The organism is Achromobacter seleniivolatilans, assembly GCF_030864005.1.
Taxonomy (GTDB): domain Bacteria; phylum Pseudomonadota; class Gammaproteobacteria; order Burkholderiales; family Burkholderiaceae_B; genus Achromobacter; species Achromobacter seleniivolatilans.
This window is the reverse complement of sequence record NZ_CP132976.1, coordinates 5031958-5145533: the sequence shown is the minus strand read 5'-3', so window position 1 is coordinate 5145533 and position 113576 is coordinate 5031958. Positions and strand designations below refer to the sequence as shown.

104 protein-coding genes and 1 riboswitch (2 of these 105 only partly in view) are annotated in these 113576 nt (G+C 61.9%); of the genes, 57 read left to right on the top strand and 47 right to left on the bottom strand.

Annotation, left to right across the window (positions count from 1 at the left end; all coding sequences use genetic code 11):
* The 3 genes in view from RAS12_RS23260 to RAS12_RS23250 are tightly spaced (each overlapping or abutting the next) and all read left to right on the top strand, a layout consistent with a single transcriptional unit that may run on beyond the window.
* Nucleotides 1-364: the 3' portion of a phosphoheptose isomerase gene (locus RAS12_RS23260; RefSeq protein ID WP_306941840.1), read on the top strand. Its footprint begins 230 nt before the window's first position; only the last 364 of its 594 coding nucleotides appear in the window; its start codon lies off the left edge, out of view; the stop codon is at nt 362-364.
* Nucleotides 361-1104, top strand: coding sequence for a BON domain-containing protein (locus tag RAS12_RS23255; protein ID WP_306941839.1), 744 nt, complete (start codon nt 361-363; stop codon nt 1102-1104). The genes RAS12_RS23260 and RAS12_RS23255 overlap by 4 nt, the downstream gene beginning before the upstream one ends.
* A complete protein-coding gene (locus RAS12_RS23250) occupies nt 1101-1595 on the top strand; it encodes a peroxiredoxin family protein (RefSeq protein WP_306941837.1) in 495 nt (164 codons plus the stop codon). Before RAS12_RS23255 ends, RAS12_RS23250 begins: the two co-directional genes overlap by 4 nt.
* An 80-nt stretch (nt 1596-1675) precedes the next feature.
* On the opposite strand, the gene RAS12_RS23245 is transcribed toward RAS12_RS23250, so the two are convergent.
* A complete protein-coding gene (locus RAS12_RS23245; RefSeq protein ID WP_306941835.1) occupies nt 1676-2464 on the bottom strand; it encodes a MetQ/NlpA family ABC transporter substrate-binding protein in 789 nt (262 codons plus the stop codon).
* Nucleotides 2465-2727: 263 nt separating this feature from the next.
* On the opposite strand from RAS12_RS23245, the gene argB reads away from it, so the two are divergent.
* The 5 genes from argB to RAS12_RS23220 all read left to right on the top strand — a co-directional run bounded on the left by argB (nt 2728) and on the right by RAS12_RS23220 (nt 7868).
* Nucleotides 2728-3630: an acetylglutamate kinase gene (argB, locus tag RAS12_RS23240; protein WP_006216311.1), complete on the top strand. Its 903-nt coding sequence runs from the start codon at nt 2728-2730 to the stop codon at nt 3628-3630.
* Nucleotides 3630-4376: a pyrimidine 5'-nucleotidase gene (locus RAS12_RS23235; protein ID WP_306941832.1), complete on the top strand. Its 747-nt coding sequence runs from the start codon at nt 3630-3632 to the stop codon at nt 4374-4376. The genes argB and RAS12_RS23235 overlap by 1 nt, the downstream gene beginning before the upstream one ends.
* A 56-nt stretch (nt 4377-4432) precedes the next feature.
* Complete coding sequence (slmA, locus tag RAS12_RS23230) at nt 4433-5008, top strand: nucleoid occlusion factor SlmA (protein WP_306941830.1); 576 nt, start codon at nt 4433-4435, stop codon at nt 5006-5008.
* A gap of 301 nt (nt 5009-5309) precedes the next feature.
* Nucleotides 5310-6803: a DASS family sodium-coupled anion symporter gene (locus RAS12_RS23225; protein ID WP_306941828.1), complete on the top strand. Its 1494-nt coding sequence runs from the start codon at nt 5310-5312 to the stop codon at nt 6801-6803.
* 12 nt (nt 6804-6815) lie between these two features.
* Entirely contained in the window at nt 6816-7868 is a 1053-nt protein-coding gene (locus tag RAS12_RS23220) for an Ldh family oxidoreductase (protein WP_306941826.1), read from the top strand.
* Between the two features lie 575 nt (nt 7869-8443).
* On the opposite strand, the gene rodA is transcribed toward RAS12_RS23220, so the two are convergent.
* From rodA to RAS12_RS23195, 5 genes are all read right to left on the bottom strand, one after another.
* The gene (gene rodA / locus RAS12_RS23215) at nt 8444-9580 is read right to left on the bottom strand and encodes a rod shape-determining protein RodA (RefSeq protein WP_306941824.1); all 1137 of its coding nucleotides are present in this window, start codon (nt 9578-9580) and stop codon (nt 8444-8446) included.
* On the bottom strand, nt 9580-11505 hold the full coding sequence (gene mrdA / locus RAS12_RS23210) for a penicillin-binding protein 2 (protein WP_306941822.1): 1926 nt from the start codon (nt 11503-11505) through the stop codon (nt 9580-9582). Before mrdA ends, rodA begins: the two co-directional genes overlap by 1 nt.
* 15 nt (nt 11506-11520) lie before the next feature.
* Complete coding sequence (gene mreD, locus RAS12_RS23205; protein ID WP_306941820.1) at nt 11521-12081, bottom strand: rod shape-determining protein MreD; 561 nt, start codon at nt 12079-12081, stop codon at nt 11521-11523.
* Nucleotides 12068-12952 carry a rod shape-determining protein MreC gene (gene mreC / locus RAS12_RS23200; RefSeq protein WP_306941816.1) on the bottom strand — a complete coding sequence of 295 codons (885 nt, stop codon included), beginning with the start codon at nt 12950-12952 and terminating at the stop codon, nt 12068-12070. The genes mreD and mreC overlap by 14 nt, the downstream gene beginning before the upstream one ends.
* 84 nt (nt 12953-13036) lie before the next feature.
* Complete coding sequence (locus tag RAS12_RS23195; RefSeq protein ID WP_306941815.1) at nt 13037-14080, bottom strand: rod shape-determining protein; 1044 nt, start codon at nt 14078-14080, stop codon at nt 13037-13039.
* 228 nt (nt 14081-14308) lie between these two features.
* On the opposite strand from RAS12_RS23195, the gene gatC reads away from it, so the two are divergent.
* From gatC to RAS12_RS23170, 5 genes are all read left to right on the top strand, one after another.
* Nucleotides 14309-14617 carry an Asp-tRNA(Asn)/Glu-tRNA(Gln) amidotransferase subunit GatC gene (gatC, locus tag RAS12_RS23190; RefSeq protein ID WP_306941813.1) on the top strand — a complete coding sequence of 103 codons (309 nt, stop codon included), beginning with the start codon at nt 14309-14311 and terminating at the stop codon, nt 14615-14617.
* Between the two features lie 3 nt (nt 14618-14620).
* Nucleotides 14621-16138 (top strand): Asp-tRNA(Asn)/Glu-tRNA(Gln) amidotransferase subunit GatA, encoded by a 1518-nt coding sequence (gatA, locus tag RAS12_RS23185; RefSeq protein WP_306941811.1) that lies wholly within the window; start codon nt 14621-14623, stop codon nt 16136-16138.
* A 115-nt stretch (nt 16139-16253) separates the two neighbouring features.
* Nucleotides 16254-17711: an Asp-tRNA(Asn)/Glu-tRNA(Gln) amidotransferase subunit GatB gene (gatB, locus tag RAS12_RS23180; RefSeq protein WP_306941807.1), complete on the top strand. Its 1458-nt coding sequence runs from the start codon at nt 16254-16256 to the stop codon at nt 17709-17711.
* Between the two features lie 100 nt (nt 17712-17811).
* Nucleotides 17812-18060 (top strand): hypothetical protein, encoded by a 249-nt coding sequence (locus tag RAS12_RS23175; RefSeq protein ID WP_306941806.1) that lies wholly within the window; start codon nt 17812-17814, stop codon nt 18058-18060.
* A complete protein-coding gene (locus RAS12_RS23170) occupies nt 18057-18515 on the top strand; it encodes a type II toxin-antitoxin system VapC family toxin (RefSeq protein WP_306941804.1) in 459 nt (152 codons plus the stop codon). Before RAS12_RS23175 ends, RAS12_RS23170 begins: the two co-directional genes overlap by 4 nt.
* A 58-nt stretch (nt 18516-18573) precedes the next feature.
* On the opposite strand, the gene pyrE is transcribed toward RAS12_RS23170, so the two are convergent.
* Nucleotides 18574-19260, bottom strand: coding sequence for an orotate phosphoribosyltransferase (gene pyrE, locus RAS12_RS23165; RefSeq protein ID WP_306941802.1), 687 nt, complete (start codon nt 19258-19260; stop codon nt 18574-18576).
* 132 nt (nt 19261-19392) lie between these two features.
* Here pyrE and RAS12_RS23160 point away from each other — a divergent pair, with 132 nt between their 5' ends.
* Nucleotides 19393-20181 (top strand): exodeoxyribonuclease III, encoded by a 789-nt coding sequence (locus RAS12_RS23160; protein WP_306941801.1) that lies wholly within the window; start codon nt 19393-19395, stop codon nt 20179-20181.
* On the opposite strand, the gene RAS12_RS23155 is transcribed toward RAS12_RS23160, so the two are convergent.
* Complete coding sequence (locus tag RAS12_RS23155) at nt 20163-21104, bottom strand: LysR substrate-binding domain-containing protein (protein WP_306941799.1); 942 nt, start codon at nt 21102-21104, stop codon at nt 20163-20165. The two genes, RAS12_RS23160 and RAS12_RS23155, sit on opposite strands and share 19 nt — an antisense overlap.
* 105 nt (nt 21105-21209) lie before the next feature.
* Between RAS12_RS23155 and RAS12_RS23150 the strand changes: the two genes are divergently transcribed.
* Nucleotides 21210-21821: a LysE family translocator gene (locus tag RAS12_RS23150; protein WP_306941796.1), complete on the top strand. Its 612-nt coding sequence runs from the start codon at nt 21210-21212 to the stop codon at nt 21819-21821.
* A gap of 427 nt (nt 21822-22248) precedes the next feature.
* Complete coding sequence (gene gdhA / locus RAS12_RS23145) at nt 22249-23595, top strand: NADP-specific glutamate dehydrogenase (RefSeq protein WP_306951584.1); 1347 nt, start codon at nt 22249-22251, stop codon at nt 23593-23595.
* A 93-nt stretch (nt 23596-23688) separates the two neighbouring features.
* On the opposite strand, the gene RAS12_RS23140 is transcribed toward gdhA, so the two are convergent.
* Together RAS12_RS23140 and RAS12_RS23135 are read right to left on the bottom strand one after the other, a co-directional pair.
* Nucleotides 23689-24180 (bottom strand): copper chaperone PCu(A)C, encoded by a 492-nt coding sequence (locus tag RAS12_RS23140; protein WP_306941794.1) that lies wholly within the window; start codon nt 24178-24180, stop codon nt 23689-23691.
* Between the two features lie 19 nt (nt 24181-24199).
* Nucleotides 24200-25099: a LysR family transcriptional regulator ArgP gene (locus tag RAS12_RS23135; RefSeq protein WP_306941793.1), complete on the bottom strand. Its 900-nt coding sequence runs from the start codon at nt 25097-25099 to the stop codon at nt 24200-24202.
* A gap of 147 nt (nt 25100-25246) precedes the next feature.
* Between RAS12_RS23135 and RAS12_RS23130 the strand changes: the two genes are divergently transcribed.
* The 6 genes from RAS12_RS23130 (at nt 25247) to RAS12_RS23105 (ending at nt 32091) form a co-directional block, all read left to right on the top strand.
* On the top strand, nt 25247-25879 hold the full coding sequence (locus RAS12_RS23130; RefSeq protein ID WP_306941791.1) for a LysE/ArgO family amino acid transporter: 633 nt from the start codon (nt 25247-25249) through the stop codon (nt 25877-25879).
* 86 nt (nt 25880-25965) lie between these two features.
* Entirely contained in the window at nt 25966-26907 is a 942-nt protein-coding gene (locus RAS12_RS23125; protein ID WP_306941789.1) for a LysR substrate-binding domain-containing protein, read from the top strand.
* Between the two features lie 336 nt (nt 26908-27243).
* On the top strand, nt 27244-28407 hold the full coding sequence (locus tag RAS12_RS23120; protein WP_306941787.1) for an ABC transporter substrate-binding protein: 1164 nt from the start codon (nt 27244-27246) through the stop codon (nt 28405-28407).
* A gap of 141 nt (nt 28408-28548) precedes the next feature.
* Complete coding sequence (locus tag RAS12_RS23115) at nt 28549-29421, top strand: branched-chain amino acid ABC transporter permease (protein ID WP_306941785.1); 873 nt, start codon at nt 28549-28551, stop codon at nt 29419-29421.
* Between the two features lie 3 nt (nt 29422-29424).
* Entirely contained in the window at nt 29425-31350 is a 1926-nt protein-coding gene (locus tag RAS12_RS23110) for a branched-chain amino acid ABC transporter ATP-binding protein/permease (protein ID WP_306941783.1), read from the top strand.
* Between the two features lie 18 nt (nt 31351-31368).
* On the top strand, nt 31369-32091 hold the full coding sequence (locus RAS12_RS23105; protein WP_306941782.1) for an ABC transporter ATP-binding protein: 723 nt from the start codon (nt 31369-31371) through the stop codon (nt 32089-32091).
* A gap of 84 nt (nt 32092-32175) precedes the next feature.
* Here the strand turns inward: RAS12_RS23105 and RAS12_RS23100 are convergent, their stop codons facing one another.
* The 3 genes from RAS12_RS23100 to RAS12_RS23090 all read right to left on the bottom strand — a co-directional run bounded on the left by RAS12_RS23100 (nt 32176) and on the right by RAS12_RS23090 (nt 34029).
* Nucleotides 32176-32601, bottom strand: a complete 426-nt coding sequence (locus RAS12_RS23100) for an organic hydroperoxide resistance protein (RefSeq protein WP_306941780.1) — start codon at nt 32599-32601, stop codon at nt 32176-32178.
* 193 nt (nt 32602-32794) lie between these two features.
* Nucleotides 32795-33256, bottom strand: coding sequence for a MarR family winged helix-turn-helix transcriptional regulator (locus RAS12_RS23095; protein WP_306941778.1), 462 nt, complete (start codon nt 33254-33256; stop codon nt 32795-32797).
* A gap of 65 nt (nt 33257-33321) precedes the next feature.
* Entirely contained in the window at nt 33322-34029 is a 708-nt protein-coding gene (locus RAS12_RS23090) for a Crp/Fnr family transcriptional regulator (RefSeq protein WP_306941777.1), read from the bottom strand.
* A 169-nt stretch (nt 34030-34198) separates the two neighbouring features.
* Here RAS12_RS23090 and RAS12_RS23085 point away from each other — a divergent pair, with 169 nt between their 5' ends.
* From RAS12_RS23085 to RAS12_RS23055, 7 genes are all read left to right on the top strand, one after another.
* A complete protein-coding gene (locus RAS12_RS23085) occupies nt 34199-36175 on the top strand; it encodes an AMP-dependent synthetase/ligase (protein ID WP_306941774.1) in 1977 nt (658 codons plus the stop codon).
* 5 nt (nt 36176-36180) lie between these two features.
* Nucleotides 36181-36978: an ABC transporter ATP-binding protein gene (locus tag RAS12_RS23080; protein WP_306941773.1), complete on the top strand. Its 798-nt coding sequence runs from the start codon at nt 36181-36183 to the stop codon at nt 36976-36978.
* 11 nt (nt 36979-36989) lie between these two features.
* Complete coding sequence (locus tag RAS12_RS23075) at nt 36990-37919, top strand: branched-chain amino acid ABC transporter permease (RefSeq protein ID WP_306941771.1); 930 nt, start codon at nt 36990-36992, stop codon at nt 37917-37919.
* Between the two features lie 26 nt (nt 37920-37945).
* Nucleotides 37946-39010 (top strand): branched-chain amino acid ABC transporter permease, encoded by a 1065-nt coding sequence (locus RAS12_RS23070; protein ID WP_306941769.1) that lies wholly within the window; start codon nt 37946-37948, stop codon nt 39008-39010.
* Between the two features lie 124 nt (nt 39011-39134).
* A complete protein-coding gene (locus RAS12_RS23065) occupies nt 39135-40475 on the top strand; it encodes an ABC transporter substrate-binding protein (RefSeq protein WP_306941767.1) in 1341 nt (446 codons plus the stop codon).
* Between the two features lie 62 nt (nt 40476-40537).
* Nucleotides 40538-41392 (top strand): ABC transporter ATP-binding protein, encoded by an 855-nt coding sequence (locus RAS12_RS23060; protein WP_306941765.1) that lies wholly within the window; start codon nt 40538-40540, stop codon nt 41390-41392.
* A gap of 82 nt (nt 41393-41474) precedes the next feature.
* Complete coding sequence (locus tag RAS12_RS23055; RefSeq protein WP_306941763.1) at nt 41475-42743, top strand: phenylacetate--CoA ligase family protein; 1269 nt, start codon at nt 41475-41477, stop codon at nt 42741-42743.
* A gap of 42 nt (nt 42744-42785) precedes the next feature.
* Here the strand turns inward: RAS12_RS23055 and RAS12_RS23050 are convergent, their stop codons facing one another.
* Genes RAS12_RS23050 through RAS12_RS23040 form a run of 3 tightly spaced genes read right to left on the bottom strand, consistent with a single transcriptional unit; the run spans nt 42786 to nt 43970 of the window.
* Nucleotides 42786-43205, bottom strand: a complete 420-nt coding sequence (locus tag RAS12_RS23050) for a YeeE/YedE family protein (protein WP_306941762.1) — start codon at nt 43203-43205, stop codon at nt 42786-42788.
* 1 nt (nt 43206) lies between these two features.
* Nucleotides 43207-43638, bottom strand: coding sequence for a YeeE/YedE family protein (locus RAS12_RS23045; RefSeq protein WP_306941760.1), 432 nt, complete (start codon nt 43636-43638; stop codon nt 43207-43209).
* Nucleotides 43635-43970 (bottom strand): ArsR/SmtB family transcription factor, encoded by a 336-nt coding sequence (locus RAS12_RS23040; RefSeq protein ID WP_306941758.1) that lies wholly within the window; start codon nt 43968-43970, stop codon nt 43635-43637. The genes RAS12_RS23045 and RAS12_RS23040 overlap by 4 nt, the downstream gene beginning before the upstream one ends.
* A gap of 118 nt (nt 43971-44088) precedes the next feature.
* Between RAS12_RS23040 and RAS12_RS23035 the strand changes: the two genes are divergently transcribed.
* The 4 genes from RAS12_RS23035 to RAS12_RS23020 all read left to right on the top strand — a co-directional run bounded on the left by RAS12_RS23035 (nt 44089) and on the right by RAS12_RS23020 (nt 47445).
* Nucleotides 44089-44952 carry an MBL fold metallo-hydrolase gene (locus tag RAS12_RS23035; RefSeq protein ID WP_306941757.1) on the top strand — a complete coding sequence of 288 codons (864 nt, stop codon included), beginning with the start codon at nt 44089-44091 and terminating at the stop codon, nt 44950-44952.
* An 87-nt stretch (nt 44953-45039) separates the two neighbouring features.
* Nucleotides 45040-46506 carry a polyphosphate:AMP phosphotransferase gene (gene pap / locus RAS12_RS23030; RefSeq protein ID WP_306941754.1) on the top strand — a complete coding sequence of 489 codons (1467 nt, stop codon included), beginning with the start codon at nt 45040-45042 and terminating at the stop codon, nt 46504-46506.
* A gap of 28 nt (nt 46507-46534) precedes the next feature.
* Nucleotides 46535-46984, top strand: coding sequence for a GNAT family N-acetyltransferase (locus tag RAS12_RS23025; protein ID WP_306941752.1), 450 nt, complete (start codon nt 46535-46537; stop codon nt 46982-46984).
* The gene (locus RAS12_RS23020; RefSeq protein ID WP_306941751.1) at nt 46981-47445 is read left to right on the top strand and encodes an HIT family protein; all 465 of its coding nucleotides are present in this window, start codon (nt 46981-46983) and stop codon (nt 47443-47445) included. The genes RAS12_RS23025 and RAS12_RS23020 overlap by 4 nt, the downstream gene beginning before the upstream one ends.
* Here RAS12_RS23020 and RAS12_RS23015 read toward each other — a convergent pair.
* Nucleotides 47442-48605, bottom strand: coding sequence for a glycosyltransferase (locus RAS12_RS23015; RefSeq protein WP_306941749.1), 1164 nt, complete (start codon nt 48603-48605; stop codon nt 47442-47444). The two genes, RAS12_RS23020 and RAS12_RS23015, sit on opposite strands and share 4 nt — an antisense overlap.
* A 326-nt stretch (nt 48606-48931) precedes the next feature.
* Between RAS12_RS23015 and nhaA the strand changes: the two genes are divergently transcribed.
* Entirely contained in the window at nt 48932-50152 is a 1221-nt protein-coding gene (gene nhaA, locus RAS12_RS23010; protein ID WP_306941747.1) for a Na+/H+ antiporter NhaA, read from the top strand.
* A 12-nt stretch (nt 50153-50164) separates the two neighbouring features.
* On the opposite strand, the gene RAS12_RS23005 is transcribed toward nhaA, so the two are convergent.
* Nucleotides 50165-50818: an N-acetylmuramoyl-L-alanine amidase family protein gene (locus RAS12_RS23005; protein ID WP_306941746.1), complete on the bottom strand. Its 654-nt coding sequence runs from the start codon at nt 50816-50818 to the stop codon at nt 50165-50167.
* Between the two features lie 440 nt (nt 50819-51258).
* Here RAS12_RS23005 and RAS12_RS23000 point away from each other — a divergent pair, with 440 nt between their 5' ends.
* Both RAS12_RS23000 and tenA read left to right on the top strand, forming a co-directional pair.
* On the top strand, nt 51259-52044 hold the full coding sequence (locus RAS12_RS23000) for a 3-hydroxybutyrate dehydrogenase (RefSeq protein WP_306941744.1): 786 nt from the start codon (nt 51259-51261) through the stop codon (nt 52042-52044).
* A 74-nt stretch (nt 52045-52118) separates the two neighbouring features.
* Nucleotides 52119-52781: a thiaminase II gene (tenA, locus tag RAS12_RS22995; protein WP_306941742.1), complete on the top strand. Its 663-nt coding sequence runs from the start codon at nt 52119-52121 to the stop codon at nt 52779-52781.
* An 88-nt stretch (nt 52782-52869) separates the two neighbouring features.
* Here tenA and RAS12_RS22990 read toward each other — a convergent pair whose 3' ends face one another.
* From RAS12_RS22990 to RAS12_RS22980, 3 genes are all read right to left on the bottom strand, one after another.
* A complete protein-coding gene (locus tag RAS12_RS22990) occupies nt 52870-55272 on the bottom strand; it encodes a TonB-dependent siderophore receptor (RefSeq protein ID WP_306951582.1) in 2403 nt (800 codons plus the stop codon).
* 329 nt (nt 55273-55601) lie between these two features.
* Entirely contained in the window at nt 55602-56597 is a 996-nt protein-coding gene (locus tag RAS12_RS22985) for a FecR family protein (RefSeq protein WP_306941737.1), read from the bottom strand.
* An 11-nt stretch (nt 56598-56608) separates the two neighbouring features.
* A complete protein-coding gene (locus RAS12_RS22980; RefSeq protein ID WP_306941736.1) occupies nt 56609-57115 on the bottom strand; it encodes an RNA polymerase sigma factor in 507 nt (168 codons plus the stop codon).
* Between the two features lie 205 nt (nt 57116-57320).
* Between RAS12_RS22980 and RAS12_RS22975 the strand changes: the two genes are divergently transcribed.
* Complete coding sequence (locus RAS12_RS22975) at nt 57321-57608, top strand: hypothetical protein (protein WP_306941734.1); 288 nt, start codon at nt 57321-57323, stop codon at nt 57606-57608.
* Nucleotides 57609-57825: 217 nt separating this feature from the next.
* On the opposite strand, the gene RAS12_RS22970 is transcribed toward RAS12_RS22975, so the two are convergent.
* The 5 genes from RAS12_RS22970 to RAS12_RS22950 all read right to left on the bottom strand — a co-directional run bounded on the left by RAS12_RS22970 (nt 57826) and on the right by RAS12_RS22950 (nt 67837).
* Nucleotides 57826-58173, bottom strand: a complete 348-nt coding sequence (locus tag RAS12_RS22970; RefSeq protein WP_306941732.1) for a hypothetical protein — start codon at nt 58171-58173, stop codon at nt 57826-57828.
* A 138-nt stretch (nt 58174-58311) separates the two neighbouring features.
* The gene (locus RAS12_RS22965; RefSeq protein ID WP_306941731.1) at nt 58312-58992 is read right to left on the bottom strand and encodes a hypothetical protein; all 681 of its coding nucleotides are present in this window, start codon (nt 58990-58992) and stop codon (nt 58312-58314) included.
* 182 nt (nt 58993-59174) lie between these two features.
* Nucleotides 59175-59486 carry a hypothetical protein gene (locus tag RAS12_RS22960; RefSeq protein ID WP_306941730.1) on the bottom strand — a complete coding sequence of 104 codons (312 nt, stop codon included), beginning with the start codon at nt 59484-59486 and terminating at the stop codon, nt 59175-59177.
* Between the two features lie 235 nt (nt 59487-59721).
* Entirely contained in the window at nt 59722-60015 is a 294-nt protein-coding gene (locus RAS12_RS22955; protein WP_306941728.1) for a hypothetical protein, read from the bottom strand.
* Nucleotides 60005-67837 (bottom strand): hemagglutinin repeat-containing protein, encoded by a 7833-nt coding sequence (locus RAS12_RS22950; protein ID WP_306941726.1) that lies wholly within the window; start codon nt 67835-67837, stop codon nt 60005-60007. The genes RAS12_RS22955 and RAS12_RS22950 overlap by 11 nt, the downstream gene beginning before the upstream one ends.
* 567 nt (nt 67838-68404) lie before the next feature.
* Between RAS12_RS22950 and RAS12_RS22945 the strand changes: the two genes are divergently transcribed.
* The 3 genes from RAS12_RS22945 to RAS12_RS22935 all read left to right on the top strand — a co-directional run bounded on the left by RAS12_RS22945 (nt 68405) and on the right by RAS12_RS22935 (nt 72503).
* On the top strand, nt 68405-69166 hold the full coding sequence (locus RAS12_RS22945; protein WP_306941724.1) for a uracil-DNA glycosylase: 762 nt from the start codon (nt 68405-68407) through the stop codon (nt 69164-69166).
* A 279-nt stretch (nt 69167-69445) separates the two neighbouring features.
* The gene (locus RAS12_RS22940; protein ID WP_306941722.1) at nt 69446-71227 is read left to right on the top strand and encodes a DEAD/DEAH box helicase; all 1782 of its coding nucleotides are present in this window, start codon (nt 69446-69448) and stop codon (nt 71225-71227) included.
* Between the two features lie 88 nt (nt 71228-71315).
* Complete coding sequence (locus RAS12_RS22935; RefSeq protein WP_306941721.1) at nt 71316-72503, top strand: class I SAM-dependent methyltransferase; 1188 nt, start codon at nt 71316-71318, stop codon at nt 72501-72503.
* A gap of 16 nt (nt 72504-72519) precedes the next feature.
* Here the strand turns inward: RAS12_RS22935 and RAS12_RS22930 are convergent, their stop codons facing one another.
* Both RAS12_RS22930 and RAS12_RS22925 read right to left on the bottom strand, forming a co-directional pair.
* Complete coding sequence (locus tag RAS12_RS22930; protein ID WP_306941719.1) at nt 72520-73620, bottom strand: tRNA nucleotidyltransferase/poly(A) polymerase-related protein; 1101 nt, start codon at nt 73618-73620, stop codon at nt 72520-72522.
* Nucleotides 73617-75758 carry a lytic transglycosylase domain-containing protein gene (locus RAS12_RS22925; protein ID WP_306941717.1) on the bottom strand — a complete coding sequence of 714 codons (2142 nt, stop codon included), beginning with the start codon at nt 75756-75758 and terminating at the stop codon, nt 73617-73619. The genes RAS12_RS22930 and RAS12_RS22925 overlap by 4 nt, the downstream gene beginning before the upstream one ends.
* A gap of 117 nt (nt 75759-75875) precedes the next feature.
* Between RAS12_RS22925 and RAS12_RS22920 the strand changes: the two genes are divergently transcribed.
* The 6 genes from RAS12_RS22920 to RAS12_RS22895 all read left to right on the top strand — a co-directional run bounded on the left by RAS12_RS22920 (nt 75876) and on the right by RAS12_RS22895 (nt 82510).
* On the top strand, nt 75876-76550 hold the full coding sequence (locus RAS12_RS22920; protein ID WP_306941714.1) for a 5-formyltetrahydrofolate cyclo-ligase: 675 nt from the start codon (nt 75876-75878) through the stop codon (nt 76548-76550).
* A gap of 606 nt (nt 76551-77156) precedes the next feature.
* A complete protein-coding gene (locus RAS12_RS22915) occupies nt 77157-78587 on the top strand; it encodes a circularly permuted type 2 ATP-grasp protein (protein ID WP_306941712.1) in 1431 nt (476 codons plus the stop codon).
* A gap of 2 nt (nt 78588-78589) precedes the next feature.
* Nucleotides 78590-79564 (top strand): alpha-E domain-containing protein, encoded by a 975-nt coding sequence (locus RAS12_RS22910; RefSeq protein ID WP_306941710.1) that lies wholly within the window; start codon nt 78590-78592, stop codon nt 79562-79564.
* A 13-nt stretch (nt 79565-79577) separates the two neighbouring features.
* Entirely contained in the window at nt 79578-80381 is an 804-nt protein-coding gene (locus RAS12_RS22905; RefSeq protein WP_306941708.1) for a transglutaminase family protein, read from the top strand.
* A 56-nt stretch (nt 80382-80437) separates the two neighbouring features.
* Nucleotides 80438-81301 (top strand): proteasome-type protease, encoded by an 864-nt coding sequence (locus tag RAS12_RS22900; protein ID WP_306941706.1) that lies wholly within the window; start codon nt 80438-80440, stop codon nt 81299-81301.
* Between the two features lie 210 nt (nt 81302-81511).
* Complete coding sequence (locus RAS12_RS22895) at nt 81512-82510, top strand: tripartite tricarboxylate transporter substrate-binding protein (RefSeq protein WP_306941705.1); 999 nt, start codon at nt 81512-81514, stop codon at nt 82508-82510.
* Nucleotides 82511-82574: 64 nt separating this feature from the next.
* On the opposite strand, the gene metF is transcribed toward RAS12_RS22895, so the two are convergent.
* From metF to RAS12_RS22850, 9 genes are all read right to left on the bottom strand, one after another.
* On the bottom strand, nt 82575-83417 hold the full coding sequence (gene metF, locus RAS12_RS22890; protein WP_306941702.1) for a methylenetetrahydrofolate reductase [NAD(P)H]: 843 nt from the start codon (nt 83415-83417) through the stop codon (nt 82575-82577).
* Nucleotides 83417-83752 (bottom strand): phage holin family protein, encoded by a 336-nt coding sequence (locus tag RAS12_RS22885; protein ID WP_056327402.1) that lies wholly within the window; start codon nt 83750-83752, stop codon nt 83417-83419. Before RAS12_RS22885 ends, metF begins: the two co-directional genes overlap by 1 nt.
* A gap of 123 nt (nt 83753-83875) precedes the next feature.
* Nucleotides 83876-85294: an adenosylhomocysteinase gene (gene ahcY / locus RAS12_RS22880; RefSeq protein WP_306941700.1), complete on the bottom strand. Its 1419-nt coding sequence runs from the start codon at nt 85292-85294 to the stop codon at nt 83876-83878.
* A 100-nt stretch (nt 85295-85394) separates the two neighbouring features.
* A riboswitch (S-adenosyl-L-homocysteine riboswitch) is annotated at nt 85395-85553 on the bottom strand.
* A gap of 63 nt (nt 85554-85616) precedes the next feature.
* The gene (locus tag RAS12_RS22875) at nt 85617-86657 is read right to left on the bottom strand and encodes a glycosyltransferase family 4 protein (protein WP_306941699.1); all 1041 of its coding nucleotides are present in this window, start codon (nt 86655-86657) and stop codon (nt 85617-85619) included.
* Between the two features lie 89 nt (nt 86658-86746).
* Nucleotides 86747-86983, bottom strand: a complete 237-nt coding sequence (locus RAS12_RS22870; protein ID WP_306941697.1) for a DUF1289 domain-containing protein — start codon at nt 86981-86983, stop codon at nt 86747-86749.
* A 79-nt stretch (nt 86984-87062) separates the two neighbouring features.
* Nucleotides 87063-87950, bottom strand: coding sequence for an alpha/beta fold hydrolase (locus tag RAS12_RS22865; RefSeq protein WP_306941696.1), 888 nt, complete (start codon nt 87948-87950; stop codon nt 87063-87065).
* Nucleotides 87951-87976: 26 nt separating this feature from the next.
* Nucleotides 87977-88627, bottom strand: a complete 651-nt coding sequence (gene leuD, locus RAS12_RS22860) for a 3-isopropylmalate dehydratase small subunit (RefSeq protein WP_306941694.1) — start codon at nt 88625-88627, stop codon at nt 87977-87979.
* Complete coding sequence (gene leuC / locus RAS12_RS22855; RefSeq protein WP_306941692.1) at nt 88624-90045, bottom strand: 3-isopropylmalate dehydratase large subunit; 1422 nt, start codon at nt 90043-90045, stop codon at nt 88624-88626. The genes leuD and leuC overlap by 4 nt, the downstream gene beginning before the upstream one ends.
* Before the next feature lie 58 nt (nt 90046-90103).
* Complete coding sequence (locus tag RAS12_RS22850) at nt 90104-91084, bottom strand: tripartite tricarboxylate transporter substrate binding protein (protein ID WP_306941690.1); 981 nt, start codon at nt 91082-91084, stop codon at nt 90104-90106.
* A gap of 126 nt (nt 91085-91210) precedes the next feature.
* Here RAS12_RS22850 and RAS12_RS22845 point away from each other — a divergent pair, with 126 nt between their 5' ends.
* Nucleotides 91211-92134, top strand: coding sequence for a LysR family transcriptional regulator (locus RAS12_RS22845; protein ID WP_306941688.1), 924 nt, complete (start codon nt 91211-91213; stop codon nt 92132-92134).
* Between the two features lie 6 nt (nt 92135-92140).
* On the opposite strand, the gene RAS12_RS22840 is transcribed toward RAS12_RS22845, so the two are convergent.
* The 3 genes from RAS12_RS22840 to RAS12_RS22830 all read right to left on the bottom strand — a co-directional run bounded on the left by RAS12_RS22840 (nt 92141) and on the right by RAS12_RS22830 (nt 94589).
* The gene (locus RAS12_RS22840) at nt 92141-92782 is read right to left on the bottom strand and encodes a flavin reductase family protein (RefSeq protein ID WP_306941686.1); all 642 of its coding nucleotides are present in this window, start codon (nt 92780-92782) and stop codon (nt 92141-92143) included.
* Between the two features lies 1 nt (nt 92783).
* Nucleotides 92784-93554, bottom strand: a complete 771-nt coding sequence (locus RAS12_RS22835; RefSeq protein WP_306941684.1) for a GntR family transcriptional regulator — start codon at nt 93552-93554, stop codon at nt 92784-92786.
* 66 nt (nt 93555-93620) lie between these two features.
* A complete protein-coding gene (locus tag RAS12_RS22830) occupies nt 93621-94589 on the bottom strand; it encodes a polysaccharide deacetylase family protein (protein WP_306941681.1) in 969 nt (322 codons plus the stop codon).
* A 243-nt stretch (nt 94590-94832) separates the two neighbouring features.
* Between RAS12_RS22830 and RAS12_RS22825 the strand changes: the two genes are divergently transcribed.
* The 3 genes from RAS12_RS22825 to RAS12_RS22815 are packed head-to-tail and all read left to right on the top strand — an operon-like array spanning nt 94833 to nt 99421.
* Complete coding sequence (locus RAS12_RS22825; protein WP_306941679.1) at nt 94833-96023, top strand: ABC transporter substrate-binding protein; 1191 nt, start codon at nt 94833-94835, stop codon at nt 96021-96023.
* A 27-nt stretch (nt 96024-96050) separates the two neighbouring features.
* Nucleotides 96051-96929: a branched-chain amino acid ABC transporter permease gene (locus RAS12_RS22820; protein WP_306941677.1), complete on the top strand. Its 879-nt coding sequence runs from the start codon at nt 96051-96053 to the stop codon at nt 96927-96929.
* On the top strand, nt 96929-99421 hold the full coding sequence (locus RAS12_RS22815) for a branched-chain amino acid ABC transporter ATP-binding protein/permease (RefSeq protein WP_306941675.1): 2493 nt from the start codon (nt 96929-96931) through the stop codon (nt 99419-99421). The genes RAS12_RS22820 and RAS12_RS22815 overlap by 1 nt, the downstream gene beginning before the upstream one ends.
* Nucleotides 99422-99437: 16 nt before the next feature.
* Here RAS12_RS22815 and RAS12_RS22810 read toward each other — a convergent pair whose 3' ends face one another.
* Nucleotides 99438-100442 (bottom strand): Lrp/AsnC family transcriptional regulator, encoded by a 1005-nt coding sequence (locus tag RAS12_RS22810; RefSeq protein ID WP_306941673.1) that lies wholly within the window; start codon nt 100440-100442, stop codon nt 99438-99440.
* A 77-nt stretch (nt 100443-100519) separates the two neighbouring features.
* Here RAS12_RS22810 and RAS12_RS22805 point away from each other — a divergent pair, with 77 nt between their 5' ends.
* Nucleotides 100520-101824, top strand: coding sequence for an MFS transporter (locus tag RAS12_RS22805; protein ID WP_306941671.1), 1305 nt, complete (start codon nt 100520-100522; stop codon nt 101822-101824).
* A gap of 75 nt (nt 101825-101899) precedes the next feature.
* Nucleotides 101900-103330, top strand: a complete 1431-nt coding sequence (locus tag RAS12_RS22800) for an amidase (RefSeq protein WP_306941669.1) — start codon at nt 101900-101902, stop codon at nt 103328-103330.
* 101 nt (nt 103331-103431) lie between these two features.
* On the opposite strand, the gene metK is transcribed toward RAS12_RS22800, so the two are convergent.
* The gene (gene metK, locus RAS12_RS22795) at nt 103432-104595 is read right to left on the bottom strand and encodes a methionine adenosyltransferase (RefSeq protein WP_306951576.1); all 1164 of its coding nucleotides are present in this window, start codon (nt 104593-104595) and stop codon (nt 103432-103434) included.
* 276 nt (nt 104596-104871) lie between these two features.
* On the opposite strand from metK, the gene RAS12_RS22790 reads away from it, so the two are divergent.
* The 5 genes from RAS12_RS22790 (at nt 104872) to xerC (ending at nt 109376) form a co-directional block, all read left to right on the top strand.
* Nucleotides 104872-105735 (top strand): lysophospholipid acyltransferase family protein, encoded by an 864-nt coding sequence (locus RAS12_RS22790; protein WP_306941667.1) that lies wholly within the window; start codon nt 104872-104874, stop codon nt 105733-105735.
* A gap of 72 nt (nt 105736-105807) precedes the next feature.
* Nucleotides 105808-106698: a lysophospholipid acyltransferase family protein gene (locus RAS12_RS22785; protein WP_306941665.1), complete on the top strand. Its 891-nt coding sequence runs from the start codon at nt 105808-105810 to the stop codon at nt 106696-106698.
* 29 nt (nt 106699-106727) lie between these two features.
* Nucleotides 106728-107639 (top strand): diaminopimelate epimerase, encoded by a 912-nt coding sequence (gene dapF / locus RAS12_RS22780; protein WP_306941664.1) that lies wholly within the window; start codon nt 106728-106730, stop codon nt 107637-107639.
* A gap of 4 nt (nt 107640-107643) precedes the next feature.
* Entirely contained in the window at nt 107644-108321 is a 678-nt protein-coding gene (locus RAS12_RS22775; RefSeq protein WP_306941662.1) for a DUF484 family protein, read from the top strand.
* 23 nt (nt 108322-108344) lie between these two features.
* On the top strand, nt 108345-109376 hold the full coding sequence (xerC, locus tag RAS12_RS22770) for a tyrosine recombinase XerC (protein ID WP_306941660.1): 1032 nt from the start codon (nt 108345-108347) through the stop codon (nt 109374-109376).
* A gap of 4 nt (nt 109377-109380) precedes the next feature.
* Here xerC and RAS12_RS22765 read toward each other — a convergent pair whose 3' ends face one another.
* The 5 genes in view from RAS12_RS22765 to RAS12_RS22745 are tightly spaced (at most 19 nt apart) and all read right to left on the bottom strand, a layout consistent with a single transcriptional unit that may run on beyond the window.
* Nucleotides 109381-110487 (bottom strand): nickel/cobalt transporter, encoded by a 1107-nt coding sequence (locus tag RAS12_RS22765; protein WP_306941658.1) that lies wholly within the window; start codon nt 110485-110487, stop codon nt 109381-109383.
* Nucleotides 110478-111161 (bottom strand): DUF1007 family protein, encoded by a 684-nt coding sequence (locus RAS12_RS22760; RefSeq protein WP_306941656.1) that lies wholly within the window; start codon nt 111159-111161, stop codon nt 110478-110480. The genes RAS12_RS22765 and RAS12_RS22760 overlap by 10 nt, the downstream gene beginning before the upstream one ends.
* Nucleotides 111122-112093, bottom strand: a complete 972-nt coding sequence (locus RAS12_RS22755) for a metal ABC transporter substrate-binding protein (RefSeq protein ID WP_306941655.1) — start codon at nt 112091-112093, stop codon at nt 111122-111124. The genes RAS12_RS22760 and RAS12_RS22755 overlap by 40 nt, the downstream gene beginning before the upstream one ends.
* A gap of 19 nt (nt 112094-112112) precedes the next feature.
* Nucleotides 112113-112979: a metal ABC transporter permease gene (locus tag RAS12_RS22750; protein ID WP_306941653.1), complete on the bottom strand. Its 867-nt coding sequence runs from the start codon at nt 112977-112979 to the stop codon at nt 112113-112115.
* Nucleotides 112976-113576, bottom strand: the 3' portion of a protein-coding gene (locus RAS12_RS22745; RefSeq protein WP_306951574.1) for a metal ABC transporter ATP-binding protein. It continues 122 nt past the right edge of the window; only the last 601 of its 723 coding nucleotides appear in the window; its start codon lies off the right edge, out of view; the stop codon is at nt 112976-112978. The genes RAS12_RS22750 and RAS12_RS22745 overlap by 4 nt, the downstream gene beginning before the upstream one ends.

The window sequence follows — 113576 nt, the reverse complement described above, 5'->3', positions numbered from 1 at the left end:
GGGTATTGCGCTCAATACCGATACGTCGATCCTCACCGCGGTCGGCAACGACTACGGCTTTGACGAGATCTACGAACGCCAGGTCAACGCTTTCGGCCAGGCCGGCGATGTATTGGTGGCGATCTCCACCAGCGGCAACTCCCCCAACGTGGTCCGCGCCATGGAAGCCGCCAGCGCGCGCGAAATGCACGTGCTGGTCCTGACGGGCAAGGGCGGCGGCGTCATGGGGGAACTCATTACGCCCATGGACGTCCATCTATGTGTTCCCAGCGATCGCACGATGCGTATCCAGGAAGTCCATATTCTGCTGCTGCACGCGCTGTGCGACGGCATCGACGCTCTTCTGCTTGGAGACACCGAATGATTTCTGACGTCAGAACCGCAGTCCGCCCGCTGATGCTTGCCGCAGCCCTGTCCACCGCCGTGCTGTCGTTGTCGGCCTGCGCGCCCCTGATCGTGGGCGGCGCCGCCGCCACCACGGCCGTTGTGGTCACCGACCGCCGCACGTCCGGCACCCAGCTTGAAGACCAGAACATGGCCTTCAAGGCGCAGAGCCAGATCTCGCAGAAACTGGGCGACACCGCCCGCGTCAATGCCATGGCCTACGGCGGCCATCTGCTCCTGACGGGCGACGTGCCCTCTGAACAGGCCAAGAGCCAGGCGACCGCGATCGCGCAAAGCGTCGAGAACGTCAAACAGGTCATCAACCAGCTGAACGTCGGCCCCATCGCCTCGTTCGGCACGCGCTCGAACGACACCTGGCTGACGTCCAAGGTCAAAACGGCCCTGATCAACACCAAATATGTCCCGTCCGGCACGATTGCCCTGACGACCGATCACAGCGTCGTCTACCTGATGGGCAAGCTCACCCAGGCCGAAGGCGAGTACGCCGCCAATGCCACCGCCGATGTCGGCGGTGTTGCCAAGGTGGTTAAACTGTTTGAAACGATCAGCCGCGATGAAGCCATCCGGCTGTCGAACAGCAGCAAATCCAACTCCACGGAAACCAAAGCGCCCATTGAAAGCGGCTCTGGCGGTGGCGCAGCAGCAAGCGACAACGCAGCAGGCACGAGCAACGGCGTAGAGGCCATGCCCATCAAATGAAAAAAGCCATCGTAGCCCTGGCCGTTCTCGTAGCGGTCGGCATTGGCGCCTGGTTCGTCTGGCGCCCGGCCCAGACTGCTCCGGACGTCACGTTCACCACCCTGGAAGGCAAAACCTTCTCGATGCAGGACCTGCGCGGCAAGGTCGTGCTGGTCAAATTCTGGGCGACCAGCTGCGTGACCTGTGTGAAGCAGATGCCTGAAACCATCGCGGCTTACAAGGAATATGCGAACAAGGGCTACGAAGCCATTGCGGTCGCCATGAACTACGACCCGCCCAACTTCGTGCTGAACTTTGCCGAAACGCGCAAGCTGCCGTTCCCGGTGGCGCTGGACACCAAGGGCGACATCGCCCGCGCCTTTGGCGACATCCGCCTGACGCCTACCGCCTTCCTGATCGACAAACAGGGGCACATCATCAAGCGTTATCTGGGCGAATACGATGTGGCTGAGTTCCACGCTACCGTGGAGAAGGCCCTGGCGGCAGGCTGACGCCTGGCGACCCTGCCCCCCCCAAAAAAACGCCCGATCAAAAATCGGGCGTTTTTCTTTTACGAACTGGGATGCCGGGTTCAGAACGCCGGAATCACCGCGCCCTTGTACTTTTCCTGGATGAATTTCTTCACCTCAGGCGAGTGCAGCGCGTTGACCAGCTTCTTGATTCCGGGCGCGTCCTTGTTGTCCGTGCGGGTTACCAGGATGTTGGCGTAGGGCGAATCCGCGCCTTCGATGAAGAGCGCATCCTTTGTCGGCACCAGTCCGGCTTCCAGCGCGTAGTTGGTGTTGATCAGCGCCAGATCCACATCGTCCAGCGAGCGCGGCAGCATCGCGGCTTCCAGTTCGCGGAACTTCAGCTTCTTGGGGTTCTCGACCACATCGGCAGCGGTAGCCAGGATGTTGGACGGGTCCTTCAGCTTGATCACGCCCTGCTTTTGCAGCAGCACCAGCGCGCGCCCGCCGTTGGACGGGTCATTGGGAATGGCGACCGTAGCGCCATCCTTGAGCTCGGACAGGCTCTTGATCTTCTTGGAGTAACCGCCGAAGGGCTCGACGTGGACCAGGGCCACCGGGACCAGCGTCGCGTTGCGATCCTTGTTGAACGAATCCAGGTAAGGCTTGTGCTGGAAGAAGTTGGCGTCCAGTTGCTTGTCGGCCAGTTGCAGGTTGGGCTGCACGTAGTCGCTGAACACCTTGATATCCAGCTCCACGCCTTCTTTGGCCAATTGGGGCTTCACGACTTCCAGAATTTCGGCGTGGGGCACCTGGGTTGCGCCCACCACCACCTTTTCAGCGTGGGCGGCATTCGCTGCCACCAGGAGTGCCGACGCCACCAGGGCTGAGCGGACGAAGTTCAAACGCATGTGTTGCCTCTTATATAGGGTGTAAATTGAGGGCTGGCGCCCAGCCGGTGCGGATTTGCCCCCTTTTGCGGAGCGATCCGTTGCGAAAGCGCCCCCAATTTACCTGAATGCCCGTTATTTGTCGGGCATATGAACATAGGTTTAAAGCATAAGAAACCTGTGGGTACTACAATCCGTCGTATGCTTGCGCTACCGCGTCCCAAACGCGTTTTTGTGCAGGCTTTTTTTCTAACCACTTATATATATTTGCCGACTTAGCTGCCATGACCGACACCCCCGACCCTGCTGCCGTTTCGTCCCCTGCTGTCAAAGCCGCTGTGCTGTCTGAAGCACTGCCGTATATCCGACGATTCCACGGCAAGACCATCGTGGTCAAGTACGGCGGCAACGCCATGACGGAAGAGCGCTTGCAGCGCAGCTTTGCGCACGACGTCGTGCTGCTCAAGCTGGTGGGACTGAACCCGGTGGTGGTCCACGGTGGCGGCCCGCAGATTGACGACGCGCTGCGCCGCATCGGCAAACAAGGCACCTTCATCCAGGGCATGCGCGTCACCGACGCCGAGACCATGGAAGTGGTCGAATGGGTACTGGGTGGCCAGGTCCAGCAAGACATCGTCATGATGATCAACGAAGTTGGCGGCAAGGCTGTGGGCCTGACGGGCAAGGACGGCGGCCTGATCCAGGCGCAGAAGAAACTGATGGCCAACAAGGACAACCCTGCCGAACCGATCGACATCGGTTTTGTGGGCGACATCACGCTGGTTGAACCTGCGGTGGTGAAGGCCTTGCAGGACGATCAGTTCATCCCCGTGATCTCGCCCATTGGTTATGGCGAAGACGGTACGGCTTACAACATCAACGCCGATGTCGTCGCTGGCAAGATGGCTGAAGTGCTGGGCGCTGAAAAATTGTTGATGCTGACCAACACCCCGGGCGTGCTGGACAAGGCGGGCAAACTGTTGCGCAGCCTGTCCGCGCAAACCATCGACGAGCTGTTTGCAGACGGCACGATTTCGGGCGGCATGCTGCCCAAGATTTCGTCTGCGCTGGACGCCGCCAAGAACGGCGTGAACTCGGTGCACATCGTCGACGGCCGCGTGCCGCACTGCCTGCTGCTTGAAATCCTGACTGACCAGGGCGTCGGCACGATGATCAGCTCGCACTAATGCGGGCACAGCGTTACCTGCTGCGGCCGGCGGTGCGTCTGCGCCGCTCCCGCCGCACAGCCACGGGCGTTTCCGAACGCCTGTGGCTGTTTGATCTGGACAACACGCTCCACGACACCTCGCACGCCATCTTTCCGAAGATTGACCACGGCATGACCATGGCCGTGGCCGAGGCGTTGAACGTCGACATCGATACGGCCAACGACGTACGCAGGCGGTACTGGAAACGCTACGGCGCCACGATGATCGGCATGGTGCGGCATCATGGCGTGGACCCCCACGAATTTCTGCATCGCAGCCACGACTTCGACGTGAAGCCGTTGGTGCGGTCGGAAAAAGCGCTGGCCTACAAGCTGCAGCAGCTGCCGGGCCGCAAGGTGCTGCTGACCAACGCGCCCTTGCAATACGCCCGCGCAGTGCTGTCGCGCCTGGGTATCCTGCGTCAGTTCGATAGCCTGTGGGCCATCGAACACATGCGTTTGCATGGCGAGTTCCGGCCCAAACCTTCACCCGCTCTGTTGCGCTACGTGCTGGCTCGCGAAGGCGTGCCGGCCCACCGCGCGGTACTGGTGGAAGACACCCTTGCCAACCTGCGCGGCGCACGCCAGGCCGGCCTGCGCACCGTCCACGTGTATCACCCGGGCACTCCCTTTTCACGCGGCCGCGCACACCGGCCGGCCTACGTCGACTTACGGGTAAACTCCGTCAGTGATTTGTTGTTACGCCGGCGCCCCTTGCGGGGATAGCGGCGCGCTCCACCCCTTCCCTTCACCGTCAAGCCTGCGCGAGAGCAGTCCCTTCCATGGCGAGCAAACCCGGCGAGCGCAAGACCCAGATTCTGCAGACCCTGGCCGAGATGCTGGAGCAGCCGCATGCGGCCCGCATCACTACGGCCGCGCTTGCCGCGCGCCTTGGGGTCTCGGAAGCCGCGTTGTACCGGCACTTTGCCAGCAAAGCGCAGATGTTCGAAGGGCTGATCGAGTTCATCGAAACCAGTATCTTCACGCTGGTCAATCAAATTGCCACTGCGGAGCCCTACGGCGTGCCGCAAGCGCAAAAAACCGTCGCCATGCTGCTGACCTTTTCGGAACGCAATAAGGGAATGACGCGCGTGCTGACCGGCGATGCGCTGGTCACCGAAGACAACCGGCTGCAAGAACGCATCAATCACATCAATGACCGCATTGAAGCGTCGCTCAAGCAATCGCTGCGCATCGCCGTGACGGACGGCGGCCTGCCGCCCGAAGCCAATGTGGCAGCCCACGCCAGCTTGCTTACGCACTTGGTGCTGGGCCGTTGGCTGCGCTTTGCCCAAAGCGGCTGGCGCGTGGCACCGACATTGCATCTGGATGAACAGCTGCGTCTGGCACTGGGTTGATCCGCATATTTGCGGCATAACACGAACGAATTAACGCCGAAATATCGTGCCAGCCGCCGCAGCCGCTGGCATTATTAGCGTGGTTTCGTGCAACATTCAAACGCTTGCGGCGATCGAGGGCGGACGAGCATAATGCGCCAATCAGCTTTTCCACAAGCTCAAATCCCCGCTGGCTTGACCCACATCAATACGGGTTTTCCTTAATGCCGTCACGATCATCCTGTAGCGTCGACACACCGAAATAATTGAGCCCGAGCTCGCGGGCGGTGTGTCGTCAGTTTGACCTCAACCGGAGATGGATATGACTGCGCAAGCCGCTGTCCCTGATTCACAAGCACCCAAAAAAACTAAAATCCCCATCGGACTCGTTGCCGGCGTCGTGGTGCTGATCGGGGTGCTTATGCTGCCCCTGCCCGCCGACCTGCCGGTCGCGGGCCACCGCATGCTGGCTATCCTGGCGTTCGCCGTGGTGGTCTGGATTACCGAAGCCGTGTCTTACGAAGCCAGCGCGATCATGATCACGACGCTGATGGCTTTCCTGTTGGGCACGGCTCCGACAATCAAAGACCCGCAAGTGCTCTACGGCACCTCGGCCGCCATCAGCATCGCACTGACTGGCTTTGCCAACTCGGCGCTGGCGCTGGTCACCGGCGCCTTGTTTATTGCAGCGGCCATGACCTTCACGGGGCTGGACCGGCGCATCGCGCTGGTCACATTGTCCAAGGTCGGCACCAGCACGCGCCGTATTTTGATCGGTTGTATCGCTGTGACCATCGTGTTGAGCCTGGTTGTGCCCAGCGCGACGGCGCGCAGCGCAGCCGTGGTGCCCATCATGATGGGCGTCATCGCGGCCTTCGGCGTGGACAAGCGCTCGAACATCGCTGCCGGCATCATGATCATCGTGGCGCAAGCCACCAGCATCTGGAACGTAGGCATCCAAACCGCCGCCGCGCAGAACCTGCTGACGGTCGGTTTCATGGAAAAAATGCTGGGCGAACGCGTGGCATGGTCGGACTGGCTGATCGCCGGCGCCCCCTGGTCGCTGATCATGTCGGCTGTGCTGATCGTTGTCGTGCTGAAGATGCTGCCGCCAGAAAGCGACAGCATTGCCGGAGGCAAGGAAGCCGTCGAAAAGTCGCTGCTTGAACTGGGTCCCATGACGGGCGCCCAAAAGCGCCTGATGGCAGTATCAATCATGCTGTTGCTGTTCTGGTCGACCGAAGGCAAGTTGCACAAGTTCGACACCACCTCGACCACCTACTTCGGCCTGGTGCTGCTGATGCTGCCGCGCTTTGGCGTGATGACGTGGAAAGACGTGCAATCGCGTATCCCATGGGGCACGGTGATTGTGTTCGGCGTCGGTATCAGCTTGGGCACTGCCCTGTTGACGACGCAGGCAGGCCAATGGCTGGGCAATCAGGTCGTGGCCCACACCGGACTGGATCATCTTGGACCACTGGCTATCTTCGCCATCCTGGCCGCCTTCCTGATCATCATCCACTTGGGTTTTGCCAGCGCCACCGCACTGACCTCAGCCATGCTGCCCATCCTGATCTCGGTGCTGGCCACGCTGCCAGGCGACTTCAGCCGCCTGGGTATGACGATGCTGCTGGGTTTCGTGGTGAGCTATGGCTTCATCCTGCCCATCAACGCGCCGCAGAACATGGTCTGCCTGGGCACTGAAACCTTCAACGCCAAGCAGTTTGCCAAGGTTGGGATCATTGTCACCATCATCGGCTACCTGCTCATGCTGCTGATGGGCGCGACCTACTGGCGTTGGCTGGGCTGGCTGTAAGGAGAGCGCATCATGAAACTTACGATCGCTCAAGCAAATGAGTACGGACGCCTGGTGCTGATGGCGCAAGGCGTTCCCGAAGACATCGCGCGCGATGTTGCGGAACACCTGGTCGAGTCCGACCGGGTCGGCTACACCAGCCACGGCCTGTCGATTCTGACGAACTACCGGCGCGTGCTGTCCGCAGGCCTGGCGCAAGCCGACGGCCGGCCCGAACTCGTCAACGACCGCGGCGCCATGCTGGCCTACGACGGCCATCACGGCCTGGGCCAGTATGTTGGCAAGGTCGTCATCGAAAAGGCCATCGAGCGCACGCAAGAGCACGGCCAGTGCATCCTGACCCTGCGCCACAGCCATCACCTGGGCCGCATGGGCCACTTCGGCGAAATGGTCGCGGCCAAGGGTTTGATCCTGCTGGCCTTCACCAACGTGATCAACCGCTCGCCCACCGTCGCCCCCTTCGGCGGCGCCGAAGCATGCCTGACCACAAACCCGCTGTGCTTTGCCGGCCCCCTGCCCGGCGGCCGCCCGCCGTTCATCGTGGACATGGCAACCAGCTCAATCGCCGTAAACAAGGCGCGGGTGCTGGCAGCCAAGGGCGAACAAGCACCACCAGGATCGCTGATCGACGCGGACGGCAACCCGACAACGGACCCCAACGCCCTGTTCGCAGATCCTCCTGGCGCCCTGCTGCCCTTTGGCGGTCACAAGGGTTATGCGCTGGGACTCGTGGCTGAACTCCTGGCCGGCGTCTTGTCTGGCGGCGGAACCATCCAACCCGAACACCCCCGCATCGGCGTCGCGACGAACAACATGTTCGCGCTGCTACTGGACCCGCAGGTGGATTTCAATACGGATTGGCGGTCAATGGAGGTTGGCGCTTTCATCGACTACCTGCACGCCTGCAAGCCCCAACCAGGCGTTGAAAGCGTGCAATATCCCGGCGAATACGAAGCCCGCAATCGCGCAGCCAATCCGGACTCGGTGACATTTGATAGCCGAATCTGGGATGGCTTGACGAAGCTGGCGGTAGATTTGGGCGTGCCCGAAGCCTTGCCCAACTAGTCAGATTGCTTCGTCAACAGTAAATCGCGGGCGGCCTAGGATTCCTAAGCCGCCCGTTTCGTTACAGGCAACAAAAACCCGTCACCAGAACCGATGGGCGGTGCGCGCCCGACTCGGCATTCGCGCGCAGAAGTCCAACGCGCGCCGTCCATCGCTTTCCCCCACCCCCACACGGCCGGTGCCAATAGCACCCCGCTCTGCGCAAGCGCGAAGCGCCCACCGCCCCGACGCACTACAGCGCGTAAGCCGATCGCGCGCCGCCCGGGCGGCCGCATCGGCGGGCACCGTAAACCTCGTCAGTAAGAAGCGGCCGAGCAGCGCAACGGCTTAAAACAGCGTGAGCCCCTGGCCGCGGGCGACGTGGCTGCGAGCAACCTCGATGCGCCCGAGGGAATCTGAAGGGAAGGCCGTAGGCCTGGACGAAGATGACGAAGGGGACGTCCGGAGCGAAGGCTCCGGACCGCAATCGTGGGCGCGAGCAGCCACGGCGTCCGCGGTCAGGGGCGTCCTACGAAGAGAAACAACCCTGCCTACGAAGAAAAACAGCCCAGCCTACGAAGAGAAACAAGCAAGCATCAAGTCTTAACCGACCGATGCCGACTAATACTCATCATGATCCCAAACGCAATCCCCATCGTAAACAACGCCGTCCCCCCATAACTCATGAACGGCAAAGGCACCCCGACGACCGGCAAAATCCCCGTCACCATCCCCACGTTCACAAAGACATAGATAAACAGCATCATCGTCAGCGCCCCCGACAGCAACCGCCCGAACTGTGACGCAGCCCGGGATGCGATCGTCAGACCGCGTGCCATCATCAGGCCGTACAACACCAGAATCGCGATGCCGCCATACAGCCCGAACTCCTCGGCATAGACCGCGAAAATAAAGTCGGTGGTGCGCTCGGGAATAAAGTCCAGATGGGTCTGCGTACCCTTCATGTAGCCCTTGCCATACACCCCGCCCGAACCCACCGCAATCATCGACTGGATCGTGTGGAAGCCCTTGCCCAGCGGATCAGAGCTTGGATTCAGCAAGGTGCAGACGCGGTGCTTTTGATAGTCGTGCAGCACCACCCAGTTCACATCGGGTTCGCACAACTGGTCTTCGTAGTAGACCAGCGTACCAATGGCGATGATGCCCGCCAGCATGACAGGCACGAGCAGCTTGAACGACAGGCCCGCAAAATAGATCACGAAGAAACCGGCGCCAAACACCAGCAGCGCCGTGCCCAGGTCGGGCTGCAACACGATCAGGCCAAAGGGCGCCGCCAACATCGCAGCAGCCGCCAGAAAGTCTCGGACTCGCACCGCGCCTTCGTGGCGCTGGAAATACCACGCCAGCATCATCGGCACGCCGATCTTCATCATTTCAGATGGCTGGATGCGCGTCACGCCCAGGTTCAGCCAGCGGGTCGCGCCCTTGCTGGTTTCGCCAAAAAATTCCACGCCCAGCAGCAGCACCACGCCCACCACATAAAACGGCAAGGCCAGCTTCATCAGCCACTTGGGCGGTATCAGCGCCATGATCCACATGGCGAAGAAAGCGATGATGAAATTGCGCGACTGTTCCGCAAAGCGCCAATCGGTACCGCCCACCGCCGAGTGCATCACGGTCAGGCCCAGCGCCGCGAACATCAGCAAGATGGCCAACAACGGCCAATCGAATGCCGTAAACACGCGTAGCAGAATAAGGCCCAGGCGCTTCATTATTGGCGCACCACATCGGAGGTAATGGATTCAACAGACGCCAGGGGGTCGCCGCGGTCTGGCCGCACGATCTTGTCCTGCCGGTCTTTGGCCAGCCAATAGTCGAATACCTTGCGCGCAACAGGCGCGGCCACGCTGGCGCCCCAGCCCGCGTTCTCGACAATCAGCGAGACCGCGATACGGGGGTGTTCCAACGGCGCAAATCCCATGAACAGGGCGTGATCGCGCAGGCGTTCATCAATGGCGCTGGCGCGATAGTGGCCGCCTCGCAGGCTGAACACCTGCGCGGTGCCCGTCTTACCGGCGGCTTGGTAAGGCGCGTTCGCAAACGCACGCCGCGCCGTACCGGCCCGCACCACGTCGGCCATTGCGCTCTTGATCACGTCCACATTGGCCTGCTTGAGCGGAATGCGGTAATCCGGCGCGGATTCGGTAGGCTTGGCCACGCCACTGCGCGGATCGCGCACCGCATGCACCAGGTGCGGCCGGCGGTACAGGCCATTGTTGGCAAGCGTGGATGTGCCCTGCGCCAGTTGCAGCAAAGTAAAGGCGTTATAGCCCTGACCGACCGCAACCGAGATCGTCTCGCCCGCATACCAACGCTGGCGATCCTTATCTTTATAGGCTGAGCGCTTCCAGTCGGTTGACGGCAGCACGCCCCGCTTCTCGCCTTCCAGATCGATACCGGTGATCTGGCCGAACCCGAACTGCTTGGTGAAATCATGCAGCGCGTTCACGCCGATCTCGGGGCCCAGCGAATAAAAGTACGTGTCCGACGACACCACGATGGCCTTGTGCATGTCGGTCATGCCATAGGCCGCGCCGCCCGCGTTGCGGAATTTCTGTCCGCCGAATTCGTAGTAGCCGGGGTCGGAGATGCGATCCGTTGCGCGGCGCTTGCCCAATTCCAGCGCGGCCAGCGCCACAAAAGGCTTGTAGGTCGAACCGATCGGATAGGTGCCATACAACGGCCGGTTGATCAGCGGATGGTCCGGCGATTCGTTCAGCATGCGCCAGTTGTCCACATCGATGCCATCGACAAACAGATTGGGATCGAAAGACGGTTGCGAGACAAAAGCCAGGACTTCACCTGTATCCGGATCAATGGCAACCAGCGCGCCGCGTTGGCCTTCGAAGGCTTCTTCGGCGACTTTCTGCAGGCCCAGATCAATGGACAACATGATGTCCGAGCCGGGCACAGGGTCGATCCGGCGCAGCGTGCGCATCGGCCGGCCGCCTGCGGTGACCTCAACTTCTTCAAGACCGGTGCGGCCGTGCAGCTGTTCTTCCCAGGTCTTTTCGATGCCCTTCTTGCCGATGACATCGGTGCCTCGGTAGTTGCCGAGCTGCCCCGCGCGTTCCAGTTCTTCGTTGTCGCCTTCGGCGATACGGCCGATATAGCCTACGACGTGGGCGGCCGACACGCCTTGCGGATATTCACGGACCCAACGCGCACGCAGTTCCACACCCGGGAACTGAAACGAATGCGCGGCAAACCAGGCGGCTTCCGTTTCGTTCAGGTTATTGCGCAATTGCAGGCTGGCATAGCGGCTGGACTCGGCGGCGCGGCGTTTGAAGCGGCGCTGATCTGCCGGGCTGATGTACACCACCTCGGTCAGACGCTCGAACAGCTCGTTCATGTTGCCAGCGTGGGCAGGCACGACTTCCAGCGTATAGGTGCGATAGTTGCGCGCCAGCACTTCGCCGTTGCGGTCCAGGATCTCGCCACGGCGCGGCGGGATCGGCACAACCGCAATGCGGTTGCGGTCGGCGCGTTCGGACAGGCCTTCGTAGCGGTCAACCTGCAAATACCAGAACCGGCCGATCAGCACACCAAAGCACAGCAGCGCAAAAGCCCCGCCCACCCAGGCGCGCAGGCGAAAGCGCTGCTTTTGTTGCTGACCGGTTTTCTTGAATTCAAACATGAAGCAGCGCCGCCATCAGGCGGAGGAAGAGTCGGCGTCGTCGGCACCGCGCTGCGGCAAGTGCAGAACCCAACCCGCCAGCGGCCACAGGGCGGCGGTGATGGCCACGCTGATGCTCCAGTCCCAACCTGGCCATTTCCCGGCCAGCCATGCGTGGATGATCTGAGTCAGGAAGCGGGCGACGAAGAACACAGGCAGCATGTGCATTGCCTGGCTCCAAAGGTCAAACCGTTGCAGCCGGCGGTGCAGTACCACGGCGCCGTAGGCCACCAGGGTGTATGACAAGGCATGCTCGCCGAGCAGTCCGGCGTCATGCACGTCCATCATCAAGCCGAAGAAGAAGGCCGTGAACAGGCCGACGCGGCGCGGCTCATGCACGCACCAGAAGGCGATGATCAGCAGCAGCACATCGGGCGCGCCCTGCCACAGACGCCAGGGCAGCAACGACACCAGCCATACGAGCAGCACGGTGCCCCAGACAAAGACGCCGTGCGCCGGACCGGACAGCCGGTCGGGATGTACGTTGCTGGGCGTGCCCAGGCGGCGCCTGGGCACGGATTGATTAGTCCGATCCACCGGAATCGACCTCCTGACGGTTGGACTCGGCGCGGGCCACATCCACCTGCAAAACCAGGAAGTGGCGATAGCGTTCGGGGTGGGCCAGCGGTTCACACACGGCACGCGCGAAACCGGAGGCGGTATCGCGTTCGACCGAGGTCACTTTGGCCACGGGCAGGCCGGCGGGAAACAATCCGCCGACGCCGCTGGTAACGATAGTATCCCCTTCCTTGATATCCGCATTGGCCGCAAGGTAACGGACTTCCATCTTGCCGGGCGAATTGCCGCCAAACGCAATCAGGCGCAACCCATTGCGCAACAGCTGGACGGGGATGGATACCTGTTCATCCGTCACCAGCGCGGCCTCGGCCGTCATGGGCGTCACACGGACGATCTGACCGACCACGCCGCCTTCGTCAATGACCGGCATACCGGGCGCGAGACCCGCTTTGCTGCCCTTGTTGAAGACCAGCCGCTGCGTAAACGCGTTGGTCGGTTCATACATGACTTCGACCACCACGGCCGATTGAGCCACGGTATCGGTCACGCCCAACAAGCGGCGCAGTTGCGCGTTTTCAGCTGCCAGTTGCGCCGCGTGCGAAGCCACCTGGGCCAGCTCGATGCGCTGACGCTGCAAAGCTTCGTTTTCGCTACGGATGAGATTGGCTGCGTTGACCCATTCGTTCACTTGCTGAACAAGGTCACGCGGCGCCATGACGGCGCGTTGGAAGGGGTAAAGCGCCACGGACATCGCCCGGCGTGCTGGTTCCAGCATGCGCCATTGCGAATCCATGATGATCAGGGCCAAAGCAAGGACGACCAGAATGACCAGCCGAACCTCCGCAGGTGGGCCGCGCCTGAATAGGGGAGGAGTCCCTTGTCGTTGCATGAATCTCAGCCCGGGCGCCCGCGTCCGAAGCCCCCGCAGCGGCCGGAGCCGTGAGAAAGCGGGGCTCCGGGCTGGCGGGCAGTATTAATCGTTGATGAAGATCGCGCCCAGTTTCTCAAGGTGTTCCAGCGCCTCGCCGCAACCCCGCACGACGCAGGTCAGGGGATCATCGGCTACCACGACGGGCAGACCGGTTTCTTCCTGGAGCAGGCGGTCGAGATCACGCAACAGTGCGCCGCCACCGGTCAGGGCAATGCCCTTGTCGGTAATGTCGGCGCCGAGTTCCGGTGGCGTTTGCTCAAGAGCAATCTTCACGGCGGAAACGATCTGGTTCAGGGGATCGGTCAGCGATTCCAGAATCTCGTTGGACGAGACCGTGAAACTGCGCGGCACGCCTTCGGCCAGATTGCGGCCCTTGACTTCGATCTCGCGCACTTCGGAGCCCGGGAATGCGGACCCGATTTGCTTTTTGATCAATTCAGCCGTGGGTTCGCCGATCAGCATGCCGTAGTTGCGGCGGATATAGTTGACGATTGCCTCGTCGAACTTGTCGCCGCCCACGCGCACGGAGCCCTTGTAGACCATGCCGCCCAGCGAGATGACTGCCACCTCGGTGGTGCCGCCGCCGATATCGACGACCATGGAGCCGCTGGCATCGGACACGGCCAAGCCGGCGCCGATGGCCGCAGCCATAGGTTCTTCAATCAGGAAGACATGGGACGCGCCAGCGCCCAAGGCCGATTCACGGATAGCGCGCCGTTCAACCTGAGTGGAGCCGCAGGGTACGCATACGATAATGCGCGGACTGGGCGCCAGCATGTTGCGGGGGTGCACCATGCGGATGAACTGCTTGAGCATCTGTTCGGTGACCGTGAAGTCGGCGATTACGCCGTCCTTCATGGGCCGGATGGCCTCTATGTTGCCGGGCACTCGGCCAAGCATCTGCTTGGCTTCGTGGCCGACGGCCTGGATGATCTTTTTGCCGTGAGGCCCGCCTTCATGACGGATTGCGACCACGGAAGGTTCATCGAGAACGATGCCCTTGCCACGGACGTAAATCAGCGTATTGGCGGTACCGAGGTCGATCGCCATATCGCTGGAAAAATAACTGCGCAGGAATCCGAACATGGGAGCTCAGCTAAATTCTTTTGGGGAATTGGGTTCATGCCGCGGGGCGTATGGCCCGAAAAAGGTCGGGTCCGCCTGTCATCACGGCGATTAAACCGTGAATCATAACTTATAATTTCACCGGAAATAGCGCATAAATGCAGGCTATTCAAGCTTTGTAACGGGATTGGGGCCTACATACTGCCCAGTTCCGCCCTTTGGCCTTCGCTTATCGATTTTGCAATCCCTATGGCGCTCAATGACACAGATGTGGCCCGCATTGCCCGGCTGGCCAGGATCGAACTGACCCCCGACCAGCGCAATCTTGCGCAGGCCGAGCTTAACGGCATTCTCCACCTGATCGAACGGCTTCAGTCCGTCGACACCCAAGGCGTCGAGCCCCTGGCCCACCCGCTGTCCGCCCACGAGGACATCGTGCTGCGTTTGCGTGAAGACGCCGTGACCGAGGCCAGCTCGGAAGCCCGCCGCCAAGAGCTGCTGGCCAACGCCCCCGACGCCCAGGAAGGTTTGTTCCTGGTCCCTAAAGTGCTGGACTGATCCATGACCAAACCCGCCTTGCATACCCAATTCGAGGGGATCGCCGGCTTGCGCGCGGCCCTCGCCCAACGCCAGATCAGCGCTGTCGATCTCGCGCAAAGCGCGCTGGCTGCGGCTGACGCAGCCAGTGGCCTGAATTGCTTTTTACATATTGACGCTGAATTGACGCTGGCCCAGGCCCGCGCCGCCGATGCCGCACTGGCTTCAGGCTCGGCCGGTCCGTTGGCAGGCATTCCCATTGCCCACAAAGACGCTTTTGTGACGCGGGGCTGGCGCACCACCGCCGGCAGCAAGATGCTGGAAGGTTACGTCAGCCCGTTTGACGCGACTGTCGTCGAACGTTTGGGCGCGGCAGGCGCCGTGTCGATCGGCAAGCTGAACTGCGATGAATTCGCCATGGGTTCCGGCAACGAGAATTCCGCGTACGGCGCCGTGAAGAACCCCTGGGACCACGCGGCTGTGCCGGGTGGCTCGTCGGGCGGCTCCGCCGCGGCCGTGGCCGCACGCCTGGTGGCTGCCGCCACCGGCACCGACACCGGCGGTTCGGTGCGCCAGCCCGCCGCCCTGTGCGGTGTCAGCGGCATCAAACCCACCTACGGCACGGTCTCGCGTTATGGCATGGTGGCCTTTGGCTCCAGCCTGGATCAGGCCGGCCCGCTGGCTGAAAGCAGCCGCGACCTGCTTGAACTGCTGGACGTCATCAGCGGCTTTGATCCGCGTGACGCCACCAGCCTGGAAAAGTGCGACGCCGCTGTGAACGAACCCGGCCGCGTGCGCCGCGATTTCGACGCCGCGCAAAGCCGTTTCGACGCTGCGGGCAGCCAACCCCTGAAGGGGCTGCGCATTGGCGTGCCGGAAGAGTACTTCGGCGCCGGTCTGTCACCGGATGTCGCCGCCGCAGTTGAAGCGGCACTGGCCCAATTCGAAGCGCTGGGCGCCGTGCGCGTGCCGGTATCGCTGCCGCGCACCGAACTGGCCATTCCCGCCTATTACGTCATTGCTCCGGCAGAAGCGTCCAGCAACCTGGCTCGCTACGATGGCGTGCGCTACGGCCACCGCGCCGCGCAGTATGGCAACCTGGACGACATGATCAGCCGCTCGCGCGCTGAAGGTTTCGGCGACGAGGTCAAACGCCGCATCCTGATCGGCACCTACGTGCTGTCTCACGGTTACTACGACGCGTATTACCTGCAAGCGCAACGCCTGCGCCGCCTGATCGCGCAGGACTTCCAGCGCGCCTATGCCGACCAGTGCGACGTGATCATGGGGCCCGTAACGCCTACCGTCGCCAAGAACATCGGCGACAACCGCGACGACCCGACCGCAGACTGGCTGGCCGACGTCTACACGCTGGGCGTCAGCCTGGCGGGCCTGCCTGCCATGTCGATTCCTTGCGGATTCGGCGCCGGCCGCCCGGTCGGGCTGCAAATCATCGGCAACTACTTCGACGAAGGCAAGCTTCTAGCCATCGCCGACCGCTTCCAACAAGTCACCGACTGGCACAAGCAATCGCCAACCTAATGATGCCCCCACGCTCACTCCGTTCGCTGCCCCCCGAGGGGGCTGCCAGCGCCTTGGGGCGGCCCGGCGCCGCTGGCGCGCTCCGCTGCGGCACTATTGATTGGAACTACAGATAATGAACTGGGAAATCGTCATCGGCCTGGAAACGCACACGCAGCTTTCCACCGACTCCAAGATTTTTTCGGGTAGCAGCACCCAATTCGGCGCCGCTCCCAACACCCAAGCCAACGTGGTCGACCTGGCGTTGCCGGGCAGCCTGCCGGTCATGAACCGCGGCGCCGCTGAACGCGCCATCCGCTTCGGCTTGGCCGTGGGCGCGACCATCGCGCCGCGCTCGGTGTTTGCGCGCAAGAACTACTTCTACCCCGACTTGCCCAAGGGTTACCAGATCAGCCAATACGAGCTGCCGGTCGTCGTGGGCGGAACGCTGTCGTTCTTCGTGGGCGAAGAAGAAAAGACCATCAATCTGACGCGCGCCCACCTGGAAGAAGACGCCGGCAAGTCCTTGCACGACGACTTCAACCTGGCCAACGGCGCCCCCGCCAGCGGTATCGACCTGAACCGCGCCGGAACGCCCCTGCTGGAAATCGTGACCGAGCCGGAAATGCGCTCGGCTGCCGAAGCCGTTTCCTACGCACGCGCGCTGCACAGCCTGGTTGTCTGGCTGGGCATCTGCGACGGCAACATGCAGGAAGGCTCGTTCCGTTGCGATGCCAACGTGTCCGTGCGCCCGGTGGGCCAGAAGGAATTCGGCACCCGCACCGAGATCAAGAACGTCAACTCGTTCCGCTTCCTGGAACGCGCCATTGTTTACGAAGCGCGCCGCCAGATCGAACTGATCGAAGACGGCGGCACGGTCGTGCAGGAAACCCGCCTGTACGACTCAGACCGCGACGAAACACGCAGCATGCGCAGCAAGGAAGATGCGCACGATTACCGCTACTTCCCCGACCCCGACCTGCCCGCGCTGGTGATTTCCAGCGCCTGGGTCGACGAAGTCCGCGCCGCCATGCCCGAATTGCCCGCCGCCCAGCGCGCCCGCTTTGAATCGGAATACGGCCTGACCGCGTATGACGCGGCTCAACTCACCGTGAGCCGCGACCTGGCTGCCTATTTTGAAACCGTGGCGCACGCGCTGCCGGCCGGCCAGGCCAAGCTGGCCGCCAACTGGGTCATGGGCGAAGTGGCTGCCGCATTGAACAAGGACGAAAAGGCCATTGCCGATTCGCCCGTGCAAGCGCCAGCCTTGGCCGCCCTGATCACCCGCATCATCGACGGCACCATCTCCAACAAGATGGCCCGTGAAGTCTTCGGCGCCATGTGGGCCGGTGAAAACGGCGGTGAGCCTGACGCCATCATCGATGCGCGCGGTTTGAAGCAAATCAGCGACACGGGCGCCATCGGCGCCATGATCGACGAAGTGCTGGCAGCCAACCCCGCCATCGTGGAAGAGTACCGGGCCGGCAAGCAAAAGGCGTTTAACTCGCTCGTCGGCCAGATCATGAAGGCAGGCCGCGGCAAGGCCAACCCGCAACAAGTGAACGACCTGCTCAAGCAAAAGCTCGACAGCTGATAGCCCCCTCGGGAATCAGACTGATAAAAGGCCGCGGCGCATTGCCGCGGCCTTTTATTTTGCGAAGAATGGGGATGCCAATACTTGCTTGGAGCCCCGCATGTCTGACTACATCGAAGTACCCCAAGAGGCCGTAGCAGATCGCCTCGAAAAACTGATTCTTGCCGCACAGAACGGCGCGCGAATTGTCATCAAGAAAGATGGCAAAGCCAGGGCATACATCCGCCCCGCAAATCCCGCAATGACTGCGGACGCGTATGACGCGCTCCTGGCACTCAAACACTTTCCCCGGGGCCCAGGTGTGTCCGATGAACAGATGCGCGCCTGGAAAGAGGAGGATCAGCGGTGAACACGGTACTGGACGCGTCTGTCGCTTTGGCTTGGCTTACCCACCGTAGCGATGCTTCGGAAGTCATGCTGGCACGCCATCTGTTCGAAGAAATCGAGCACTTCCATATGGTCGTCCCTCAACATTGGCGGGTTGAGGTGGCCAACGGCATGTTGCGCCTGCTGCGTGCGCAGCATGTGTCGCCCGCCAAAGCCACGTTGTTCGCGTACCAGTTGGACGCGCTTCCCATCCACATAGACAGGCCTCAGATACCCCATCAGTGGGGGCATATTCAGCAGATTGCACTGACTCACGCGCTAACGGCGTACGACGCAACGTATGTCGAATTGGCAGCCCGTTCAGGCAGCTGTCTTGCCACGTTTGATCGCAAATTGGCCGACGCGGCAAGAGCGTTCGGCGTACCGGTATTCGGGCAAGTACATGGCATCGCTGAAGCCATAGCCGTCTACGGTTAAATGGGCGTCACAACGCTCTGCCCATTCAACCGTTGGTTTCCTTGCTACCGCTACCGCGTTACTTCACCCCGTACTTCGTCCGGTACGCCTGCACCGCATCGCGGTTTTCGGCGAACGACGAGTCGTCTTGCAGCAGAGCCATGATGTCCGACAGCGAAGCAATTGCCACCACTGGAATGCCATAGGTCTTGGCTACGTCTTGCACGGCGGAATGCGCCGACAGCGCATCGTCCGGACCCGCACGTTCCATGCGGTCCATGGCGATCAGCACGGCGGCCGGCTCGGCCCCTGCATTGCGGATGATTTCCACCGATTCACGCACGGACGTGCCCGCCGTGATCACATCGTCAATGATGACAACCTTGCCCTTGAGCGGCGCGCCGACCAGGGTTCCACCTTCGCCGTGGTCCTTGGCTTCCTTGCGGTTGTATGCAAACGGCACATCGCTCTGGCCTTGCGTGGCCGGATGACCGGCCAGTGCCACGGCCGTTGCCGTCGCCAGCGGGATGCCCTTGTACGCCGGGCCAAACAGCATGTCGAATTCCACGCCGGAATCCAGCAGCGCCTGCGCATAGAACTGCGCCAGTTTGCCCACCGAACCGCCGCTGTTGAACAAGCCGGCGTTAAAGAAATAGGGGCTGATCCGGCCCGATTTGACCTTGAAGCTGCCAAAGCGCAGCACGCCTTCAGTCAGGGCAAAGCGGACAAATTCAAGGGAAGTGGCAGAGGAATTGGCGGCGGGCATTCGAGGGGGTCCGGTAGATGGCAAACCGCTCCATTTTATCCGTTGTCAGGGCTATTCTCGAACCGCCGCGCCGAGTCGGTTAAATTCCTGGCAATGTTCCGGCCCCACCGGCCGCTTTTCAGGAGTTTCGCTTTGCTGCGCATCACGTCGATCAATCTCAACGGCATCCGGTCCGCCTTTCGCAAGGGCCTGCAACCCTGGATGGAAAAACACGCCGCGGACGTACTTTGCCTTCAGGAAATCAAAATTGCTGATGGCGACCTGACCGACGACTTGCGCCATCCGCCAGGCTATACCGGACACTTCCACCATGCGGTCAAGAAGGGATACAGCGGCGTGGGCATCTACCTGCGTGACGCTGCGGAACGCGTGAACATCGGTCTGGACTGCGAAGAATTCGACCCTGAAGGCCGCATCATCCGCGCCGACTGGAAGAACCTGTCGGTTGTCAGCGCCTACCTGCCTTCCGGCTCCAGCGGCGAGGAGCGCCAGCAAGCCAAATATCGTTTCCTGGACCGCTTTGGCCCTTGGATCGATGCGCTGATGCATGAGCACAAAACGACCGGCCGCGAATTCATCATCTGCGGCGATTGGAACATCGCGCACAAAGAGATCGACCTGAAGAACTGGAAGGGCAACCTGAAAAATTCAGGCTTTCTGCCTGAAGAACGGGCGTGGCTGACAGACGTGTTCGACAAGCGCGGATTCGTGGACGTGTTCCGCACCATCGACGACCGGCCGGATCAGTACACCTGGTGGAGCAACCGCGGCCAGGCCTGGGCCAAGAACGTCGGGTGGCGGATCGACTACCAGATCGCTACCCCTGGCATTGCAGCGCGGGCACGCAACGTCGCCATCTACAAAGACGAACGCTTTTCTGACCATGCACCGCTGACGATCGATTACGACGCCACGCTCTGATCGGTAGCGCAGGCAACTGGGCCCGTTGCCTCCACAGCCTGCGCCGCCTCGGGCAGCGAGTTCGCTGCCTGCTGCCGCAGCCAGGCCAAAAATGCTGCTGCTCGCGGGTCGTCCCTGCAAGGCCGGGGCGACAGCAGAAAGTACGCCGAACCATCCCGGACAAAACCGCATGGCGCCGCCAGCCTGCGGTCGCGCAGCGCGTCTTGCACCATCAGCGCAGAGCCAATGGCAACCCCCAAGCCTGCCACCGCAGCCTGCAAGCTCAGATAGAAATGTTCGTAAGCGGGCCCCGTCTGGCGCGGCGCTTTCCGGCCCGACGCCTGCGCCCACTGCTGCCATGCCCTTGGCCGGGTCGCGCTGCCAAGCGCTGGCGCGTCAAACCAATCACCCGCATCTGCGCCCCCTGGCATTCCGGGGCGGCACACCGGGCCCGTCCATTCGTCGCAAACGCGCTCGGCATGCAATGCAGGGTCCCACTCGAAATCATTGCGGCGCAACGCCACGTCTACACCCTGCGCCGCAAAAGCCACCGGTCCGCCAGCCGCGTACAGATGCACCTGAATCCCGGGGTGCGTCCGCTGAAAGTCGGGCAAACGGGGAATCAGCCACATCATGGCGATGGTGGGTTCGCAGGACAGCACTAGCGGCGCGTCCGTTGCTGGCCGCCGCAGTTGCGCCAGGCCGGTATGCAGTTGTTCAAACATGGCCCGCGTCACATCCAACAACTGATGACCCGCATCGGTCAGATAAACAGCCCGATTGCGGCGGTCGAAAAGCGTCAACCCCAGCGCTTGCTCCAGCAGCTTTATTTGCCGGCTCACGGCGCCGTGCGTGACGTGCAACTCTTGGGCGGCTTTGCCAAAAGCCTGATGCCGGGCAGCCGCATCGAAAACACGCAAGGTATTGAGCGGGGGCAGTTTCATGGGAATAGGTGATTTTTCCTGACGGATATCAGGCATTAAAAATCGTTTTTCACCCAGACGCCAGCGCCACACAATGGGCGCCCCTTCTTTGACCGCCGCTCAACCATGACCGAACTGATTGCCGTCGCCCTGATTACCGTTCTTGCCGTCATCAGCCCAGGCCCCGACTTTGCAATGGTGACGCGTTACAGCTATCTCTTTGGCCGGCGCATAGGCTTGGTTTGCGCGCTGGGCATCGCGCTGGGTGTGCAGGTACATGTTTTCTACACAATGTTTGGAGTGAGTCTTCTGGCCCACTATGCGCAACCGGTACTGCAAGGCATCAAACTGGCAGGCGCCTGCTATTTGATCTACATGGGTTGGAAGACATTTTTCAACCGCACGCCTGTCAGCCGCGATCTGTCGGCGCGCCCTGCGATCTCCGCCTGGCAAGCGCTCTACGGCGGCTTTCTGACCAACGCGCTCAACCCCAAGACCACGCTCTTTGTGGTCAGCACCTACACGCAGGTGGTGTCGCCCGGCACTCCGTTGGCCCAGCAATTCGGCTATGGGATGTTCATGTCGTTCGCGCACTGGTTGTGGTTCAGCGTCGTGGCGTGGTCCGTGTCGTCGCCGGTGCTGCGCCGTGCATTGCTTGATCATCAACAGGCGGTTGACCGGGGCGTCGGCGCAATATTGATGGCGCTTGGCGCGGCGCTGGCGGTTGCGCAGGTCTGAGGCGAGGCAACCGCAGCTGAGAATTGTCAAATATTATTTAGGGACATATAGAAAGATGGCCTGCCCTCCACGGGCTGTGATAGTTGCACTAAACCCCTTATTCCCCAGGGAGATATAGAGATTTCAGCAGCTCTGAATTCGCGCCATAAATTGGGGACGCATTAATTTTCTCAAGGAAATCAACCGCATGCACTTTCACAGCTGAAACACACGTCTGCTGGGCTCCCCTCACGCACCTATGCGTCCCTTATATTTGCCTCAAAAAAGTGCTTTTATATCAAGGCGCTGGAGCACTTTTCGGCTTTGCGCAGAGCAACACAAGCCCCTACAATTCCGCACCATGCCGGTGCAGTTGCGCACCACAATAATTATTTCGCGCCCCATATCGGCGCATTCCGCACCTATTTGAAGCACCCCCGAGGAGATGATGTTGAAAGTGCAGAGTCTGGACGACTTCCTGCGTAGCGTCGCCGCGCGCGACCCGCAGCAGCCTGAATTCATGCAAGCCGTCCAGGAGGTGATGCTGAGTCTGTGGCCTTTCATTGAAAAGCACCCCCACTACGCCGAGCACGCCCTGCTTGAGCGCCTGGTGGAACCCGAACGCGTGATTCAATTTCGCGTGTGCTGGACCAATGACCAGGGTCAAGCCCAAGTCAACCGCGCTTTCCGCATTCAGCACAGCTCGGCCATCGGCCCGTTCAAGGGCGGCATGCGCTTTCACCCCTCGGTGAACCTGTCCATCCTGAAATTCCTGGCGTTTGAACAGACACTGAAGAATTCGCTGACGACGCTGCCCATGGGCGGCGGCAAGGGCGGCTCGGACTTCGATCCCAAGGGCAAGTCCGACGCCGAAGTGATGCGTTTCTGCCAAGCCTTGATGATCGAGCTGTACCGCCATCTGGGTCCGGACACCGACGTGCCCGCCGGTGATATCGGCGTTGGCGCGCGCGAAGTCGGCTTCATGGCCGGCATGATGAAAAAACTGTCCAACTCGACTGCCAGCGTTTTTACCGGCAAAGGCCTGACTTTCGGCGGCAGCTTGATCCGCCCCGAAGCCACCGGCTACGGCACGGTCTATTTCGCCGAAGAAATGCTCAAGCGCGTGGGTAAGTCGTTCGACGGTCTGCGCGTGTCGGTTTCGGGTTCCGGCAACGTGGCGCAATACGCCATTGAAAAAGCCATGTCGCTGGGCGCCAAGGTTGTCACCATCTCGGACTCGAACGGCACCGTCGTGGACGAAGCCGGCTTCACGCACGAGAAGCTGGTTGCCCTGATGCACATCAAGAATGACCTGCGCGGCCGCCTGGATACCTACGCCAAGCAATTCGGTCTGACCTACGAAGCTGGCAAGCGCCCGTGGCACGTGCCGGTAGACGTGGCCCTGCCCTGCGCGACCCAGAACGAGCTCGAACTGGCCGATGCGCAGACGCTGATCAAGAACGGCGTTCTGTGCGTCGCCGAAGGCGCCAACATGCCCGCCACGCTGGACGCCGCCAAGGCCTTCATCGCCGCGCGCGTGCTGTACGCCCCGGGCAAAGCCACCAACGCTGGCGGCGTGGCCGTTTCGGGCCTGGAAATGGCTCAAAACTCGGCCCGTCTGGCCTGGACCCGCGAAGAAGTCGATGCCCGCCTGCATGCCATCATGCGCGACATCCACGAAAACTGCGTCCGCCACGGCCACAGCGATCGTGAATACGTCAACTACCTGGACGGCGCCAACATCGCCGGTTTCGTGAAGGTAGCCGACGCCATGCGCCAGCAAGGGCTGTACTGATCTTCCGACACAAGCACTGAGGTACGGGTGCAGCAAAAAGGGGCGGCCAAAATGCTTGGACGCCCCTTTTTTTTGGAATTGCCGATCGCAGGATCAGTGTTTCATGGCGCCATGGTCGTGGCTCATGCCGGGGTTATGCGAGGCCGGCTTGACCTTGAACTGCACGGCCACTTCTCCCGCCTTTTCAAATTTCAGCGTGGCGGGGATCGTGGCGCCGTCCGTGAACGGCGCGCGCAGCTTGATAAACATGACGTGGTAACCGCCCGGACTGAGCTTGACCTCGGTATCGGCGGGCAAAGCGATGCCGCCTTCAACCTGGCGCATCTTCGATACGCCGTTCTCGGTTTGCACCGTGTGCAGCTCAACGCGCTCGGCGGCGTCCGACGACACCGACAGCAGGCGGTCTTCGGTCTTGGCGTCGTTGTCGATATCCATATATCCCGCGCCATTGGCCTGGCCCGGCGCGGACGCGCGCACCCAGAGATCGTCGACCTCGATCTGGCCAACCTTGTAGTCCTTCGCCCAAGCCGAACCGGCCGTACACAGGCCCAGGGCGGCAATGACTGCGAACTTGCGGATGTTCATGGGGTGTCCTCCTAGTGAGTTAACGCCGCCGGACCAAGCTGCGGGCGGCCGACAGAACCGAATCGGTCAAGGCTTCCATCGCCTCGGAGTTTACCCGCCAATGCTGCCAATACAGCGGCACGTCCTCCCAGGCCCGCCCCCGAAGCAGCATCAGCTGACCTGCATCAAGGTGCTCCTGGACCAGCGGCAACGGGTTCATGGTCCAGCCCAGTCCGCCCAAGGTGGCCTGAACGAAAGCGCGCGTGGACGGCACCCACCACACGGGCGGCTGCCAAGGCGCCGGATCTGCGATTTTGTGGGCAAAGCGCGCTTGCAGGGCGTCCTTGCGGTTAAACACCAGCACCGGCGCCTGCGCCAGCGTCTGCGCGTTCACGCCCTGCGAGAAATAGCGCTTGTGAAACTCGGGCGTGCACGTTGCCACATAGCGCATGCTGCCCAAGGCATGGATGCGGCAGCCTTGCACGGGCTCGGCCAGGGTCGTGACGGCGCCCAATACCGATCCATTGCGTAGCAAAGCCACCGTGTGATCCTGGTCTTCGGACAGCATATCCAGCGTGGCCCGGCTGCGCGCCGAGAACTGCAAGGCAGCGCCGACGAACCATGTTTCCAGGCTGTCGTGGTTGACCGCAATGGGGATGCTGGCATGCGGCACATCGTCATCCGACATCCCCAGCCGGTTCAGCGCGTCGTGTTCCAGCAGCGCGGTCTGTTCGGCCAACTGCACCAGCACCTGGCCGTCCGATGTTGCGGCGGCCGGCACCGTACGCTGAACCAGCAGGCGGCCCATACGGTCTTCCAGCGCTTTGATCCGTTGCGACACCGCAGACGGCGTGACGCTCAACGACAGCGCGGCCCGTTCGAAGCTGCCTTCACGCACGACGGCGGCCAGCGCGCGCAGGTTGCCATGATCGAGTTTCATAGATTAGTTTTACTTAATATAGTGAAGGAAAATTAGCTGTATTTCATATTAGATGCAAGGGACAATGTGTCATTGTCGGATTGCGCAATGCCTCCGGATCATCATCAAAGCGCCGCCACAGGCGCTGCAGTTACAGGTATTTGCATCATGTTCGCCACCTTGTCATCCCCCCTCTTCCTTACCGCCTGGGCCAGCGGAACCGCCACCGGGCTGGGCCTGTTTGCCGTCGTGGGCGCGCAAAGCGCGTTCATCCTGCGCCAGGGCCTGATGCGCGCGCATCTGCTCAGTGTGGTTGCCATCTGCGCGCTGATCGACGCCGTTTTTATCTTTGCCAGCGTGTCCGGCTTGCAGGCGCTGACGTCATGGTTCCCGTGGTTGACGACCGCCGTGCTGTGGTTCGGCGTCGTCTTCCTGTCCTGGTATGCCATGCAATCGGCCCGCCGCGCCTGGACCGCCAAAGGCGGGATGGCCGCTGCGCGTGACGTTGTGCCGTCCCGCCGCGCCGCGATGCTGGGCGCGCTGGGCTTCTCGTTGCTGAACCCGCACTTCTGGCTGGATATGGTGGTGGTGGGGTCGCTGGCGCACGGCTTTGACGACGCGCGCATGGCGTTCGCTGCCGGCGCTTTCACCGCCAGTCTGCTTTGGCTGGCCGTGCTGGGCATCGGGTCGCGCCTGTTCGCGCGTTTCTTCGCCAACGCCTCGGCCTGGCGCATCCTGGACGGTGTCATCGCCGTCATCATGGCCAGCTTGGCGGTCAGCCTCGCAATCAAGGGCATCTAAGAGGCGGCGCACGCCGCCGCCATCACTTTTATAATCGTCGCGTTGCCACTCTTTCGTCGGGCGCACGGCCGGCCCGCCAGACGATTATGCGCGGTTCATCTTCCTCTAAAGACGTGCGCCTGCCGCCCTTGGCCGCCATCCAGGCCTTTGAAGCGGCTGCGCGGCTGGGCTCCTTCGAACGCGCCAGCGAAGAACTCTTCGTGACCGCCAGTGCCATCGGCAAGCGCATTGCCGCGCTGGAAGCGCTGCTGGACGTATCGCTATTCATCCGCAGCAGCCGCGGCGCCACTCTGAGCGCCGCGGGCCGTGAATACCTGGACCAAGTCCGCACGGCGCTCGACTTGCTGTCAGACGCGTCGCTGCACAAGCGGGGGCAACCCAAACCCGCGCCGTTGCGCGTGGTCTCCACCCCCACCTTCGCCCGCCAGGTGCTGATCCCCTATTTGCCCAGTTTCACTGCCGCGCATCCCGATGTTGAGCTGGAAATCATGTTGTCCATTCCGTACCTGGACATCATGCCGCCCAACGCAGATGTGTGGGTACGTTTCGGCAGCGGAAAGTATCCTGGGCTGCACGCGCGCCAGCTGACGTTTGACCCGGTATTTGCGGTGTGCTCGCCGCAATACCTGGCTGCGCACGGCCCCGTCCGGCGCGCCGAGGACCTGGCCCATGCGCACCTGCTGCGCTGCCCGATGGAACCGTGGCGTCCCTGGTTGGCCGCGGCGGGGCTGGACTGGCCTGAGCCCTCGCGCGGCGTGTGGCTGGTTGACCTGGGCATGATGCTGGCGGCCGCGCGCGCAGGCCAGGGGGTCGCGTTGACCCGGCGCACACTAGCGGCAGAATGGCTAGACGAAGGCAAGCTGGTGCGCTTGCTGGACATCGACATTCCCGGTGAATCGCAGTACCACCTGTGCACCGAAATCTCGCGCCCGCCGGGCGGCGCAGCACAAGCGTTTTCCCTATGGCTGGAAGACGTCTGCAAACAAGCATCTCAATGGCCATGCGGCCTGCCAGCCGGTCAGGAATAAATTTCCAGTAAGGGGCGGAGTGAAATTCCGCCCGATGCCGCTTGGCGCTGGCTAGGATGCGGCAAACGAGACTGTCTGCCCAGTGCGCATGCGCGACCCCGCTCCCCGCCCCGCCCGCTTCAAACCATGCTGCATTGCAGCGTCTGTCGCGACGCCGGTACGCATGTACTAGGTATTTACGCGGAAAACCCCCGCCGGGTCAGATTCGCGTAAGCGATTAAGCAGACAGTCACAACACGCAACACAGGAGAGCGCCGCAACACGTCTTATCCCCCTGCCGCTTGGCGCCGGCACACGGTTTTCCACGCAGTTCTACTAATTACAACGGAGACATCCATGGATTTTCGTTTGAAGCTGCTAGCAGGAACCCTTGCATTTGCCGCATCGGCCGCGTCTTACGCTGCTGACCCTATCAAGATCGGCGTGGCCGGCCCCTACACCGGCGGCTCGTCCTCCATGGGCGTGAGCATGCGCGATGGCGTGCGCCTTGCTATCGAGGAAATCAACAAGAGCGGCGGCGTCCTCGGACGTCAACTGGTCGCCGTGGAACGTGACGACGAAGCCAAGAACGAGCGCGGTGTTCAGATCGCCCAAGAGCTGATCAACAAGGAACAAGTCGCCGCCACCGTCGGCTACATCAACACCGGCGTGGCGCTGGCATCGCAGCGCTTCTACCAAGACGCCAAAATTCCCGTTTTCAACAACGTCGCCACAGGTAGCGTGATCACGCACCAGTTCAAGGCCCCTGAATACCCAGACAACTACGTGTTCCGCAATGCGGCGCATGACAGCATCCAGGCCCCGATGATCGTCGAAGAAGCGGTGACCCGCCGCGGCTTCAAGAAGGTGGCGATTCTGGCCGACTCCACCAACTACGGCCAGCTGGGCCGCGAAGATTTGGAAAAGGCGCTGGACGCCAAGGGCATCAAGCCCGTGGCCGTTGAAAAATTCAACATCAAAGACGTCGACATGACGGCCCAATTGTTGAAGGCCAAGGCAGCTGGCGCAGAAGCCGTGCTGACCTACGGCATCGGCCCCGAACTGGCGCAAATTGCCAATGGCATGACCAAGCTGGGCTGGAAGGTGCCGATCATCGGCAGCTGGACCTTGTCGATGGCCAACTACATCGATAACTCCGGCGCCAACGGCGAAGGCGCGCGCATGCCGCAGACCTTCATCCAGGACCCGGACACCCCCAAGCGCAAGGCGTTCATCGACGCCTATCTGGCCAAGTTCAAGCCCAAGAACAATCGCATCGACTCGCCCGTGTCGGCTGCGCAGGGTTACGACTCGATCTTCTTGCTGGCTGCGGCCATCAAGCAGGCCAATTCCACCGACGGCCCCAAGGTGCGCGAAGCGCTGGAAAACCTGCAAACGCCGGTTGAAGGCGTCGTCATGACCTACAACAAGCCGTTCTCGGCCACCAACCACGACGCGATCACGGCCAAGGAAGTGGTCATCGGCGAGGTCAAGGGCGGCAAGGTCGTCAAGGCCAACTAAGTTCCAAAGAGCAGGAAGGCGGCGGCTGCCCGGCCGCCGCCGCACGCGCCCCGCATATAGGGCGCGGGGCATGCAGCCGCCTGAAAACCGCGTTCTGCCCAAGGGGGTTGGGACGGAACACAGCGCTACGCGAAAAACACCATGATTCTTCTACAGCTCATCTATAGCGGTATCGCGCTAGGCATGATCTATGCCGTCATTGCGTTCGGATACCAGCTCACATTTGCCACATCGGGCACGCTGAACTTCGGTCAGGGCGAAGCCCTGATGCTGGGCGCGCTTGTCGGACTCACGCTGGTCGGCCTGGGCGTGAATTACTGGGTCATGATTCCCATCGTCTGCATCTTCGGCTTTGCGCAAGGCGCGCTGGTCGAGCGCGTTGGCGTGCGGCCGGCCATCAAGACGCGGTCGGAATTCGGCTGGATCATGGCCACCATCGCCTTGGGGATCATCTTCAAGAACGTAGCCGAAAACATCTGGGGCCGCGACGACCTGCGCTTTCCCTCGCCACTGCCCGAAGCACCGATTCAGGTGATGGGCGCCAACGTCTTGCCCATGGAGCTGCTGGTGGTTTTCGGCGCGTTGGGCATGATGATTCTGGTGGAAATATTCAACCGAAAATCCATCTACGGCAAAGCCTTCGTCGCTACGTCGAACGACCGCGATGCGGCCGGCCTGATGGGTATCAACACAGGCATGGTCATCACGTTTTCGTATGCGCTGTCGTCGCTCACCGCCGCATTTGCCGGCGTGCTGGTGGCGCCCTTGACGCTTACCGGCGCCACGATGGGCGCGGTGCTGGGCTTGAAGGCATTCGCTGTCGCGATCATTGGCGGCTTGTCCAGCGGGATGGGCGTTGTGGTGGGCGGGCTGATCCTGGGGATCGCCGAAACGACCACCGGGTTCTATCTTTCAACGGGATACAAAGACGTGCCGGGATTGGTGTTGCTGTTGCTCGTTCTGACCTTCAAACCCGCCGGTCTTTTCGGCAAGACCGCCATCAAGAAGGTGTAAACGATGAAACCCTTGCACCTCTTGCTATCCGTCGTAGCGGTTGCCTGCCTGGCCGCCGTGCCGCTGGGCGTGACCAATACGTATTACCTGCACCTGATCGAAACGATCATGATCTATTCGATCCTGCTGTTCGGGCTCGATATTGTGGTGGGCTACACAGGCCAGGTGTCGCTGGGGCATGCCGGCCTGTTCGGCATTGGCTCGTATGTGGCCGGCGTGCTGTTCTTTCATTTGCAGATGCCCATCTGGGTGATCCTTCCCGCCGCCATCCTGATCGCGGCCGCCTTTGGCGCAGTGCTGGCGTTACCGGCGCTACGGGTAACGGGCCCCTATCTGGCCATGGTGACGCTGGCATTCGGCACCATCATCCAGATTCTGATCAACGAAATGACCTTCATGACCGAAGGGCCCTTGGGCATCAAGATTCCCAAGCCGTCCATCGGGGGCCACATACTGACCAAGAGCGAATACTTCTGGCTGGTCGGCGCGCTGCTGGTGATCTCGTTGATCGTCGTGCACCGCATCATGAAGTCGCACCTGGGCCGCTCGTTCGAAGCGCTGCGCGACAGCCCCATTGCGTCCGATTGCATGGGCGTGTCGGTCTACCGGCACAAGGTGATTGCCTTCGTGATCAGTGCAGGCTTTGCCGGCTTGGCAGGCGCGCTGTATTCGTATTCGGAACAGTACATCTCGCCCAACACCTACAACTTTGAACTGACCATTCTGTTCTTGCTCGCCATCATCATGGGCGGACGCAAGAGCCGCACCGGCGCGTTGCTGGGCGCATCCATCATTGTGCTGCTGCCCAAGATGCTGGATGACATCAGCACGTTCCGGTTGATCGCGCTGGGCGTGGCTGTCCTGGTCACGGTGGGAAGCATCATCGCCATCTCCAAAGGCCGCGCAGAGCCTCGCCGCGTCGTGGTGCCGGTTGTGGGAACCATCTTGCTGGCGATCTTCTCGTATTGGCTGGACGCTGTGACCGATTGGCGCCTGACGATCTTCGGCGCCATGATTCTGTTCGTGGTGTATTACCTGCCCGATGGCATCGTGGGCTTTGTCCGCAATCTTTTCTTCTCCACCCGGCGCGCGGCGCTGGCGGTCAAGAAAGACCTGGTGAAAGAGCAGGAAGCGGTAGCCCCCGAAGCCGTGGCTGGCAAGGGCGAAACGCTGCTGTCGGCCAAGAGCGTGCTGATGCAGTTTGGCGGTCTGAAAGCACTGAACGAAGTGGATCTGACCATCAAGCGCGGCACCATCCACGGCCTGATCGGACCCAACGGGTCCGGCAAGAGCACGATGATGAACGTGCTGACGGGCATTTACGTGCCCACAGCGGGTTCAGTGGACTTCTCTGGCAAGTCGCTGGTTGGCTTGGCGCCTGCCGACATCGCCGCCAGCGGCATTGCGCGCACCTTCCAGAACGTGCAGCTTTTTGGCGAAATGACCGCGCTGGAAAACGTGCTGGTGGGCCTGCACCACACCTTCACCACGGGCCTGGCCGGCATTGCGCTGCGCACCCCCAAGTGGAAGGGTGAAGAGCAAGGCGCACGTGCGCGCGCCATGGCGTTGTTGGAGTTCGTTGGCCTGGAGTCTCTGGCCAGCGAAGAAGCCCGCAACCTGCCCTATGGCAAACAGCGCTTGCTGGAAATAGCTCGCGCGCTGGCGCTGGACCCGCAACTGCTCCTGCTGGATGAACCCGCAGCCGGCTTGACCGCGCCTGACATCGTCGAGCTGCTGGCCATCATCCGCAAGGTACGCGACCACGGCATCACGCTGATTCTCATCGAACACCATATGGATGTGGTCATGGGCGTGTGCGACACCGTATCGGTGCTGGACTTTGGCCAGAAGATCGCCGAAGGGCTGCCCAACGAAGTGCAAAGTGACGCCCGCGTGATCGAGGCGTATCTGGGCGGCGCGCCCGCCTGATGCCACAAGGACAACAAGATGCTATCGATCAAGAATCTGGAAGCCGGTTATGGCAAGGTCAAGGTGCTTCACGGCATCAGCATGGAAGTGCCCAAGGCCAAGGTCGTAACGCTGATCGGCTCCAACGGCGCCGGCAAGACCACAACGATGCGTGCGCTGTCCGGCATGATCCGCCCCACCGCGGGCGAGGTCACGTTAAGCGGCAAACGCATCGACGGCCTGGAATCCCACCGCATCGCGCGCTTGGGGCTGGCGCATTCGCCTGAAGGCCGCAGGGTTTTTCCCACGCTGTCAGTGACCGACAATCTGCTGTTGGGCGCGTTTCCGCGTCTGACAGGCAGCCGGCCCAAAGGCGATGTGCAGGCTGACCTGGGCCGCGCCATGGATCTGTTCCCGCGCCTGAAGGAACGCCGCGAGCAATTGGCGGGGACCTTATCGGGCGGCGAGCAACAGATGCTGGCCATGGCGCGGGCGGTGATGTTGAATCCGGAATTGGTGCTGCTGGATGAGCCGTCGATGGGCTTGGCGCCGATTCTGGTGGAAGAGGTTTTCCGGATCATCGCCCGCCTGAAGGACGAAGGGGTAACGATGCTGCTGGTGGAGCAGTTTGCCGCAGCCGCGTTGAATGTGGCTGACTACGGATATGTGTTGGAGAACGGCAAGATATCCGTCCATGGCAGCGCAGAGAAGTTAAAGCATGACCCGGCTGTCGTAGCGGCATATCTGGGCGGAGGCCACTAAGGAAGAAGTTGGCGTGATGCAAAAAGACGCTGCCAGCTGGCCGCAACGGCCAGCTGGCAGCGATCAACGATCAACGATCAACGATCAGACAATCGTCAACGTCACGTCAATGTTGCCGCGCGTGGCGTTCGAATACGGGCACACGATGTGCGCCGCGGCCACCAGCTTCTCGGCCAGCTCACGCTCCATGCCCGGCAACGAGATCTTCAGTTCGACTTCAATGCCGAAGCCGGTGGGAATGGGGCCGATGCCCACATTGCCGTTAACCGAAACGTCTGCAGGAATCGCAATCTTGTCGCGGCCGCCGACGAACTTCATTGCGCCCAGGAAGCACGCCGAATAGCCAACGGCAAACAATTGCTCGGGGTTCGTGCCGGCAGCGCCTGCGCCGCCCAGTTCACGAGGAGTGGTCAACTTGACGTCCAGGTTACCGTCGTCGCTCACGCCACGGCCTTCACGGCCTCCGGTGGCGGTTGCACTGGCGCGGTACAAGACTTTTTCGATCGACATGGTGTGTTTCCTTTCAAGATAGATGGTGAACTGCCATACCGGGCGGGACCTCCCGCCACGGCGTACTGCTGACTTTCAGGTACTGACGCTTCTGTACTGAACCTTAAAACTGCTCTGCTTGACTTTTAAATAGCACACGACTATATCGTGCACTATTTATATGGCCGGACGATGACTGCGGTCATCCTTCCATTCAAAGACTATCGACCAGCTTTTCCCTGAGCGCGTGCAAGGTCTTCATCACACCCTGTGCCTCGTCCAGCGTGCACTGGGCAGCGGCCGCAATCGCGTGGGGCACGGCTTCGGCCTTCTCACGCAGGTCGCGGCCTTGCCTGGTCAGGCCTACGATCACCTGCCGCTCGTCGTCTACCGCCCGCTTGCGGGTCACCAGGCCGGCAGCTTCCAGACGCTTTAGCAGCGGCGTGAGCGTCGCGGAATCCAGGAACAGGCGGTCGCCGATATCCGTCACCGTCAGGTCTTCGCTTTCCCAGAGCACCAGCATCACCAGATACTGGGGATAGGTCAGGTCCAGCCCGCGCAACAGCTTGCGGTACACCTTGTTCATCGCCAGCGAGGTCGAATACAAGGCAAAGCACAACTGGCTGTCCAGCAGCAGCGGGTTGAAAGCGCCTTTGGGTTTGGATCGGGATTTCATTGCGCAATATTAAATAGCGCACTATTCATCGTCAAGCGTTTTTTTTGTAAACGGGCTGCGACCGCCTAGGCGGCTTGTTCGCCCTCGATCGCGGTGTGATCGGATCCATACTGCTTCAAGCCATCCAGATCGAGCACACGGACAGCGCCGTATTCCACATTCAGCAACCCTGCCTCTTCGAGTTTGCGCAGCGCCTGGTTGGCGCGTTGCCGCGACACCCGCGCCAGATAGCCGACTTCTTCTTGCGTAATCGTCAGCCGCATGCCCATGCCGGGATACAGCAAAGGGTTGAAGAGCTCGGCCAGACACCGTGCAACGCGCGCATCCGGGTCCAGCAGACGGTCGTACTCCGCCTTGCCGATGAACTGCGCCACGCGCTCGTTCAGTTGATGGAGCAGGTATCGGTTGAACGGGATGCTGATGTCCAGCAACCAATCGAAAGTGGGAGCCGGCAGGCGCGCTACGACCGATTCGCGCAGCGCCACGATGTCATATTTGCGGACCTCGCGTTTCAGCAGAGATCCTTCGCCAATCCAGCCGCCGGCGGGCACGCCTGTCAGGGATGCGACCTTGCCCTCCGCATTGCCTACAGACACTTTGACCAATCCAGCCAATACGCCAATCCAAGCCTGGGCGAGTTCACCTTTGCGCTCTATGATCGATCCAGCAACCACTTGCTGCACGGTCAGGTCTCGCTCGACGCGCGTTTGCTGCTCGCGGTTGAGCACGCGAAACCAGGCCGCGGCGAGTTGAAGGGAGTCGGCTAGTTGCATCGGGAATACCCTAGAAATTCCTTGAATGTCGCGATGGTGACAGTTGGTAGCAAGCCAACCTTATACCTTAAGTCCTGCCGTAAATCTAAAACCAACTGGTCAAGCCCCTCATCGCCACTGCCGCTCCCGCGGCGACCTGGCGCGACGTGCCCAAACCGGAGGAGACAACGTGGCACATTCATCGCCCGCATCTGCACAGATGCCTGCGGCGCTGGACACCTTTCCAGCGCTGCTGTTCGCGCATGCCAACGTTCGCGGGTCGCGGCCCGCGATACGAGAAAAAGATCTGGGGATCTGGCAAACCCTTACGTGGTCCGATGTGGCGGAGCATGTCCGTCACGTTGCAAGCGGTCTTGCGTCCCTGGGCATACAGCCCGGCATGCACGTGGCCGTCATCGGTGAGAACCGTCCCCGTCTGTACATGGCCATGATGGCCGCGCAGTCGCTGGGCGCCATTCCTGTTCCGCTCTACCAGGATGCCGTCGCGCTGGAAATGGTCTACGTGCTGCAAGACGCCGAGATCAGCGTGGCCATCGTGGAAGACCAGGAACAGCTGGACAAGATGCTGGAAGTCCGCGAGCAGTGCCCGGCGCTGAAAGCGGTGGTCTATGACGATCCGCGCGGGCTGCGCCACTACTCCGACCCCATGCTGATGTCTTACGAGCAGTTGGAGACCATGGGGCAGGCGCATGCTGCCGAACACCCGGACTACCTGCCCCGCGCCATCGCTGCCGTGCAACCGCATGATCCGGCGGCAATGTTCTACACATCAGGCACGACCGGCAAACCCAAGGGCGTGGTGCTCACGCACCATGCGCTGATCGACCGTGCGCGCGCCGTATCCGAGATGGAAAAGCTGACGGACCAGGAAGACGTGCTGGCGTATCTGCCCCCCGCCTGGATCGGGCAGAACATGTTTTCCTATACCCAGCTGCTGGTCACGGGCTTTACGGTGAACCATCCCGAATCGCCTGAAACCGTGTCGATCGATATGCGCGACATCGGCCCCACTTACTACTTCGCGCCGCCACGCGTGCTGGAAGGCCTGCTGACGCATGTGATGATCCGCATGGAAGATGCAGGGTTTATCAAGCGCAAACTGTTTGGCGCCTGCATGAAGCTTGCGCGCCGCGTCGGCACAAAGATACTTGACGGCGAATCCGTCAACGCCTGGGATCGTCTGCGCTACGGGCTGGGCAATGTGCTGATCTACGGCCCTTTGCGCAATGCGCTGGGCATGAGCCGTGTGCGCGTCGCGTACACCGCGGGCGAGGCCATCGGGCCTGATCTGTTTGTGTTCTATCGTTCGATCGGCATCAACCTGAAGCAGCTGTACGGGTCCACCGAAACGTCCGTCTTTGTCTGCGTGCAGCCGGATGGCAAGGTGCGCGATGACACCGTTGGCCCGCCCGTGGCTGGCGTGGAAATCCGCGTGGCGGATAACGGCGAAATCCTGGTCAAGAGCCCAGGGCTCTTCAAAGAGTATTACCGCAACCCTGCCGCCACTGCCGAAGCGCGCAGCGAGGATGGCTGGTTCCATACCGGAGACGCGGGATATCTGGACACCGACGGCCAGCTAAAGATCATTGATCGCGCGAAAGACGTGGGCAAGCTTGCCAACGGCAGCCTGTTTGCGCCCAAGTACATCGAGAACAAGCTCAAGTTCTTTCAGCACATCAAAGAAGCCGTGGCCTTTGGCGCAGACCGCGAAGATGTGTGCGCCTTCATCAACATCGACCTGGAAGCCGTGGGCAACTGGGCCGAGCGCCGTGGTTTGGCCTATGCGGGCTACACCGACCTGGCAGCCAAAGAAGAGGTCTACCAGCTGATCACGGAATGCGTCGAACAGGTGAACGCCGATCTCGCGACCGATCCAAAATTGTCGGCGTCCCAGATCAGCCGCTTCCTGATCCTGCACAAAGAGCTGGACCCGGATGACGATGAATTGACCCGCACGCGCAAAGTGCGCCGCGCCTTCATCGCGCAGAAATACGGCGTGCTGATTGACGCGCTCTTTGGCGGCAAGCAATCGCAGTTCATCGAGACCGAAGTGAAGTTCGAAGACGGACGCAGCGGCAAGATCTCGGCCGACCTGAAGATCCGCCCCGTCAAGACGTTCCCCGCCATCACAGCCCGAGCCGCGTAGAGATCATGAGCAACAACGACCGCGACCAGCGTATCGGCGACGTCATGCTGGATATGCAGAACATTTCCCTGTCCTTTGGCGGCGTCAAAGCGCTGACGGATATTTCGTTCAATGTGCGTGAACACGAGATCCGCGCGATCATCGGTCCGAACGGCGCGGGCAAGAGCTCGATGCTGAACGTCATCAACGGCGTCTACACGCCGCAGCAAGGAAGCATTGAGTTTCGCGGCGAACGCTTTTCCAAGATGAACCCGCGCCGCGCGGCCGAAATGGGCATTGCGCGCACGTTCCAGAACCTGGCGCTGTTCAAGGGCATGAGCGTGCTGGACAACATCATGACCGGCCGCAACCTGCGCATGAAATGCGGCTTGCTGGCGCAGGCATTCCGGCTGGGGCCTGCCGAGCGCGAAGAGATCAAGCATCGCGAGTTTGTCGAGAACATCGTCGACTTCCTGGAAATTCAGGCGTACCGCAAGACGCCGGTAGGCCGCTTGCCCTACGGCCTGCAAAAGCGCGTGGACTTGGGCCGTGCGCTGGCGATGGAGCCCCGCCTGCTGCTGTTGGACGAACCGATGGCAGGCATGAACATCGAAGAAAAGCAGGACATGAGCCGCTTCATTCTGGATGTGAATGACGAATTCGGCACGACCATCGTGCTGATCGAGCACGACATGGGCGTGGTCATGGATATCTCCGACCGCGTGGTGGTGCTGGACTACGGCAAGAAGATCGGCGACGGCAAGCCGGATGAAGTCCGCGCAAACGAAGACGTGATCCGCGCTTACCTCGGCGTCTCGCACTAAGGCGAACAGACATGGGATTTTTTCTAGAGACCTTCTTGGGCGGCCTGATGAGCGGCATGATGTATGCGCTGATCGGCCTGGGCTTTGTGCTGATCTTCAAGGCATCTGGCGTCTTCAACTTTGCGCAAGGCGCCATGGTGCTGGTTGCCGCGCTGGCCATGGCGCGCTTCTCGGAATGGATACCGCGGTGGCTGGGCTTTGACAACATGATCCTGGCCAACGTGCTGGCGTTTATCGTCGCGGCCATTGTGATGTTCTTGCTGGCTGTCGCCATTGAGCGTTTCGTGTTGCGCCACCTGGTCAACCAGGAAGCCACCACGCTGCTGATGGCTACGCTGGGCATCAGCTACTTCCTGGATGGCCTGGGCCAGATCACGTTTGGCAGCTCGGTGTATTCCATCAACGTGGGCATGCCCAAAGATCCGCTGATGATCCTGGACTCCGTGTTTGAGGGAGGCTTGCTGATCAACCTGGAAGACCTGACGGCAGCCGTCATCGCCGCGTTGCTGGTGGCAGCGCTGGCGATCTTCTTTCAGTACACCTCGACCGGCCGCGCTCTGCGCGCGGTGGCAGACGATCACCAGGCCGCGCAGTCCATCGGCATTCCGCTGAACCGCATCTGGGTGATCGTGTGGTGCGTGGCAGGCTTGGTGGCGTTGGTGGCAGGGATTATCTGGGGCTCGAAGTTCGGTGTGCAATTCACACTGTCTACGGCTGCGTTGCGGGCCTTGCCGGTGGTGATTCTGGGCGGCCTGACTTCGGTGCCGGGTGCCATTCTTGGCGGCCTGATTATCGGCGTGGGAGAAAAACTGTCTGAGGTCTACCTGGGGTCGCTCGTGGGCGGCGGTATCGAAATCTGGTTTGCCTATGTGCTGGCGCTGGTATTCCTGCTGTTCCGTCCGCAAGGGCTGTTCGGCGAGAAAATCATCGACCGCGTGTAAACGGCCAGGCCCTCTAGGATAAAAACATGTTCTACCGCGAAAACGGCCAATTCAAGACCAGCTACCGCGCCGACCAGCAGATCTTTCCGATCCGCCAGGACCGCATCTTTATCTGGCTGCTGCTGGCGGTGGCGTTCATCGCCATCCCGGCGCTCTCGTCCGACTATCTGCTGCGCGCCATTCTGATTCCCTTCCTGATCCTGGCGCTGGCCGCCGTGGGCCTGAATATTCTGGTGGGCTACTGCGGCCAGATCTCGCTTGGCACCGGCGCCTTCATGGCGGTGGGCGCCTATGCGGCATGGAACTTTGGCGTGCGCTTTCCGGGCATGCCGCTGGTCGTTCAGATTTTGCTGGGCGGCTTCTTTGCCACCATCGTTGGCGTGATCTTCGGCATTCCCAGCTTGCGTATCCGCGGTCTGTATTTAGCGGTGGCGACGCTGGCAGCGCAGTTCTTTGTGGATTGGGCATTTCTGCGCATTCCTTTCTTCACCAACTACTCGTCGTCGGGCAACGTGTCGGTGCCGCCGTTGACCGCCTTCGGCCTGCCGGTGCAGTCCGCGCTGGAAAAGTATCTGTTCGTGCTGATTCTGGTGGTGATCTTCAGCCTGTTGGCCAAGAACCTGGTGCGCGGCGCGATCGGCCGGCAATGGATGGCCATCCGCGATATGGACGTGGCCGCCTCCGTCATCGGCATCCGCCCCATGTACGCCAAGCTCACAGCCTTTGCGGTCAGCTCTTTCATTGTCGGCGTCGCGGGCGCGTTGTGGGGCTATATCCACCTGGGTTCGTGGGAGCCGCTGGCATTCGACCTGACGCGATCCTTCCAGCTCTTGTTCATGGTGATCATCGGCGGCCTGGGCTCCATCATTGGCAGCTTTTTCGGCGCGGCGTTCATCGTGCTGGTTCCGGTGGCGCTTTCCAATATTCCGCACATGCTGGGCCTGCCGCTTTCGGTGGACACCGCGGCGCACATCGAACACATGGTGTTCGGCGCGCTGATCGTGTTCTTCCTGATCGCAGAACCGCATGGACTGGCCCGGCTGTGGAGCATCGGCAAAGAGAAGCTGCGCATATGGCCGTTCCCGCACTGATTTCGCATTGATTTCTGCGGGCCAGGCGGCATAACCGCCCGGCCCACATCCTGAATACCCGGCTCAAGACCGGGCCAATCCCGGTGTCCCAGGGTTACTGACCCAAGCACCACGCAGGAGGTAAATGGAGATGAAGCGTCTTAACCTGAAGTTGGCGGCAGCCCTGGTGGCCGCAGCCGGCGCCGTAAGCGCCGTGGCCACGCCGGCAATGGCGGCGGAAGAGCAGTTCGTTCCGTTGCTGGTGTATCGCACCGGGTCGTTCGCCCCCTTGGGCATTCCCTGGGCCGACGGCAAGCTGGATTACCTGAAGCTGGTCAACGAACGCGACGGCGGCGTCAACGGCGTCAAGATCACGTACGAAGAATGTGAAACCGCCTACGCCACCGACCGCGGCGTGGAATGCTATGAACGCTTGAAGGGCAAGGGCACCGGCGCGTCGGGTTTTGACACCCAATCCACGGGCATCACGTTTGCCGTCAGCGACAAGGCCATGCTCGACAAGGTTCCCGTCGAAACGATGGGCTACGGTCTTTCGCAGTCGGTGGATGGCAGCGTGTTCGAGTGGAACTTCCCGCTGCTGGGTACCTACTGGACCGCGGCCGACGTGATGATCCAGGACATCGCCAAGAAAGAAGGCGGCATGGATAAGCTCAAGGGCAAGAAGATCGCCCTGGTCTATCACGACTCGCCATACGGCAAGGAACCGATCCCGCTGCTGCAAAAGCGCGCGGCCAAAGAAGGTTTCGAACTGGTGCTCTACCCGGTCACCGCCCCCGGCGTGGAACAGAAGTCCACCTGGTTGCAGATCCGTCAGGCGCGTCCCGCCTATGTGCTGCTGTGGAGCGCGGGCATCATGACCCCGACCGCCATCCGCGAAGCGCAGGCCAGCGGCTTTCCGCGCGACAAGATGTACGCCATCTGGTGGGCAGGTTCGGAAGGCGACGTCAAAGACCTGGGTGACGTCGCCAAGGGCTACAACGCGATCACCGTGCACAACAGCGGCGCCGAACACGACAAGGTCTATGACGACCTGAAGAAGTTCGTCTACGACAAGGGCCAGGGTTCCGACAAGTCCGGCAAGACCACACTGGGCACCATCGCTCACACGCGCGGCATGATGATTTCCATGCTGCAAGTGGAAGCGATCCGCACCGCGCAAGAGAAGTACGGCAAGGGCAAGGCTTTGACGCCCGAGCAGGTGCGGTGGGGCTTCGAAAACCTGAACCTCACGCAAGAGAAGCTGGACAAGCTGGGCTTTGGCCAGATCATGCGTCCGGTCAAGACCTCGTGCAGCAACCACAAGGGCGACGACTGGGCCCGCATCGTGCAGTGGGATGGCGCCAAGTTCAAGGTAGCGTCCGACTGGTACCAGGCCGACAAGACGATCCTGGACCCGATGGTCAAGGAAGCCGCGGCCAAGTACGCCAAGGAAAAGAACATCACGCCCCGCACTTGCGAGAACTGATGTGAACCGGCGGCCGGCGCCCGAACGGGGGCCGGCCCCGCCACCACGCCGCTGGAATCGTCATGACCGTTGCAACTACCGCTGCCAACACCTCTTCTTTGCCGCCCCAAGCGCCCAAGGTGCTGCTTGATGTCAACGGCATCGAGGTGATCTATAACCACGTGATCCTGGTGCTCAAGGGCGTGTCCCTGCAAGTGCCTGAAGGCAAGATCGTAGCCCTGCTGGGCGCCAATGGCGCCGGCAAGACCACGACCCTGCGCGCCATCTCGAACCTGCTCAAAGGCGAACGCGGCGACGTCACCAAAGGCTATATCCAATACCGGGACCAGCGCATTGAAAGGCTGTCGCCGGCCGAACTGGTCAAGCGCGGCGTCGTGCAGGTCATGGAGGGGCGGCATTGCTTTGCCCACCTGACCATCGAAGAAAACCTGCTGACCGGCGCCTACACGCGCAACATCAGCCGTGGCGAAACGTCTGCCGCGCTGGAACGCGTGTATCAGTACTTTCCGCGGCTCAAGCAACGCCGCAGCAGCCAGTCCGGCTACACGTCGGGCGGCGAACAACAAATGACCGCCATTGGCCGTGCGCTGATGGCAAATCCGAACATGATCCTGCTGGATGAACCATCCATGGGCCTGGCCCCGCAGATCGTTGAGGAAATTTTTGAGATCGTGCGCGATCTGAACCAGCGCGAAGGCGTGAGCTTTCTGCTGGCCGAACAGAACACCAACATCGCGTTGCGGTATGCGGACTACGGCTACATCCTGGAGAACGGCCGCGTGATGATGGACGGCGCCGCGCAGGACCTTGCCCAGAACGAAGATGTGAAGGAGTTCTATCTGGGCATTTCCAGCGGCGAACGCAAGAGCTTCCGAGACAACAAGTTCTACCGCCGCCGCAAACGCTGGCTGGCCTGATCCCTGGATTGGCGGCGCCGGTGTGGACCGGCAGGCCGCCGGCAACGACACCGCAGTACGGCACACGAGAGGGTGCGATCCCATGTCCGAGTTTTTCGATGTCCTGGAAACCCGAGCGCCCGAGCAACGCGAGCGCGAGCTGATGGCCGCCTTGCCTGGCGCCATCACCCGCGCCATTGCCCGCGCACCGGCCATCGCCGAGCAATTGCGCGGCATCGACCCCGCCACCATCACTACGCGGGAGGCTCTGGCCCGCCTGCCGGTGCTGCGTAAGCATGAACTGCTGGAACGCCAGCAACACAGCCGCGACGACAGCGCTGCGCCCGCAGGCCCGGAAAAAGCCTTTGGCGGCTTCTCCGCCATTGGTTGGGGCGAAGCGATGCGCGTCTTCGCCTCGCCCGGCCCCATCTACGAACCGGAAAGCGCCCGCTCGGATTACTGGCGCTTTGCACGCGCGCTTTATGCCGCAGGTTTTCGCGCGGGCGAGTTGGCGTACAACTGCTTTTCCTATCACTTCACGCCCGCAGGTTCCATGATGGAAACGGCGGCCCACGCCGTCGGCTGCACCGTGTTTCCCGGCGGCACGGGGCAGACCGAACAGCAAGTGCGCGCCATTGCCGACCTGGCTCCCAGCGGCTACACAGGCACCCCGAGTTTTCTGAAGATCATTCTGGAAAAGTCGGATGAATTGGGCGTCAAGCTGGGGTCGCTCCAGCGCGCACTCGTATCCGGCGAAGCCTTTCCGCCGTCGCTGCGCGACTGGCTGGCAGCGCGCGGCATTGAAGGCTATCAGGCTTACGGCAGCGCCGACCTGGGCATGATCGCGTTCGAAACGCCAGCGCGGCAAGGATTGGTTCTGGGTGAAGACATCATCGTTGAAATCGTGCGGCCCGGCACGGGAGAACCCGTGCCCGACGGCGTGGTTGGCGAAGTCGTCGTAACCACGCTGAATCCGGATTACCCGCTGGTGCGCTTTGGCACCGGCGACCTGTCGGCCGTCATGCCAGGCATCTCGCCTTGCGGACGCACCAACACGCGCATCAAAGGCTGGATGGGCCGGGCGGATCAGACCACCAAGGTACGCGGCATGTTCGTCCATCCGTCACAGGTAGCGGATGTGGTGCGGCGCCATCCAGAAATCCTGCGTGCGCGCCTGGTCATCAGTGGCAGCACCGGGTCCGACCGCATGGTGCTGAAGGTAGAGGCGCGGGTGCGCAGCGAAGAGCTCGGCAACCGCATCGCCGAATCCGTACGCGACGTGACCAAGTTGCGCAGCGACGTGGAATGGATCGATGCCGATGGCCTGCCTAACGATGGCAAGGTGATCGACGACGTGCGCACTTACGAGTAACGCTGCGGCCCGCTCACTGGCCGCCGGGTTCTCTGCGCCCCGCTAGCCGCGTTTGAGATATTCGAACGCGGAAAACAGCGCCATGCCGGCAATCATGGCGGCCACAAATATCAACGCTTGGGGCACGCCGGCGGCGGCGGCCACCAGCGCTGGCCCCGGGCAAAAACCCGCCAGCCCCCAGCCCGCGCCAAAAGCCAGGCTGCCTGTCGCCAGGCGCGCATCGATGCGGCTGGCGACAGGCCAGCGCATTGGTTCGCCAGACAAGCTGGCGTGGCGGCGGCGCAAGACGGCAAAACCCGCCGCCGTGACCAGCACCGCTCCCCCCATCACAAAGATCAGCGACGGGTCCCAGGCGCCCGCAATATCCAGAAAACCCAAAACCTTGGCAGGGTTGGCCATGCCCGACACGATCAGGCCCAGCCCGAAAACCACGCCGGAAACCAAGGCGATCAAGGCAGCCATGTCAGCCCCCCACCAGATGCCGCAAGACATAAACCATGGCAAAGCCCGCTGCCATGAAGATTGCGGTGGCAACAAAGGACCGGCGTGATCCGCGCGACAGGCCGCACACGCCATGACCGCTGGTGCAGCCCGAGGCAAAACGCGTGCCGGCCCCCACCAGCAGACCGGCCAAAATCAGTCGCCCAGTACCGGCTTCTACGACCATGGCGGGTAGCGCCGCCCCCAGCGTGTACAACCACGGTGACACGCACAGCCCAAGCAGAAAGGCGAGCCGCCATCTGCTGCCGCGCTCAGGCGGCAGCAGGCCTCCCAGAATGCCGCTGATGCCAGCGATGCGTCCTGCACCGAGCATCAGCAAAACGGCAGCAGCGCCAATCAGTAATCCGCCCGCAGCGCCATTTGCCGGAGTGAAGGCGGACCAGTCCACAGTCACTTGAGTGACTCCAACGCGCGGCCGCAGTACAAACTGGATAGCGTTTTCATGACTTGGCTGACCTCAAAGCTTGCCATCTGGTAGTAGACGTACTTGCCGGCGCGCCGGGTGCTGACCACCCCTTCGTCGCGCAACACGCCCAGTTGCTGAGACAAGGTCGGCTGGCGGATACCGGTCAGGGATTCCAGCTCACTGACGTTGCATTCCTTTTGGACCAGTTGGCACAGCAGCAGCAGGCGGTCTTCGTTGGCCAGCGCCTTGAGCAACGCGCAGGCCTGCGCCGCAGACTCACGCAGGACGGCGGCTTCGCACTCGGTAAGAGGAGCATTCATCAAGTGGGCATCAATCAACTGAGGGAACGCTGATCATTATATTGACGCATAAACTATCTAACAATATTATTTATAAATATATATTGATAAGACGACGACACCCGTCAGGCGAGCGCCCATGAATTTTCAGATCCAGGCTTTTTTCGATCCCGTGACGGCCACCGTCACGTACGTAGTCCACGAATCCGTAGCCGGCGGCGCTTGCGCCATCATCGACTCAGTGCTGGACTACGACCCCAAATCAGGCCGCAGCAGCACCGCCAGCGCCGACCGCGTGGCTCAGTACGTGCGTGAACAGGGCCTGAAGACCGAATGGCTGCTGGAAACCCATGCCCATGCAGACCACCTGTCTGCCGCGCCCTATCTGCAACGGCAATTGGGCGGCGTCATCGCCATCGGGCAGAGCATCCGCGCCGTACAAGGCGTGTTCAAGAATATTTTCAATCTGGAGCCGGAGTTCCAGCTGGACGGCTCCCAGTTCGGCCATCTGTTCAATGACGGCGAAACCTTCCGCATCGGCGCGCTGACGGCCACCGCCATTCACGTGCCTGGCCACACGCCGGCCGACATGGCCTACCTGATCGGCGACGCCGCATTTGTCGGCGACACCATGTTCATGCCGGACGTGGGCACCGCGCGCTGCGACTTCCCAGGCGGCGACGCGCACCAACTGTACCGGTCCATCCATCGGCTGCTGGGCCTGCCCGAAGACACGCGGCTTTTCATGTGCCACGACTACCCGCCCGCAGGCCGCGACGCCTGTTGGCAGACGACGGTAGCGGAGCAGCGGCGCGCCAACATCCATGTGCGTGCAGGCGTCAGCGAAGACGACTTCGTCGCCATGCGCACCAAACGCGATGCAACGCTATCAATGCCGACGCTGATCCTGCCCGCTATCCAGGTCAATATCCGCGCCGGCCATCTGCCCCCGCCCGAAGCCAATGGCACGCGGTACTTGAAGATTCCCATCGACGCGCTCTAAGCGCCCGGACAACGCTGCGCACTTGCGCAGCGAGGGCTTATCCCGCAAGATCGTCCGATCAAAAGTTTTACGATCAGACGGAACCCTATGTTCGCCGAAGCCGAAGCCGACCCCAGCCTGTCCAAAGATGAATTCAAACCCCTTGAGGCGCGGCTGCGCGTCGCCCTGCTCAACGCGCAATACGAGCGCCTGAACAAAGCGGAAAAGTCGCTGCTGGTCGTGGTGGCAGGTGTGGACGGCGCGGGCAAAGGCGCCACGGTCAACCTGCTGAACGAATGGATGGACCCGCGCCACATCAGAACCTTGGCCTATGGTCCACCCGAGAGCGAGGAACTGGAACGCCCCCCGTTTTGGCGCTACTGGAACGACCTGCCGCCCAAAGGCAGCATGGGCATTGTGTTCGGCTCGTGGTACACGCCGCTGATTCTTGAGACCATACGAAAAAAGCCCAACCAAGAGGCGATCGAAGCGCAGGCCGCCGCCATCCGCCGCTTTGAAGCGATGCTGGCCGCGGAAGGCGTGCAAATCATCAAGCTGTGGTTCCACTTGTCGGCCAAGGCCCAAAAGGATCGTGCCCAGCGGCTGCTGGCAAGCCCCGAAACGTCCTGGCAAGTCAGCCCGGTAGATCTGAAGGTCAACAAAAAATTCGACCGTATCCGCGCTGGCGGACAGATCGTGCTGAACCACACCGACAGCGGTCATGCCCCCTGGGTCGTCATTCCCAGCGCCGACGAGAACATGCGCGCAGCGCGCACCGCCGAAGCCGTGCTTGCCGCCATGCGCCAGCGTGGCGCGCCGCGCATCCCGCAATCGTTCCTCGCCCACGCCAGCCCCGCCCGCATCGTGGACCGGCTGGGACAACTGGATTACGACGCCAAGATCGACAAGGACGACTACGAATCAGAGCTGGGCCTGCTGCAAGGCAGGCTGGCGCGCGCAGCGCGTTCCAAGAAATTCCAGGAACGCTCGCTGGTGCTGGTATTTGAAGGGCAGGATGCCGCCGGCAAGGGTGGCGCCATTCGGCGCGTAACGCACGCGCTGGACGCCCGGCAATTCGACATCACCCCAGTTGCCGCGCCCAACAGTTATGAACTGTCCCGCCCCTATTTGTGGCGTTTCTGGCGCCACGTGCCGCGCCATGGCCGCGTCGCCATCTTCGACCGCTCATGGTACGGCCGCGTGCTGGTCGAGCGGGTAGAGAAGCTGACAGCGCCCGCCAATTGGCGCCGCGCGTATGGCGAGATCAACGACTTCGAGCAGCAACTGACGGCAAGCGGCGCGATAGTGTTGAAGTTCTGGCTGGCCGTAACCGAGGACGTACAGCTGGAGCGCTTTAAAGAGCGCGAGAAGTCACCGTTCAAGAACTTCAAAATCACGCCGGATGATTGGCGCAACCGCGAAAAATGGAAAGACTACGCCGCCGCCGCCAATGAAATGATGACCCGTACCGACGTTGCGCACGCCCCTTGGCATCTGGTGTCGGCCAACGACAAGCGGTACGCTCGGCTTCAAGTGCTTCGGCACATCGTAGAAACCATCGAAGACCAACTTTGAACCGCCTGCCACAAGGAGGCTTTGCGCCATGAGTACCGCCGAAATCCGTCCTGTCGTCGCTGCTGACTTCGACGTATGGCTGCCGCTATGGAAGGGCTACCAGGACTTCTACCGCGTCACCATTGACGACGCCGTAACGCGCAATACCTGGGAACGATTCCTGAACCCGGCCGAGCCGATGCACGCCGCCCTGGCTTACGACAATGGCCGCGCCATCGGCATGGTGCATTGGATCTTCCATCGGTCCACCTGGACAGCGGGAGACTACTGTTACCTGCAAGATCTCTACGTGGACCCGGACGTGCGCGGCACGGGCGCTGGCCGTAAGCTGATCGAACACGTTTACGCAGAAGCCGCCACCGCCAATTGCTCGCGGGTGTACTGGCTGACCCATGAGACCAACGCAAGCGCGATGCAGTTGTATGACCGCATTGCCGACCGTTCCGGCTTCATTCAATACCGCAAGGTGCTTGGGTGAGCGCACGCGACCCGAACTGCCCGCTGTGCCTGGAAGACGGCGGCACGCTGCTATGGCGCGGGCCGCACCTGCGCGTCATTGAAGTGAACGACGCGGACTATCCCGGTTTCACGCGAGTCATCTGGAACGCCCATCTGGCCGAGATGACCAGTTTGTCCACCCACGGGCGCGACCTGCTGATGCGGGCTGTGTACGTGGTGGAAGAAGCCCAGCAATCCATTCTGTCCCCCGACAAGATCAATCTGGCGTCGTTGGGCAATATGGTGCCGCACTTGCATTGGCACGTGATCCCGCGCTGGCGTGGCGATCGGCACTTTCCCGATCCCATCTGGGCGCCGCCGCGCGTGGCAGCAGGCGCCGAACCTGCTGAGTGGGCCGAGCGGCAGGCGCAGGTGCAGGCCTTGCTGCCCCGCTACCGCAACCGGGTGGTCGAAGCCATGAACGCGCTGCTCATGCACTAAATCGCGGCGCGGGCCGCCCTTGGCAGGCGGCCAAGTTCCGACAGCCAGTGCGCGTACACCTGCTCTACCTGGTCCGCCGCGCGCTCGGCGGAGAACAGGCCGTTGCCGCGGATCAAATCCCGGCCAGCGTTACCCATTTGGCGGCGCAGCGCCGGATCAGCCAATAGCGTTTCCAGCGCAGCCGCCAGCGCAGCCGGATCACGCGGCGGCACCAGCAAGCCTGTCACGCCCGCCTGCATGGTTTCGGGCACCCCGCCCACATCCGTACCGATCACCGGCAAACCCATGCCGGCAGCTTCAATGAAGACCGTACCCAGAGCTTCCCGATGCGTCGCCAGTGCAAAAATGTCGCATGCCGTCAGCACATTGCCGATGTCGTTGCGACGGCCAGCGAAATGCACCCGCGTCCCCAGGTTCAGCGCCGCTACCTGCTCCTGCAAGCGCTGGAACAAGGGCATACCATCGCCCACCAGCAATAAATGCGCTTGGGGAAACCGCGTGGACACGAGGTGGAAAGCGTCGATCAGATCAGCGTGCCCCTTCTCGGCCCGCATCACCGCCACGCATCCCACTACCAAGGCGTCTTCGGGCAACCCAAATTCGCGCCGGACGCAGGCGTCCACATTCACTTGCGGCAACACAACCGGCGAATGAATGGTAGCCACCGATTCGGGCCGCGCACCGCCCTCGAGCAGTTGCTTGCGCACATAGCGGCTGACCGCGATCACCCTGTGAGCCAGCCACGTGTAGGCATAAAGAGAATTGATGGGCTTGGCCAGATGGCGCGTACGAACGATCAGCGGAGTGCGCGCCAGGCGCGCGGCTATCGCAGCCAGCACGGTATCGCGGCGGCTGTGGGTATTGACGACATCAAAGCGCTCGCGCCGCAGCAAACTGCGCACAAATGCCACACCGCGCAAAAAGTTTCCAGGGCCATCCATGACGATCCGATGCACCGTAAAGCCATCTTGGCTCAAGCGGTCGCCGAGCTCGGCGCCCGGCTGGCACACCAGCTCCAAGTGATGACCGCGATCGCGCATCGCGATCATTTCTTTATAGATGCAGAATTCTTGACCGCCAAACGAGGTCGCGGCTTCCGTATGCAGAATGCGCAAAGGACGCCCCGGGTTGCCAACTTTCTGTTCAACGGGATTCAGCATAATTTGAGGGATGAAGCAGTGGCCAGCCGATGATGCCAGTCGGCGTTGCTAGCCTACAAACTGGTCAGACATTCAAGGAAAACGCTAATTTATGAAGTCAGTTGAAATACTTATTACACACTGAATTATCGAAGATCGAAATTTAATCGAAACCCGTAAGGAAGTACAAGCATGTTTGCACCTTTCAAGTGCAGAATATTTCAAGTGAAATCAAGAACTTTTGCAAAAATTAGACGACGTTCGGCGCCTTATCCGAGATGTTCGTTATTGTTCAGCTAAAATTCAGCACCAACAAATCATGTTACTCAAGTCATGAAGGACGCCAAGTGAACCCGCAGGTTCAGAGAAACACCCGCCCCCTCTCTTTTCTTCAAGCCTTCCTGCGGTCCGAGGCCCTGGGCGGCTATGTCCTCATGGCGGCAGCGCTTGTCGCACTGATCGTTGCCAACAGTCCGGCAGCCTCTTTTTATTTTGAGGTCCTGGAAACAAAACTGGGCTTTCAAGTCGGCCCTGTCCTGCTCAAAGAAACGGTGCTGCATTGGATCAACGACGGTCTGATGGCCGTGTTCTTCCTGCTGGTGGGGCTGGAGATCAAGCGCGAAGTCCTGGACGGCCAGCTGCGCGGTACGGCAAGAATCATCCTGCCGGGCATTGCGGCGCTGGGTGGCATGGTGCTGCCCGCCGTGATCTATCTGGCGATCAACCTGGGCAGCCCCGATACGCTGCGAGGCTGGGCCATCCCTGCCGCCACTGACATCGCCTTTGCGCTGGGTATCCTGGCGCTGCTGGGTAGCCGTGTACCGACGTCTTTGAAGATTTTTCTGACCGCGCTGGCCATCCTGGATGACTTGGGCGCCATTGTCATCATTGCCCTGTTCTATACGTCTCAGCTCAAAGTCTTCGCGCTGGTCATGGCTGGCGCCTTGCTGGCGTGCCTGTTCTGCCTGAATCGCGCGGGCGTGCTGCGTTTGACACCTTATCTGCTGCTGGGCGCCCTGCTCTGGTATTTCGTACTGAAGTCTGGCGTGCATGCCACGCTGGCCGGCGTAGCGCTGGCGCTGACTATCCCGCTGCGGCCGCGCAATCAGGGCAAGCCGCAAGCACATTCTCCGCTGCACGATCTTGAGCACGCGCTACATAAACCGGTGGCTCTGCTGATCGTGCCGCTGTTTGGCTTTGCCAATGCCGGCGTTTCGTTTGCGGGCATGGGGCTGGCAAGCCTGGCACAACCCGTGCCGCTGGGCGTGGCGCTGGGTCTGTTCCTGGGCAAGCAGCTGGGGGTATTCGGCTTTGCCTGGCTGGCGATAAAGACGGGCGTCGCCAGCCTGCCGCGTCACGCCACGTTTACCCAGTTGTATGGGGTGGCCTTGCTCTGCGGCATCGGCTTCACAATGAGCCTCTTCATCGGCGCACTCGCCTTCTCCGACGCCGCTACGGTGGATGCCACCAAGATTGGCGTGCTGACCGGCTCACTGGTATCGGCAGTCGCTGGATTCTTGTTGTTGCGGGCGCAGGGTGCGCAAACGCAGGAAACGCCCCCGCACTGAACCCGCAACGGCCTACAACTTCTGGCAAGCGTGCGCGCCACGCGCGATCGCTTGCGCCAGCGGTTTATAGGTGTCTGGGCGGGCCAGCCGGCGCTCTTCATCCGGATTGACGATCACCCCAACTTCCACCAGCACCGCCGCCATCGGCGCGGTCTTCAGCACGGCCAAGCCATCAAACCGATGGACGCCTAAACGACGGTCTATCAGTGGCCGGTTTTCCCCCGCGATGGGTTCCGCGTGATACAGGGACGGCTTTTCTCCTGCCGCCAGCAGTTGTTCGCCAATGGCGCGAGCGCAACGCAGGCTTTTCTCGTAGTTGGGATTGCGCTCGGATACGAAGATGGAAAATCCCGCGAACTCACGCTGACGGCCGGCATCGATGTACTTCTGCTGCATCGAGTCGTGATGGATGGACACAAAGAAATCCGCGCCCGGCGCGGTCCGGGCGCGCTTGCCCAGGTCAATTTCGGCGCCATCGGCCGCCACTTGGGTCACCCGGTCTCCCGCCGCACGTAAATCGGCCGCCACCAGATTGCTGACGTCCAGGTTGTACAGGTATTCGACCCGGCCGCTGGCGCCAGTCGCGCCTGGCCGTTGGACCGTGTGCCCGGTATCCACCACGATGTGCGCGGCATGGGCTGGCAGCGCCAGCAACATCGGGCTCATGCAAAGCAACGCCCGGCCCGCGGCCCTCCAGAAACGACTCAGATAGTTTGTTGCCACGCTGCCTCTGACCTTTACCTGCAATATATGACGGCTGCCAGGGCCGCGCCCCTGCCGGATGCGCCGGATTCTCGCAAAGCGGCGGCGCGTGCGCAATGGAACAACGCCTGACGGCTGGGTTACCCGTAACAAGGATGCGGCCGTTGCCTGCCACGCGTCGCCCACCGTAGAAGCAAATGACATACCCGGTTACGGGCCCGATACTGCGCATCACCGGCCACGCATTCAGCCGCTACTCAAGCTGAGCGGCTACCATCGGTAAATGCACCTTGCGGCGATGGGCGACATCAAGCCCTGCCGTCACAAGGCCCGTCGCCGGCCGCGCGCCGCGTCAACGACCTGCATCGCGGACGCACCGGCATTCCTTACCCGGAGGTTGCAGCATGAGCCAGTTGAATGGAAAAGTCGCCGTCGTTACCGGCGCGGCCAGCGGTATTGGTAAAGAAATTGCCTTGACGCTTTCACGCGCTGGCGCGGCTATTGCCATTGCCGATCTGAACCAGGCCGGCGCCGACGCCGTGGCACGCGAGATCGAACAAGCCGGCGGCAAGGCCATGGGTGTGGCCATGGACGTCACGAATGAAGACGCCGTCAACAAAGGCATAGATCAGGTCGCCGCCGCGTACGGCAGCATCGACATCCTGATCTCCAACGCCGGCATCCAGATCGTGAACCCGATCGAGAATTACGCGTTCTCCGATTGGAAAAAAATGCAGGCCATCCACGTCGACGGCGCGTTCCTGACGACCAAGGCGGCGCTCAAACACATGTACAAGGACAACCGCGGCGGCGTGGTCATCTACATGGGATCAGTGCACTCCCACGAAGCATCGCCGCTGAAGTCCGCCTACGTTGCCGCCAAGCATGCGCTATTGGGTCTGGCCCGCGTACTGGCCAAGGAAGGCGCGGCGCACAACGTGCGTTCGCACGTCATCTGCCCGGGTTTCGTGCGCACTCCGCTGGTGGAAAAGCAGATCCCCGAGCAGGCCAAGGAACTGGGCATCAGCGAAGAAGACGTCGTCAAGAAAGTGATGCTGGGCGACACCGTGGATGGCGTGTTCACGACCGTTGAAGACGTGGCGCAAACCGCCCTGTTCCTGTCCACCTTCCCCAGCGCGGCGCTTACGGGCCAGTCGTTTGTGGTGAGCCACGGCTGGTACATGCAGTAAACAACTTGCTAACCTTATGCCGATCGGCGGGCGCGCACCGTTTGCGCGCCGGTCATTTCGGCATAAGGAATTTCATGTCTTTCAGCTCTGACGCCTGGGCGCGCAACGCCGCGCTGTACGAAAAAACCCGCGATATGCCGTTCAACCAGGAACTGGCCAGCGGCCAGCTCGACGAGAACGCATTCAAGCACTACATGATTCAGGACGCCCACTACCTGGTCGCGTTCGGGCGCGCGCTGGCTATCGCAGCCGCCAAGGCGGACGACGCCGACGGCGTGGTGCAGTTCGCAGAAGCCGCCAAGGGCGCGGTAGTTGCCGAACGCACGTTGCACGCGGGCTTCATGAAGCAATTCGGCATTGATGCTGCCACCTTCGAAGCCACGCCGCTGACACCGGCCAGCCATCACTACACCAGCTATCTGATTGCCACCGCATGGAGCGCGCCGTACCCGGTGGCGCTGGCGGCACTGCTGCCCTGCTTCTGGATCTATGCCGAGATCGGCCGAGAGATCCACGCACACGCAACGCGCCCCAATCCCTATGCTGCGTGGATCGACACCTATGCCGGCGAAGAATTCCACGCGCTGGTGCAGGCAGTGATCACATCGGTAGACCGCGCCGCCGAAACGGCGTCAACGCACACGCGCGAGGCCATGCATCAGGCCTACACGCACGCCGCCCAGCTGGAATGGATGTTCTGGGATTCCGCCCACCGGCGGGCCGGCTGGCCGGTCTGAATCTGATGCCCAGTCCCGCTACGGGGAACTGGCTCGATTGCAAGTAGCGGGCGCTTGTTTCCCGGCAAGCGCCCGCTACCCGCCCCGCTTAGAACTGGTAGCGCGTGCTCAACAAGAAGCTGCGTGGCGTGCCGTAGTAGTTGCCGCCATTATTTCCCTGCAACGAGTCAAAGTACTGCTTGTCGAACAGGTTATTCACGTTCAGTTGAATGTCCAGCTGGCGGTTCACCTTGTAGCCTGCCACCAGATCAACCACGGCATAGGGCGACTGCTTGACCACATACCCGGCAGAGCTCGTCAATGACTGGGTCGTGATCTTGCTTTGCGCACGCAGCGCGCCGCCCACCCGCCACTTGTCATAGGCGCCCGGCAAGTGATACATCGCCGACAACTTGAACTGATGCTGCGGGATATAGCTGGCGTAGGGCTGGCCCGATGCCCCATCCATGCCGCCGCTAGACACCTTGGCGCGGGTATAGGAATAGCCCAGCCCCACATTCAGGCGCGGCAGCACTTCGCCATTGATGTCGATTTCCACGCCTTCGCTTTTCACCTCACCCACGGCACGGTAGCAGTTGGTGGCGACAAAGCATGACGAGATGTCCGTGACCGCTTGCGGCAGATTGGTTTGTGTCGTGGAGAAGAACGCGATGGCCGCGTTGACTCGCTCGTCCAGGTAGCTGCCCTTCAAACCGATTTCGTAGTTGGTGCCTTCGACGGGTTTGATCACCGTGCCGGAGGTATCCAGGTAGTACTGCGGCTTGAAGATGCTGGAATAACTGGCATAGACCGAGTGGTTGTCGTTCAGGTCGTAGGTCAGCGCGGCATAGGGCGTGAAGTGCGCGTTTTCGCCAAACTTGCGATGGCTGCTCCAGCTGCCTTGATATTGCTTATTGTCGAAGTCAAACCAATCCATCCGCGCGCCAAGAATCATATTCAGCGGGTCGGCAAGGCGGAAACGGCCCGTCGCGTAGAGGGACTTCAATTCAGAGCGCTGATCTCGGCTCCACATCGTGTCCTTCACAAAATCGCTGCGGCGCAGGGAATCCGGGTCCCAGGTGTACGGATTGACGCCGGCAGTCATCAAATAGCCGTCCGGCTCGTTCAGATAGCTGTATCCATTGTCCAGCCACCTATCCTTGCGGTAGCTGGCGCCGATAGCGATATCGTGCTCGCGGCCAAACAGCGTGATGGGACCTTGCGCGGATACATCGAAGCTGCGCTGCTTTTTGTCGTAGTCGTAGCGGCCGCCCATCACGTCGTACAACGGATTACCCTGGTCATCGTATCTGCCCGACACGAAATACGCCCCGTCCAGGGAAGATTTCCCGTTCACGCCGCGAGCCGCTGCGCGGGCGATCCAGCCGCTGTCAAACGTATGCTTCAGTTCGGCAAAGAGGCTCTTTTCGCTTTTGTCCCAATAGCTCCAAGATGGCGAGAAGCGGCGCGAACGCCGGATATCCAGCGGCGTGCCATCCGGCGCGGTGGGCACGCCCATCCACTCTGACCCGGGGTTGTCTTCGCGGTTGGAATGCCCGCCCAAGGTCAGCGTGGTGTTGGCAGTCAGGTCAATGTCGACGACGCCGTAATACAGCTGCTTGCGGCTGCTGTATCCATCGGTGAAATAGTCTCGCGACTGTTGCGACGTCACGAAGCGCCCGCGCACCGATCCGCTGTCATTCAACGGCCCGCCAGCATCCAGCTCGCCCGAAAAATTGTTCCACGACCCCGCACGCGCTGTGGCGATGAACTGCGCAGAATCCGTCGGCTGCTTGCGCACAAAGTTGATCGTGCCGGACGGGTCGCCCATGCCCGTCATCAAACCCGTCGGGCCGCGCACGACTTCCACGTGGTCGTACATGGCGGTCGTGCTGTAGGTGGACGTGTCGGTCTCGTACGAGATCGGCAAGCCATCCAGCAAAAAGGTATTGATCGTGAAGCCCCGCGAGAAATATCGCGACCGGTCGTTGCTCCAATGATTGACGGTGACGCCCGTGGTGCTGTTGGCGACGTCATCCAGCGTCTGCATCGCAAAATCGTCCAGCTTTTGACGGGTGATCACGCTGACAGACTGCGGAGTTTCCTGGATGGTCAGCGGCAGCTTGGTGGCCGTGCTCATCGCGCCAGTCGTATAGGAGCCCGTGCCCTCTGTCATTGAGTTGCCTTTGCCCACGACGGTGATCGTGTTCATCATCACGCTCGTGGCATCCGCTTCTGCTTCGCGCGCCACCGACACATTGCTGCCCGAGCGTTCAAACACCAACCCCGAACCCGCCAACAACGCGCGCAACGCCTGATCGGGCGTCAGCGAACCCGAAACGGCGGGCGCCTTCAAACCGCGCACGGTATCCGGCGCATACGCCAATTCCAGCGACGCCTGCGTCGCCAACTGCGTCAACGCGCCTTCCAGCGACTGCGCAGGGATGTTGAACGACAAAGGCGCTTCCTGCGCCTGCGCGTTGTGTTGCGGCAAGGCCAGCGCCAGCATCATCGCCAGGCCCAGCACGGTCAGACCGCGCGCAGGCGCGGCAAGGCGCCGCGCTGCACGCGGGCGATATCCAGAAGTTTTACGGTTCACGGAACAAGCTTTCCAGAAAGGGTCTTGAGACTAGGCCCGCCAGCACTCCGGTTATGCACGGAGCCTGGCGGCGCAGCGGCATCAATGCGATGCCCTTGGGGTACAAGACGCTTGTCGCGAACAAATCCCTGATGGAATAACGATACGCATTAGCAACAACGTGTAACTTGCGTCTAGCGATGCACGGATGACGCGCTGCCGCGCACTGCATGTCGTAGCAGACACACAACCGGCTCAGTGTTTTAACGGCGCATTATCGTGGCCCCGCCATCCGCGCCGGCTTGCACGCGAACGGGGGCTATGGCGGGAAGCAGATCCAGAAACGCCTTGGGGTTGTCCACGCTGAACACGCCCGAAATCCGAATCTTTGCCACGTCCGAGTCCGCCACCCGGATTGCGGCGTGACCATAGCGGTTCAGATCCGAAACGGCATCCGACAAAGGCAGATCACGATAAATGGCTCGACCCGTATGCCATGCCAGCCGCGCCGGCACATCCACCTTTTCCGCCGACGACAGGCCGCCGTCGGCCAACGAGCGAGTCCCCTGCCCGGCGCCAAGCACCACCTGGCTGCTATTCCACCAGTGGCCCGCCTTGACTTCGACCGTGCCGGAGTCCACGTCCACACGAACGTTTTCGCCGTCGCGCAGCACATTAAAGCGCGTACCGGTAACGCGCACCGTCGTGCCTCCCGCCTCGACATAAAACGGCTGACTGGCGTCCGGCGTAACCGAGAACGTGGCTTCGCCTGACGCGAGTTCAACCACGCGCCTGTCGGCATAAAGCCGAACCGACAATTCCGTAGCGGTATTCAGATTCACAACGGACGCGTCAGGCAAAGACACCTGCTGGCGCTGCCCAGGTTTGGTCTGATAGTGCGCGGTATAGCTAGGGTCCCCAGCTCCCCAACGCGGCAAGACCACGCCCGCGACAACTGCCGCCGCACAGGCAAAACCCAAACCCGCCATCAAGCGCCGGCGCGGCAACGCTCTGCGCGGAGCCGCCGGCTGCGGCTCCTGCACCAAGGCGCGCAACCGGTCTACACCCAACATGCTGCTGGCATTCCAGATGCCACGCGCGCGCTGATACTCCAGCTCATGCGCTGGATCGGCCTGCCGCCAGCCCTCAAACTGCTGGCGCTCGGCCTCATTCATCTGCTGCGAATGTACGCGCGCAAACCAATACGCCGCGGCATCGCGTGCATCAAGCAGGGTGTTTGGGTCGATAGGATCAGTCATTGCGCGGCGGCTTAATCCGGGCAGAAGTGTTGCAGCTGTTCACGGACTTCCCGAGTGGCGTCCATGATATAGCGTTCGACGGTATTCAACGCCAGCCCCATCCGCTCTGCAACTTCAGGCTGCGAATACCCTTCAAGCCGGCACCATACATAAGCCTGCCGCTTCTTCAACGGCAAACTGGCAAGCGCGCGCTCCAACGCATCGGCCAGCTCATGCGCACGCACATGGGCTTCAGGATCAAGCACACGCGAATGCTCATCCGCGCCAAATGCCTCGAGCGAGATTTCATCATGGCGCGTCTGCCGCCGGATCTCGCTGATCAACCGGTTCTGCGCTGCGCGGTACAGATACGACTTGCCGTTTATCACGCCGGTAGTCCCGCCGCTCAACAATCCCGCCATCACGTCCTGCGCCGCATCTTCCGCATCGCAAGGCCGCGAGTTCCGTTTGGCCCACGCGCCCACCAACTCGCCGTAATGGGCAAGCCAGGCTTTGAGAGGGTTGGACGAACGAGACATGACGGCGAACGCGAAGGTTGCGTGAAGCCGGGAATATTAACAATGATTCTCAATTCGGTGTGCGTGAGGGGCGGGGGGGTGGGGCGAAGGTTGTCGGGTGCGCGACAGACGGGCTATAGGGATAGGGCTGGAGATGGGGATGGCATCGCACCTTGGCGTGGTGTCGATTGGTGCCTCGTAACGTCTATCGAGGGAAAAACAAGAAATGAAAATATCTCAAACAGAATATTCAAATAACAATCTGCATATTTCCACCTTTATTTCAATCGCCGTCTCCTCTCTTTCCACCAACCCCGAGGATAAGGAGCATCGGCAAAAGGACGAATATTCAATAGTTTCGCTTGGGATGCGTAACCGCCTATCAACGCAAAAACAAAACCGACAAGATTCACCCAACCCGTATTCCACACATCAAGGTCAAGGAAAACCAGAAAGAGACCTACCCCTACGAATACAAAGCGATATATTGCTCGAAGATTTTCATCCCGAATAAAATGTCTTTTTATAGATTTAATATGACACCTCACTAAATATAAATAGAAAATCCGATAACAAACAATCTTCTTTTATAAGAAATTATTTAAATATTTAGATCTTTCATCTCATATCGGCGCCCAAGTCAGGAGAAGACCGGACGCGCCGGCAAATCTTCGCCATGGCGATCACAATGCCTTTTGCACCTATCAGGCAGCAAAATAAAAGGATCACAGCTATGCATTACACAAGGTCCACCATCGACAATTTAAATCGGGTTCAAATATAACCCTAGCCTCTGAAATTGAATCACGCATATTAAAGACAACACGGATTCCGGCCCCTGACCTGTCCCGCACGACTTCGATAGTCTCCACGCCTTCTGACGAAATGGTAGCCAGCACCTGTTGAGCGAGTTTCAGTACAACCTGGAATGACTCCATAACAGCGCTAAAAGAAAAATCCAATTCAAGTTCGCTATTTTTTGATTTCACTTTATAACGGCATAGAGCCAAACTCTGGTCGACCTCAATAGGCACAATACCAAACTCCTCCAAAAAATCATCCTCGCTCGGAAATTTCATTGCTGCACTCTAGTTAAATTTTCATGAGCGCGCTCAGTTTACGAGCTTCATAATCGACTGGTTTGAAAGCGAGTTCATCACATTACCTTCAGTGTTTGTGCACGCATTCTGATATCACCGTATACCATCACACCGCCATCACTTGCCGTAAGTGTCGCTAGGCACCGCAAAGCGGAACAAGCCGGTTTTTCCGCATTGGTATGGGTACGGTTCGATGCAACGCTCGCGCATTGTGCGTGCCAGTCTATTGGCGATGTCGGCGCCAATCCGCCGTCCTTCTGCTGAAGGCCCACGGTCGTTGAAATCGCGTAGCGAAATAGGATAGGTCGTATCCGCCCGAGCCCGGTACTCGCCCGATTCCGCGTCGTATAGACGAACATAGGTCCCCACGGATGGCCCGTATTGCTGGTATCCCTCAAAGCCGCTGGGCTCATCCACCACAACGGCGTACTTCGCCCCAACGGCCACCGCATCCTCTTTCATACTCGTCGGCCGCGCGGACTGGGGGTCAACCTTGCGCTGCTTGAAGGTTGCCTTGATTCCTGCCGCGTCCATAGCGCCGGGCAACTCCGCATTCAGCGCCTTGCACACGGCTTCGCCTGCATAGGCTGCCGGCAATGCGGTGCTGGCTCCGATCCAGCCTGTACCGTCGATCTTCTTTTTGAAATCGCAATCGGAGGTGTAGATAACCACCGGAGTTATTACTTCTTGAGGAGCTGGGTTGGTGGCCAATGCATTGGGAGGGGAACCCATGATGAAGGCGCAGCCAGAGGTGAGGAGTAGGAAGGTGGTGGAACCTAACAGGTTGAGAGGATGCATTGACAGAAAAATCCATTTAATTCGAGCTATTCAGACGTTGAGACACGCGCCCTCTCTAGCCCTTATTACAACTGCATCATTTATATCGCCGGAACAATTTTTGTCTGGAACAGTGCTCTCTCACCAGGTCAATCGCAACATCAAACTTTTAGAATTAAGCAGCTTTTTCTCGCCGCAAAAACTCATTTATCGCTTTGGAAGCCTTGTTGCTGAAGGAAATTCAGTTGCTCCAACCGTGAAAGCACGTACAGCACCCCGTCCGCAATTTCATCAGTATCTATTCGAATTATGGAACTCCCTGGCTCAGAAAAACTCATCACGAAAGTATATTTTTTCGCCGTCCTTTCCCCGTCCAGCTTGAACAGGAACACACTCTTATTGTTGGAACATAATACTTCCATCAATTCCACGAATCGATCTAGCGTGCATACATCGTCCAAGGTCGCACCTAGGCCTGCTAGATATTTTTCAGCTAACTCTTTTCTGGAAAACATTTAAACCTCGCACGGCATGTGCCATATCACGGGCATCCGCTAGGTTTCATCCAGCCGTCGCCATCAAGTTTTTTAATATCATTGATAGAAGAATTTCTTGATTTTTATCGACGCAGAGATTTTTTACACTTCACGCCCCGCATCTTGAATCGAAATTCGCCCTATCAAATCACTATCGTAAAAAAAGAGACAAAACTCACACCATTAACAATCTAAATTGACATCCGGCGTAAAGCTATTTTCTTTCACGCAACCGGCGCTTTCGCTCCTTCCACCAATCACGAGGGTAAGGAGCATCAGCAAAGGGACGTATATTCAACAACTTCGCTTTAGAGGCGTAACCGCCAATCAATGCAATTACAAAACCAACAATATTAACCCAACCAGTATTCCAAACATCAAGATCAAAAAAAACCAAAAACACACCTACCCCCACGAGCACAAATCGGTATATGGTGCGAATATTTCCATCTTGAACAAAGTGTTTTTTCAAAATAATTAATATATTTCTCAACTTATCACTTCGCATACTTCACCTTCAGATATTCACCAATTTCATTAAATAGTATTGCCCCGTTCGGAGCAGCACTACTTACGACCGTTACAGCTGTGTCTATGGCCCCCCCCTTCCAATAGGCCGCGGCATTAGGCCTTATAGCCTGCTCCAGACCTCCAAGCAGCCATCCGCTAATCGCCGCCCCTTTGGAAGCAGCTAGAAATGGCGCGGAATACGGTCCAGGAGCAAGACCTAACGTCCCAGTTATTGCACCAAAGCGACCATTGGCTGTGGCTAACTTAGCGAGGACGTCGGCATTAGAATTGCGTAGATCCTGATAGTCTGCCGCGGTCGCGAACCTCATCATATAGGCTGCGCATTCCCCAGTAACGCAATGACGAGACATGGCTGAAGGAGCCTTCACCGCAGAGCTTGGCGAACCAAAATTTGCCCAGTAATTTTCCCGATTAGATTCGGGAGTATAAAAATACCCTGTTGGCACCTCCAATCCGCTTGTGTACGACACAATTAGGCTCTGTAGGCGAGCATCACCTGCGACGGGGAAATCCATATAGATAGTTTGACCATCTTGAGTCTGCCCAACTTTCTTGAAAATTGCGCCATCATCTGTAATTCCGCCCTCTCCATATAGGACGTCAGGAACTCCCACATACATCTCGCCATTTGGCAACACCGCATCCATTCGGCGCATTTGGGCCTCGATCTGCTCAGCAGTTACGTCAACGCCTCGTGCCTTGGCGTCCGCAGCAATGCGATTCGCCAAGACTTTCTCATCCGGATGCAGCTGCCGATTAAACATGTCTGCTGACAAGGCGCCCCCCGCACCGCTTCCACCGCCTACCAGCCCTCCCACGGCACCCGACAGCGCATTCAAAACCACATTGGCCGCCTCTCGTTGAATAGAGGCCGGTAGATTGCTCATCGCCTCATCAATTGCGTCTTTCATTGTGCTGGATATCAAATTCCCCGCGACAGTTCCGGCAATTGCTCCCGCCACGTCCCCACCGCCCAATGCTGCCCCTGCGGCAGCGACGATTGAATGTACGGCGATTTTTCCGGGTTTGCCTTCGCCCCAGACATCAGGATTGTCTTTCGCCAGCTTCTTGGTGATGTCCCCCGCAATCTGCATCCCCAGCTGACCAAACGCCTGCTGAAACTCCAGTTGTTCGCGGACCTTGTCCTTGTCAAAAATCTTCCCAATGCTGCCGTTGGCGCCCGCCGTATCCCTGCTCAACCCCGCCAGACTGTCGTGTCCCGTTTCCTTGTCCGCGCGCACTTCAATCGTGCCTTCCGCGACTGCCGCATGCGTTGTGCCCGACTCACTGCCACTCGTCGAGCCGAAGCTCAATCCAGACGGCCCCGATCCCAGGGCCTTGCCCTTATTGGCGACATCGAACGCCCCTGACATACCCAGGTTGATTCCAACCGTGGTGGACTTGTAGTCGGCTTTGTTCTTCAAATCGGTATAGCCAAACGTTTCGGTGGACAGCAAGTTTTTGGCTGCGTCAGCGTCGCTGGCGATTACTGCACCATCCAACTGCGTGTGCTTGCCTACGTAGATATCAAAGCCGCCCGATCCCGCGTATAGGCCGGTCTGTTCGATCACGCTGTCATAGTTGGACTTGGTTTTGCCCATGCTCGCGCCGATGTAGGCGCTGCCAGTCATGGAACCGAAGCTGAAACTGCCGCCTGCGTTTACCTGCTTTTGCTTGGCGTCGTAACGGTCTGAATCTTGTTGGCTGACAACCGTGAGGTTCCGTCCAATATCAGCGCGAATGCTATCGGCGCGGGCTTGAGCGCCTTCCAGCAAGGTATCGCGCCCAGAGATCAGCGTCAGATTGTCGCGGGCGCTGACTTGAGTTTCGCGGTAGGTCGTGCCGTTGCCATTCGCATTGCCGCTGCCCATGTAACCGCTGGCGAAAATATTGATGCCGCCGCCACTACCGCTGTCGGAGACGCCAATACCCACACCCGCCTTCCATCCGCTGTTCTTATTGGTGGAGACTTCGGTTGAGGTCTGAGCCTGGCTCAATAGCATCAGATCGTTAGTGGCCGCCAGCAAAACGTTCTTGCCTGCAAGATCGCTTCCGATAATGGAAAGGTTGCCGGTGCCTGCCACGCCGTTTTCACCGAGCGCGATGATAGACACGTTGCCGCCCGCCATTACTGAAGAACCAAACGCCGTCTCTTGCGTCCGCTTGGTTTCGCTCACAGATTTGCTGGACCCAACGCTGATCTGAATCTGGGCGCTTGCGGCTTCTTTTTGAGCCGCAGACGCGTCCTTGCCATTGGCCGCATCAAGCATGCGGTCGGTTTGTACGGCCTGGTACGCCGCTTGCCCCACCTTGACGGCAGCCAGGCGGCCGTCCTTGGCATCGGCGGCTTGCTTCAACGTGCCATGAATCTGCTGGGTTGCGCCCAGCACCCCACCGGCGACGCCAATCGTCAGGCCCGACTGCTTGAACTCGTGATACTCGTGCTGCTGCGCGTCGCCCACCGCTGCCACGATGGCGACATTGCGGCCAGTGATGGCAATATTGCCGTCCTGCGCCAACAGATTGCTGCCCATGACGCCAACGTCTCGACCTGCGTCGATGATCAGATCCCCGCCCGCGCTTCCAATCGTGCTGCTGGTGTAGCCACCACTTGCACTCTTCATCCAATCGATGCGTTCCTGCTTGTTGTAGCCAATGCTGAAGCCGCCTCCGCCCATGCCAGACTTCTTCACCTTCTCGTACTGATAGTCCCGGTAGGTTTCTTCGGCTGCCAAAACCTGAAGGTCTCTGCCAACCGCGATCTGCACATCGTTATCGCCGATAACGTTTGAACCCACCACCGTCATGTCACGTCCGGCCATCATGACTACGGAATCGCCACCAAACGTTGACCCAACAGCCTGAGTCAATTCGGTTTCATTCTTCAGGTGCGTCGTCTTGCTAGACAAGAACCCCTTTTGCTTGAAATACGTTTCGTTATACGCATACCCAGCCGAGTCCCCTGCCAGCACATTGATATCCCGGCCCGCGCCCACTGCCAGTTGCTTGTCGGACGACACCTGCGCCGCAATCGCGTTCACATCCTGGCCCGCGATCAGCGTCAGGTTTCCGCCTGCGGCGATCTGTGTGCCGACATCAGTCGACGAGCGCATCTCTGCCCGATTCTTCTTCCCATAGTCGTAAGACTCCGCGTAGCGGTCCTCTGCTGTGGTCAGGTTGATATCCCTGCCCGCTTGAACGCGCGCGTCTGCGGTGGCGCTGATTGCGGCGGCCTGGGCGTTGAAGTCGCGGCCGGCCTGTGCGTTCAGGCTACCCGCATCAATGCGTGCCACACCGTCGACACGGGTGCTGCTCACGCCACCACTCGCGTTGGATTGCGTGGATTCAGTCAGGTTGATGTCGCGGCCAGCGGCCAGCGTGACGGAGTCTCCCTTGAGCAGCCCGGCCAGGTTGTCGATGTCGTTGCGGGCGGCAAGATTGACGGTCTTGCCCTGCATGGAACCGACGGTGTTGCGGACGTTCTCCGCTTCGACCAGCAGCGCATTGCGGGCGCCGATGGTTCCCGTGTTGGTGACGTCGCCTGCCGTCTTGATACGCGTGTCACGGCCTGCAATCAGCGTGCCGTCGCCGCGTAAATCGCCGGGTTGCACCGCCAGGTAGACCTGGGGCGACAACACGGTTTGCTGCGTGCCGTCGGGCAAGGTGACGGTCTGCTCCACCATCCAGACGATGTCGCTGGTCAGGTGGAGCATCTGCTCTTCGGTCAGGGCTGTGCCGATGGTCAGGCCAAACTTGCCGGCAAAGTCCGCTCCTGCGGTCAGCAGCGCTTTGTATTGCGATTCGTTGTCGGTGTAGTCGCCCACAAAGCGTTGACCAGTGGCGAGCATGACTTGTTCGGCCACCAGCTTCTGTTCATAGAAACCATCGCCCAGGCGCTTGAGGATATGGCCCGGGTTCTGGTTCAGTTGTTGCAGCAGGTAGTCACTGGACAGGACCGGGCGCTGGCCCAGGAACTGCGCATCGGTGGCGATCAGGTAAGGCGCATCGGGACGGTGCAGCACCTGGAACAAGGCGCTTTGCGGGATGACGGGCGGCAGCGTCACCACGCGCACAATGCCTTTGCCGGGCAGGCCGATTTCGATGATTTTGGCCGGTGCCAGCGCCCCTGCCACGGCGGTAGAGCCGGGTTTTTGATTTCCGGTCGCGGGCGGGGCGGTGTTACCCGTGGAGCTGGCTACCGCGAGTTCGATACGTTCAGGTGCAACGACGTCGGTGTAGTCTGTCCGGTTTTCTTTGCGCCCGCCGCCACTCGTGATGGTGCGAACTTGATAGCCTACGCGCTCTAAGGTGCGCTGGCCTTCCGCGCCCATGTTATTGACGGCAGGTCCATCGACGGACAGCACCCCGCCCGCGATGATGCGGCTCTTGTCGTTGGTAACAGCACCTGTGAATTTGGCATTGCCGCCTACGATGATCTTGGCAGGATCGGTCGATAGCGTGCGGCTTTCCGAGATGACTTCATCCACTTGGTAGTAGAAGAAGTTGGCAACAAGACGGCTATTGAAATCGGCGTTGAAGGCGCGAATTTTTTCATTCAACGCGCGGTGCGCATTCTTAAAGGCGCTCAGTTCCAGATCGAACGCATCACGTCGCTCTTTCTCGGCTGCGCAGCTTGCAATCGTCGAGCATGGCGCGTCCAAAGGCACCCATTCCGGAAGTGGGCCAGACGGCTGGGCCACTTCGAAAATTGCCCATATCCGAGCCTCCTGCGAGTAGCGGTAGACTTCCGGCTCAAGCATGCAAAACTTGCCGTATTCACCACTGCCGCAACCCTCGGACCCGGCGACCGGGCCGGGCATGTATGCCAGCGGAATCGGCGCGCTGAAGCCGGCCTCGCCTCGCCTGCTGGCAACATAGTCAAACGGCGGCCCGTAGATCGATTCCGGATACTTCGTGGACGGCAGCAGCAAACGGCGCTCTGCGTCGTCGTCCAGAAACGTTACCGGATCACGGCCGCAAAGCGCCGTCACCTGATCGCACAACCACAGCTTGGACCCATCCAACAGCTCGGTGGAGTTTTCCAGACGGTAGTACAGCTTGGGGCCGCGGCTGACCTCGACGACTTCACTTGTGAAGTGCTGATTCAAGTTCTGGATAGATGCTGCGGCAATATCGGCGTTGCCTGCAACTTCGATCGTGGCCGAGACATTGACAATCGATTGCGCCAAGCCCGCAGCCTTGCCAGTAACATCCAACGCGCCGCCAATCCGCAAATCTCCTGCCGAGTAGATCAGCGCGTGTTCGCGATTGACCAATGAACCCACGCCCAGGTCCATATCGCCTCGAGATGCGATGACGGCATTGGCGTCGTTCAGCAGCGTGGGCGTTTTTATACCGACGCGGTCGCCATAGATGCGGCCCGTATTGGTAACGTTGCCGGCATCGATGCGCGTATAGCCGCCATCGATCAGGCCCGCATTGGCAAGGGTTCCGCCCACGTTCAGGAAATTGTTCCCCGCCGCAATAATTTCTCCGCCAGCACGGTTGGTCAGCGTGTCGGCGTTGATCGTCAGGTGCTGGCCCGAATGGATCTTGCCCGTGTTGTCCAGATTGCCCGTCGTCAGTTCAAGAGATGCGCCCGCCGTCAACGCGCCCGACGTGTTCTGCAGATTGCCCACAGCGAGTTTTGCATTGACGTTGGACGAGACGTTGCCGCTGTTGTTATTCAGCGTGCCAGTGGTGACGCCCAAGTCTTGTCCAGCGCCTATCCTGCCCGCCTGGTTGTCCACTGCCGCAGCGTTCAGCGTGACCTGCTTGCCCATCAAACCCAGCGCGCCGCTGGCGCTGTTGGCGAGCGTGTCGCGGTTGTTGACGCTCGCGGCCGTCAAGGCCAGCACATCGTCGGCCTGGATCAGCCCTGCGCTGTTATCCAATGCCCCCAGTGTCTTTAGCGTGATCCCATTGCCTGCCACGATGCCACGCGTGTTGGCCAGCGATTGCGCGTTCAGCGTCACCAAGCCCTGCGCGGCCACGGTGCCGCCAACGTTGCCGATGTGGCCAGTGGCTGTCAGATTCAGCGCATCACCGCTGACGATTTTTCCGCCGGTGTTGGCAAGGCTGGCCATCTTGATATCGGCGGAGCCGCCGTAGAAGCCACCGCCCTGGTTGATCAAGACGCCGACGCTCGCGACATCCAGCTTGCCGTCCGCCTGCACCACGCCGTTCTGATTATTCAGACTGCCCGCCCGAATCTCGGCAGCGCCGCCCAGCAGATTGCCGTCCTGGTTGTTCAGCGCGCCTGCGCTGTTCACATCCAGCTTGCCGTTGGCCTGCAAGGTGCCGCCCTGGTTATTGATGCCGCCGCTTGCTTGCAACGCAACGTTGTCGCCCGACACCACGCCGCCGGCCGTATTGCCGAACGATTGGGCGCGCAGGTCCACTGCTTGCGTGGCCGCCACGGTTCCGCCGCGATTGTCGATTGCGCCCGCCACATTGCCGGTCAGCGCACCACCGCTGGTGATCTTGCCGGAAGCGTTGTCCACTCCGGCCGCGCGCAGCGCCACCGATCCGCCATACACAGCGCCGCCCCGGTTACTGATATTGCCCGAGGCGTCCAGCGTCAACGCATTGCCTGCTACAAGCTTGCCGCCCGACAGGTTCATCGCGCCTGCCATAACATTCACGTTGCCGCCCGCAACCAGTGTGCCGGGGTTCAGTAAGGCGTCCACCTGCGCGTTCAACGCACCCAGCGGACTGATCGAGCCATCGGCTTGCAGGCCAGCGGTGACATTGCCGCTGTTATTCAGTTGACGCCCGTTGATGCCCACATTTCCCGCGGCGGACATGCCGCCACTATTGACGACGTTGCCATCCGCCCGCAGATCCAGGCCGGCGCCAGCCGCCACCGTGCCCGCATTGCTGACCTGACCTTTGCTGTCCACCGACAATGCAGTCGCTGCCTGCAATCTTCCCGACGGCTGGATGCTGACGTCGCCATTGGCGCTGAGTTGCAGCGTGCCGGTCAGCGCGGCAAGGTTGCCGCCGACGTTCACGCCCACACCGGCTTCGGTTCCGATCAACCGGATGCTGTTGGCGTACATGCCGCCCAATGCGGCCACATCCAGCGCTACACGAGGTGCGGCGCCATCGCCGGTCAACGCCGACACGTTGAGACCGTCGTAACCCACCCGCGACGCGCCAGCGACCACGGTCAGACGGTCGGCCCAGACCTGGGCGTTGATTTCCAGCGTTCTGGCCAGCAGATCCAATTGGCTTAGATTGGCGCCGTACAGCCCCTGGCCTTCGATGCCAAGCCGCCCCGCTGCAATGTCGAAGCTCAACATGCCATCCGCGCCGATGACGGGACGCCCGGTGGTCAGCGTTGCCCGGTCCGCATTCAGAAATCCGCAACCGTTGCAGGTAATACCCGCCGGGTTGGCAACGATGACATTGGCGCGGTTGCCGGCGACTTCCAGCATGCCCATCAGTTGTGAGGGGTTGGGCGCCGTGACCTGGTTCAAGATGGCCATTGCGCGCTGATTGCCCAGCATCGGATTGCCCGCGACCTGACCGGCCAGTTGTGTCTGGCTGCCCCCACCGCTGTTATTCAGCACGACGCCGGACGGACCCACGTTGAACTGCGTATACCGGTTGTTCGACACTCCACCCGCAGATGGCGGCGCAATATTCACCACGGGCACGCCATTGCTCACGCCGACGATCGGCCGGGCGCCAGCCACACTCTTGTCGACAGCGATAGGCAGGGTCTGCGCCAGAACGGGTGTCCAGATTTGAGTAATCAGAATGGACCAGATGGCAACAGAGCGAAGCTTAGACATGGCGGAGCAAATCTCGATAGGCGTAGGAGCAGCTGAACGGTGGCAACGCGCGCCGGCGTTCAGAAGTGAAATAACAATGTCGTGGCGAAGACCGAACAGCGCGTCTTCAGGCTTTCAGAGTGATTCAAATATCAGCCGGCATCGGCTGATGGATCTGCATGCGCGTGGGGGATGACGGCCGTGGAGGCCGGTACGGCTGCAGACGATGTAACGTCGGCTTGGACTATGGCGTCGCATCCTGCACAACGCCACCGCCTGTCGATTTTCTAAACTGACCGCAAACCAGCTGCTGAATTCATCACTACCATTCAGTAACGGGAAATATTTCAATTAATTAAGCGACATTAGGCATTTATGCCGGATTTTCTCGGCATTTTGTATTTTGCAGACAATCGAATGTTGGCCATTAGGCATTTCGTAATTGTCGGCGGCGCGCCCAAGCACGTTAATTCGCGGCCCTTGCACCGCGCTATCAGAAGCGTCCGAAAATCGATTCGGAAAATACAGATTTTGCGGCGTGCCGATACGCATGCCGATTCAACTCCTGCCCATGGCAAAATCGCGCCCATGCTGATCGATAACCGACTCACCCCCAACGCCCTTGCCGCGCAGACGGCGCAACTTCCTGCCGCATGGCAGGCTGCTTTTGCACCACAGGCCGTTGCGGACGCGCTGGCCGCCGCAACCGCGCACGTCGAAAAACGGCTTGCCGAAGGCGCCGTGGTGTATCCCGCCACGCCGTTGCGCGCTTTGCAGGGCCTGGCACCGTCGGATGTGCGCGTGGTGATACTGGGCCAGGACCCGTACCATGGCCCCGGCCAAGCGCAGGGTCTGGCGTTTTCGGTGCCGGACAGCTGCAAGCGTCCGCCCAGCCTGCGCAATATCTTTAATGAGATCGCCCAGGAATACCCGGGCACTCAAGTGCCTCAAGGTAATGACCTGAGCCGTTGGGCCGATCAGGGGGTACTGTTGCTGAACACCGCGTTGACGGTAGAAGACGGCCAGCCCGCCTCCCACGCCAAGCGCGGTTGGGAAACCGTGACCGATGCGCTGATCTCATTGGTTGCCCGCGACCCCGCGCCCAAGGTCTTTATGCTGTGGGGCGCACACGCTCAGGCAAAGCGAATGTTGCTTCCCGACAACAGTGGCCATCTCGTGCTGATGTCCAATCACCCATCCCCGCTTTCCGCCCGGAGACCGCCTGTGCCGTTTCTGGGCTGCGGGCACTTCCTGGCAACAAACGAGTGGCTGGCGAACCAAGGGAAAAACCCTATTGATTGGGGACTGGACGAAAAAATAATTCCCCTGCAAGGCGAATTCGGGTTATGATCGCCGCACTGCACAAAACGAGTTCGGCATTTACCGCCTTGATTTAGCGGAATTTTCTGCAGTCTGCCCGGCAACCTTAGCCTGGGCCCCATGCCGAACTATCATCGATTCCTGACCTCCTTTCCTTTCGCCCTGCGTTCCAGTCTGTACAAGAGAACGCGCCATGCGCACGGTTGATTCGGTCGGCACGATGCTCCATCAACCGTCGCCTGGATCCGGCCGCCTAATCCCCTGGCCCGACCAAGCACTGCGTCGCATTGATTGCGGCAAGGGAAAGTAATGTCTTTTGAAAACCTGGGTCTTGCACCCGCTCTGTTGACGGCCATCCAAGAAGCTGGCTTCACCACCCCCACCCCCGTTCAAGCTGCTGCCATTCCGCAAGCGCTGGCTGGTCACGACCTGATGGTGTCCGCGCAAACAGGTAGCGGCAAGACCGCAGCCTTCATGCTGCCGGCCCTGCATCGCATTGCCCAGATGCCCGCCAACAAGGGCGTCGGCGTGCAAGTGCTGGTTCTGACCCCGACTCGCGAACTGGCTGTGCAAGTTACCGAAGCGACCGATATGTACGGCCGCAAGCTGGCTGACCTGCGTACGGCCACCGTCGTCGGCGGCATGCCTTACGGCGCCCAACTGAAGGCGCTGTCGCGCCGCGTTGACGTGCTGGTTGCCACCCCCGGCCGCCTGATCGATCACCTGCAATCGGGCCGCGTCAAGCTGAACACCGTGCACACGCTGGTGCTGGACGAAGCCGACCGCATGCTGGACATGGGCTTCATCGAAGATATCGAAACCATCGTCAGCCGCCTGCCGGAAGACCGCCAAACGCTGCTGTTCTCGGCCACGCTGGACGGCACGATCGCCAAGCTGGCTGGCCGCATGATGCGCGACCCGCAACGTATCGAACTGGCCGGCGCCAAAGAAAAGCACACCAACATTACGCAAAGCCTGCTGTACGCAGACGACGCCAGCCACAAGATGCAGTTGCTGGATCACGTGCTGCGCGATGCCAAGCTGGACCAAGCTATTGTCTTCACGTCGACCAAGCGCGGCGCCGATGACCTGGCCGACCGTCTGGCTGACCAAGGTTTTGCTGCCGCTGCCCTGCACGGCGACATGAACCAGCGCCAACGCACCCGTACGCTGTCGCAACTGCAACGCGGTCAGCTGCGTATTCTGGTTGCCACCGACGTGGCCGCCCGCGGCATCGACGTGCAAGGCATCAGCCACGCCGTCAACTTCGACCTGCCGATGCAAGCCGAAGACTACGTGCACCGTATCGGCCGTACCGGCCGCGCCGGCCGCAGTGGCCTGGCTTTCACGCTGGCTACGCACTCCGAGCGTCACAAGGTTCGCCGTATCGAGCACTACATCGGCCAATCGATTACGCCTGAAGTGATTGCCGGTCTGGAACCCAAGCGCACCCCGCGTCCGTCGGCTGGTGGCAGCGGCGCCCCGCGTGGCGGCAAGCCTTTCGGCAAGCGTCCTGGTGGTTTCGGTGGTTCGCGTCATGAAGGCGGCGGCTACCAAGGCAACCGCGATGCCGGTTCGCGTGAAGGCCGTTCGTTCGGCGGCCCGCGTGAAGGCGGCGCTCCCCGTGGCGAGTTCAAGCCGCGTGAAGGTGGTTACCAAGGCAACCGTCCGTTCGGCGACCGCCCCCAGCGTTCGTTTGGCGATCGTCCCAGCTTCGGTGATCGTCCCCAGCGCGAAGGCGGCTATCAAGGCAATCGTCCCTTCGGCGACCGTCCTCCCCGTGAAGGCGGCTTCCGCGGCGGTGACCGTGATGCACGCCCCAGCTTCGGCGGCGACCGTCCCAGCTTTGGTGATCGTCCCCAGCGCGATGCCCGTCCGTTCAGCGAACGCGCTCCCCGTGAAGGCGGTTTCCGCGGCGGTGACCGTGACGCCCGTCCGGCCGCAGGCTTTAGCGATCGTCCCAGCTTTGGCGACCGTCCCGCCCGTGAAGGCGGCCGTCCTGAAGGCGGTTTCCGTGGCAAGCCCACGTTTGACAAGCGCCCCGGCGGCCCCGCCAAGCGCTTCGCCAAGCCGGCTGATCGCCGCGGCTAATCCGCCAGCTTGACCCCAAACAAACCCCGCGCCTGTCGCGGGGTTTGTTTTTTGGGAAAATGTCTTTTTGCTCACGCCTGATCCCACCATGCAACGCCCCGCTCCCGCCAATCTGCCCCCTCTTTCCGCCGCCGCTCAGGAACATAGCGATGCCGCCGCGCGGCATCTGCAGAAAGCAATCACCGCCAACGGCGGTTGGCTGCCTTTCGACCATTGGATGGCAGAAGCGCTGTATGCGCCCGGCCTGGGCTATTACGCCGCCGGCACGATCAAGCTGGCAGACGCGAATGATGACGCGAAGACGCCCGCGGGCGACTTTGTCACCGCGCCGCAATTGACGCCGCTGTTTGCGCGCACGCTGGCGCGTCAGGCAGCGCAGATATTGCGCCAGACACAAACACAAGCCGTGCTGGAGTTCGGCGCAGGCACAGGCGCGCTGGCCGAGGGCGTGTTGCGCGAGCTGGATGCGTTGGGACTGGAACAAACCCAATATTTCATTCTGGAAGTTTCCGCCGATTTGCGCACGCGTCAGACGGAACGCTTGGCGCCATTTGGCAGCCGGGTGCAGTGGCTGGATGCTCTGCCCAACGCATTTGCAGGCTGCGTGCTGGCCAACGAGGTACTCGATGCGATGCCCGTGTCAATCTTCCGATGGAACGAGGACGGCACGGTGTTGGAACGCGGTGTGGCGCTGGATGCAGACCAAGGTTTCATCTGGGACGATCGCCCCGCCCCGGCCGCGCTTTCGGCCGCTGTGTCCGCCCGTATGCCGGGTTTGGCGGGGTATGTCTCGGAAATCAATCTGCAAGGCGAAGCCTGGATTTCCGCCATGGGCAGCTGGCTGGAACGTGGTGCGGCCCTGCTCGTGGACTATGGTTTTCCGCGCAACGAGTACTACCATCCGCAACGCGCGGGCGGCACGCTGATGTGCCATTTGCAGCACCACGCGCATGGCGATCCGTTCACCGCACCGGGCTTGCAGGACATTACGGCGCACGTGGATTTCACTGCCATGGCCGATGCGGCGCTGGATGCGGGCCTGCAAGTACTGGGTTACACCTCGCAAGCACGCTTTCTGATGAATGCGGGCCTGATGGATTTGCTGGCGCAACTGAATCCGTCCGATGCGCAGCAATATGCGCAAGCGGTGGCTCCGGTGCAGAAGTTGCTGTCCGAAGCAGAGATGGGCGAGCTGTTCAAGGTGCTGGCCGTTGGCCGCGGCATCACCGAACCATTGATGGGATTTTCACGCGGCGACCGGCTGGGCAAGCTGTAACGCAGAACCGCCCGGCTCAGCCAGCCCGCAGCCGATCCAGCCGGGCTTGGCGCACGCTGTCTTTGATGCGACCGGGGTCGCCCGCGCAGGCTTTGGCAATCGCGCCAGCATCCACGCCACGCACCGCATCCACCCGCGCCTGCCAGGCAGCGCTATCAACCGGTTTCAACAGCGACGCCGTCTTCAGCAGATCAAAAAAACGCTCGGGCTTGCGCAAGGCATCGGCGCGTTCCATCAGCGCCAGTTGCGCGTCAATGGGATCTGCCCCCTGCTGCGAAGCGTCCAGCCCCGCCAGAACCTCCGGCAGCAGGCGCGCATAATCATTGCATTCGCTGGGCACGCGCATGCGGCGGCCCAGGGCCTCGCGTTCGGGCGTAAGGCGGCAAAGCAAGGCATAGCGGCCCGGCAAGGACAGCGATACGTCAGCCGCCCGATCCACGTCAGCGCTGACCTCGTCCACGCCTTGCAGCTCAGGCATCACGCGGGCCAGAGCGCCCGATTCATTCAAAATGTTCAACATGCGCGAAGGCTTCTGCGCCATCAGACCGCGCGACAATTCCTTCCAGACGCGTTCGGCCACCAAGGCGTCGGCCTCGCCCGCTTCCACCATGCGGCGGCACAGCGCCAGGGTTTCGGGCGCCACGGAGAAATCCGCGAATCGCGCCGCGAAACGGCCCAATCGCAGAATCCGCACAGGATCTTCTTCAAAGGCGTCGCCCACGTGCCGGAAGATGCGGGCGCGCACATCGGCTTCACCACCCAGCGGATCAACCAGTCCACCATCCGGTTTACGGGCGATGGCATTGACGGTGAGATCGCGGCGGCGCAAGTCTTCCTCCAGCGTCACATCGGCGCCGGTGTAGAAGGTAAAACCTTTGTAGCCGCGCCCAGACTTGCGCTCGGTACGCGCCAGCGCGTATTCCTCTTTGGTGCGCGGATGCAGAAACACCGGAAAGTCGCCGCCCACGGGAATAAAGCCACGGCGGCTCATGTCTTCAGGAGTAGCGCCCACGACCACCCAATCGTGATCGCCAGGGGGCAGGCCGAGCAGCGCATCGCGCACCGCTCCGCCCACAATGAAGACCTGCAAGCCGTCGGTTGCTGCGTCCTGCGTCATGGGATTGCGGTGGTCTCGGCGCCCAGCGGCACGATATTACCCAGGCGTTCCTTCAGGGACTGGGACTGGCCGCTGAACATTGCCGCGTAATACACCGAGTTGGACATCACGTTTTTCACGTAAGTGCGCGTTTCATTGAACGGGATGGTCTCGGCAAAGATCGCGCCTTCAACGGGATGCGTGAACGTCGAGCGCCAGTTATGCGGGCGGCGCGGGCCCGCGTTGTAGCCCGCGCTGGCAAGCATCTGCGAACCGTTCAAATCGCGCAGCACCATGTTCAGATAGTTGGTGCCCAATTCGGTGTTGGTATCGAAATCGTTGACGCTGTCGGGCGTGAAGTTGCTCATGCCGATCTTGCCCGCGACCCACTTGGCGGTGGCTGGCATCAGTTGCATCAGGCCAGACGCGCCCACGTGTGAACGCGCATCCATGATGAAGCGGGATTCCTGCCGGATCAGGCCATAGACCCAGGCCGGGTCCAGCGCGATGGCGTTGGCCTTGGCGGTGACGCGGCCTTCAAAGGGTGCGATGAAGCGCTGGCTGAAGTCGAATTCCTTTTCCGTGCGGTCAGACGTGTTGACCACGCGGTCGTAGATATTTTCGGCGCGCGCCAGTTCGGCGGCGGCAATCAGTTGCCGGTCGCTCATGCCGCGCAAGGTGTAGTTCCATTCGGGCACGGCTTCAGCGCGCCAGCCCAGGCGGAACAACTGCACCGCGCGTTGCAGGCCAGGGTTGGCGCGGGCTTCGGCGATTTCGCGGTCGCTGATGGGCGCCGGACGGGGCGGCACATTGATGCGCCGGCCCAGTTCTTCGGCAGACAGTTGGCCGTAGAAGTCGAAGCGGTCGGCAATACCGGCGTACAGGGCGTTGGCCTGGTCCTTACGGCCCGTGGCGGCCAGGCCGCGCGCCTTCCAATAGACCCACGATGTGTCGGCGCGTTGCGCGGCCGGCATATCGTCAATGGATTCCATGACCCATTTCCAGTCGATCTTGGGCTGACGCAAGGCGGCACGCACCTTCCAGCCCGCGTTGTAATCCGTCATGCGGATATGGCCAGCTTCGTGGTACCAATCGTCGGCGCGGCTGTCCAGGTTCAACGCGGCGACCAATGCGTACTGGCCGCGCACCCAGGCCAGGTTCGACTTGGCCATGGACTTGGCCCATTCGCGGCGCAGGTAGGAATCGGCGACGCTGATGTCGGAACGCGCCAGGCGCGCCAGCGCGATGGTCACCAGTTCTTTTTCGTTGCGGCCCACGGGCATGCGGTCTTGCCGCGTCAGCCACTTCATGGGGTCCTTCATGAGGGCGTCGTAGGTCTTCAGATCGCGCGCCTCGAACATGTACTGAACGAACTTGCGCGCGTCTGTCGTCTTGTTGGCCTCGATGGCGTCGCGCAGTTGCGGTTCCAGCTGATCCCAGCCCAGGATGTTGTCCGCCACCAATTGGTCGTACAGCGCCCAGCAGGAACCGCCCGGCGCGAACACGGCCGTAGCCTGCTCGGCTGTGGCACGCTGGCCGGTCATGTGTTTGGCGTTAAGAATGGCGCATTCAATCTGGGCATTGCTGTTCTTGACCGGCGCCAATTTGCGGACGGTTTCGAAGTCGCCGCTGCGCGCGGCAGCCAGCAGCCAATCGCCGCGCAGCCGGTCAGCCAGATAGGCGTCGGCGTTGCCGCTGATGAACTTTTGCAGATCGGCGTTGGGACGGCCGGTGGCGGGCGGGCTCCAGAGCTGATAACGCAACAGCCAATACTCCGGGTACATGCCCAGGGTATCTGACTTGGCTTGCGGCACCAGTGCTCCCAGCACGGACCACTGCTTGCGGTTCATGGCTTCACGCGCGGCGACGACTGCGGCCAGCGCGGGGGTGTCAGTGGTGGGCGGCAGGCCAGCCAAAACGGCTGGAGGCACCGAGATGATAGGTTGCGCGGTCTGAACCGCGGGTTGGGGCTGCGCATTGACCGCAGCGCTGCGTTGCTGGGCGTCAACCGGCGCACAGGCGGCGGTGAACAAGGCCAAGAGGGGCAGCCAGCGTCGCAAGCCCGAGCGGGTGTCTGAGGCGGCGGCGGGGTGTTCGGATTGCAGCGCGGATTTCCGCCCCGATTTCTGATACCGTCCGGATTGCAGAGTCTGTGTCATGCCACGTCCCTCATACACCGTCATACACCGGCCTTGCCGTACGCCCGCATGCAAGATACTTGCATGGCCGCGACCTGTCTGTTCGCCTTCATTTTCCACCCCCATCACAGCCACTGCATGACTACGCAAAATACTCCAGAGGATACCGCAGTCCAGCACCGCACGCGATTGCGGCAAATGCGTGCCGAATTGCCGGAAGACCAGCGCAGCCGCGGCGGTTTGCTGATGCGTGCAAGACTATTCACCTGGCTGAATGTGGCACGCGACGAGGCTGCCCGCGCCGGACGCCCGGCGCCCGCCACCGTGGCGGCATTCTGGCCCATGGAGGACGAACCTGACCTGCGCCCGCTGCTGTCGCAATGGGTCGAGGCTGGCGTCAACGTGGCGCTGCCCGTGGTGCGCGAGCGCAATGCCCCCCTGGTTTTCCTGCCGTGGACGCCCGAAGCCGAACTGCGCGCCGGGCCGTATGGCATTCAGGAACCTGTTGCCGGCCCCGAGCTGCTGCCAGACGTGGTGCTGGTGCCGACCCTGGGTTACACGGAGCAAGGCGACCGGCTGGGCTATGGCGGCGGCTATTACGACCGCACGCTTGCCGCGCTGCGTGAACGCGGCCATTCGTTCGTCACCATTGGCATTGCCTGGAGCTGCGGCGAACTGGATCACGATTACCAGCCCGCCGAGCACGACTTCCAGCTGGACGCGATATTGACGCAAGATGGCTGGGTGCCGCACGCTCCGCTTGAGCAAGGCGGCACGAACGGGACAACGTTGCACTCGTTCCGGATGAACTGACGCACCAGTTTGCCCCGCCAGCTTGCACCAAAACGGTGCGTTCTGTAACATGGCCGGCTCGGGGATGTCCCATCCCCCGCGTTTTTTCTCCTGAGCGGCTTCCGTAACAGAACCCAGCGCAGACCCCGCGCGGATTTCCAGGCCGCGATATGCCCCCCGGGTTCAAGACACCCGAACACTTCTGCCCTAAAACGCGGCGCGAGTTCGCAGCCGTGCGATATCAGCGCCGGACTCGCCCGGCTGCCTCCCCCACAACTGGCCCGCGCTCTGTGGATCAGCCCGTCTAAATACCGGCCCCGCTCTGCGAGCCACCCCGTCTTACTACTGGCCCCCTCTGCGAGCCAGCCCGCCTTAATTCCGCCGGCCCCGGCTGTTTACCTCACGCCCGCCGCCTGTTGTGACTCGTCAACCGCCACGCGTAGCCCGCTGCGGGGATGGCGTTTCTGCGCCCTTGGGAGGATATTGTGCCCAGGGCTACCCGCTGCCCGGAAAAGCTGGCACGCGGGTTGCTTATCTATTCGGACCGGCCACGCATCGGCCGGCTAATGACGTGTGCGAACCCGCCGTCCTGCAAAGCCGGCCGCAAGCACCTGCATCGGAGGAGCCATGAAGGACAGACCACCCCGTCCAGCCGCCTATGACGAAATGCGCCACGGCGCCAGCGGCATACGCTCCCAGTACCAAGCCTTCGAACGTTGGCACGAGGAGCAGTCGGCCGAGGCCATGGCTGTGCGCCGACTGGAAGCGGACCTGAGTTTTCGCAGGGTCGGCATTACGTTCTCGGTTGCTGGCGACGCCGCGGGCACCGAGCGCCTGATCCCCTTCGACCTGATCCCCCGGATCATTCCCGCTGACGAATGGCGCCACCTGGAAGCCGGCTTAAAGCAGCGCGTGCGCGCGCTGAACATGTTCATTCACGACATCTATCACGGGCATGACATCGTGCGCGCTGGCATCGTGCCTGCCGAGCAGGTGTTTCTGAACGCGCAATACCGCCCTGAGATGCAAGACGTGGACGTGGCCGAAGACATCTACTGCCACATCGCAGGCGTGGATATCGTGCGCGCCGGCGCGGGCGAGTTCTACGTGCTGGAAGACAATCTGCGCGTGCCTTCGGGCGTGTCCTACATGCTTGAGAACCGCAAGATGTCGATGCGGCTGATGCCGGATGCGTTCAGCCGCATCAAGGTCGAGCCCGTGGCGCACTATCCCGATCTGCTGCTGGACAATCTGCGCGAAGTCGCGCCGCACGGCGGCGACGATCCCACGGTGGTGGTGCTGACGCCCGGCATGTATAACTCGGCCTACTTCGAACACGCTTTTCTGGCCCAGCAAATGGGGGTAGAGCTGGTCGAGGGGCAGGATCTGTTCGTAGAGCAGAACACGGTCTACATGCGCACCACGCAAGGGCCACGCAAGGTGGATGTGATCTACCGCCGCCTGGACGACGACTTTCTGGACCCGCTGTCATTCCGCGCGGATTCGGCGCTGGGCGTGCCCGGCCTGCTGTCTGTCTACCGCGCTGGCCGCGTCACCCTGGCCAATGCCATCGGCACGGGCATCGCGGACGACAAGTCCACGTACCTGTACGTGCCGGACATGATCCGGTTCTATCTCAGCGAAGAACCCATTCTGTCGAACGTGCCAACGTGGCGTTGCGGACGGCCCGATGAGCTGTCCCACGTGTTGGCCAATATGCATGACCTGGTCGTCAAAGAAGTCCATGGCGCAGGCGGTTACGGCATGCTGGTGGGCCCGTCATCCACCCGCGCCGAAGTCGATGCGTTCAAAGACCGCGTGCGCGCCAACCCCGCCAACTACATCGCGCAACCAACGCTGGCCCTGTCCACCATCCCGACCTATGTGGAATCGGGCGTGGCGCCGCGCCATGTAGACCTGCGCCCCTACGTGCTGTGCGGCAAGGACATACGCACGGTGCCTGGGGGCTTGTGCCGCGTGGCGCTGACCGAAGGCTCGCTGGTCGTCAACAGCAGCCAAGGCGGCGGCACCAAAGACACCTGGGTTCTGGAGGACTGAACATGCTGAGCCGTACCGCCGACAATCTGTTCTGGATGTGCCGTTATACCGAGCGCGCCGAGAACACCGCGCGCATGCTGGACGTGAACCTGCAAATGTCGCTGCTGCCGCAGGACCCGGAAACGCGTGAGGGCTCGTGGCTGGGCGTGCTGCGCATTTCCGAACTGCAAGGCCTGTACCAAAGCAAATACTCCGCCATCTCACCGAGCGACGTCTTGCAGTACATGGTGCGCGACCCCGAAAACCCGTCGTCCATCTATTCCTGCATGCGCGCCGCCCGTGAAAACGCGCGGGCCGTGCGCGGCAGCCTGACGACAGAAGTCTGGGAAACCTACAACACCACCTGGCTCGAACTGCTCAAGCACTTGCACACCGGCTTGCTCGAACGCAATCCGGGCGAATTCTTTGAATGGGTGAAATTCCGTTCGCATCTGGCCCGCGGCGTCACCATCGGCACCATGCTGGAAGACGAGGCGCTGTACTTCCTGCGCATCGGCATGCATCTGGAACGCGCTGACAGCACGGCCCGCATGCTGGATGTGAAATTTCACGAACGCGGCAGCAATGGCAATCACGAAGGACGCGCAGAAGCCGCCGGCTCGGCCGCGTTGCAAAGCGAGTTCTACCGCTGGTCGGCGCTATTGAGTTCGGTGTCTGGCCTTGAGATCTACCGCAAGGTGTACCGCGACGTGATCACGCCTGACCGCGTGGCGGAACTGCTGATCCTGCACGGTGACATGCCGCGTTCACTGCTGGCATCCGTTCGAGCCGTAGCCGACGATCTGGCGCGCGTGTCCAATCAACGTTCGACTGAAACCGAGCGGCGCGCGGGCATGCTGTGCGCCGAACTGCAATACGGCCGCGTCGAGGACATCCTGGATAGCGGGCTGCATCAATACCTGGATCATTTCCTGGACCGCATCAACGACCTGGGCAACCGGATCAGCCAGGACTTCCTGGTTCCGCTGTCGGCATAACACGGAGACAGCAATGAAGCAGATCATCACGCACGTCACGCATTACCGCTATACGGCGCCGGTTACCTACAGCATCCAGACCTTGCGTCTGACGCCGCGCGACGACGAACACCAGCGCGTGTTGCGCTGGCATATCGAAGCGCCCGGCGCTCTGGAAAAGCAGGTGGATGCTTACGGCAACATCACCCACACGCTGACGTTGAACCACCCGCACACCGAAATCGAGCTGCGCGTTGCCGGGCAGGTGCAGGTGGCGCCACTTACGCGGGGCGTGCTGGGCAGCGAAGACAGCCGCCTGCCGGTGCATGCGTATTGCGTGCAAACGCCCCTGACCCAGGCCGACGACACGATTCGTGCCTTCGTACGGGGCATACTGCCTGACGGACTGACTACGCCAGACGATATCCTTGCGCTCGCCAACGCGATCAGCGACCGGGTCGCGTACGAGCCTGGCACGACCGACGTCACCACTGCCGCCAATCAGGTGCTGGCCATGGGCCATGGAGTCTGCCAGGATCACGCCCATCTCTTCCTGGCCTGCGTGCGCGGCCTGGGCGTCCCCGCCCGCTATGTCAGCGGGTATCTGCACACCACCACCGAACACTCGGCCAGCCACGCCTGGGCCGACGTGTGGCTGCCCGACATCGGCTGGACCAGCGTGGACATCACCAACCGGCAATTTGCGTCCGATAGCCACTGCCGGCTGGCCGTGGCGCGGGACTATGACTCGGCCTCACCTGTGCGCGGCGTGCGCACCGGCGGCGGCGAGGAATCCATGGAAATCAGCGTGCAGGTCAATACGTCCGGCCAGCAGTAACACCCGCTCGCCCGCGCCGCAATACAATGCGGCGTGGTTTTTCCTTTTTTTCGATCATGACCTACTGCGTAGCAGCCCGCCTCGACTCCGGCCTGGTTTTCCTGTCCGACTCCCGCACCAATGCCGGTGTTGACCAGATCAGCGTCTTTCGCAAGATGACCGTTTTCGAGCGGCCGGGTGAACGCGTCATGGTTCTGATGACGTCCGGGAACCTTGCTGTCAGCCAAGCCGTTCTGCATGCGCTGGCTCGCCAGCACGACGAAGGCGGTGACACCATCTGGAATGCGCCAGACCTGTTTGAGGCCACCCGCTGCGTCGGCGCGGCGGTACGTGAGGTCTATCGCCGCGAAGCCCCTGCCCTGCACGAGCAAGGGGTGGACTTCAACGTGAACATGATTTTCGGAGGCCAGATCGGCGCCGAACAATGCCGGCTGTTCCAGGTGTATTCGGCCGGCAACTTCATTGAGGCTGGCGCGGAATGCCCCTACTTTCAGATTGGTGAAGCCAAGTATGGCAAGCCCATCCTGGACCGCGTGTTGCGCCCCGACACGTCGCTGGACGAAGCCGCCAAGTGCGCACTGATTTCAATGGATTCCACGCTGCGCTCGAATATCTCGGTGGGCTTGCCGCTGGATCTGCTGGTCTACGACACGAATGCGCTGCGCGTCACGCACTTTGCCAGCATCGATGAACACAACGAGTACTTCCGCATGATCCGCAGCTCCTGGGGCGAACGCCTGCGCCAGGTATTTGCTGAAATCCCGGACCCGTTGTGGACCAATCCCGAAGACCCCGGCTCGCTGGTCCCGACCAGCCGCGTGCATCAGCCGCTGCGAGTCGAACCGGTGAACGCGCCGCACCCCAGCTATCCTGCACCGCAGGTGCTGGCAGAAGATCCGGGCAAGGATCAGCCGAACTAAGGTGCCAGTCAGATGCCCACCTCCCGAGGCCCGCGCAATCAGTTGCTGCGGGCTTTCGTGTTTCTGCATCTCGCGTAAACCCTCCTTTCCGCTGGCCGAACGCTGGCTTGTGAAACGGCGAATTCTCATCTGGGTGTGAACGCGCCACACTGGCCCACGCCCGTCGCATTTGCTATGCCCGGACCATGAGAAAACCACGAGGAGCGAGACATGTCCCATTTTTTTGGACGCGCGATGCCGCGTGCCGGCTGGCCGCTGCTGGCCCTGTCCTGCCTGGCCTGGGGATCGGCCAGCGCGCAGAATGCCTACCCCAATCACCCCATCTCGCTGGTCGTGCCCTTTGCCGCGGGCGGCCCTACGGACGTTGTGGCGCGTAGCCTGGGCGCGTCCATGGCCAAGACACTGGGGCAAAGCGTCATCATCGAAAACCGCACCGGCGCGGGCGGCACGCTGGCATCCCAGCACGTCGCGCGCGCCACGCCAGATGGCTATACCTTCCTGATCCACCACAACGGCATGGCAACGGCCCCGGCGCTGTACCGCAAGCTGTCGTTCAATCCGCTGACGGACTTTGCCTATGTGGGGCAGGTGGCGGATGTGCCCATGACGCTGTTGGGCCGCAAGGATCTGCCTGCCGACGGCATGGCGGGTTTCATCAAGTACGCGAAAGAGAACGGCAACAAGGTCAATCTGGCCAACGCCGGCCTGGGCGCGGTATCGCAGCTATGCGGCATGTTGCTGCAAGAGTCGTTGGGCGTGCAGTTCACCACCATTCCCTATGCCGGTACAGCGCCCGCAATGACGGCGCTGCTGGGCGGCCAGGTCGACGTGCTGTGCGATCAAACCACCCAGACCATTCCGCAGATCAAGGCGGAACGCGTGAAACTGTTTGGCGTGACTACGCTGGATCGCATCAAGACTTTGCCCGATGCGCCCACCTTGCAGGAAGGCGGATTGAAGGGCTTTGAAGTGAAGGTTTGGCACGGTGTGTACGCGCCCAAGGGCACCCCGCCCGAGGCCATCGCCAAGTTCAACACGGCGCTGCGCGCGGCGTTGAAGGACCCGGTCTTTACGCAAAAGATGGCGGAACTGGGGGCCGAGATCGTGCCTGAATCCAAGCAGAGCCCTGAAGGCCTGCAGACCTGGCTGCAATCGGAAGTGGACAAGTGGGGCGGCATCATCCGCAAGGTGGGCGTATACGCGGATTGATTACTCGCCACAGACGTAAAAAAGCCGGCAAGCGCCGGCTTTTTACGTTGCAGCAAGCGCTGATTTACAGCGCCAGCTCCTTCCAGACCGCCAGCGGCGCTTCCGCGTGGTTCAAGCTATAGAAGTGCAAGCCCGGCGCGCCATTGTCCAGCAGCGTCTGGCACAGCTCGGTCACGACATCCACGCCGAACGCGCGAATGGAGGCCTTGTCGTCGCCAAACTCAGCCAGACGCAGACGAATCCAACGCGGCACTTCCGCGCCGCACATTTCCGAAAAACGCAGCAATTGCGTGTGATTCGTGATGGGCATGATGCCCGGCACGATCGGCACGCGCACTCCCTTGGCCTGCGCCCGATCGACAAAGTCGAAATAGGAATCGGCGTTGAAGAAGTACTGCGTGATCGCGGCATCGGCGCCTGCGTTCACCTTGGTCACGAAATGCTCCAGGTCAGCCGTAGGGCTCGCGGCCTGGGGGTGCATTTCGGGATAGGCCGCCACTTCAATGTGGAACCAATCGCCCGTTTCCTCGCGAATGAACGACACCAGTTCGTTGGCGTAGCGCAGTTCGCCCGCGTCGCCGCCCATGCCCGAAGGCAGGTCGCCGCGCAGTGCAACCACACGGCGCACGCCCTCGTTCTTGTAGGTCTGAAGAATGTCCCGCAGATCCTGGCGCGTGGCGCCCACGCACGACAAGTGTGGCGCCGCATCGCAACCCAGGTTGCGCAGCGTGCGCACGGCATCCGCCGTGCCGGCGCGCGTGGAACCCCCCGCGCCGAAAGTCACGCTGACGTACTTGGGTTGGATCGCCAGCATCTGCTTGGCAGCGCGAACCAGCCGTTCTTGGCCGGCCAGATCGCGCGGGGGAAAGAATTCCAGACTGAAAGCGGGGGAAGTCGAGTCAGACATTAGGGAATCAGTTTGGTAAGCAGACCAGAGATGATGCTATACAAAATGGCACCGCCCACGGCCCACCAGAACCCGTTGACCTGGAAGCCCTTCAGCACGGAGCCGACGAACCAGAACAACAAGGCGTTGATGACGATAAGAAAGAGCCCAAGGGTGACGATCGTGATGGGCAGCGTCAGCAGCACCAGTACCGGTTTGACCAGCATATTCACCAGACCCAGCACCAGCGCAGCGATGAGCGCGGATCCAAAACTGGCTACGGTAATGCCGGGCAACAGGTAGGCAACAGCCAACAGGGCCACCGCGTTCAGGATCCAGACGAGTATCAATGTCACCATGTTCGAACTCCTGTTTTAGCGCGCCGCGGACCCGTAATCGACAGGCGATCCGGGTGAGCCCGCGGCTCGGAAAGCCCGCGCCAACATGGCGCGGCACCTTCCTATTGTGCTTTCAACCGATCAATAACGGTAGTGGTTGGGCTTGTAGGGGCCATCCACCGGCACGCTGATGTAGTCGGCCTGATCAGGACGCAGCGTCGTCAGCTTCACACCCAACTTCTTCAGATGCAGGCGGGCAACCTTTTCGTCCAGGTGCTTGGGCAGCACGTAGACTTCGCCGGACTTGTAGGCTTCGTTGCGCGTGAACAGTTCGATCTGGGCGATCGTCTGGTTGGCGAACGACGACGACATCACGAACGACGGGTGGCCAGTGGCGCAACCCAGGTTCACGAGGCGGCCTTGGGCCAGCAGGATGATGCGCTTGCCGTCCGGGAAGATCACGTGGTCGACTTGCGGCTTGATCTCTTCCCACTTGCAGTTGGCCAGACCGGCGACGTCGATTTCATTGTCGAAGTGACCGATGTTGCAGACGATGGCCTGGTCCTTCATGGCGTCCATGTGGGCGCGCGTGATGACCTGGTAGTTGCCGGTGGCGGTGACGAAGATGTCGCCATGAGCGGCGGCTTCTTCCATCGTCACGACCTTGAAGCCTTCCATGGCGGCTTGCAGGGCGCAGATCGGGTCGATTTCAGTAACCCAGACTTGGGCGCGCAGGGCGACCAAGGCTTGGGCGCAACCCTTGCCCACGTCGCCGTAACCGGCCACAACCGCGATCTTGCCGGCGATCATGACGTCGGTGGCGCGCTTGATGCCGTCCACCAGCGATTCACGGCAGCCGTACAGGTTGTCGAACTTGGACTTGGTGACCGAGTCGTTGACGTTGATGGCGGCAAACGCCAGCTCGCCCTTTTGCGACATCTGGTACAGGCGATGCACGCCGGTCGTGGTTTCTTCCGTCACGCCTTTGATGAGCGCCAGGCGGGTCGAGTACCACTTCGGATCACGCTTGAGCGTTTCTTTGATGGCGGCAAACAGGATGCGCTCTTCGTCGCTGCCCGGGTTGGCCAGAACCGACAGGTCCTTCTCGGCCTTGGTGCCCAGGTGCAGCATCAACGTGGCGTCGCCGCCATCGTCCAGGATCATGTTGGCGTTTTCGCCGTTGTTCCACTCGAAAATCTTGTGGGTGTACTGCCAGTACTCTTCCAGCGTTTCGCCCTTGACGGCGAAGACCGGCGTGCCCGACGCGGCAATGGCGGCAGCGGCGTGGTCTTGGGTCGAGAAGATGTTGCACGACGCCCAGCGCACTTCAGCGCCCAGGGCCACCAGCGTTTCGATCAGCACGCCGGTTTGAATGGTCATGTGCAGGCTGCCCGCGATGCGCGCGCCCTTGAGCGGCTGCGTAGCGGCGAACTCTTCGCGGATGGCCATCAGGCCAGGCATTTCGGTTTCAGCGATTGCGAGTTCGCGGCGGCCCCAGCCGGCCAGCGACATATCGGCAACCAGGTAGTCGGAGAAGGATTTATCAGTCACAGCGTTCATGGTGTGTAGGCTCCACGTGAATATCGAACGGCGCACGATATGGCCGGACAACGCGAATACACCACGACAGTCGAGTGCTCGCCTTTCCCGCCATATGCGACAAAGGTGAGCGCCGTTGCTGTAGCGTCGCGCAGTGCGCAACGCTTGAACAAGGATTCCTGAGCCTGGCGAACCGGGTTCCGCGAGTCAGATTGGAGAAAGACCGAGGTCTGAATCCGCTGACGGGAACCGCAAGGTCGTCGCAACGCTCCTCAGGATTGCCGGAGATTGTACCGGTTTGACGTGCCGCGAGGAAATCCGTCCCTGAAAAATTCGTTCCAGATCAACCAGCCTGAGCAAGCGACGGGCGGGATGACGCGTCCGGCACCAGCGGCACCAGGGCATTGAGCAGATCGCTGGCCACCGAATCCCAGCTGCGGGTCAGCGCGTGCGCGCGCACCGCGTGGCGGTCCAGCGGCAGCGCAGCCCGGCAGGCATGGGCCAGATCGTCGTCCAGACAGCCCGTGACGCCCGGGGTCACGACCGCCAGCGGCGCCTCGCTGCGAAACGCGGCTACCGGCGTGCCACATGCCATGGCTTCAAGCATGACGAGGCCGAATGTGTCGGTCAGGCTGGGAAACACGAATACATCCGCGGCGGCGTACAGCCCCGGGAGCGCGTCATCTTGCTGCATGCCCAGATACACCGCGTCGGGAAAACGTTTCTTCAACCGTGCCTCATCCGGCCCGGCGCCGACGACGACCTTGGTGCCTGGCAGATCCAACGACAGAAAGGCGTCCAGGTTTTTCTCGCGCGCCACCCGGCCCACGCTTAGAAAAACGGGACGGCGCAGATCCTGAAACGCCTGACTGGTGCCAGGCTGAAACTTGCGGGGGTCGACACCGCGGGACCAGACTTGCAGGTTGACCAGGCCCCGGCGCACCAGAATGTCGCGCACTGTCGGCGTGGGCACCAGCACGCGTTGCGACGGCTTGTGAAACCAGCGCAGATAGCGCCACGGCAAGGCGGCCGGAATGCCCATGCGCGCCTGTAAATAATCGGGAAACATGGTGTGAAACGATGTGGTGAAACGCCACCCTCGCGCCAAAGCCATTCTGCGCGCCGCCAGGCCCAGGGGGCCTTCCGTGGCGATGTGCAAAGCGTCAGGCACGGTATCGCCGAGGATGCGGCGCAATTGCCGGCCCGGTTGCAGGCAAAGACGCAGATCGGGTTCGGAAGGCGCCGGAATGGTCCGGCTGCCCTGCGGGTTCACCACGATCAGCTCGTGGCCCCATTCACCAAGAATCTGCTGCATGGTCGTCCAGGTGCGGACGACGCCATTGACTTGCGGATGCCAGGCATCCGTAACCAGAACGATGCGCATGATAGAGCCGGAAGTGGGCAATAGCGCGATTTAGCCCGCGCCATATGACATGCCCAAGACGGTCCGGAAATCCGGGCGTTGCTGCGCCCTTAGTTGTTGCGCCGGGGATACCCCTGCGCCTTGATGCGTATCCAGACCTCGCGCTTTTCCTCGTCCGACATGAAGACCCAGTTGGCCACTTCCATGGCCGTACGGCCGCAGCCGCGGCAGATGTCGTCAAACAGGGTGGAGCAGACGGCCACGCAGGGCGAGTCCGTCGCCTTGAAGGCGCGTTGCGCGTCTTCAGGGTCGGGCAATTCGGAAAGATCGGCGAAGTAACGATTCATGGGGCGAAGGTTAACACCCGGGGTGCGTCCCTTTTTGGATATCCCTATGAGCCGCCCAGGCTTGATTGACAGCTTTCGGCTAGCGCAAATCAAAGAATGCGCGGGCCTCTTCCAGCAAGGCATCCGGGGTTTCTTCGGCCAGATAATGCGCGCCCGGCAGCGGCTTGCCGGACACCTCGTCCGACACAGCCCGCCACAGCGCCAGCACATCGAAGTTCTTGCCCACGGCCCCGCGCTCGCCCCACAGCACGCGCACTGGCATGGCCAAGCGTTCGCCCGCCGCACGGCTCGCGCGGTCGTGATCGAGATCCACCGTGGCGGAAGCGCGATAGTCCTCGCAGATGCCGGTAGCCCAGCCCGGCAGCCGGGCCGCGCGTTCGTATTCCGCCATGGCCTCGGCTGAAAAATGCGCCAGGCCGCCGGGACGCCCGCCCATGACCGACCGCAGATAGAACACCGGGTCGTGTTCGATCATGGTTTCAGGTCCAGGCGCGGGCTGAATCAGCCAGAACCAGTGGTAATACGCCTGGGCAAAGGCCCGCGTCGTGCCTTCGTACATGTCCAGCGTCGGGGCGATGTCCAGCAGCATCATGCGGGAGACGGCGCCCGCGTGGTCCAGCCCCAACCGGTGGGCCACCCGTGCGCCACGGTCATGCGCCAGCACCTCGAACCGCTCGTGCCCAAGCGCATGCATCAAGCCGGCCATATCGGCCGCCATTTCACGCTTGGAATGCGCTGCGTGACCGTCGCTTGCCAAGGGCTTGTCGCTGTCGCCATAACCACGCAAATCGGCCGCCACGCAGGTACGGTGCCGGGTCAGTTCCGGCCACAAGCGGTGCCAGATGGCATGCGTCTGCGGGTGGCCATGAAGCAGCAACAACGGCGGGCCAGACCCGTCGATACGCGCGGCGATCTGGATACCATTGGCCGCGATACGGCGTACGGGCAAGTCGAAAAATGCGGTCATGAGCGGTGTCTCCTTTAGCTTTCTGGCTATCCGGCGTTCAGACGGTCACGCACGGTACGGGCCACGTCTTTCATCCACGGATGGCGTGCCCAGTGACGGGCTTCGAATTGTTCGACCTCGGGCAGTTGCAGCAGCGACGCATCCACCATGTCCTGCCCTTGCGCGAACATGTGGCGATGACGCTCTGGCAAGCTGAAGTCCGCCTTCCAGCCATCGGCCGCGCGCACCACGCCTGCCATGACATCAATGGTCAGGCGCTGATTGCCGCTTGGCTCCGTATTGGACACCCGCGCAAGCAACTCGTCGATCTGGGCGGCGGGCAGGCTCACCACCAACAGGCCATTATTCACCGCATTGAAGTAGAAAATTTCTCCGAAGCTCGGTGCGAGCACGGCGCGAATGCCGAATTGCTGCAACCCCCACACGGCATGCTCGCGGCTGGAACCACAGCCGAAATTGGGTCCTGCCACCAAAATGGAAGCGCCCGCGTAGGCGTCTTGATTCAGGACGAAGCCAGGCCGGGGCGCGCCGTGCTCGTCAAAACGCAGGTCATACAACAGCCCTTTATCCAATCCGGCCTTATCGATAATGCGCAGAAACTGCTTGGGCATGATCTGGTCGGTGTCCAGGTTCGAGAACGGCAGTGGCGCGGCGATACCTTCGATCAGCGGATTCATTTGGCTTGCTCCCAATCACGTACGTCTACGATTCGGCCGGCCAGCGCGGCGGCGGCCGCCATCGCGGGACTCATCAAATGCGTGCGCCCCGCCCTACCCTGGCGCCCTTCGAAATTGCGGTTGGTGGTTGAGGCGCAGCGTTCACCAGGACTGAGCATGTCGTCGTTCATGGCCAAACACATCGAACAGCCAGGTTGACGCCATTCAAAACCCGCGGCGATCAATTGCTCGGCCAGCCCTTCGGCTTCGGCTTGCACGCGCACCGCTCCCGACCCGGGTACCACCATGGCCCGCACGCCCGCCGCTACCTTTCGGCCGCGCACCAAGGCCGCCACCACGCGCAGGTCCTCGATACGGCCATTGGTGCAGGAACCAATGAACACGCGGTCGATCGGCACACCGGCAATCGGCTGGCCGGGCGCGAGGCCGATATAGTCCATGGCCTTCTCCAGGGCTAACCGAGCCAGCGCGTCGGACTCGGTCTGTGGATCAGGCACCAAAGCCGTGACGGGCAAAGCCTGATCTGGGCTGGTGCCCCAGGTCACAAAAGGCGCAATCCGCCCCGCGTCAAAGACATGCTCCACATCAAACACCGCATCGCTATCGCTATGCAGCGTGGCCCAGTGGGCGCGGGCCTGCTCCAGCGCCAGCCCCTGCAACTGCGGCGCATGCGCCGCCACATAGGCGTCTGTCGTAGCGTCCGGCGCGATCAGCGCGGCGCGAGCGCCGGCTTCTACCGTCATATTGCACAAGGTCATGCGCGCTTCGGCGGACAAGGCGTCAACCGCCTGTCCACAGAATTCGACCGCGTGACCCCGCGCGCCCTGCGCGCCGATGCGATGCACCAGATAGATGACCAGATCCTTGGCGGACACACTGGCGGACAACTCGCCATCGACACGGATACGCATGTTGCGCGCCACGCGGTACACGAGCGTCTGCGTCGCAAGAATGTGCTCGACTTCAGATGTGCCAATGCCAAAGCCCAACGCACCCAGGGCGCCATACGTCGTGGTGTGGCTGTCGCCGCACAACACCACCATGCCGGGCAGAATCATGCCGTGCTCGGGCGCTATGACGTGTTCAATGCCTTGCAGCGGGTCGGTCGTGTCGAAGAGCGCAATGTGCTGATCCGCGCAATTGCGCGCAAGATTCAACGCCTGACGCGACGACGCGTCATCTGCAATCACTCGCAGCGCGGCAGGCACCGGATGCGTGGGAATGATGTGATCCACCACCGCCATCTGCTGCCCCGGACGCAGCACCGGGCGTCCGCGCGCGGCCAGTCCGCTGAAGGCTTGCGGACTGGTGTACTCGTTCATGATGTGCAGATCGACATAAAGCAGGATGTGCTCGTCGTCGATACGAGCGACTTCATGGCTGTCCACCAGTTTGTCGTAAAGCGTCTTGCCTGGCATGTCTAGCGTCCTTGGAGGGTATGACGCCCGCAACCGCGCGGGCGCGTCTTGCAGCAGCTCAATTCGCCTGAATGCCCGCGTCCTTCACGATGCCATCCCAGCGCACCATTTCGGCAGCCACCATGGCGTCGGTCTGAGCAGGAGTGGAGACCAGGGGGTCGAAGCCTTCTTGTCGCATGCGCTGCATCAACGCGGGCGACTGCAAGGCCTCGGCCAGCTTGGCGTTCAAGGTGTCGATCACCGGCTGCGGCGTGCCGGCAGGCGCGCTGATCACAAACCAGGTGTTGAACGCGTAGCCGGGCAAGCCGGATTCCGCGATAGTCGGCACATCCGGCAGCAGCGGTGAACGCGTTGTACCCGTCACCCCCAAAGCCCGCAGCTTGTGCCCATCCACTTGCGCTTTGGCGGCCGACAACACGGGAAAGCTCATCTGCACCTGGCCGCTGATCGTGTCGACCATGGCCGGGCCGCCCCCCTTGTAGGGCACATGCAGAATCTGCGTCTTGGACACAGACTTGAAGAGTTCCGCCGCCATGTGAAAGGTACTTCCGGTTCCTGCCGAGCCAAAGCTCAGTTCATTGGCGGGGCGCGCGCGCACGTAGGCCAACAGCTCGGTCACATTCGCGACTGGCAACGCGTTGGTAACGGTGAGCACATGCTGCGATGTACCTACCGTACCCACTGCGCGCAGGTCTTTTTTCGTATCGAATGGCATGTCCGGATAGAGTGCCGGATTGATGGCAAGCGACATGGTGTTGATCGCCAGCGTGTAGCCGTTGGGCTGGGCGCGCGCCACGGCGGCCATGCCGATATTGCCCGACGCGCCAGCCCGGTTTTCGATGATCACGCTCTGGCCCAACGCACGGCCCCAGGCCTCCGAAATCAGCCGGGCGGCAATATCCACACTGCCGCCGGGCGCAAAGGGCACGACGAGCGTGACGGCGCGCTCGGGAAACGCCTGGGCGGCGGCAGGAAAAGCCCAACAGGACGCAGCGGTGATGGCCGCGCACAAAACGCCAGCCGCAAGCTTGATCTTCATTCCAGGTCTCCTCGTATGGCCGCGTGAGGCGGCTCTGTATCGGTAAGACCAGTGTATAAGCCTAGTTAATTCTTATAATTCATTGAAAAACTAAATCTTTATTAAATTAGATTTATAAATAGACTCATGGACGCGCTTTCCGATCTGGCCTTTTTCTCCCTGGTGGTCAAACACGGCAACCTGTCCGCCACCGCGCGCGAGCTCGGGCTGACGCCGCCTGCCGTCAGCACCCGCTTGGCCAAGCTTGAGCAGCGGCTGGGCGTGCGGCTGCTGAACCGCACCACGCGCCGGGTCAGCGTCACGCAGGAAGGCGAGCTGTATCTGGCCGAGGGCAGCCGCATTCTGAGCGATCTGGACGCGCTGGAACGCTCGGTTTCAAGCGCACGGGCGCTACCGCAAGGGTTGCTCCGGCTAAACGCGACCTTTGGCTTTGGACGCGCGCACATCGTGCCAGCCGTGTCTGATTTTGCGCGCCAATACCCCGACGTCGAAGTGCAGATGCGGCTGACCGACAGGCCGCTTAACCTGATTGAAGAGGGCTTTGACGTCGCCGTTCGATTCGGCGACCTTCCAGACGCCCAGCTGACCGCGCGCAAGATCGCGTCAAACCGGCGGCTCTTGTGCGCGTCGCCGCGTTACCTGGATACCTACGGCGAACCCCGCACGGCGGGCGATCTGCAACGCCACCGCTGCATCGTGGTTCGTGAAAATGATGTCGCCTACGGCACATGGCGGCTTGAATCCGGACCGCGCACAGAGACGGTGAAAGTGCGCGGCCCCGTCAGTTCCAATGACGGCCAGAGCGCTCTGGAATGGGCGCTGGACGGCCACGGCATCGTCATGCGATCGGAATGGGAGACCGCCGCCCATCTGCGTGCGGGAAGGCTGCGCGAAGTGCTGCCCGACTGGCGCACGCCCGCCGCCGACATCCATGCGCTGTACCCCGAACGCCTGAACCTGCCGGCCAAGATCGTCGCGTTTGTGGACTTCCTGGCGCAGCGTTTCTCGCGCCACCTGCGAGCGCCTGGCTCGCAGCAGCAGGTGTGGTGACGGCTTTCAGATCTCGTCGATCGCGGTGCTGGCCGCCGTGCCAGCTGGCGAATCGCCGCCGCCGATTGCGTAACGGTCCCGCGTTGTGACATAAAAGCTGGCGCCGAAACGGCCCACCGGAAAATAGTCCTGCAAGCGCACGCGCCAGGTTTCCGTGTCGATCAATCCGTCGCGCGCATGCAGCCAACGCACCTGCCCGATGAAAATCTGGCGGCTGGCGGTTTCCATGGTTTCGTACAACGTGCACTCAAACGCCACGGGCGCTTGCACAATGCGCGGCGGTTTGACGTGGTGGCTGGGCGCGGCGTCCAGTCCTGCGTGCGCAAGTTCGCTGACATCAGACGGCAAACGGTCGCCGCAGCGATGCATCTTTTCCGCCATGGCCTCGTCGGTCAGATGCACCACAAATTCCTTGTCGCGAGCAATGTTGCGCGCCGTGTCCTTCAAGCCGCCGTCTTCCAGGCGGTTGATGCTGACCATGACGATGGGCGGGTCTTCGCCCAGCATATTGAACATGCTGAACGGCGCCGCGTTGACGACGCCGGTTTCGGACAAGGTGGTGATCAGCGCAATGGGCCGGGGCACGATCAGGCTGGCCATCAGCTTATAGCGCTGGTATTCGGTAATAGCGTCGAAATCGATTTCCATATCAGGCCAGTCCCAACATTTGGGCAAGAGTTTGCGCGGGTTGCGGGCGCTCAAGGCTGATGCGCCGCTCCAGGTCCGCAAGGTGGTTGTCATTGATACGCACGGCCTCGGCCACGTCGTCGCGTTCCATCAGATCGACGATCTGCACATGCTCGCCGTGTTCGCAGGCCGCGTTGCCGGGCGGCTCATACAGCGCCACGATGAGCGAACAGCGCGACACCAATTCGGCCAGATAACCGTGCAGGATGGTGTTGCCAGACAGTTCCCCCAACCTGACATGAAAGGCGCTGGCCTGCCGCGCCCAAGCGGGCTGTCCCGCCCGGTGCAGCAAAGCATGTTCATCGCGCAGTTGTTTGCGCAAAGACGCGTAGTCGGCCTTGGTGGCGCGAGCCGCCGCCAACGGCACCAGCGCGGCTTCCAACGCGCGGCGCGCCTGGAAAATCTGGCGCGTGTCTTCGGGCGTGGGTTCAGCGACGACTGCGCCGCGATTGTGGTGCAGGTCCACCACGTGCTCATGCGCCAGCCGCTGCAAAGCCTTGCGCGCCACCGACCGCGATACGCCGAACAGTTCACAGATTGCCGCCTCGGGCAACTTCGTGCCCGGCGTCAGGCGCTGGCTCATCACGCTTTCATACACGGCTTCGCAAATGCGGCGTTCCATGTCGCTGTCGGGCGTGCTGCCAGCATCGGAAACCGGCGGTTCGGGCTCCGCTGCGAACGTACTGCGGGCGGACGGCTTGGCGCGGGGGTTAGCGGGGCTTCGGGTAGACATGATGAACTCGGTTGAACACTAAAGACGAGCGGGACGAATGGTTTTGGCGCGACGTTCAAAAGGCTTCTACAACCTGCCCCCGGCAATCACGCCCGCGGGCAGACTGTCCACGTGCCGGCAGATATCGCCTGGGGTCGTGAACCAGATCTCACCCCGGTCGCGGGCTGCCGCCAATGGAGCCAGCGCACGGCGCAGGTGACGCAGCCGGTACGGCTGGCCAACTATATAGGGATGCAGCGCAATGCCCATGACCAATGGCTGGCGCACCGCCTGCGCACGCATCTCTTCAAACTGGTCAAGAATCATATCGGCAAAGTCTCGCGCATCCATCTTGCGGCCCATGATCATCGGAATGTCGTTGAGCTCCTGCGGATACGGAATGGCCCATAGATCGCCTGCGCGGGTGCGCATACGCATGGGCTGATCGTCGTGGCACCAATTCAGCGTGTAGCGATAGCCGGCCTCGGCCAGCAAGTCCGGCGTGCTGCGGCTTTCCGATATCCACGGCGACAACCAGCCTTCAGGCGCCTGCCCGGCGTGGCGCAGGATACGTTCGCGGCAATGCGCCAACAGTGCGCTTTCTTCAGCTTCAGACAGCCCGCCCTGCCGGTGCGCGTTGCTGTATCCGTGTCCGATCAGTTCGTCGCCACGCGCCTGAAAGGCGTCGATCAATTCGGGGCAGTGTTCATACAAGGCGGTATTGATCAGCACCCCCGCCGGCAGCCGCAGCTCGTCAAACAGATCCAGGCAGCGCCATGCGCCCACGCGGTTGCCGTATTCGCGCCACGCGTAGTTCAGCACGTCGGGATGGGGGGACGCCGGCCCCAATTCAGCGCCCAGCCCTTCTCCAAATGCGAAGTGCTCAATATTGAAACCCAGGTACACGGCCAGACGCGCGCCGTTCGGCCAGGTGTAATCCGCCCGCCCGGCGATGGATTGGTATGGAAAACGGCCATGGCATGCCAGAGGCGCCGGGGTCCAGGCGGATACGTCATCACGCCCCGGATTAGTGCTTTGAAGCAAGGATGGATTCATTTTGGTGCAAATCCTGATGCATGATTGTGAACAAAATTGCTTGGCTATTGAGAACAAAATTTTGTTTCGGTGCGAACAAACCACACCGATCGACTCCGCATTTCCCCTGTGCGCCCCTGTGGCAGCGGGGGCCTGCGCCCCACCTCGCGCCGGGTCGGATCAGGTGGCATGGATCTTGCATAGGGAAACGGAGCAGCACATAACCCCATGCAAGATTCGTTCCACTTTTTCCAGGAGTGCCCGATGACCCCGACCCGCCGTTCCTTTCTGCTTCGCGCCACCGCCGCCGCCCTGTTCACGGCAGGCTTTGCTTTGCAACCGGCACTTGCCGCTGACCCGATCAAGATCGGACTGATTACGGCGCTGTCAGGGGAATCGGCTCGCGCCGGTGAAGCGCTGACGCGCGGCATCACCATCGCTATCGATGAGATCAATGCCAAGGGCGGTTTGTTGGGCGGCCGTCAGGTCGTGCTGGTGCGGCGCGATGATGAGGGCAATCCCGCCAAAGGCATGGCGGCTGCGCGCGAACTGATCTTCAAAGAGAAAGTGGCCGTGGTGTTCGGAGGTTTGGACACTCCGGTGTCCATGGCCATCGTGCCCATCGTGAATCAGGAAAAAGTGCCCTTCATGGGCCCTTGGGCGGCGGGCACGGCCATCACGCAGAACAAGGCCGATCCCAACTTCGTGTTCCGCGTGTCGGCCATGGACGAGATCGTGGATAGCGCCATGGTGCAGTACGCGCAAAAGACCTTCCAAAGCGCCAAGCCCGGCATGATCCTGGTGAACAACCCGTGGGGCGAATCGAACGAGAAAGGCCTGAACGTTGCGCTGGCGGCCGCCAAGGTCACGCCCGCTGGCGTCGAAAAATTCCAGCCCAACGACCTGGACGTTGTGCCGCAACTGAGCCGGCTGAAAGCCGCAGGCGCGGACACGCTGTTCCTGGTGGGCAACGTAGGCCCATCGGCGCAGGTCGTGAAGTCGCTGGACCGCATGGGCTGGAAAGTGCCGATCGTGTCGCACTGGGGCCCTGCCGGCGGCCGCTTTACCGAACTGGCCGGACCCAATGCCAAGAACGTGCACTTCGTGCAGACCTATAGCTTCTTCGGCAAGCAAGGGCCGGTGGGCGACAAGGTCATGCAGGCGCTGAAGACCAAGTATTCCGACATCAAGGGTCCGCAGGACATCACGCCCGCCGTGGGCGTGGCCAATGCCTACGATGGCATGCAGCTGGCCGCGCTGGCGATCACGCAGGCAGGTTCGACCGATGGCGATGCGGTGCGTCAGGGCTTCTACAAGATCGGCAAATACGAAGGCTTGATCAAGACCTACGAACAGCCCTTCACGCCCACGTCCCATGACGCGCTGCGCGAGAACGACTACGTGTGGACGCAGTTCATCGACAACCGCATCCTGCCCGTGAAAGGCGGGCAGTAACCCGGCACGCTCACGCGGGAGACGCGCATGTTGTTGATGTCCGCCATCGTCAGCGGCCTGGGTCTGGGAAGCATGTACGGACTCATGGCTCTGGGCTTTTACCTGACCTACGCTGTGTCAGGCACGGTGAACTTCGCCCAAGGCAGTTCCATGATGCTGGGCGCCGTGCTGACCTATACGTTCGCGCAAACGCTGGGCTGGCCATGGGCGCCCGCGCTGCTGGCGGCCATGCTGTTGTGCGCGTTGTACGGCCTGGTCGTTGAACGGCTGGCCGTCAGGCCCTTTGCCAGCCGCGGCTCCAACGCGTGGTTGATGTCCACGGTGGCGCTCGGCATCGTTCTGGACAACGTCGTGATGTTCACCTTTGGCAAGGAGCCGCGCAGCTTGCCGTCGCCCCTGGCTCAGTCGCCGCTGGAAATCGGCGGGCTGGGCCTGGGCATCTACCCGCTGCAACTGCTGATCCCGCTGGTGGGGCTGGCGCTGGCGGCCGCGCTGCACACGCTGTCACGCCGCACCCGTTGGGGCGTGGCCTTGCTGGCTGTCGTGCAAAACCCGAACGCGGCCCGCTTGATGGGCATCCCCGTGCGCCACGCCATCATGGCGGCATTTGCCCTGTCCACGCTGTTTGCAGGCGTCGCGGGCGCGCTGGTGGCGCCGCTGTTCAACGTGCAGGCCGACATGGGCACGCTGTTCGGATTGAAGGCGTATGTGGTCGCCATCCTGGGCGGCATTACCAGCGCCTGGGGCGTGATGATCGCGGGCCTGCTGTTCGGCGTCGTCGAAGCGTTGATCACCGTGGCCCTGGGTTCGGGATACACCCAGATCATCAGCTTCACGCTGGTGATCGTCATGTTGGCCGTGCGTCCGAATGGACTGTTCGGACGCGCCGATGTCAGGAAGGTCTGATGAATAAGCGACTCACACCCCGCTGGCTGCCGCTGGCGCTCTACAGTCTGATAGCGATTGCAGGCTTGGTCTTGGCGGCCACGGTCAACGGCTATTACGTGTTCGTGCTGGGCAATGTGGCGCTGCTGGCACTAGCTGGAATCGGATTGAACGTGCTGCTGGGTCTGACCGGCCAGATGTCGTTCGGCCATGCGGGTTTCTACGCCATCGGCGCGTACACGGTCGCCATCCTGACGGGTCAGGCCGGCTGGAGCTTCTGGCTGGCCTGGCCCGCCGCAGCGCTGGTATCGGCGGCATTTGGCCTGCTGCTGGCAGTGCCTGCCTTGCGTGTGAAGGGGCCATATCTGGCGATGATCACCATCGCGTTCGGATTCATCGTCGAACACGCGCTGATCGAAGGCGGCTCGGTCACCGGCGGCCAGAACGGTTTGATGGGTATCGTGCAGCCCACGCTGGCCGGCATCGGCGGCGACCGCGGCGTGGCCATGCTGGCCATCGTGACCGTGTTCGTGGTGCTTGGCGGTTACGCCATGCTGTCGCGCGGCACTTGGGGCGCCGCGATGCGCGCGGTCAAAGACAGCGAGACGGCCAGCGAATCCATCGGCATCAATCCGCTGGCCGTCAAAGCCGTAGCGTTCATGGTGTCGGCAGCAGTCGTGGGGCTGGCGGGCGGGCTCTATGCGCCTCAGGCAGGCATGATCACGCCGCACAACTTCAACTTCATGCAGTCGATTCTGTTCGTGCTGGCTGTGACTATCGGCGGCGCGGGTTCATTGGCCGGACCGCTGCTGGGTGCAGTTGTGGTGGGCCTGCTGCCTGAACTGCTGTCTGGCATGGAGGAATACCGTCTGCTGTTTTTTGGCGCCTTCTTGCTGGTGGTGCTGTGGGCGGCGCCCGAAGGCGCGGCGGGCCTGCTGGCGCGTTGGCGGAAAAAGGCCAGTGCGCCATTGCTGGCCCCGCGTCACGGCAGCATGTTGCCCGCTTCCGGACACACCCGCCGCGCGCTGCGCGCCGATGCGCTGACCATGACGTTTGGCGGCGTGCGCGCGGTGCAGTCCGTATCGTTCACCGTGCCGCCTGCGGCGGTCACGGCGCTGATCGGACCGAACGGCGCGGGCAAGTCGACCGTCATCAATATGCTTAGCGGGTACTACCAGCCGACCAGCGGCGCTGTCGCTTTGGGCGATGTGCCGATGGCTGCCTTGCCCGCCTTCCGCGTGGCGCGCAGCGGCATCGCGCGTACTTACCAGACCTCCCAGTTGTTCGATACCTTGAGCGTCGAAGACAACGTGGCGCTGGGCATGGTGCGCGGGCGATTAGGCGGTTTGCTGGCATCCCGCCGCTACCTGGCAGCGGATGCGCGCGAACGCGCGCGCGCCTTGCTGGCGTTTTGCGGCTACGAAGGCGCGTTGGATGTTCCCGCAGCCGATCTGCCGCATGTGGACAGGCGGCTGGTGGAGATCGCACGCGCGCTGGCGACCGATGCCGACATTCTCTTGATGGACGAACCTGCCGCCGGCCTGTCGCGTGAAGACAAGACGCGCTTGGCTGGCTTGTTGCGGCGCATTGCCGATGCGGGCGCGGGCGTGCTGCTGGTGGAGCACGACATGACCCTGGTCATGGGCGTGTCCGACCATATCGTCGCCATCGACGCGGGCCGCGAACTGGCGCAAGGCACGGCCGCCGACATTCAACAGTCTGCAGCCGTGCGGCAGGCCTATCTGGGCGACGAGGCCGCCCGCCGCGCGCCTTCGGCGCGGCCCCCGCGCACAGGCGGCACATTGCCGCCCGAAGTGCTGGGGGTGGGCAACCTGACCACTGGCTACGGCGCCAATCCCGTCCTGCACGGTATTGATTTGCAAGTACGGCAAGGCGAGATGGTGGCGCTGCTGGGCGCCAACGGCGCGGGCAAATCAACACTGATGCGCACGCTGGCGGGGCTGCACCGGCCCGCCGAAGGCGGCATGCACTTGCAGGGACAAGAGCTGCATGGTCTCGCCGCGGACCGTATCGTGGCACGCGGGCTGGTGCTGGTCCCGGAAGGCCGGCAGGTCTTTCCAGGGCTGAGTGTGCTGGACAACATCCGGTTGGGCGCCTTCCTGCATCCGCAGGACCGCGAAGCCCGGGTCGAAGAGATGTTGACCCGTTTCCCGCGCTTGCGTGAACGCCTGCATCAACGCGCCGGCCTGTTGTCTGGCGGCGAACAGCAGATGCTGGCTATTGCGCGCGGGCTGATGTCCAAGCCCGTCATCCTGCTGCTGGACGAGCCTTCGTTGGGACTGGCGCCCAAGATCATCGACGAGTTGTTCCAGGCGCTGGACCGGCTGCGCGAAGAATCCATGACGATCCTGCTGGTGGATCAGATGGCAGCGCTGGCGTTGTCGCTGGCCGACCGCGCCTATGTGCTGGAATCTGGCCGCGTCGCGGCCCACGGCACTGCCGCGGAAATCGCGCAGGACGGCGCACTGGCCCGCGCCTACCTGGGCGCCTAGTTCGGCAGAGGCCGGCTTAGCCGGCCTCTGTTTCCAGACGCGCGCCGGCGCGCACAATGCCGCAACGCTTGTGCGCGCGCATCACCACGCCGACTTCGCTGTTCAGCACCCCATCCAGCTCCCCCAGCCTGCGCGTGACGACGTCCCACAGATGCAGGCTGTCGCGGCACAGCACATGCCAGAACAATTGCGATGCGCCGCTTGTGCCGAACAGGCACCGCGTGTTCGGATCCAGCGCCAGATGCGCGGCCAAAGCATCTACGGCTTGCGGCCGCACCTGCACCGAGATCACGGCTTCGACTGGAAAGCCAACCAGTGCCGGTTCCACTTCCACGCGGAAACTCAGCGCGCGCCGCTCCACCAGATGCTGGAGCAGCCGTTGCGCGGTGGGTTCGCTGACGCTGGCCTGCTCAGCCAATTCAGCCAGACTGGCACGGCCGTCACGCATCAGATACGCCACGATGCGTTGTTCGGGTTCTGTCAACGCTGCGGGCGCTTGCGATTGCGGCGCATCCCCAGCGACATCTGGCTGGGCCTGGATGCGCCATTGGCCCGCGCGCCGGAACGGCCGCAACACCAGCCGGGCCTCGACATGTTCCACGCCGTCGATCGACGGCAGCACGCGCGTCACCACGTCCGGCATGTCTGCGGCGTCTGCCAGGGTCAATTCGGCCATCAGGTCCGCCGTCCCTGCGAGTGTCACCACCAGCTGACTGATGTCCAGCCGCGCCAGTTGTTCGGCCACTTCCGGCACGCGGCCGGAGCGGCAGCGGACCCAGGCGTGTAGAACGACGCCCCGGCTCATGGCCAGGGGGTCGGGTTCGGCAATGACGCGCAAGGCATCAACGTCCATCAGGCGCTTGAGCCGCCGGGCGACAGTCCGCTCGGCGATGCCGGTCGCCGCGCCCAGCTCTCGCCAGGACGCGCGGGGATCTGCCTGCAAGGCGATCAGACAGGCCAGATCTGTGTCATCGAGCGCTGGCATTAGGGGCTTACCCTTACTTGACGTGACTATATTCATTAATCTAACGTTCGCGCATTGATAAAAACACAAAATTAAACGGTCTTTTTGACCAAAAATAAATACCTGAGGACTTCATGAGCAGCTCATCCGCAACCCTGCGCCAGTCGCAGGGGGCATCCGCCGCCCCCGTGTCGCGTGCCCGCACGATCCTGGCCGGTAGTGTAGGCAATGCGGTCGAATGGTTCGATTGGACCATCTATGCATCCTTCGCCATCTTCTTTTCCAGCCAGTTCTTCCCGGACGGCAACGAAACCACCGCGCTGCTGGCCACCTTTGGCATTTTCGCCGTGGGCTTCTTCATGCGTCCGGTGGGCGGTTGGGTCCTGGGCATTTTCTCCGACCGTTACGGCCGCAAAGCCGCGTTGGGCCTGACGATTCTGATGATGGCAGGCGGTTCCCTGATCATCGCCATTACCCCCACCTACGCCACCATCGGCATCGCTGCCCCCTTGCTCTTGACCGCCGCGCGTTTGCTGCAAGGCCTGTCACTGGGCGGAGAGTATGCCTCGGCCACGACCTTTCTGGCGGAAATGGCGCCCCCGAACAAGCGCGGTTTCTATTCCAGCTTCGTCTTCTTCAGCGCCGCCGTGGGTATTTTGGCGGCTTCCGCTGTCGGCTGGGTGCTGACGTCGACGCTGACCAAGGCCGACATGGCGTCCTGGGGCTGGCGCATTCCGTTCCTGCTGGGCGCGTTTGGCGGACTGGCCGGCATGTGGATTCGCCGCTCCATCCCGGAAACCGAAGCGTTCTCGCACGCCAAGAAGGCCGGTGTGGAAAAGCAGCCGCTGCGCACCCTGTTGCGCGACCACCCGCGTGAAGTGCTGCGCATCGTGGGCTTTTCCATCCTGACCACGTTTGCGTTCTACATCTTTGTTGCTTACGTCCCCACCTACGCTATCCGCCAAGTGGGCGCCGATCCGAAGACCGCATTTGCCGCCAACACCGTCGCGCTGATCGTGTTCATGCTGGTGCAGCCGCTGTTTGGCATCTTGTCCGACCGCATTGGCCGCAAGCCGCAGCTGATCTTCTTTGCTGCCGGTTACCTGATCTTTTTCTATCCGCTGATGACCACGCTGGGCCCGTCGTTCAGCTCGATCCTGGCGGTGGAACTGTTCGGTCTGGTGCTGTATGCGATGTACACCTCGATCGCGCCGGCCATCATGTCCGAGCAGTTTCCCACCAGCGTGCGCGCTGTCGGTATCGGCGCGCCGTACAACCTGGTTGTCGCACTGCTGGGCGGCACCACGCCCTACCTGCTGACCTGGCTGCAAAGCAAAGGCATGGAACGCTGGTTCTTCTACTACGTGCTGGCAGGCGCCGTGATTACGCTGATCACGTTCATTCGCATGCCGGAAACCAAGGGCCAGTCCCTTAAGTAAAGACCACTCGCACCACGTGTAAACGCTTTCCGGCTCTGTCAGGGCCGGAAAGCTTTTTCTTTTCCCATGAGACCCATGTCAGAACAAGACCACACCGACCTGCATTTCCGAGACGCCCGCGAACTTGCCCGCGCCATCCGCCAACGTGAACTGAGCTCGCGCCAGATCACCACGCACTTTCTGGATCGCATCGAACGTGCGCCAGGATTGTCCGCGTTCAGCGAAGTCACGGCCGAACGTGCGTTGGCGCAAGCCGACGCCGCGGACCGGCTGCAAGATGCTGGCATCCTGATGGGGCCATTACATGGGGTGCCCGTAGCGGTAAAGGACAGCATCCAATGGGCTGGCACAACGGCTAGTGGCGGCTCGCAAACGCGGCGCAATGTCGTAAGCACTGACACAGCAGCGGCTGCGCAGACGCTGATGGCCCAAGGCATGGTCATCCTGGGCAAGACCCGCATGACCGAATTCGCCTTCGGATTGTCCGGCCAGAACCCAACGCAAGGCACTCCGCACAACCCGTGGGACGCCAATGTGGCTCGCGCGCCGGGTGGATCGTCCAGCGGCGCAGGCGTAGCCGTTGCGGCCGGACTGGCGCCGTTGGCCGTAGGCGGCGACACCGGCGGGTCCGTGCGCGCCCCGGCGGCGCTGAATGGAGTGGTGGGCTACAAGCCGTCTTCTGGCGTCATCAGCCGCGCCGGCTGCCTGCCCTTGTCGGACACGCTCGACGTCTTGGGTCCCATCACCCGCAACGTGGCAGATGCCCGGCTGCTGACGCAATTGCTGGCCGGTCCCGACGTCGACGACGCCGCCACGCTGGCGCTGCCAGCCGCCTGCATCACCTCGCTGCGACATCCCGCCGCGCCGCGCACGGGCACTATCGCTGTACTCGCGCCACAGGCCTGGCCAGCGTCCCTGACTGACGCCAGCCTGCGGGTATGGCATCAGGCTCAGGAACAGTTGGAACAAGCAGGCTTCACGCCCACGGTCTGGCATCCGCCCGCGTCCCTATCGTTCGCACGCATGGCCGATGACAACTCGCTGGTGTTGGCCTATGAGGCCTATCGCTACTACGGAGCCCTGGCCGAAAACCCGGCAGCGCCGCTGTGGGAAGTGGTGCGCACGCGTATCGCGGCAGGCGGGCGGATCGCGCAGGCCGATTATGTGGCCGCCTTGGTTCGCCGCCGCGCCGACATGGCCGCCTTCGCCGACGCCATGCAAGGGCTGGACGCCTTGCTGATGCCCGCTTGCGATCAGGGCGCGCAAGCGCTGGACAACGAAGACGTGCGCCACACCGGCTTGGGCAAGCTGCTGCGACCCGCCAACTTCCTGGGTGCGGCCGCCATCGCGCTGCCAGCCGGCTTGGACCAACAGGGCATGCCCATCGCGGTGCAATTGCTGGCGCCCGAAGGCGGCGACGCCGCGTTGCTGGACTGCGCGAGCGTCTTGGAACGCGTGCTGGCGCCCATCCCGCTTCGGCCTGATCTGTCGGCCTGGGGCCTCTGAAGGTATTTGGCGCGGCCGGCTAGGCGCGGCCGGCTAGGTGCGGCCCATGCAAAACGCCCCTGCAAAAACCTTGCAGGGGCGTTTTTTTGAACCAAGCCGCTTTACAGCGCCTTCTTCAGTTCCTGGACCTTGTCCGTCGATTCCCACGTGAATTCCGGTTCCGAACGGCCAAAGTGGCCATAAGCGGCGGTCTTCGTGTAGATCGGACGCAGCAGATCCAACATGTTCACGATGCCCTTCGGACGCAGGTCGAAGTGCTCGCGCACCAGCTTGGCGATCTGGTCGTCAGGGATGACGCCGGTGCCTTCGGTGTAGACGGTGATGTTGATGGGCTCGGCCACGCCAATGGCGTAGCTGACCTGCACTTGGCATTGACGCGCCAAGCCGGCGGCCACGATGTTCTTGGCCACATAGCGGGCGGCGTAAGCAGCCGAACGGTCCACCTTGGACGGGTCCTTGCCCGAGAACGCGCCGCCGCCGTGGGGGCAAGCGCCGCCGTAGGTGTCAACGATGATCTTGCGGCCGGTCAGGCCGCAATCGCCTTGCGGGCCGCCAATCACGAAGCGGCCGGTCGGGTTGACCAGGAACTTCGTTTGCGGCGTGATCAGGCCTTCGGGGAAGCTCGGCTTGATGATGTCTTCGACCACGGCTTCGCGGATGGTCTCTTGCGTGACTTCCGGCGCATGCTGGGTCGACAGCACCACGGTATCGACTTCGGCCGGGCGGCCGTCGACGTAGCGGAACGTCACTTGCGACTTGGCATCCGGACGCAGCCACGGCAGGCGGCCATCCTTGCGCAGTTCGCTCTGGCGCTGCACCAGACGGTGCGCGTACCAGATCGGAGCGGGCATCAGGTCGGGCGTTTCATCGCACGCGTAGCCGAACATCAGGCCTTGGTCGCCAGCGCCCTGGTTCAGGTAGTCTTCCGAGCTGCGGTCCACGCCTTGGGCGATGTCCGGCGATTGCTTGTCGTAAGCAACCAGCACGGCGCAACCCTTGTAGTCGATGCCGTACTCGGTGTTGTCGTAGCCGATACGACGGATCGTATCGCGCGCGACCTGGATGTAATCCACGTTGGCGGTGGTGGTAATTTCACCAGCCAGCACGACCAGGCCCGTGTTGCACAGCGTTTCGGCTGCAACGCGCGCGTTGGGATCTTGCGTGAAGATGGCGTCGAGGATCGCGTCGGAAATCTGGTCGGCTACCTTATCGGGGTGCCCTTCAGAGACGGATTCAGAGGTAAAGAGAAAATCGTTATTGGCCACAGATGCGTCCTTAGTGTCCGGCTTGGCCGGCGCATAGGTTCTCAAGGCGCGTTGCGCCCCGGAATGCATAACTTAGCTACTCTGGGCGCGACGCTTTAGCGGATTTGGCACGGCCCACGCATGGCGTCAGACCCTTGCCGTCGCCCCGCAAGTTGTCGGTTAACTCGGCGACTGAGCGCATTTTAAGCGAAAATGCCGTTCTTATGCTCGTGCCGGGGGTCTAAACATATACCCCGAGTACCGGCATGACCCTGCCCGTTCTCACCCATTTGCCGAATGCTGCTCGCTCTGTTCAGACTCTTCGCCGCACTTCCCCTACCCGTTGCGCACGCCATCGGGCGTATGGCTGGACGCGCTGTTTATGCGTGGCCGGGCAAATACCGGCGGCGCCTTCAGGCCAACGCGGCCCAGGCGGGCTACCCCGGCGCGGCCTTCGCCCGGCAGGCGGCGGCGGAAACCGGCGCCATGATCCTGGAGAATCCCAGGGTCTGGTTCCGCAATGAAAAAAGCCTGGCTCAGGTGGTGTCGGACGACAACGACATCGTGACCGCCGCCCGCGCGGAAAAACGCGGCATTCTGTTCCTGACCCCACATTTGGGCTGCTTCGAAATTACCGCCCGCTACCTGGCGCGCCAGATGCCGATGACGGTCATGTTCCGTCCCCCACGCAAGGACATCCTGGCTCCGCTGCTCGAAACGGCGCGCAACAGCTCCGCCGTCAACGCGGTTCCGGCCACCATGCAAGGCGTCCGCGAATTCGTGCGCGCCCTGCGCCGTGGCGAATCGGTGGGCATGCTGCCCGACCAGGCCCCCGGCGTCGGCGACGGCGTGTGGGCGCCGTTCTTCGGACGCATGGCGTACACCATGACCCTGCCCGGCAAGCTCGCCAGCCAGACTGGCGTGCCCATCATCCTGACTGCGGGCGAACGCCTGCCCAACGGACGCGGCTGGCGTATCCACTACGTGCGGGTGCCAGAGCCTCTGCCTGCCGATCCCGCAGCCCAGGCCGCCTTGCTCAACGCCGCCATGGAAACCCTGATCCGGCGCTGCCCTACCCAGTATCTCTGGAGCTACAACCGCTACAAGACCCCGCGCGGCGCCCCGCCAGCACCCACCGCCGACACGGCGCCGCCCGCTTAAGGCCCCCCAGCGCGCCCCGCAGCAGTCCCACGGCCACCGCCGCCGATTACGCAGTCCGCTCTTAACTTACTCATGAACGACTTCAAAACGCGCTCGCTGGTCTCCTTGCTGAAATGGTTCGCCCGCATCAAGCCGTCTACACGTCAACGCATCGGAGCCTGCCTTGGGTGGCTTGCACCGCGCCTGGCCAGATCGCGCGCACACATCGTGCGCCGCAATCTGGCGCTGTGTTTTCCTGAACAGCCCGAGTCTGTCCGCGAACAATGGCTCGCCGACCATTTCCGGGCCTTGGCGCAAACCATCGTGGACCGCGGTGTGCTTTGGTATGGCACCGAAGAACAGGTCAAAGAAATGGTCACGCAGACCGGCGCCGAACTCGCCAACGAGCTGGTCGCGCAGGGCCGCTCCGTGATCCTTCTGGCCCCGCACTTTGTTGCCCTGGACGCCACCGCGACCCGGCTGACGATGGTGTTCCCCAGTGCCGCCACCATGTACACCCCGCAAAGCGATCCTGGCATCGACGCAATCGTGGCTGCGGGCCGGGCCCGTTTCAATGAGGTCCACCTCGTCAGCCGCAAGGACGGCGTGCGCGGGCTGATCCGCCATCTGCGGGCGCCGCGTCCGGTCTATTACCTGCCCGACATGGATTTTGGCCGCCAAGGCTCGGTCTTCGTACCGTTCTTTGGCGTCCCGGCAGCCACGCTGCTGGCTACCGCCCAACTGGCCAAAAAATGGGATGCCGTGGTGCTGCCCATTGTTGGATTCTGGAACCCGGAGACCGGCCGCTACCATGTAGACGTGCTGCCGCCGCTCAAAGACTTCCCGGGTGAAGACACACTGGAAGAGGCCACCGCCAGGCTCAACCGCGAGCTGGAAACCTGGGTGCGCCGCTGCCCCAGCCAGTACTACTGGGTTCATCGCCGCTTCAAGACGCGCCCGCCTGGCGAACCGAAAGTCTATTGAACGGCTGGCGGGGCGCCTGGGCTCCAATAATGGGCGATAATCCGGTGATGAACTGGAACTTCACCAAAATGCATGGCGCTGGCAACGATTTCGTCGTGCTCGACGGGGTCCGCCAGACCATCGAAATGACGCCCGAACGCGCACGCGCGTTGGGCGACCGGCACTTTGGCATCGGCGCCGACCAGATCTTGCTGGTTGAACGCGCCACCCGGCCAGACGCCGACTTCCGCTACCGCATTTTCAATTCGGACGGCAGCGAGGTCGAACACTGCGGCAACGGCGCGCGTTGCTTCGTGCGTTTCGTGCACGAACAAGGCCTATCCGACCGCAACCCGCTGCGCGCTGAAATCGCCACGGGCATCCTCGTTCTGGACGAAGGCGACGATGAGCAAGTCACGGTCGAAATGGGCAGCACCCGATTCGATCCCCCCGCCCTGCCCTTTGACACCGCTGGCCTGGCTTCGCAACGCGAAGGCGAAGACACGCTGTGGGAATTGCCGCTGGACGCGCCCGCCGGTCTGCCGGCCACAGTCCTGCTGTCCGCCGTGGCCATCTCCAATCCGCACGCGGTGCAGGTTGTGGACAACGTCGACACGGCTCCCGTCGCCATCCTGGGACCGTTGATCGAAACCCATCCGCGCTTCGCGCGCCGGGTCAACGCCGGGTTCATGCAAGTGGTGGACCGCCACAATATCCGCCTGCGCGTGTTTGAACGCGGCGCGGGCGAAACCCTGGCTTGCGGCACCGGCGCCTGCGCCGCAGTCGCCGCAGGCATCCGCCGCGGCCTGCTTGAGTCCCCCGTTCGCGTGCAAACGCGCGGCGGCGTGCTCACCATCGCCTGGAACGGCGAACAACTGCGCATGACGGGCCCAGCCGAGTCCGTCTTCACGGGGCAAGTCGACATCGACAAGCTCGTCTTCTCCATGGCGCTGAACCGCTGACCCTATGACTGATACCGCTTTCACCGCTCAGAACATCGCCGCCTTCCTGCAAGAACATCCCGGCTTTTTCGACGAGCACGCTGAAGTCTTCGCGACCTTGCAGGTGCCGCATCCGCACGGCTCGCGCGCCATCTCGTTGGGTGAACGCCAGATTCTGACGCTGCGCGAACGCAACCGCGAATTGGAATGGCGCTTGAACGAACTCGTGCGCAACGCCAATGCCAATGAAAGCATCGGTACACACGTCGCCAAGTGGTGCAGCCGGCTGCTGTCGGAAAACGACGCGCAGCGCGTACCCGGTGAAATCGCGTTGGGCTTGGCGGAACAGTTCGACCTGAACCACGTGGCGCTGCGCCTGTGGAATCTGTCCGACCAGCCAGCTACCGGTTATGGCGAACCCGTTTCGCAAGACGTGCGCACCTTCACCGACAGCCTGAAGACGCCGTACTGCGGCACCGACACTGACTTTGAAGCGGCTGGCTGGCTCGACAGCCGCCCCAAGTCGCTGGCCCTGGTGCCGCTGCGCCTGGAAGCCGACGGCCCAGCCGTCGGTCTGCTGGTCTTGGGCTCGGACGACGCCGAACGCTTCACCCCTGAAATGGGCACGGCATTCCTGGAATCCATCGGCCAACTGGCTTCGGCCGCGCTGCACCGGCTGAATCCGGCCTCCCCGAAGGCCTAGCGCAACACGCAGGGCGGGCGAACATGAGCAATGCAAAGCCAGACGTGAACCCGCCCGACGCTCCGCAGGCCGAATCGAGTTCGGCCTCCGCCCTGCCCGATCCGATGTGCGCCTGGCTGCGGCATCTGGAAACCAACCGCCGCTATTCCCCCCACACGCTGGACGGGTACCGCCGCGAATTGCACTTCCTGCACGAACTCGCCGGCCGCGCCCGCCTGCCGCTGGACAAGATTTCCAACGGCCACATCCGCCAGTTCGTCGCACGTTTGCACGCCCAGGGCCGCGGCCCTCGCAGCCTGGCCCGCACCCTGGCCGCCTGGCGCGGCTTCTATCAATGGTGGGCGCCTGCTCTTGAGCTGACCGGCACGCCGTTGGCCGGCAATCCCGTGGCTGGCGTGCGTGCGCCCAAGGCCCCACGCGGCTTGCCCAAGGCGCTATCCGTCGAACAAACCCAGGCGTTGCTGGACCGCCCCCCGGCCCGCCTTGCGACCGAACCCGCTGCGCTGCGCGACCAGGCCATGTTTGAATTGCTGTATTCCAGCGGACTGCGGCTATCCGAGTTGGTCGGGCTGGATCTGCGCTATACGCGCTCTGCCGACTATGAATCACGCGGCTGGCTGAAGCTGGAAGAGGCTGAAGTTGAAGTGCTGGGCAAGGGCGGGAAACGCCGTTCCGTACCCGTCGGTCAAACTGCCGTGGCAGCCTTGCGCAAATGGCTGGACGCGCGTCCGCAACTGGCGCCCGCCACCTCCCAACCCGAGGACGCGGCAGCTTTGTTCCTGGGCGCTCGCGGGCGGCGTATCTCGCCGCGAGTCGTGCAGTTGCAATTGGCGCACATCGCACAAGAAGCCGGCCTGCCCACGCACGTGCACCCGCACGTGCTGCGCCACAGCTTTGCCAGCCACGTCCTGCAATCCACCCAGGATCTGCGTGCCGTGCAAGAAATGCTCGGTCACGCCAATATCTCGACGACCCAGATCTACACCCGCCTGGATTTCCAGCATCTGGCCAAGGCCTACGATCAGGCGCACCCACGGGCCGGCCGCAAGTCCTGACGCGTCAGCCCCCGCCGGCCACCATGCCGCCCAAGAGCAGGAGCCCAAGCAACAGCACCGCCAACGCCGCAAGCGCTTCCACGCTGTAGCGCAACCGTGCAGCGCCCGTGCCGGACAGCCGGCTGCCCAAGCGTGTGGCCGCGCCACCGGCCGCGACCGCCAGGCAGGCCAGCGCCGCCACCGTCAGCCCCGTGCCCAGCCCCATTGCCAAGGCGGACGCCACACCCGCTAAGAAAAAGCCTTGCGACAAGGCGAACACCAGCACGATCAGCGCGCCGCTACACGGCCGCAAACCCACAGCCAGAATCGCCGAACCGGCCCGCCGCCAATTCATCGGCCCCGCTACCTGTTCCGGGTCGGGCACATGGGCGTGTCCGCAACCGCAGTCGTGATCGTGATGATGGTCGGGGTGATGTGCGTCGACGTGGGCGTGTTGCCCCCCATTGCCAGCCGCGTGCGGCGCCTGCGCTTGCACCGTGATTGCCCGCAGCGCCGCAGCGCCCTTCAACACAGGCGTAGCCACTGGCGTGGCGGCCATCGCAGGTCGCCGCCGCAGCAACGGCCGAATCGCTTTGATCCAGACCAGCCAAGCCCCCAGCAGCGTGACCAACGCATACGACGCCAGCTCAAGCCAGCGCGTGGCATTGTTCATGGTGGCGGCCGTGGCGTTGAACACCAGCGCCAGTACCGCCACCATCAGGATTGCCACCACCGCCTGGATCAGCGCCGACGCCAACGCCAGCAGCGCGCCATTGCGGGCGGTTTGCCGATTGGCCAACACATAAGACGAAATGACTGCCTTGCCATGGCCGGGGCCCAGCGCATGAAACACGCCATAGGCGAAAGACAGTCCAATCAAAGTCCAGGCCGCGCCGCCCTCTGCCTGCCAGGCGCGCACGGCTCCAGTCAGTTGCCTATAAAAATGGCTCTGCCACACGGACACCTGGCCAAAGAAACTGGCCAGCCACCCTGGCCCGCCCATGCCCGCGCTGCTTTCCGGCACGCCAAAGGGATGCGCCCCCTGGGCAACTGCTGCGCCCATCCACGCCACGCCACTGCACAACAACAGCACGGACAGCAAGGCTGCGGCACGGACCCGAGCTACGGGCATCGCACCTCGATGCGATGCGTCAGCCCCTTGGTGATGGCAAACAGTTCGTCCGGCAACGCGTCGGGGTCGGCCGGAATTTCGGCCAATTGCTGCATGGTCTTCCAATCCAATTCCTTGGGCTTGCGATAAGCGGTGGTGCACGCGGCGGCTTGCGGGCCGGCCAACGACACGGCGCCCTTTGCGTCAAAGGCATACGCCACAAAATAGGTGGGATCGTAGATATCCACCTGCGCCCCATCCGCGCCCAACGCAAGCGGCTGGGCCAGCGGCAAAGTGAAGGACAGCGTCAACCGCGTGGTCTTCGGGTTCCAGTCGACGCGCGCGTCGCGTGGCGCCGCGAAGGCCGCCATCTTGCCGTCCACCGTGACTCGCGTGAAGTAGTGCGAAATCGGCTCACCCAACGCCGTCATCCAGTCCCGCGCCATGCCTTCAAGAGCATCGGGCCGCAACGAACCGTCGCGGCCCTTCTTCATGCCTTGTGTCGCGTAGGCGCCAAACATTTCATCAAACAACCAGACCTGCCGGACGGCGGTAATGCGCTTGTCCGCATCCACTTCAATCGCCGCACGCGCATCGATCCACATATGCGGGTGCGCGCTGGCGGCGCCTGCCGCCAGCAAGGCCGTCGCGGCGGTCAGGGCTGCAAGGCCGCGGCGAGTTGACGTACGTTCCATTCAAACATTTCCAGATAAGTGGCGCCGGATTGTCCGGGCTTGGACAACGCATCGGAATAAAGCGTACCACCCACCTTGGCGCCCGTCTCGCGCGCAATTTGCTGCACCAGTTTTGGGCTGGTGATGTTCTCAACAAACACCGCAGGCACGCGCTCGCGTTTGACCTGTTCGATGATGCTGGCCACTTCGCCTGCCGATGGCTCGGCGTCCGTCGACACGCCCATTGCCGAAATAAAAGTCACACCGTAGGCATCGCCGAAATAGCCGAACGCGTCGTGTGAAGTCACGACCTTGCGGCGCTCTGCGGGAATGGCGGAAAACGTACTCTTCGCGGTGGCGTCCAGCGTTTGCAGCCGCGCAATATACGCCTGGGCGCGCTGACGATAAGCGTCCGCGTGCGCCGGGTCGGCAGCGGCCAGACCTTCCGCCACGTTGCGCGCATAGATCACGCCATTGGCCAGGCTCTGCCAGGCATGGGGATCCAAGTCGCCATGAGAGTGATGATCGTCTTTGTGGTCGTGAGCGTGGCCATGATCGTGATCGTCATGCTTGTCATCGCCATGGCCCGCAAACTTGCGCGGCGTCACACCTTGCGACGCGACCACAGTCTGCCCCGCAAACCCTGAGGCCTTCTGCAGCCTGGGCAACCAAGTCTCGAAATCCAGACCGTTCACAAACAGCACGCGAGCAGCGGACAATTTTTTCGCATCCCCCGGCGTGGGTTCATATTCGTGCGCATCACCATCGGGTCCGACCAGCGTTGTCAGGCTGACATCATTCCCCCCCACTTCGCGCACGATATCCCCCAGGATGGAAAAGCTGGCCACGGCCTTCAATGGCTCGGCGGCATGCGACACGCCAAAGGCGGCCGACAGGCACAGGCCGGCCACGGCCAAGAGCGCGCGGCGGCGCGCAGGCAGAATGGAACGCATAGCGAATCTCCTAATGAACTCAGGCCCGGCGCGTACGGCGCGACGCCCGCAGCAGCCCGCCTTGCGGACCGCCTACGATGGAAAACAGGTAACAGACGCCAGCCGCCAGAATGATCGAGGGCGAGGCCGGCACATTGAAGTGATAAGAAACGAGCAGGCCGCTGACCGAGGCCAATACGCCGACACCCGCGGCAAGCGGGATCTGTTTGGCCGCCGAGCGGACCCAGAATCGTGCAGCAGCGGCCGGCAGCATCATGATGCCGACCACCATCAGGGTGCCCAGCACCTGGAAGCCTGCGACCAGGTTGACGACAACCAGCACCAGAAACCCCATATGGACCCAACCGCCGCTTCCGCCGCTTGCGCGCAGAAACCCCGGGTCCAGACATTCGGCTACCAGCAAGCGGTAGATGGCGGCCAGCACCAGCAGGGTCACGCTGGCCGTGATGGTGACCAGCAGCAGCGACGCATCATCCAGCCCCAACACCGTGCCGAACAGCACGTGCAACAAGTCCATATTGGAGCCGCGCAGCGAGACCAGCAGCACGCCCAAACCCAGCGAGATCAGATAGAAGGCTGCAAAACTGGCGTCCTCGCGCAACGGCGTGAGGCGGGCCACCAGCCCCGCCAACAGCGCCACGGCCAGTCCGGTCGCAACGCCGCCCAGCATCATTGCGCCCAGTGACAAACCCGACAGCAGAAAACCGGCGGCCACACCCGGCAGAATGGCGTGCGACATGGCATCGCCCATCAGGCTCATGCGCCGCAACACCAGAAACACGCCCAAAGGCGCAGCGCCCAAAGACAGGGCGCAGGCGCCCGCCAGCGCGCGCCGCATGAATCCAAAATCAAGAAAGGGCGATACCACCCACTGTGCGAGACTCATTGGCAGGCTCCCGCATGCCAATGGCGCGCCCGCTTCAGATGCGCGTCGTTCAGGGTGTCTGGCGTATTACCCCACGCCACCACCGAGCCGCATAGAAGCAAGCAATCCGGAAAGTGATCCCGCACCAGATCCAAATCGTGCAGCACCGCAATCACCGTCCGGCCCTGACCATGCAACCCGCATAACAATGCCATCAGGTCATCTGCCGTATGGCTGTCGACGGCAGCAAACGGCTCGTCCAGCAGCAGCACCGGCGCATCCTGCACCAGCATCCGGGCAAACAAAGTTCGCTGCATCTGTCCGCCCGACAAAGTGTCTACGCCGCGTCCCGCAGCGTCCGCCAAACCGACGGTTTCCAGCGCATCCATGCAACGGTCCAGCTCTACACCGGCAAACCGCCGCCAACCGCCAACCCGGCGCCAGGCACCCATCGCCACCAAGTCCAACACCGATACCGGGAAGGATCGATCCAGTTCGGCGGCCTGCGGCAGCCAGGCCAATTCGGACCGGCCCCCGCCGCTGATGCGCACACTGCCGGTCATGGGGCGCAACACGCCCATGATGCCTTTGATGAGCGTCGACTTGCCCGCGCCGTTT

Excerpts from the sequence above, each read along its gene's own strand:
- RAS12_RS23255 (WP_306941839.1), top strand. The coding sequence starts at position 361 with ATGATTTCTGACGTCAGAACCGCAGTCCGCCCGCTGATGCTTGCCGCA.
- RAS12_RS23250 (WP_306941837.1), top strand. The coding sequence starts at position 1,101 with ATGAAAAAAGCCATCGTAGCCCTGGCCGTTCTCGTAGCGGTCGGCATT.
- RAS12_RS23245 (WP_306941835.1), bottom strand. The coding sequence starts at position 2,464 with ATGCGTTTGAACTTCGTCCGCTCAGCCCTGGTGGCGTCGGCACTCCTG.
- argB (WP_006216311.1), top strand. The coding sequence starts at position 2,728 with ATGACCGACACCCCCGACCCTGCTGCCGTTTCGTCCCCTGCTGTCAAA.
- RAS12_RS23235 (WP_306941832.1), top strand. The coding sequence starts at position 3,630 with ATGCGGGCACAGCGTTACCTGCTGCGGCCGGCGGTGCGTCTGCGCCGC.
- slmA (WP_306941830.1), top strand. The coding sequence starts at position 4,433 with ATGGCGAGCAAACCCGGCGAGCGCAAGACCCAGATTCTGCAGACCCTG.
- RAS12_RS23225 (WP_306941828.1), top strand. The coding sequence starts at position 5,310 with ATGACTGCGCAAGCCGCTGTCCCTGATTCACAAGCACCCAAAAAAACT.
- RAS12_RS23220 (WP_306941826.1), top strand. The coding sequence starts at position 6,816 with ATGAAACTTACGATCGCTCAAGCAAATGAGTACGGACGCCTGGTGCTG.
- rodA (WP_306941824.1), bottom strand. The coding sequence starts at position 9,580 with ATGAAGCGCCTGGGCCTTATTCTGCTACGCGTGTTTACGGCATTCGAT.
- mrdA (WP_306941822.1), bottom strand. The coding sequence starts at position 11,505 with ATGTTTGAATTCAAGAAAACCGGTCAGCAACAAAAGCAGCGCTTTCGC.
- mreC (WP_306941816.1), bottom strand. The coding sequence starts at position 12,952 with ATGCAACGACAAGGGACTCCTCCCCTATTCAGGCGCGGCCCACCTGCG.
- RAS12_RS23195 (WP_306941815.1), bottom strand. The coding sequence starts at position 14,080 with ATGTTCGGATTCCTGCGCAGTTATTTTTCCAGCGATATGGCGATCGAC.
- gatC (WP_306941813.1), top strand. The coding sequence starts at position 14,309 with ATGGCGCTCAATGACACAGATGTGGCCCGCATTGCCCGGCTGGCCAGG.
- gatA (WP_306941811.1), top strand. The coding sequence starts at position 14,621 with ATGACCAAACCCGCCTTGCATACCCAATTCGAGGGGATCGCCGGCTTG.
- gatB (WP_306941807.1), top strand. The coding sequence starts at position 16,254 with ATGAACTGGGAAATCGTCATCGGCCTGGAAACGCACACGCAGCTTTCC.
- RAS12_RS23175 (WP_306941806.1), top strand. The coding sequence starts at position 17,812 with ATGTCTGACTACATCGAAGTACCCCAAGAGGCCGTAGCAGATCGCCTC.
- pyrE (WP_306941802.1), bottom strand. The coding sequence starts at position 19,260 with ATGCCCGCCGCCAATTCCTCTGCCACTTCCCTTGAATTTGTCCGCTTT.
- RAS12_RS23155 (WP_306941799.1), bottom strand. The coding sequence starts at position 21,104 with ATGAAACTGCCCCCGCTCAATACCTTGCGTGTTTTCGATGCGGCTGCC.
- RAS12_RS23150 (WP_306941796.1), top strand. The coding sequence starts at position 21,210 with ATGACCGAACTGATTGCCGTCGCCCTGATTACCGTTCTTGCCGTCATC.
- gdhA (WP_306951584.1), top strand. The coding sequence starts at position 22,249 with ATGTTGAAAGTGCAGAGTCTGGACGACTTCCTGCGTAGCGTCGCCGCG.
- RAS12_RS23140 (WP_306941794.1), bottom strand. The coding sequence starts at position 24,180 with ATGAACATCCGCAAGTTCGCAGTCATTGCCGCCCTGGGCCTGTGTACG.
- RAS12_RS23135 (WP_306941793.1), bottom strand. The coding sequence starts at position 25,099 with ATGAAACTCGATCATGGCAACCTGCGCGCGCTGGCCGCCGTCGTGCGT.
- RAS12_RS23130 (WP_306941791.1), top strand. The coding sequence starts at position 25,247 with ATGTTCGCCACCTTGTCATCCCCCCTCTTCCTTACCGCCTGGGCCAGC.
- RAS12_RS23125 (WP_306941789.1), top strand. The coding sequence starts at position 25,966 with ATGCGCGGTTCATCTTCCTCTAAAGACGTGCGCCTGCCGCCCTTGGCC.
- RAS12_RS23120 (WP_306941787.1), top strand. The coding sequence starts at position 27,244 with ATGGATTTTCGTTTGAAGCTGCTAGCAGGAACCCTTGCATTTGCCGCA.
- RAS12_RS23115 (WP_306941785.1), top strand. The coding sequence starts at position 28,549 with ATGATTCTTCTACAGCTCATCTATAGCGGTATCGCGCTAGGCATGATC.
- RAS12_RS23110 (WP_306941783.1), top strand. The coding sequence starts at position 29,425 with ATGAAACCCTTGCACCTCTTGCTATCCGTCGTAGCGGTTGCCTGCCTG.
- RAS12_RS23105 (WP_306941782.1), top strand. The coding sequence starts at position 31,369 with ATGCTATCGATCAAGAATCTGGAAGCCGGTTATGGCAAGGTCAAGGTG.
- RAS12_RS23100 (WP_306941780.1), bottom strand. The coding sequence starts at position 32,601 with ATGTCGATCGAAAAAGTCTTGTACCGCGCCAGTGCAACCGCCACCGGA.
- RAS12_RS23095 (WP_306941778.1), bottom strand. The coding sequence starts at position 33,256 with ATGAAATCCCGATCCAAACCCAAAGGCGCTTTCAACCCGCTGCTGCTG.
- RAS12_RS23090 (WP_306941777.1), bottom strand. The coding sequence starts at position 34,029 with ATGCAACTAGCCGACTCCCTTCAACTCGCCGCGGCCTGGTTTCGCGTG.
- RAS12_RS23080 (WP_306941773.1), top strand. The coding sequence starts at position 36,181 with ATGAGCAACAACGACCGCGACCAGCGTATCGGCGACGTCATGCTGGAT.
- RAS12_RS23075 (WP_306941771.1), top strand. The coding sequence starts at position 36,990 with ATGGGATTTTTTCTAGAGACCTTCTTGGGCGGCCTGATGAGCGGCATG.
- RAS12_RS23070 (WP_306941769.1), top strand. The coding sequence starts at position 37,946 with ATGTTCTACCGCGAAAACGGCCAATTCAAGACCAGCTACCGCGCCGAC.
- RAS12_RS23065 (WP_306941767.1), top strand. The coding sequence starts at position 39,135 with ATGGAGATGAAGCGTCTTAACCTGAAGTTGGCGGCAGCCCTGGTGGCC.
- RAS12_RS23060 (WP_306941765.1), top strand. The coding sequence starts at position 40,538 with ATGACCGTTGCAACTACCGCTGCCAACACCTCTTCTTTGCCGCCCCAA.
- RAS12_RS23055 (WP_306941763.1), top strand. The coding sequence starts at position 41,475 with ATGTCCGAGTTTTTCGATGTCCTGGAAACCCGAGCGCCCGAGCAACGC.
- RAS12_RS23050 (WP_306941762.1), bottom strand. The coding sequence starts at position 43,205 with ATGGCTGCCTTGATCGCCTTGGTTTCCGGCGTGGTTTTCGGGCTGGGC.
- RAS12_RS23040 (WP_306941758.1), bottom strand. The coding sequence starts at position 43,970 with ATGAATGCTCCTCTTACCGAGTGCGAAGCCGCCGTCCTGCGTGAGTCT.
- RAS12_RS23035 (WP_306941757.1), top strand. The coding sequence starts at position 44,089 with ATGAATTTTCAGATCCAGGCTTTTTTCGATCCCGTGACGGCCACCGTC.
- pap (WP_306941754.1), top strand. The coding sequence starts at position 45,040 with ATGTTCGCCGAAGCCGAAGCCGACCCCAGCCTGTCCAAAGATGAATTC.
- RAS12_RS23025 (WP_306941752.1), top strand. The coding sequence starts at position 46,535 with ATGAGTACCGCCGAAATCCGTCCTGTCGTCGCTGCTGACTTCGACGTA.
- RAS12_RS23015 (WP_306941749.1), bottom strand. The coding sequence starts at position 48,605 with ATGCTGAATCCCGTTGAACAGAAAGTTGGCAACCCGGGGCGTCCTTTG.
- RAS12_RS23005 (WP_306941746.1), bottom strand. The coding sequence starts at position 50,818 with ATGAGCCCGATGTTGCTGGCGCTGCCAGCCCATGCCGCGCACATCGTG.
- RAS12_RS23000 (WP_306941744.1), top strand. The coding sequence starts at position 51,259 with ATGAGCCAGTTGAATGGAAAAGTCGCCGTCGTTACCGGCGCGGCCAGC.
- tenA (WP_306941742.1), top strand. The coding sequence starts at position 52,119 with ATGTCTTTCAGCTCTGACGCCTGGGCGCGCAACGCCGCGCTGTACGAA.
- RAS12_RS22990 (WP_306951582.1), bottom strand. The coding sequence starts at position 55,272 with ATGATGCTGGCGCTGGCCTTGCCGCAACACAACGCGCAGGCGCAGGAA.
- RAS12_RS22985 (WP_306941737.1), bottom strand. The coding sequence starts at position 56,597 with ATGACTGATCCTATCGACCCAAACACCCTGCTTGATGCACGCGATGCC.
- RAS12_RS22980 (WP_306941736.1), bottom strand. The coding sequence starts at position 57,115 with ATGTCTCGTTCGTCCAACCCTCTCAAAGCCTGGCTTGCCCATTACGGC.
- RAS12_RS22975 (WP_306941734.1), top strand. The coding sequence starts at position 57,321 with ATGAAAATATCTCAAACAGAATATTCAAATAACAATCTGCATATTTCC.
- RAS12_RS22970 (WP_306941732.1), bottom strand. The coding sequence starts at position 58,173 with ATGAAATTTCCGAGCGAGGATGATTTTTTGGAGGAGTTTGGTATTGTG.
- RAS12_RS22965 (WP_306941731.1), bottom strand. The coding sequence starts at position 58,992 with ATGCATCCTCTCAACCTGTTAGGTTCCACCACCTTCCTACTCCTCACC.
- RAS12_RS22960 (WP_306941730.1), bottom strand. The coding sequence starts at position 59,486 with ATGTTTTCCAGAAAAGAGTTAGCTGAAAAATATCTAGCAGGCCTAGGT.
- RAS12_RS22955 (WP_306941728.1), bottom strand. The coding sequence starts at position 60,015 with ATGCGAAGTGATAAGTTGAGAAATATATTAATTATTTTGAAAAAACAC.
- RAS12_RS22950 (WP_306941726.1), bottom strand. The coding sequence starts at position 67,837 with ATGTCTAAGCTTCGCTCTGTTGCCATCTGGTCCATTCTGATTACTCAA.
- RAS12_RS22945 (WP_306941724.1), top strand. The coding sequence starts at position 68,405 with ATGCTGATCGATAACCGACTCACCCCCAACGCCCTTGCCGCGCAGACG.
- RAS12_RS22940 (WP_306941722.1), top strand. The coding sequence starts at position 69,446 with ATGTCTTTTGAAAACCTGGGTCTTGCACCCGCTCTGTTGACGGCCATC.
- RAS12_RS22935 (WP_306941721.1), top strand. The coding sequence starts at position 71,316 with ATGCAACGCCCCGCTCCCGCCAATCTGCCCCCTCTTTCCGCCGCCGCT.
- RAS12_RS22930 (WP_306941719.1), bottom strand. The coding sequence starts at position 73,620 with ATGACGCAGGACGCAGCAACCGACGGCTTGCAGGTCTTCATTGTGGGC.
- RAS12_RS22925 (WP_306941717.1), bottom strand. The coding sequence starts at position 75,758 with ATGACACAGACTCTGCAATCCGGACGGTATCAGAAATCGGGGCGGAAA.
- RAS12_RS22920 (WP_306941714.1), top strand. The coding sequence starts at position 75,876 with ATGACTACGCAAAATACTCCAGAGGATACCGCAGTCCAGCACCGCACG.
- RAS12_RS22915 (WP_306941712.1), top strand. The coding sequence starts at position 77,157 with ATGAAGGACAGACCACCCCGTCCAGCCGCCTATGACGAAATGCGCCAC.
- RAS12_RS22910 (WP_306941710.1), top strand. The coding sequence starts at position 78,590 with ATGCTGAGCCGTACCGCCGACAATCTGTTCTGGATGTGCCGTTATACC.
- RAS12_RS22905 (WP_306941708.1), top strand. The coding sequence starts at position 79,578 with ATGAAGCAGATCATCACGCACGTCACGCATTACCGCTATACGGCGCCG.
- RAS12_RS22900 (WP_306941706.1), top strand. The coding sequence starts at position 80,438 with ATGACCTACTGCGTAGCAGCCCGCCTCGACTCCGGCCTGGTTTTCCTG.
- RAS12_RS22895 (WP_306941705.1), top strand. The coding sequence starts at position 81,512 with ATGTCCCATTTTTTTGGACGCGCGATGCCGCGTGCCGGCTGGCCGCTG.
- metF (WP_306941702.1), bottom strand. The coding sequence starts at position 83,417 with ATGTCTGACTCGACTTCCCCCGCTTTCAGTCTGGAATTCTTTCCCCCG.
- ahcY (WP_306941700.1), bottom strand. The coding sequence starts at position 85,294 with ATGAACGCTGTGACTGATAAATCCTTCTCCGACTACCTGGTTGCCGAT.
- RAS12_RS22875 (WP_306941699.1), bottom strand. The coding sequence starts at position 86,657 with ATGCGCATCGTTCTGGTTACGGATGCCTGGCATCCGCAAGTCAATGGC.
- RAS12_RS22870 (WP_306941697.1), bottom strand. The coding sequence starts at position 86,983 with ATGAATCGTTACTTCGCCGATCTTTCCGAATTGCCCGACCCTGAAGAC.
- RAS12_RS22865 (WP_306941696.1), bottom strand. The coding sequence starts at position 87,950 with ATGACCGCATTTTTCGACTTGCCCGTACGCCGTATCGCGGCCAATGGT.
- leuD (WP_306941694.1), bottom strand. The coding sequence starts at position 88,627 with ATGAATCCGCTGATCGAAGGTATCGCCGCGCCACTGCCGTTCTCGAAC.
- leuC (WP_306941692.1), bottom strand. The coding sequence starts at position 90,045 with ATGCCAGGCAAGACGCTTTACGACAAACTGGTGGACAGCCATGAAGTC.
- RAS12_RS22850 (WP_306941690.1), bottom strand. The coding sequence starts at position 91,084 with ATGAAGATCAAGCTTGCGGCTGGCGTTTTGTGCGCGGCCATCACCGCT.
- RAS12_RS22845 (WP_306941688.1), top strand. The coding sequence starts at position 91,211 with ATGGACGCGCTTTCCGATCTGGCCTTTTTCTCCCTGGTGGTCAAACAC.
- RAS12_RS22840 (WP_306941686.1), bottom strand. The coding sequence starts at position 92,782 with ATGGAAATCGATTTCGACGCTATTACCGAATACCAGCGCTATAAGCTG.
- RAS12_RS22835 (WP_306941684.1), bottom strand. The coding sequence starts at position 93,554 with ATGTCTACCCGAAGCCCCGCTAACCCCCGCGCCAAGCCGTCCGCCCGC.
- RAS12_RS22830 (WP_306941681.1), bottom strand. The coding sequence starts at position 94,589 with ATGAATCCATCCTTGCTTCAAAGCACTAATCCGGGGCGTGATGACGTA.
- RAS12_RS22825 (WP_306941679.1), top strand. The coding sequence starts at position 94,833 with ATGACCCCGACCCGCCGTTCCTTTCTGCTTCGCGCCACCGCCGCCGCC.
- RAS12_RS22820 (WP_306941677.1), top strand. The coding sequence starts at position 96,051 with ATGTTGTTGATGTCCGCCATCGTCAGCGGCCTGGGTCTGGGAAGCATG.
- RAS12_RS22815 (WP_306941675.1), top strand. The coding sequence starts at position 96,929 with ATGAATAAGCGACTCACACCCCGCTGGCTGCCGCTGGCGCTCTACAGT.
- RAS12_RS22810 (WP_306941673.1), bottom strand. The coding sequence starts at position 100,442 with ATGAATATAGTCACGTCAAGTAAGGGTAAGCCCCTAATGCCAGCGCTC.
- RAS12_RS22805 (WP_306941671.1), top strand. The coding sequence starts at position 100,520 with ATGAGCAGCTCATCCGCAACCCTGCGCCAGTCGCAGGGGGCATCCGCC.
- RAS12_RS22800 (WP_306941669.1), top strand. The coding sequence starts at position 101,900 with ATGTCAGAACAAGACCACACCGACCTGCATTTCCGAGACGCCCGCGAA.
- RAS12_RS22790 (WP_306941667.1), top strand. The coding sequence starts at position 104,872 with ATGCTGCTCGCTCTGTTCAGACTCTTCGCCGCACTTCCCCTACCCGTT.
- RAS12_RS22785 (WP_306941665.1), top strand. The coding sequence starts at position 105,808 with ATGAACGACTTCAAAACGCGCTCGCTGGTCTCCTTGCTGAAATGGTTC.
- dapF (WP_306941664.1), top strand. The coding sequence starts at position 106,728 with ATGGGCGATAATCCGGTGATGAACTGGAACTTCACCAAAATGCATGGC.
- RAS12_RS22775 (WP_306941662.1), top strand. The coding sequence starts at position 107,644 with ATGACTGATACCGCTTTCACCGCTCAGAACATCGCCGCCTTCCTGCAA.
- xerC (WP_306941660.1), top strand. The coding sequence starts at position 108,345 with ATGAGCAATGCAAAGCCAGACGTGAACCCGCCCGACGCTCCGCAGGCC.
- RAS12_RS22765 (WP_306941658.1), bottom strand. The coding sequence starts at position 110,487 with ATGCCCGTAGCTCGGGTCCGTGCCGCAGCCTTGCTGTCCGTGCTGTTG.
- RAS12_RS22760 (WP_306941656.1), bottom strand. The coding sequence starts at position 111,161 with ATGGAACGTACGTCAACTCGCCGCGGCCTTGCAGCCCTGACCGCCGCG.
- RAS12_RS22755 (WP_306941655.1), bottom strand. The coding sequence starts at position 112,093 with ATGCGTTCCATTCTGCCTGCGCGCCGCCGCGCGCTCTTGGCCGTGGCC.
- RAS12_RS22750 (WP_306941653.1), bottom strand. The coding sequence starts at position 112,979 with ATGAGTCTCGCACAGTGGGTGGTATCGCCCTTTCTTGATTTTGGATTC.